We start from the raw sequence: 112,606 nt of genomic DNA on the forward strand, positions 1-112,606 counted from the left end.
TTAAAAATCACAATAGAGATTCTTTCATCGCCTGCCTATTCTTTTTTTAATTCTTCTGTGCACTTCAAACTTGAAAAGACTTATGTCAAACTATCCCCTCCATTAACTTTTCAATATATAAAATCTCCTGAGTTTAAAAAAGATGAAGTACACGCCAGGTATAGCATACAGACATGTATTAAATTCTTAGCTGACTATTGCAAAGAAAAAATTGCCAAAAAAGAAAATTACGAGGAAGAGCTTAAGTTACTTTGGTCCTTGCTTATAAAGAACCATCCAAATTTAGCACCAGATCCTTTGTCTATCGATCTCATAAGCTCTCCTGAGTTTAAAGCAGATGAAGTAAAAGCCAGATATAGTGAAGATACACGTCGTATATTTATAGAAGACTATATTAAAGAAAAAATTGCCAAAAAAAAAGAAAAGATTACTAAGTCAGACTTAAATTTATCGGGAGAAGAACATACTATTTTCATAAAAAAACTTCAACTTACAAATAAAGATTATAATAATTTTTTCTTAAAAGTTTTGAATCAATTTCCAAAAAAAATGATTAGTGAAAATCTAAAAGCCTATTTCGCATCTTTTCGATGCGGAAAAAAAAGGATACGACGCAGGAAAAAAATATCAGGAAATAAAAAGACATACAGGCGACTGACCATTAAAACAAAATCTTGAATTTAGAGTGCGGATGCTAGAAACTGTTCGAGACATATCTAGAGATATGTTATTACACAACCAGTCTGCTCGATATAGATAAATTTGCTAAGAGCCTGTTTAAAATCTTTTCAGTAAGGTATAATGATAGTTTTCATAAAACCTTTGGAGGTAATTATGATCCGCTCTTATCCAAGCGATATTTCTCGTAAACAATTTAGCAAAATCCATCTAATACTTGAGTCTACACGCAAAAAAACACGTCCACGAAGAGTTGATCTATAGTAGTGCCAATTCAAACGGAATGGGTTTCAAGTCAACGACTTGAAACTTGTCGTTAATCCTATATTTTTCTATAAGATTGAATCGGAACCACTATATATGATATTTTTTGTGGAATTTTGTACATTTTAAAAAGTGGTTGCCAGTGGCGTATGTCAGGGCCAACGCATGAAGATTTTGCTTGATAATTGAGAGATAAAAAATGATTCTGGCTCCTTTTTCATAAGGAGTATAAAATGGAAGAATTCATTCATTCTTCATCTATTATAGTTATTTAAAATATTATTGATAAAGTTGTATATTTTTCTCCAACAAAATATATGGAGGTAGAGAAATGCCTAAACCTTATTCAATGGATCTAAGAAAACGAGTGCTTCAATACCTAGAAGAAAATAACGACAAAATGAAGGCCAGCCAGCTATTTCAAGTTGGGATTGCAACTGTCTACCGATGGGTAAAGCGTAAGAAACAAAGAGGAAACGTAGAACCTCTAAAAAAGAAAAGCACTTATAAGAAAATTGATGATCAGAGATTAATCGCTTATGTAGAAAAAAACCCCGATCATTTTTTATCAGAGATTGCAAAGCATTTTGGTTTGACTTTGCAAGCAATCTTTTACGCTTTGAAAAGACTCAAGATCACAAGAAAAAAAAGATTGCGTTTTATAAGGAAAGGAATGCGGAAGCAAGAGCGGAATATCTAAAAAAGATAGAAGCAATTTCTCCTGAAAAAAGGGTCTATTTGGATCAGAGCGGAATCAGTCAATATGTGCATAGGCAATATGCGAGGAGCGCGAGGGGAAAACAAATATTTGGAGGAATTTCAGGAAAACGATTTGGTAGACAGAGTGTAATTTCGGCACTACAAGGGAAGAAATTGCTGGCACCGATGTGTTTTGAAGGAACTTGCAATACGGATCTATTTAATGTATGGCTAAAACAGGAATTGATTCCAAATTTGACTCATGGCCAAGTTTTGATTCTCGATAACGCGAGCTTTCATAAATCAAAGACAACTAGAACATTGATAGAGGAAAGTGGATACAAAATGCTCTTTCTCCCGCCTTATTCACCGGACTTAAATCCTATCGAAAAATATTGGGCCAATATGAAAACGAAAATCCGAGAACTTTTACCTACTGTAGCTAATTTATCCGAAGCCTTAGATCAAGCTGTTTTATCAATGTCGATTTAAATAACTATATGATGCATTTAAGGCGCGCAATCAACTAGATAGCCTTCATGATATTATCAGCACATCTATCCTAGCCATGCTATGTGGACAAGATGATTACATGGGCTTTAGCTTGTGGACACAGATGAACCTCGATTGGTTATAATCTGTTAATATCTGCAAATATGGAGCTCCTTCTCCATGATACCTATGAGAGGTTTTTTGCCTTTTTAAATCCTCATTCGTTCCGTTAGGTACAAAGGAAATTCTTCATGCGTAAGCCCTTGGGCGTATGTTACCCATAGAATATCCTAAATGGGAATTATGTTATTATTATTTCCCTCTTTGGAATAAAAAAGATGATAAAAATTCTAAGAGTATTCTTGAAATAGTTTTAAAAAAAATGGGTTGGAGAGGTCAGAAAAAGCAGTGGTCGGAAAGAGAAAACAAGCTTTGTAATTATTGATGCTCAAAGTGTTAAAAATACTGATACAGCGGAGAAGAAAGGATATGATGCAGGGAAAAAAATATCAGGAATAAAAAGACATATAGCAGTCGATACCCAAGGGCTTCCTCATGCGATTCACATTACCAATGCTAATATCACTGACAGAAATGGGTGTATAGCAGCATTTTCACTACATAAAAACCATTTGTTCGGTGGGAGGATATTCTGGAGAAAAATTTGCAAAGAGTGTGCAGGAGATATTAGGATGTATAGTAGAAATAGCCAAAAGAAATACACTTCATACTTTTACAGTTATTCCCAAAAGATGGGTTGTAGAGCGTTCTTTTGCGCGGATAGAAAAATGTCGCAGGCTATGGAAAAATTGCGAAAGAAAACTACATACAAGCCTGAATATGGTGGTTCTTGCTTTTATTGCTCTACTTTTGAAAAGATTTTAAACAGGCTCTTAGTTAATTAAACTCAAGATTGGGCTTTTCAAGACTTTTTTAAAGAAGAAAACATTTCTGAAAGTAGCTCTTCGATTTGCCTATGATCCAAAAGATTTTTTTCTCGATTGATTGCAAGCTCAATAACACAAGAATGAGGGTCTTGTTGCAAAAGTTTTTTTAAAGAGATAAGGTCGTAAGGTGCGTAATAGGCAAGAGAAAAAAGCTTTGCTGCTGAAGAAAAAGAGATTTCATGTGCTGTTGCAAAAAAGGTTTCTTTAATGGTTTTGGGTTGGTCAAGAGGAAGAAAAGAAAAAATACCTCCGCCTTGATTATTAATCACAATTAAAGTGCATGGGTAAGGGGACTTGGCAACTAAAACTAGCGAATTTAAGTCGTGTAGAAAACTTAAATCTCCAAGAAGCGCAATGGTGTGTTTTTGTGCACCTATTGCTATACCACAGGCAGTGGCAATATTGCCATCGATGCCAGAGAGTCCGCGGTTAGCAAAAACAGGTCCTGAAACTAGGGAAAGGTAGCAGTTGGCATCCCGGATGGGCATGCTATTTCCCAGGAAAAGAGCAGCGCTTTTTTGCTCAAGAAGATAGGCTATTGCAGGCTCTGAGAGCGTTGTTTGTTTAAGGAAATAATCAGATAGCTTTTTTGAGGTGTGTAATTGCCTTGTCTGCCAAAAACTAAGATGAGATGTAGTTTTAGACGTATTAAGCTTAAGACATAGCATTTGGCAAAAAGAAGAGGGATCTGATTGCATGCGATGATTAATTATATGGGCTGGATCAAAACGATGAGGCCCTTCTAAGACTTGTAAATAGAATTTAGGAGGGGATTTTTCCAATGTTTGTAAAAGAATCTTAGAAACAAAGCGCTCACCCATTTGAATAACTGTCTCAAAAGAGCAAGGGTGCGTTTTTAAGATCAAATCAAAATGAGAGATGATTAAAGGATGGTTAAAGGCTCTTAGAGGAGAGAGAATATCAGGAAAAATAGGCCAATTTAACTTCTCTGCTAGAGCGATGACAGGGGATACTGGACTTGTTGCAGTTGCGATGATCACTCCATTTGCATGTTCTTTTAAGTGAGATGCGTATTGTTCAATAATTGAAGAACTAGGGATTAGACAAGCGCGTGTATAGTGTATAGAAGGAAGAAGCTCTAGAGATTTATGGGCAGAAGAAAGTGGTTCTCGAAACATACAATTAAGATGAACTGGCCCTTGAGCGTAATAAACCGCTTGAGCAATGGTTGTGGGAAGGGATTTTATAGAAGAGAGTTCATCAGCACAGGGAAGATCTATTTGCCAATGCACATAAGATCCAAAAATATGAACTTGGTCGCAACTTTGGTTAGCGCCGCAATCGCGTAATTCAGGAGGGCGATCGGCTGTTAACAAAATAAGAGGAACAAAGTCGTGCTTTGCTTCCATTACCGCAGGCAGAAGATTGCCAACTGCTGTACCAGAAGTAACAATGAGTGCAACAGGCTTTTTTCTGGCTTTGGCAAACCCTAATGCATAAAAAGCTAATCCTCTTTCATCGAAATGAATATGGCTGTGTGCTTCGAAGTGATTAGCAACAGCTAAAACAAGAGGGGTTGATCTAGAACCTGGAGCCAGAAAAAAATCTTGTACTCCTTGTTTAACGAGCTGATCTATGAGTTGGTAACTAAAATAATAGTTGTTTTCTGCAATTGATTTCATGAAAGTATCCTACAAAAAGCGACTGCTTTGGCTTCTAACTCTTCCCATTCCTTTAAAGGATTGCTTCCTGGGACAATTCCAGCGCCAGCAAATACTTTTAAACAAGAGCTAGTCACAAGCGCAGAGCGTATTCCAACGGCTATATCAGCTCCTTTAGTTCCCAGATAGCCAATCGCTCCACTATACCAACCACGCTGAAAGGGTTCTAAGAATTTTAAGAGTTTAAGGGCTTCTTGGGTAGGTGTTCCACATACAGCTGGTGTGGGATGCAGAGCTATTAATAGCTTTTGATCTGTACAATCAGAGGTTAGAGTAGCCATTGCTCTATTATGTAAATGTTGCACAGAAGTTGTGCGCAGGATTTGATCCTTTTGCCAGCTTAACTGATTAGATAGAGGTAAAAGAGCTTGTTCGATAAATTTTTTCACAAAGTTAAATTCTCGGTTGTCTTTAGCAGAAGACTTAAGCTCATGAGCTAGCTTATTCTCATTTATTCCACGCGGCCTTGTTCCTGCAATAGCTTCACTAAAAACCACATTTTTTTTTCTATGGAATAAGGTTTCTGGAGTAGCCCCTAAAAAGGCAGTGTCTTTAGAAAACTGAAAGGCGAAGCAAGTAGCTGTTTCTGCTTTTTTTTCAAGGGCTTGGAACAAAGGCCAAGCAGGAGTAGTAGTAAATTGTGTTTGACGCGCAAGTACAATTTTTTCAAGGCCTTTGATAGAAAGTACATGTTCGACATTTTTTTCCCATTCGGTCCAATTGGGCGAATGAGAAATTTTAACACAGGGAGCAACCTGCTCTATAGGGTTTTCTGGTTTGAGCTCTTTAAAAACCAGGGGATTGGGATTTTGATTGATAAAGTGTGCAATCAATGTAATTTTATCATTGGTTTGGACAATTTCAAAACGAGGTAACCAGAATTGAGTAATGGGAAGTTCTTCTCCCCAAGCAGATTCAGGAAAATGGATGCCTCCAAAAAAACGAAGATCTACATCTTCTGTTTGCTCAATATGAGGGATGTCAGAGTAACACAGAAGTGAGCCTAGTGCCATGCGAGTTGTTTTGGTGTGCTTATCTTTCCAATAGACTTTAGGATAGATGTCCTGAGAAGCTAACCAGGAAACATTGGAAAGATACGAGAAATCAAGAAAGCAAGAGTCGTAGGCAAAAGATGTGTTATTTACAAAAAAACTTCTCATGTAATTCGGTCTCCTTGGTAAATAAAAACAGCACCACCCGTTAAAGGAGTAGCTTTTACCGATGTAAACCCTGCATCTTTTAAATAGGCACAAAATTCTTCCCCACAAGGAAAGCTAGAAATCGTGTCATTTAGATACTGATAGGCTTGAGGTTGTCCTGACATCAACCCTCCTAAAAAGGGTAGAAGATAGCGTAGATAAATACGATGTCCTACTTTTAATAATCGATTGCAAGGAACTGTTCCTTCTAGAATTAAAAGTCTACCTTGTGGCTTTAATACACGAAAACACTCTTGAAGTGCCGTGTGAACGTCCATTACGTTTCGAATGCCAAAAGAAATAGAGATACAGTCAAAACAACGATCTTCAAAAGGAAGCTCTAATAAGCTAGCTTCTTGTAGAGAAATGCAGGAATCGTAACCTCTTTTTTTGATTTTTTTATTCGCTATTTGCAGCATTTCTTGAGATAGATCGATGCCTATAGCAGAGGTGATTTTTTTAGAATAGCGCATGAAAGCTAATAGCTGATCTGCAGTTCCTGTTGCGCAATCCAGCAGAGTTAATGGTTTTTTTTCTGGTAAAAAAGCAGTCATTTTTTTTCGCCATAAGCCATCTAGCCCAAAAGTCATAACCCGATTTACTAAGTCATATGTAGGAGAGATTTTATCAAACATCTTCCAGATTTCAAATCTTGAAGGAGGATTTTTTTCTCTTAACATGATAAAACCCACTTAAATCTTGTTTTAAAGCATATAAACATTTTCGAGAAAAAAAGGAAAGCGCCTTAATTTTTTAAGGCGCTAAAAGGATTAAGCGCGTTTGCGTTCGTTTTCTAAGAGGTGTTTTTTGCGTAAACGAATAAAATGAGGAGTAGTTTCGATTAACTCATCATCTTCAATAAAATCAATAGCTTGTTCTAAAGTGAATTTACGTGGAGGAGAAAGAATAATATTTTCATCGGTTCCTGAAGCTCTAACATTTGTGAGCTGTTTTCCTCGTACAATATTTACTACTAGATCATTATCTCGATTGTTCTCTCCCACAATCATCCCTTCATAGACATCATCTCCAGGAGCTACAAATAGAGTCCCTCTGTTTTGTATGCTAAAGCTAGCATATCCTGTAACTTTGCCCGGTCCATTTGAAATGAGAACGCCTTTTGGCCTGCCTTCAATGTGTCCTTTCCATGGAGCATAGCTATCAAAAACCGAAGTTAAAATACCTAAGCCTTTGGTCATGGTTAGAAAATCATTGCGGTATCCCATTAAACCACGAGTGGGAACGAGAAACTCCAAGCTGGTAATATCATGCTCGTTTGTGCTTAAGGAGCGCATTTCCGCTTTACGACGAGAAAGCTCTTCGATCACACTTCCTGAGAATTCTTGAGGCACTTCAATATGAACGTTTTCAAACGGCTCATGCTGAACCCCCTCGAATTCTTTCAAGATAACCTGAGGTTTGCAAATAGTAAATTCATAACCTTCTCGACGCATAGCTTCGATTAAAACCGCTAAATGCAGTTCACCTCTACCGCAAACCCGAACGGCATCATCTCGAAAATGATCCTCAATTTTCAAAGAGATGTTAGCTAGTTTTTCTTGGGCTAAGCGCTCTCTTATTTTATTCATCGTTACATGTTTGCCATCTTTACCTACAAAAGGGGAATTATTAACCATTAATTCAACAGATAGCGTGGGTTCTGCGAGTATAATGGGAGGTAATCGTACAATGTGGGAAGGGTCGCATAGGGTATCACCAATGGTAATCTCAGCAATTCCTGAAATGCAAACGATATCTCCTACACCAGCTTCATCAACTTCTACTTTTTTTAATCCGTGATATCCCTCAATACGAGTTACTTTATGTAAAGAGGTATGTCCATTCATATCTATTTTGCTAATGGTTTGCCCTTTAGCAATTTTTCCTTCAAGAATACGACCACAAGCCTGACGACCTACAAAATCATCATAGCTCAATGTACTAGCTTGCATGAGGAAAGGCAGTTCTAGGCTACCTGGAGGAGGGGAGACATTTTGGATAATCATTTCAAATAAAGGTCTCATATTTACACGTGGGTCATTTGGTTCACGTGCAGCAAAGCCAGATAATCCAGATGCATAGCAGATAGGAAACTCAAGCTGCTGATCATTTGCGCCTAATTCGACAAATAAATCAAAAGTAAGATCTAAAGCTCGATCGGGGTTTGCATGGGGGCGATCAATTTTATTAAGCACAACAATGGGCTTTAAGCCAATTTTTAACGCTTGGGCAAGCACAAAACGGGTTTGAGGCATGGGACCTTCTTGAGCATCTATCAAAAGAAGAACGGAATTGACCATACCTAAAACGCGCTCTACTTCACCTGAAAAATCAGCATGACCAGGAGTGTCTATAATATTAATTTTAAATTCATCGAATTCAATACTGGTATGCTTTGCAAAGATGGTAATCCCTCTTTCTTTTTCCTGATCGTAGTTATCCATCATTCTCTCAGCAGTAGCTTCGTTTTCTCGAAAAATATTGGATTGTTTAAGTAGGCTATCTAATAGAGTTGTTTTACCATGATCAATGTGAGCGATAATCGCAATGTTACGAATCTTTTTGGGATCGCGGATTTTTTTGGAATAAGACATAAAAAGGAATCTCTTAGGGTTATCAAATTGATTGGTGATTTTAAAACAATCTTCATTAAAATGCTAGTTTAAGAACCTTTAAAAAAATCCTTAAATTGTTGTTAAATTTTTTTATTACAAAAAACTTATCTGTAAGGGGGCTTGAAGTTTTAATAGACGCTGGCTCGGAAATTAAGAGGGCTAACTCGAATGAAGTCTTCAACAAGGCGACCCTGGATGGTTTCTCTGCTCAATGAATCTTTTTGTATGAGATTGCATGTTCGCAAACGATTTAATAACTCATTGCGGGTTTTTTCATCATTGACTAAAAAACCTTCAAAATAAGAGGGGTCAATCCGCTCCTTTAACATGATTTCGTGACTATTCCAGTTGTCATTATCGGGGCGTTTTTGTTGGATCATTGTTGTAAATTCTGAAATGCTAGGGCGATTAGGATAAGTTCCATTGAAAAAATAGGACATAGGTGATTTATTTTCATCAGTTAATCTAACACCCAGATCGTCGTCAAAGTGCTGATATGTTCCGGTTTCTAAAGCATCAAGAGAGATTAAGACACGCACTATACTCTGATAGTATAAGTTGCTTATGTCAAATCCTCCTGGAATCTCATCTTTGCTTGTAAGCATTTGCGTAAAGACGCTATCAGCTCCACCTGCGTCGTATGATCCTCCTAATCCCCTTTCACCCACTTTATACTTATCCCGTATTTCTTGAGAGAGCATGCCCATTGAAAGCATGGAAGCGACTCGTTGATACAAATCTTGCATGCTATAGGCTCCTGTAAGAGCAGCGGTAAGTGTACGTCCTCCTAATTTTTGGATTTCATCAGTAAGTCCTTTTATCTTGTAGCGGATCCTTCCAGGTAGAATTTCAGCTTCTTCTATTTGATCGAAATACCGATTGTAAACTTCTTTCATTTGAGGGGATTTCTCAATCATTTTATCAAGCAGTTCTTGCGTTGAAAGACTAAAGAAATTTTCACTTCGCTCAAAAGAAGTAGCCTCTCTTGGAAAAAATATCCGGAATAAATGGCCCATTTTCAACCGATCTAAATCGTCTTTTGAAGAGGAAATGAGCGCGGTATCGAGATTCATTAAAGATAAAAGCTCATGTAGATCGAATAGAGTTTTTCCTACGTCCACTAAAATTACAACCTGATCGAATGTATTAGGAGAATTATCCCGCGATGCGCCTATAGAAATTTGACCTAGACCTGAAGCTGCAATCTGATAGATCTCTTTAAAAGAATCTTTGCCCTTAAAATCTTCTTTATACTTTTCAATAACAAGAGATTTTGCATGAGAACCGGTCAGTTGCAAAATATCGCGAATCTCTGAAGCTTTAAATTTTTGAAGCTGATTAATGGTTTCTTGCAGTTTTTCTCGAAAAACATGATTCACTTTAAATTCACATTCAGTTAACTCTTTGCCATCGATCACTACCTTTCTAAAAGCAAGATTTGCTCCTTTAACTAAACCTTTTCCGTATCCGTGAAAATGACTTCCAAAGTCGTACTCTTTTTCTTGGTTAGATAGACTTACCTTATTTTCATCAATTTTTCCATTTAGATCAATTAAGTTATGGTGAAGTAGATGTCTAGCAGATTTGCCCTTCATTGCTTGGCTAATAAGGCTTTGATACTTTTGCAATGCAAACAACGCATTTCTTTTTTGAATCAAACCTCTATAATTATTAGCTTGATTAAGGCGCATGGCTGCCATTCCTAGTTTAGCAGCTGCTTCTATATAATGTTCCTTGGAAATTTCTTCTTTCATTTGATACAGCTGAAGAGCTGTTTGAAATAGCACCGATAAAAGAATGATTTCTAAAGAGCCGGTAAGGGTAAAGGCTACATAAAGTCCACTTGCCAGCGTCTGTAAAGTTTCTTCAGTAGCTCTATCGTACTTTCCTTTTAGCGTGTAGTAGATAATGGAGTAAGTCCCTTGCGCAGTATCTATAGAGCATGTAAGCAATTGACCCATCTTTATGTTCAGAATGCTTGAAGTTAAAGAGACAATCGCAAGAGTTGTTTGCGCAACTTCTTTACTCAGGCTTTTCCATTCTTTCTTTCCTTCATGATCTAAAGCCAACTTTAAATGGCCAATAACACGACAAGAACCCATCCCCAAAGAAAGAGCAGTGCCAACAGGGCGATATAGAGCAACAAAAGGGATTATTGCCATTGCAATACGTCTGAGCTTGGAGTCCTCTCCTAAAGCTTCTGGCAAATCGAGATCATAGCAGTGGTAATCCGTTTCAGAAGAGAAAATAGAATGTTGGATACAATTAATATAATTCATGGTAAGAATTATAAACTAATAGCTTGTTTTAAGTAAATTTGTTTGTTTTATTTTAATTATAAATGTAATGTTTTTTATTATACTTTTTTTTAATTTTATTATTAAGTAAGTTAAGCTTAGAACTATCGGGATTTCAAACAGAAGAAGAGAGGTGGATCTCTCAGGGCTTACGCATGAAGAATTTCCTTTGCACCTACCAGATCTAATAAATAATCTTTACGACATGATGTAATAAAGCGCCGTTTACGTAAACTGACCTTGCTTGTCTTATCTTTTTGTAAAAGATTCAAAGTAGCCCGTCGAACTATAGATAGATTTTCAGCTCCATTTCCTTTTCTAACACGACTTAAATCCTCTCGGAAATTAACATCAAGTTGCCAATGCAATTTGTTTTCGATGCTCCAGTGATTACGCACTTCCTTTGCAAGACGTTCTCTATTAGCAGGTAGACTTGAAATAAAATACCGAATTTCACAGCTATTCCTCTCTTGCGATTTCTTCTGTACTTTTACGCATATCAAGCTATGCAGCTTCTTCCAAATCTGATGCTGAGGTAACCAATCTAATTTCTCAGTCGCCCATACTTCTCTTATCTCACTACGTCCTCGAGTACATTTTTCAGACCGCCAATAATCACAGCTAGCTTCTTCCGGTATAACGTCCTGTGCTTATTCAAAAAAGTTATGAGCTTCTGCATGTAAGTGGTCTTGATTGCCTTTAAGGGCAATAACATAATCTCCTCCCTGGGAACAAATCTGTTCTAATACTATTTTGTGACAACCGGCTGCATCGATTGTTACAACAACTCCTTTAATATTTAATATGGTAAGCAGGCTTTGAATGGTCTCTAGTTCCTTTCCTTATTCCAGAACATTTAAGATGTCCCAACACAAGACTTTGCTCAGAAGCAAAATGGATAGGATCTATTGTCTTATTACCAGAACCGCATAATGTCTTGGCCGTCAATAACAATGCTATACTGAAATGCATTAGAAAAAAGACTTTTCAAACACTAAATTCATTGAATTTTTCTCATTGATTGAGTTATAAATCTTAGAGCCTGTTTAAAATCTTCTCATTAAGGTATAATGATAGTTTTCATAAAACCTTTGGAGGTAATTATGACCCGCTCTTATCCAAGCGATATCTCTCGTAAACAATTTAGCAAAATCCATCTAATACTTGAGTCTACACGCAAAAAAACACGTCCACGAAGAGTTGATCTATATGATATTTTTTGTGGAATTTTGTACATTTTAAAAAGTGGTTGCCAGTGGCGTATGTTACCCATAGAATATCCTAAATGGGAATTGTGTTATTATTATTTCCATCTTTGGAATAAAAAAGAGGATAAAAATTCTAAGAGTATTCTTGAAATAGTTTTAAAAAAAATTGGTTGGCGAGGCCAGAAAAAGCAGTGGTCGGAAAGAGAAAACAAGCTTTGTAATTATTGATGCGCAAAGTGTTAAAAATACTGATACAGCGGAGAAGACAGGATATGATGCAGGGAAAAAAATATCAGGAATAAAAAGACATATAGCAGTCGATAGCCAAGGGCTTCCTCATGCGATTCACATTACCACCGCTAATATCACTGACAGAAATGGGTGTATAGAAGCATTTTCACTACATAAAAACCATTTATTCGGTGTAAAAAATGTTTTAGCAGATGGAGGATATTCTGGAGAAAAATTTGCAAAGAGTGTGCAGGAGATATTAGGATGTATAGTAGAAATAGCCAAAAGAAATACACTTCATACTTTTACAGTTATTTCCAAAAGATGGGTTGTAGAGCGTTCTTTTGCGTGGATAGAAAAATGTCGCAGGCTATGGAAAAATTGCGAAAGAAAACTATATACAAGCCTGAATATGGTGGTTCTTGCTTTTATTGCTCTACTTTTGAAAAGATTTTAAACAGGCTCTTACATCTATGCAACCTGAAGCGAACTTTTTAACAAGAAACCAAAAAGACATCCTCAAGGCTCGTCATCGCCATGAACGGGATAAAAGGCTATGCGATAGAATCAAATCTATTTTATTGTTAGATGAAGGGTGGACATACCCACAAGTAGCACATGCTTTACTCTTAGATGAGGATACGATAAGGCGTTACTATAAAACTTATTTAGAAGGTGGCAAAGAAGCATTGCTGAATTTGAACTATGCAGGAAAGGCATGCCGGCTCAATCAAGGCCAACTTAAACAACTAAAAATCTATGTAAAAGAAGAAGCTCCCAGTTCAGCTAAACAAGTTGTCAATTTTGCCAAAGACCACTTTGGAATATGTTATACACCATCAGCTATGGTTTCTTTATTGCATCGGTTAAACTTTACCTATAAAAAGCCTAAGCTGATTCCTGGAAAAGTGAATGAGAAAGCTAAAGAGCTTTTTTCACAAGAATTGCAAAATCTAGAAAAAGAACTCGCTCAAACAGATCAACTGCTTTATTTAGATGGGGTTCATCCTCAACACAATTCCAAACCCTCTTATGGATGGTATGAAAAAGGATCTAAGGCTATATTGCTAACAAATACAGGACGTAAACGTATCAATATCAATGGAGCCTTAGATGTAAAGCGCTTAGAAGTTACAACTCTTTCTTCCGACTCTATCAATGCGCAATCTACTCTTGATTTGTTTAAAAAATTGGAAGAAAAGTATCCTTTTGCACAAAGAATCGTGGTTATATGCGATAACGCTGCCTACTATAGGTCAAAAATCGTTGCAAATTACCTAAAAACATCCAGAGTAGAAATCAAATTCTTGCCTCCTTATTCTCCCGATCTCAATCTGATTGAACGCTTTTGGCGATTCATGAATAAAAAAGTCCGCAATAATCGATATTATGAAAAGTCTTTTCAAGTTTGAAGTGCACAGAAGAATTAAAAAAAGAATAGGCAGGCGATGAAAGAATCTCTATTGTGATTTTTAACAATCAAACACAAGGAGAGACCTTGCCTAAAGGCTACCATCACCTAACCTATGACCAAAGATGTCAGATTTATATTTTAAAAGCTAGAGGAGATACATCTAGCTCAATAGCAAACATTCTAAAAGTTCATCATAGCACTATTAGTAGGGAACTTAAGAGAAATAAAGGGCAACGAGGATACCGTCATCAGCAAGCTCAAGAAAAAGCATTTCTTAGAAAAAATTCTCAGCCCAATAAAAAAATGACTCCTCAAATAGTTACCCGTATTGAAGAAAAAATCAAGTTGCAATGGAGCCCTATACAAATATCCGGATGGCTTAAAAGACATGGTAAAGAACATGTTAGTCATGAGACCATCTATAATCATATCTGGAAAGATAAACGACAGGGAGGACAGCTTTATAGAGAGCTCCGTCATCGAGGGAAAAAATATAACAAGCAGAGAAAGGGAGCTTCTGGAAGAGGGAACATGCCTGGTCGTATAGATATTAAGCAACGGCCTTGTATTGTAGAAAAAAAGACTCGTTTAGGAGACTGGGAACTAGATACAGTCATAGGGGCAGGACATAAAGGCGTAATTGTATCAATGGTAGAAAGAACTTCCAAGCTAACTAAGCTCGCCAAAGTTTCTCATAAAACTGCAGAGGAAGTAAGTCAAGCGTTAATTGAACAACTTAAACCTATCAAAGATTTTGTACACACATTAACAGCAGACAACGGAAAAGAATTTGCCTATCACCAAATGGTTAGTTTCGAGCTAGAGACAGACTTCTACTTTGCAACGCCCTACCATTCTTGGGAAAGAGGCTTAAATGAGCATACAAACGGACTAGTTAGGCAATATTTTCCTAAAACACAAAGCTTTTTAGATACGACTTCCAAGGATATAGAAAGGGTGGAAACTTTACTAAATAACAGACCTAGAAAGGCTCTCAACTTCGAAACTCCACTAGAAGTGTTTACGAGATTATCTACAAACATGCTATGCTCGGGTGCACAATAGATGTTTTTTCAAGTATTTATATGTTCTTTTTTGTGCACTTCAAGGTTGAAAGGGCCAAAAATTCTTAGATTTTAAGAAGGCAATTTGTGCTTTTTTTGAAAATATTCCTAAATATCGGGAAGAACTGCAACCTCTTTTATCTAGGAAATTTTGCTTAGTTAAATCTTAATTTAAAAACAAACGAGTATATCTCCTCCAAATGCCTGAGCTATGGACTGAGTCCAATGCATAAAACATGTACGGAACGAATGAGGATTTAAAAAGGCAAAAAACCTCTCATAGGTATCATGAGAAGGAGCTCCATATTTGCAGATATTAACAGATTGTAACCAATCGAGGTTCACTTTAAAATCTATCTAAATTTTTAGCCAAGTATTCTCATTTTTTAAGTAGGTAAGAACGGCTAGTCAAAACGATTTCAAATGTATTAATTATATTTTTGAATTAATAATAATAAATTATATTTTAATTATAAAAATAAATAAACATCTTAAAATTAATATTAATTAATTATCTGTACTTGAATAAAAAAAGAATAAAATGCCAAAAGGCATTCTAAAGTTACTTTTGTTGCACTAAGGAGATTTTGTGAAAAAAATAAAAATGATACCTAATTCTATAATTAAATTATTGGGGATTTCCTGCTGTTCTTGGATGGCATGGACATCTATAAATGCTCATTCCGAGGAAAAGACAATAGACTCTAATATAGTACACACATTTGAAGCAATTAATAAGGAAACTAAAAAGCCTTCTTTAACAGTCGTGTTTAATAAAACATTTGCAAACTCTGAAGTAATGGCTGAAAATACAATTGTTATTAAAAGACCGCTGACATTTGTTGGAAGTAATAAAGCAATCGTGATAGCAGATGTTATACTCAATCCTACAGATTTATTGAGAATAGAAATGCCTGAAAGAATAGACCTATGTACTTTTAAAGATATAAAATCTATTCAAGGAAATGTCAATCTTGTACAAGGAATTTTTTCTGTACCTGTTGGAGTTGTTAAAGGAATAATTAGGAATAATGCACAGCTTGTTTTAACAGCAGAGCATAATCAAGTAATAAACGAGAAGATAGTAGGTTCTGGTCCTGTTACAATTAAAGGAGCAGGATCAGTTAAATTGGGCATGCGATGTTTAAGTGAAGGAGGGATAATATTTAGTGGAGAGGGAGAAAATCCTTCTTTGATTGTTAATACCAATAGTGTTTCTCAACAGTCTTTAACGGCTGTTAACCAAAACGATTGGATTGTTTTTCAGCAAGATTTTGATGGTACTTATGAAGGTTTTATCTCTGGAGCAGGAGGTTTGGCAAAAGACGGTTCAGGAGAACTTACCTTAAAGGGAAATAATACAAATCGTAATTCTCTTACTCGGATCTTTTCTGGAGCAATTTCTATTAACCATCCTCAAAACTTGGGAGAGCGTGGATTTATTTCTTTTCAAGGAGGAGCTCTGCACATTACAGATTCTTTAGAACTCAAGAACCCTCTTATTGGGCAGGTATTGCTTGTTATAGACGAAGGAAAAACGGCAGAGGTTTCAGGATCAGTTGGTGACGAGCAAATGCCAAGCTCTCTGAATATTGCAGGTAAGGGGACAATTTATCTAAAAAACCCTAATTCTTACCAAGGGAATACCTATGTAGATGGAGCTACACTCCAGCTTGAATCAGAAACTAATTTAGGAACAAACGGAAAACTTATCTTAAAACAGGCAACGCTAAAAGCTGCACCAGGCATTGCACATTTAGATTTAACGCGCAATATAAATTTACATGAGAGAGCCATAATACATGTAAGCGATAGAACTATAAATATTTCAGGAATTATTTTTAGCATAACTCCGCAATCTAGTCTGATTAAAAAGGGACCGGGAAAATTAGCTATTCATGGAAATTTGTCTGAGGTGAACTTAGGTATTGAAGAAGGGATAGTACATGTAAGCCCGCTTTCTGGAGAAGTAGAAAAATCGTTTTTTACAGGTATAACAAGCCATCCAGAGATCTTTACCAAGATAGATGACTGCAAAAATATGTTAAGAGGATCTCCTATGAAGATGCTAAATGATGTTTCTATTGAGGCTAATGCCCATTTAAAGATTAATAGAAACTTAGTGCACATAAAAAACCTCTCTGGTGATGGCCGTGTTTCGCTAGATGCTAACTCAGGTTATTTAGTGATTGAATCAGGAGATTTTGCTGGTCCTCTATCTGCTGCTTCTGATTACCGAATTGTTAAAACAGGTAAGGGAGAATTAAAATTAAGTGGGAAGAATGCTAATTTATTAGCAGAGCTGTTGATTAGAGAAGGAAAAGTGCAGACAAATCTAATGGGTGGTGATGTATTTGTAGAAGAGGCGGGCATTTTTAGCGGGAATAGCTCTGTTAAGAATCTAACAAACCAGGGTAGAGTAGCACCAGGTAATTCCATAGGAACTCTGCATGTGAAGGAAAATTTTCGCCAAGATCTAATGGGACGTTTAGAGATTGAAGTAAATGCACAAGGGGAATCAGATGTTATTAAAGTGGATAATCAAGCTATTTTAGCAGGGCATTTACGTATTCTACCTGAACCTGGAATTTATCAACAAGGAACGGAGTACACGATTTTAGAAGCAAAAACAGTAGAAGGAGTTTTTGATAAAGTAGAAAATACAGCTTTGGACATCGCTGTATTTGACGTTGAGTATAACCAAGATAATGTTATGCTATCTGTCACAAAAACCATGTATCAATTGCCCATAGATAATAACATGTCAGATATTTCTAAAAATCTGACTAATCTTATGCAAGATGCGCAATTTAAAGAAGGAACAGATGCTTTTAAGATTATTGAAAACATCTTTACCGTCGATAATAAAGGTTTAGAAAAAGTCTATTCACAGATGACACCTGTTCAATTAGGGGGCATGACTTATGAGAGCTATATCAATGCTTCTGGCGTAGCAAATAGTTTTACCAATGCTTTGCGTCGCAATGATAGATGTGTTGATGCTGTTTCTACCATTTGGATGGAACCAATAGGACATTATGCTCATCAAAAACATGGATGTGGATTAGAAAATTATAAGTCTTATATGGGAGGAGTTGTAGTAGGAGGACATCGTTTTGCTAATGAAAATATAGTCATTGGTGGTGGAGTTGGCTATACCGATTCTTGTTTGAAATGGGGTAAGAAGACAGCTAGGTCTCATATTTCTAGTTTTTATGCAGGTTTAAATGGAGGCTGGGTAGGGGATTTTTTCTATGCAAATGCTTCTATTATTGCCTCTGCAAATACTTTTGAAAATACACGTCATTTAAAATTTGCAAAGGTGGATCGTACAATAAAAAGCAAGCATCACGGGATTGGTTTAATATCTCGCGTGGAAGCTGGCTACAATCTTGCTGTAACACAAAATATTTGCTTGAGACCTTTTGTTGACTTAGATAGCTATCATGTTTTTGAAAGGCCCATTAGCGAAAAGAAATCTGCTCCCCTTCATTTTCATAGAGCTGCTTTGACATCTCATGAGTTTCAAGGCAAAGTTGCAATGGAAGCAACAGGAAATTTTACATGCAATTCCCTATGTTTTTCTCCTGGAGTGCTTTTGGGATGGATTGCACAAGCTCCGATTGGCAAAGCTGATTATAAAGTATCTTTAAACGATACCGGTAAGCATCTAGACGTTAAAGGATTTCAAAAACATAAAATCCATCAGCAAATAGCGATAGGAGCAAATGTGATAGCTAGTTATAAAACAACAGCTATTTCTTTGTATTATGAGCTTGATTTTGGAAAAAATCACTCTCTTGCCCATCAAGCAGCTGCTAGTATAGATTTGAAGTTCTAAAAAAAAGAGGTCCCGGTTTAAACGGGACCCACTTTTATGAGCAAACTAGCATCTAAAAAATTTATATCGAATAAAAAATAGAATTTTCCGCAAAACTAATAGTAAGATTTTTTTGAATTTTTTTTGAAAAAGAGTGTTTTTTCATTGAAAAATATTAGTTTGCAAAGTATATTTGTATGAATTTATTGCACTTTTGTTTAAAGCAAATTTTTCTTTGCGCGTTATTATAAATAAAGCCTCTATTTACTCTTTAAATTAAAAGGGAGGTTACTTTGTGCCAATTACCTCTGAAAAAGATGAGATGATTTTGCTAGCCGAAGAGCAAAAAGACTCTAATGGCTTAACGGAATCTAAAACTTCCCATTTACACCATGTCCTGCGAAAAAAGCTCGAACTTGCTTTTCATAAACAAACCTCTACAGTTGTTGTTCATGATATTGTAAAAATAGTGACAGAACATTCTGCAATTGACCTAGCTTATGCTGCTTCAGAGCTTCCTCCACGTGCCAGGCCAGTGATTTACGAGAATTTATCTAATAGCAACGAAAAAATTGCTTTTTTGCTTAACACAGATAGCAGTACAAGATCTGCCGTATTACATTATATTAGCGATGAAGAAATAAAAAATATTTTAGAAGAGATGGCCCCTGATGAAGGGGTAGAAATTTTGGAAGATATCCCTGAAAGGCGTTTTAGACGAGTGATGGAGATTTTAGAATCTACAAAAGCCGCAAAGATTCGAGAAATTAAAAAACATCAACGCAATACAGCTGGACGATTAATGACAAATGAATTTTTTTCTTTTACAAAGGATGTAAAAGTAAAAGAAGCTGCATCTCATATTAGGGACACTCCAGGAACTGATTTAACAAGACAAATTTTTATTGTTAATCGAGAAGGAATACTGCAGGGATATGTTCCTGCAAGAAATTTGATCGTCAATTCACCGCATCTACCGCTTGAGCAAGTCATGCGGCCTGTTTTATATAAAGTAACAGCTGATGCTTCCCGTGAAGAAGTGGTAGAAATTGTTGAAAAATATAAAAGCACTGTCTTGGCGGTTGTAGATAGCACTAATCGGTTAGTAGGCGTGATTACCAATGAAGATGTCCTTGATGCTATAGCTGATATTGCTGATGAAACAATTGCAAATATGGCAGGTACCGCGGAAAAATTTAGTGAACACGAACCTTTTATAAAAAGATTTTTATCTCGAGCTCCTTGGTTAATTGTAACCCTCTGCGCTGGTTTAATCAATGTAGGGGTAATGTCCTCTTTTCAGAGATATGATGGAGGGGTTTTGACCTTTGTGATGTTTTTTGTGCCTTTGATTACAGGTATGTCTGGTAACATAGGTATTCAATGTAGTACAATCCTTGTAAGAAGTATGGCGATTGGATTAATTTCAGTGACGAATCGCACGGAAGCCATTTTAAAAGAATTGCTAATGGGGATAACTGCTGGTACAACTTTTGGGTTGCTATGTGGGATTTCTGTATATGCGCTTGATTTTGTAGGAATTTCCGGCTCGGGGTTTACTCCTGTAGCTGTTGGGGTTATGGTTGGTATAGGATTAATGGGAGCTTGTATTGGAAGTACTGCTTTAGGTGTATTTTCTCCTTTATTTTTTGCGCGGATTGGAATAGATCCTGCTGTAGCATCAGGGCCTATTGTTACAGCTCTAAATGATTTTTTATCCATGTCTATTTATTTTTTAATAGCCATAGGTTTAAGTTCATTGTTTTTTTGATATTGCCATTTTGCCATGACTCTAATATAGTCTGCTAATATAGGATGATAATTGAATATCCAAATGCTATAAAATGAGAAAACATAGCCGTTTAACAAATAAGCTACTTGTAAACCTTTTGCCCAAAATGCTTGAGCGCATTGCTGCTCTGCAGAAAGACCGGCCAGATTTAATTGTGTCGGCATGGCAGGAAATTATCGGACAAAAGTTTGCTCCCATGGCTAAAGCAATAGGCTTTGAAAAAGGGATTTTAATGGTAAAGGTTAGTAATTCTACTTTATATAGTTTGCTTGCCCAACATGAAAAAAAGCGTTTGTTGCAAATGTTGCGTAAAAAGTTTCCCTATATTGAGATAAAAACAATTCACTTTCGTATTGGTTAACTATAATTGAGATTAAGGTATGACTACAATGACCAAAGAAGAACAATATGATGCTAGCTCTATTACCGTCCTAGAAGGATTGCAAGCGGTAAGAGAGCGTCCTAGCATGTACATCGGTGATACACAAACCAATGGGTTGCATCAGCTTGTTTACGAAGTAGTGGATAATAGCGTTGATGAGGCTTTAGCTAGTCATTGTAGTGAAATTTCTATTTTCATTCATGAGGATAACTCGGTAACGGTTCAAGATAATGGAAGAGGAATTCCTGTCGGGCGCCATGCTCAAGAATCGAAAAAACAAGGGCGCGACGTTTCTGCAATTGAAGTAGTTATGACTATTTTGCACGCAGGTGGTAAATTTGATAAAAATACCTATAAGGTTTCAGGCGGACTTCATGGAGTAGGGGTTTCTTGTGTCAATGCTTTATCTGAGAAGTGTGATGTTGAAGTGCGTCAAAATGGAAAGATTTATTCCATTCAATTTTCCAAAGGCAAAGTAATTCATCCTCTCAAACAGATAGGGGATAGCAAAGAACATGGGACCAAGGTCACCTTTAAACCCGATGCAACCATTTTTACCGTATTGGTTTTTGATCATGATTTATTATTGAAACGCTTTCGTGAACTAGCTTTTTTAAACAAAGGGCTAACCATTCGCTTTCGCGATGAAAGACAAGCAGACTCCCAAGAGCTGGTTTTTTGTTATGAAGGAGGGGTTAAATCCTTTGTAGAATACTTGAATGAAAATAAAACACCTATTTTTCCCAAACCGATTTACATTTATGGGTCAAAAGAAGGTGTAGATGGGGTGGTTGATTTTGAAGTTGCTATGCAGTGGAATACCACTTATTCAGAGAATTTGTATTCCTATGTAAATAATATATCAACTCGTATGGGAGGCACACATGTTAGTGGGTTTTCTACAGCTTTAACACGTGTTTTAAATCAATATATTAAGACCCATAATCTGTTAAAAAGCGATAAGATGACGGTTCAAGGCGATGACATGAGAGAGGGACTTACCGCTGTCTTATCTGTAAAAGTACCTAATCCTCAGTTTGAAGGGCAAACAAAACAGAAACTGGGTAATAATGAAGTAGGCTCGCTCGTACAACAGATTACAGGGGAGCATTTAGCGGTATTTTTAGAAGAAAATCCAGTCATTGCTCGCATGATTGTAGAAAAAGCCATTCTTGCAGCTCAGGCTCGAGATGCTGCTCGAAGAGCAAGGGAATTAACTCTGCGCAAGACAGCTTTAGATACGGCAAGGTTGCCTGGGAAACTAACCGATTGTCAGGAAAAAGACCCTGCGCTTTGTGAATTATTTATTGTAGAAGGAGATTCGGCAGGAGGATCAGCGAAAACAGGTAGAGATCGCAGATTTCAAGCCATTCTTCCCATTCGTGGAAAAATTCTTAACGTGGAAAAAGCGCGTTTGGAAAAAGTTTTGCAGAATCAAGAAGTAGGTGCGATGATTGCAGCATTTGGTTGTGGAATCGGGCAGGGTAATTTTAACTTGGAAAAATTGCGCTATCATAAGATTATCATTATGACGGATGCCGATGTTGATGGATCTCACATTCGTACTCTATTGCTAACTTTTTTCTATCGTCATATGCCTGCTTTAATCGAAAATGGGTTTGTTTATATCGCACAACCTCCTTTATTTAAAGTTACGCGCAAAAAAGCCAGTCGTTATATTCACAGTGAAAAAGATATGGATGAATATCTGTTAAAATTAGGTCTTAGCGATATTCAAATCCAGTTAGTGGGTCATAGCGATACGCTATCTAAAGAGTTGCTTGAGGAATTGGTAAAGCTCATCCGTGATGTAGAGGTATTTATCCTATCCATTGAGAAAAAAAGCATCCCTTTTCGTGAATTTTTACAAGCTAAAGACGAAACAGGTAGGCTCCCTCGTTTCCAAGTAAAATTAGGAGAGGAGGAGAAATTGATTTACTCAGAAGAGGAATTTGTAGAAGTAAAACTATCCCATGAAGCTCTGCAAAGATCTAAACATACTGAGACGTTAGCCTCCATCCCTATTGAAGAACAAACGCTAGAAATGCAAACGTTTCATGTTAAAGGAATGCCATTTGTAGAGCTATATGAGAAAAAGACTATTGATTTTTTGAAGACACGTCTTTCACAGTTTAATTTTACACTCGATCAATATGTTATTGCAGAGGGTAAGTTATTTGATATCTTCGATGAAGAGGGCAAATATCATCCTATGTATACTTTGAAAGAAGGAATTGAATCCTTACGACAGAATGGACGTAAAGGAATCGAAATTCAACGGTATAAAGGATTAGGAGAGATGAATGCAGATCAACTTTGTGATACAACAATGGATCCTCAAAAACGTACCCTTCTTCATGTAACACTTCCTGATGCTATTGCAGCTGATCATACATTTACTATGCTTATGGGAGAAGAAGTTCCTCCTAGACGAAAGTTTATTGAGCAACACGCCCTGTCGGTTAAGAATTTGGATATTTAAGGAGAGTTAACCATCCATGTCCTATACTAAAGATGAAATTGTTACTTCCCGTAATATTGAAGAAGAGGTAAAAGAGAGCTATATTCGCTATTCGATGTCGGTGATTATTGCTAGGGCTCTTCCCGATGTGCGCGATGGGCTAAAGCCCTCTCAAAGGCGTATTTTGTACGCAATGAGGCAGTTATCTTTAAGCCCTACTTCTAAACATCGTAAATGTGCTAAAATTGCAGGAGATACCTCTGGGGATTACCATCCTCATGGAGAAGGGGTAATCTATCCTACTCTTGTTCGCATGGCACAGAGCTGGTCTATGCGCTATCGTTTAATCGATGGGCAAGGAAACTTTGGTTCAGTAGATGGTGATCCTCCAGCCGCTATGCGTTATACAGAAGCGCGTCTTACCCATGCTTCCACAGCTTTAATGGAAGATTTGGATAAAGATACGGTCGACCTAATCCCTAACTACGATGAAACTAGAGTAGAGCCGACTGTATTTCCCGCTAAGTTTCCTAATTTATTAGCAAATGGATCTTCTGGGATCGCTGTAGGAATGGCTACCAATATTCCACCGCATAATTTAGCTGAATTAATTACAGCGACTTTATTGGTTATTGATGAACCGCAAACGACAATTGAAGAAATTATGACGGTAATGCCTGCGCCGGATTTTCCAACTGGTGGAATCATTTGTGGCTACCGAGGCATTAAAGAAGCTTACCATACAGGTCGCGGGAAAATTACTCTGCGAGGAGTTATTCACATTGAAGATGGTGAATCTGATAAGCAAAAACTTGTTATCGATGAGATTCCTTATAACATAAATAAGTCAGACCTAATTTTAAAAATAGCTGACCTTGTAAACGCTAAGACCATTACTGGGATTAGCGATTTACGCGATGAGTCGGATAAAGATGGGATGCGGATTGTTTTAGAACTCAAACGTGGCGAGATCCCTGACGTTACGATTAATCAGTTGTATAAGTTTACCGACCTGCAGGTAACTTTTGGCTGTAACATGTTAGCTCTTGATAAGGGCTTGCCAAGAACGATGAATATCAAGCAGTTTATTGCCGCTTGGGTTGAGCATAGAATTGATGTTGTTCGCCGCCGTACCAGATTTGAACTTGCAAAAGCACAAGCTCGTGCCCATGTCTTAGAAGGTTACTTGAAAGCTCTAGATAATTTGGATGCAATAGTTAAGCTTATTCGTTCCTCTGATAACAAAGAAGCTGCTAAGCGACAATTAATGGCTGATTATGAATTGAGCGAAAGACAAGCATCTGCTGTTTTAGAGCTGCGTTTATACCAATTAACTGGGTTAGAAAGAGAGAAGATTGAATCTGAATACAACCAATTACTGGATAAAATTTCTCATTTTCTAGCTGTATTAGCTAATGAAACACTGGTACGAGGAATTATTAAACAAGAGCTTTCGGAGCTTAAAAAGCATCATAATTCCGATCGAAAAACAAAAATCATTGCAGCAGAAGGGGAGTTTAATATTGAAGATCTCATCCCTGATTTGCCAGTGATTATTACGATTTCAGAAGATGACTATATCAAACGTATGCCCATAGATACTTTCCGTGAGCAACGCCGTGGAGGTCAAGGTGTGATTGGCATGGAGATGAAAAAAGAAAATGATGTTTTAAAAGATGTTTATGTTGCCTCTACACACGATTACCTATTGATTTTTACCAACTTTGGCAGATGCTATTGGCTAAAGGTATGGGAAATTCCAGAAGCAGGAAGAAGGTCTAAAGGAAAGCCCTTAGTCAATCTTTTAGAAGACATACGCCCTTCTGAAAAAATTGCTACCGTCTTAAAAGTAAAGAAATTTGAAGAAGATCATTATATCTTTTTAGCAACAAAGCAAGGGGTTGTAAAGAAAACAGAGCTTACAGCTTTTAGCTCTCCTCGCCGTAAAGGGATCTATGCAATCAATATTGATGAGGGAGATGAAGTAATTGCAGCTCGCCTAACGAAAGAAGGAGAGCAGATCATGCTATTTACAAAAAATGGAATGGCTGTTCGTTTTGATCAAACACAGGTACGCGCAATGGGTCGTGTAGCACGAGGGGTTAGAGGGGCTCTTTTACGTAATAAAGAAGACGTCGTTGTTTCTTGTGAGGCTGTTTCTGGTGATCAAAACCTGCTCGTTGTTTGCTCCAAAGGTTTTGGAAAGCGCTCAAAAGTCAATGATTTTAGGCAAACCAACCGCGGAGGTGTGGGAGTGCGCTCTATTATTACAAGTGATCGTAACGGTCCTGTAATTGGAGCTGTATCTGTTACCGATCAAGATAGTGTGGTTATGATGTCAAATACAGGTCAAACCTTGCGCATTAATATGCAAGATGTGCGAGTGATGGGACGCTCTACTCAAGGGGTTCGCTTGGTTAATTTGCACGCACAAGATCACTTAGTGGCTATCCAAAAAATTGAACGTATTGAAGAATGAGGTTTCAAAATAGATGCAACATCAAGGGCATCTAATTACTTTTGAAGGAGGAGAGGGTGTAGGTAAAACAACTCTTATCGATGCTCTCTACCAATACTTGCAAAACAGTAGGCAAGATGTAATTAAGACCCGTGCTCCAGGTGGTACTGAAATTGGGCGGTTGATTCGGGAAATTTTATTGAATCAACACCAAGATAAAATGTCTTATCTATGCGAGTTATTTCTCTTTTTGGCAGACCGTTCTCAACACGTAGATGAATTGATTCTTCCTGCTTTAAAACAGAGGAAAATTGTTCTATGCGATCGTTTTAATGATTCTACCATCGCCTATCAAGCAGCTGGTAGGCATCAAGAAGAAAGACAGATCGGAGATCTTTGTGCATTTGCTTCATTGCATGTACCTATTCAGTTAACCTTTTATTTGGATTTAGACCCAGGACTAGCTCTAAAGCGCGTGGATCGGATGAAAGATAGAGATCGCATTGAAGCAGAAAATATCGCATTTCACAAAAAAATTAGACAGGCATTTCATGCCCTAATAGAAAAAGATCCCAAACGATTCGTGATATTAGACGCTTCGTTAGATCCAAGTGAAGTATTTGAAATAGCAAAACGGCACCTTGATGAATTCCTCCAAACTTATCGGTAATCAAGCAGCAGCGCAGATCATTATGCGTATGCTATCCAATCATACCCTTCCGCACACACTTTTGTTTCACGGACAAAATGGAGTGGGTAAAAGCATTCTAGCAAAAGAAGTAGCGGAAGGATTAATGGGAAGTTCCCATATCGAAAAAATTCGAAAGCAAATCCATCCCGATCTTACTCTATTACATCCTGAAGGGAAAAGTGGTGTTTATTCGATGGAACAAATGCGCTCTTTGCTGCAAATGGTTTCACTTTCTCCTTTTGAAGCAAAAGTCAAGGTCTTTATTCTTCAAGAAGTCGATAAGCTCTCTACTATTTGTAGTAATGCTCTTTTAAAAACTTTAGAAGAGGCGAGTTCTGATACCTATTTTATTTTATTGACCGACCAGATAGAAAAACTGCTTGAAACGGTTACCTCTCGTTGTTATAAAGTGCGATTTTTTCCTATTCCCTCTGATTTAATCGCCTCCTTTCTACAAGAACATACGACTCTCGCAAAAGAAGAAGTTAGAAACATAGCAGATAGGTCTCAAGGCTCTTTAGCCAGAGCTCAATGGTTGTCAGAGGTAAAATCAGAAAAGTTGCAGAGGTTTTTAACCGAGCTCTTTAGCTTAAACCTGCCCCAAGACTATAGTCCATTTATCCAGCTCATGGCAGGTACAGATGCTTTGCTAGAAGACACAAATGCAGAAACAATTCTAGAAGAGATCTTAGAGTGGTATAGAGATCTGCATGCATTTAAGTACCAAGCGCCTGGATTTTACCATAGCAATCATATGCAGCTATTAGCCAAAAAAGCTAAAGAACCGCTACCTTCTCTGGAGAGAATATTAGAAGTATTTATCCAAGCTCAAACAGCACTGCAGCGCAATATTAAGCTACCCGTTGTCATAGAGGATATGTTATTGCAATTAGCTTAAACATTTTTAGTAGTCCTAAACATGTAATGCTCGCATTGGAAGCCTTGAGTTTTTTGAATCTTTTTTCGCAGAATGTGTCTTCTACCCATCTGCAGGCTCGATAACATGCGCTTTCTCTCAGAGCGTAACTATAACCTGTGTGAAAATACGAAAGATTTTGTACGCACATTAACAGCAGACAACGAAAAAGAATTTGCCTATCACCAAATGGTTAATTTCGAGCTAGAGACAGACTTCTACTTTGCAACGCCCTACCATTCTTGGGAAAGAGGCTTAAATGAGCATACAAACGGACTAGTTATACTAGTTTGATTTCAAATTAAGAATTGCATAACTAGGTTTTTTTGAAAAAACTGCTCTATCTTGCAAGGAGATGTTATCTTTTGTATAAAAATGTTTATATATTAAAACTCTTAATTTGAATGCAAACGAGTATAGGCAATATTTTCCTAAAACACAAAGCTTTTTAGATACGACTTCCAAGGATATGAAAAGGGTGGAAACTTATACTAAATAACAGACCTAGAAAGGCTCTCAACTTCGAAACTCCACTAGAAGTGTTTAGGAGGTTATCTACAAACATGCTATGCTCGGGTGCATAATAGATGTTTTTTCAAGTATTTATATGTTCTTTTTTGTGCACTTCGAGGTTGAAAGGGCCATTGTTTAAGAGATATAGCTGAAAATGCTTTTGTTAAGATAGGAATCTATAAATGAAAGCTTTAAAATAAGGGGTTATGCAAGAAATCTATTACACTTGCCCTAGTAGTTTCATCGTATATTTTGCTGGCAAGGCTCTTAGGAGACGAGTTGCGATTTTGTAAAAGAAAAATGGTTCACAGCTTGATTTATTACTTAAAGCAAAATTAACCATGCATTTGCCCATTTTTTCTGCTGTCCAAGTAAAGGGAAGCTTTCTTGGGGTTTTTAGTCCTGCTGTATCTACAGGTCCCGGGTATACTACAGAAAATCGCAAGTTGGTCCCGTAATAAGTTAGAGATAAGCTTTCAAAAGCTTTGGCAATAGCTGCCTTTGAAGCACTATATGCGCTTCCTGCTAAAGGTGCAAAAATAGCATTTATAGAACTTGTGGCGATGAATTTTGTACCACCATTTTCCCGAGAAGGCTTTTCCCAAAATTCTACCCAAGCTAAAACACCGAAATAGTTGACCTGCATAATATTTTCATGGATTTTGAGATTAAACCCATTAGGATTCTCGATAACAGCTTCTCCTGCTATGCCAGCATTCAAAAAAAACAAGGATGGGTAAAGTTTTCTTTCGAGAATTTGTTTTGAAGTTTCTCCAATATTTTCTTTCCTGGACACGTCGCAAATTATTGGAATAAAGGAGCTTGATAGCTCATTTTGAATTTCTATGAGCTTATCTTCCGAACGTGCTACACCAATGACTGTCCAACCTCGATTTACAAGTTCTCTAGAGATGGCTTTTCCTATGCCAGAAGAGGCACCGGTAACTAAAGCGATATTATCCATTATTTTTTTATTCTCTTTGTTTTCGGGTTTGGGATATCGAATAAGCTCTCGATTGACTGCTAATGCAGCTTTGAATTGAGAAGATCGTATCTTTTTTTATCTCTCAATTATCAAGCAAAATCTTCATGCGTTATATAAAAACAAACAAGCATAAATTATACAATAAGGTACTTTTTTATGCATCTATCATTTTGCTTGACGGGATAACTAGCGGAGCTTGCCTGACCATCCAAGCTTGGTACGCAATGTAGAAAAGTAATCTCGCCGTGGAAGACTTACCAGCTTGAAGTTTTTTTTGCTTCTTGTGATCTCAAAGATTTCTGATTTTTTTAATTCATAGTAATTGAGTCCATCTGCATGTATTTCAATAGGATCATAATTGCTTAAATATTCAATTTGGATCTTTTGATTGGCAGGAAGGACAATTGGGCAATTTGAAATGGTATGTGGGCAGATAGGAGTTAAAACCAAGGCTTCTAGATCAGGGCTGATGATAGGACCGCCTGCTGATAGAGAATAAGCTGTAGAGCCGTTTGGAGTAGCTATAATGATTCCATCGGCTTCAAAAGTATTTAAGTACACTCCATCTATATGGATAGCGATTTTTACTAAACAGCGGTTGCTTCCTCGGTGTACAACAATATCATTTACGGCAAAGCATCCCTTGTGACTTGTCGATTTTCCTTCAATGACCACTCTCTTATGTAATTGGAAACAGCCCTTAATCAAGTCTTGCAGGCTAGGATAGAGATCTGAAATCGGTACATCTGCCATAAATCCCAAATGCCCTAAATTAATCCCTAAGATCGGAATATCAAGGTGTGCATATTTATGAACTAGCTTTAAGATGCTGCCATCGCCACCCATGGAAATCATAAATGAGATAGTTGTTAGATCTATCTCTGACAAAGGAATAGCGCCGATAACCTGCGCTTTTTCATCTTCTGCAACCACAGTGATATTCTGACTGTTCAAGAACTCTCTAATATCGATTGCTAGATCTTTTGAGAGCTGCTTATTAATATTTGGAAAAAGAGCGATAATCATACGAAGGAGGGTTTAATTGTTCAGAAAAAGAGAAGAATTCTTTTTTAATTTGTTCTGCAATCGCTTTAGGGGATAGATTTAAGCTTTGCATCAAATCTTGATAGCTGCCTTGCTCGATAAATGCTTCAGGTATTCCTAGATTGAGCACCTGTAATTGATAGAATTTATTGCGTACAATAAATTGATTAAAGATAGAAGCAAATCCTCCATTTATACTGTGTTCTTCTAAGGTAACAATATAAGTGTGTTTAGTTAAAATAGAGTATAAGAGATCTTGGTCAAGTGGCTTTAAAAAAATAGGATCAACTATAGTTGCATCAATTCCATAAGGCAAAAGGATCTCTCTCACCTTTATAGCAGTATAACACATATGTCCCACTGCAATAATCGCTAATTTGCTACCAGTAACTACTATTTCGCCAATTCCAAGAGAACGGGTCTTTAAAGCAGCATCTGTTTCTTCTGTTGCCATATTTGGATAACGTATAGCTGTTGGTAGACCCCAAGAAAAAGCACTTTCGAGCAGCTCTTTTAATAGCTGAGCATTACGAGGTTGGCAAATCACCATGTTAGGCATAACATTGAGAAAAGAGATATCGTAGATACCGTGGTGCGTTGACCCATCTGGCCCTGAAATACCAGCTCTATCAATAGCAAATACAACAGGAAGCTCTTGGAGACAAACATCGTGAAACAAATTATCAAAAGCTCTTTGCAAAAAAGTAGCGTAGATTGAACAAACGACTTTCATTTTTTTGCCATAAGCGATCCCTCCGCAAAAAGTAACAGCATGTCCTTCCGCAATACCTACATCTAGACATCTTTCAGGGAAGGCTTTCATAAACTCTTGTAAACAAGAGCCAGCTAGCATAGCAGGGGTTACTGCAATTAAACTTGGGTCGTTTTTAGCCATTTCAAGGATATGTTTTCCAAATACTTGAGGAAAACTTACTTGAGAAGATGTCGTTAAAAATTTCTCAGTCTGTTTATCAAAGGGTTTACAGCCATGCCAAGAAACAGGATTTAAAGTAGCGGTTTGCATACCTTGACCTTTTACTGTTAATATATGCAATAAAACAGGGTGTGGATTATTTTTAAGCGCTTCAAAAACCAAGATGAGTTTACTAATATCATGTCCATTGATGGGGCCTACATAATCAAGATGAAACTGTTCAAAAAAAGGAGCTGTGCTAAAGAGGTTTTTTAAGGACTCTTTAAGTTTGTGCCCTTGTTTGGCAAGTTGGATGCCTAAGCCAGGAAATTTAGATAGCAAAGACTCTAACTCATTATAGATCTTATTAGAGCGAGGATGGTTGAAAAACCTACTTAGAATATACTTCATTGCTCCTACGTTCTCTGAGATCGACATTTCATTATCATTTAAGACCACGATGAAATCCCTTAAATCTCTAGGTATATTATTAAGGGCTTCTAATGTAAGACCGCAGGTAAGAGTAGCATCGCCTATTATAGGAAGAACGTGCTCTTTACGCTTATTTATATCGCGATTTTTTGCAACACCTAAACCAAGAGATAAAGCAGTGCCAGCGTGACCTGCGTAAAAGTGATCGTGTTTAGATTCTTTAGGATTGCAAAAACCGCACAACCCTTTAAATTTACGAATCTGATCAAACCTATGATAGCGGCCTGTTAAAAGCTTGTGGGGATAGGATTGATGGCTTACATCAAAAACAAATTTATCGCCAGGGGAATCAAATACATGATGTAGAGCAATTATAAGCTCAACAATTCCTAAATTAGACGCTAAATGTCCTCCGTTAACAGCCATTACATCAATGATCTTTTGCCTGATTTCGGTAGCTAATAACTTAAGAGAGTCTAAAGAAAAATATTTAATTTGCTCTGGGGAAGAAATCTGACTTAACAAGGGATAGCTCATGAGAGATGCTCGCTAGCGTGCAAAAAAGGGGCTGTTTCTGGTTTTCCCTCTTGATCTATTACTAAACCACCTTCTCGGTTTTTCATTAATGTTTCCACTTCTTGCTCTGCTTTTTTTAATTTTTCATTACAAGAGCTGATTAAGCCATCAGCTTCCTTATAAAGAGCTAAGGACTCTTCTAGGGAAACTTTTTTAGAATTCATCTGTTCTAAAATTTCTTCTAAACGCAAATAGGAACTTTCAAATGAAGCATCTTTCATAGAGATTTAATGTTATGTATAGTTAAGCCTAATTGTCCATCTTGTAGCATTAGGCGGACTTGTTGATTAGGGATTACTTCCTTGGTAGAGATAATAACCGAATCGTTTTTTTCATGAAAGAGAATGCCATATCCTTTTGTTAATAAGTATTTAGGGTCAGCAGCTTTTAATAGAGCAATTATTTTGGTAAGAGAGGATTTTTTTTCGTAAATTAATTGATTCTGTCTTAAATCTATTTTTTTATACCAAGCTAAAGAAGATAATTTATTTTTATATTCATAGAATTTATGTAAAATAGTTTGTTGAAGCAGAGTTTCAATAGCTTCTATTTTTTGTTTCATCTCCTGTAACTGGTGACTAGGTCTTAAGTGATGCAGCTTGGATGTCAATAAAGAAAGCTGCCAGCCTTTTTTTTGGATGATTTGAGTAAAGCAGCGATTCACATCTATTGCGTAGCTATCTACACGCTGAAAATGAGGCTCCAACAAAGCATGAGGGTTTTTGATAAAAGGATGATTTGAAACAAAATGCACTTTCTCTGCACAGCTCCTAAGATGGCTAGTTATTGCATTCTTTAGTTGGGCATAAGATCTATTAAGATAGGTAATCTGTTGAGCTCTCTCAACCGTTACGAGTTCTGCCGCAGCAGATGGGGTAGGCGCTCTTTGATCTGCTACAAAATCAGCAATACAGGTATCGGTTTCATGACCTACTGCAGAAATGATAGGAATCTTAGAATAGTAAATAGCGCAAGCTACGATTTCTTCATTGAATGCCCATAGATCCTCTAAACTACCACCACCTCTCCCTACAATCAGAACATCTGCTAGCTGATATTTATTAAAGTCTTCAATAGCTTGCGCAATCTCTTTTGCAGCCGTCTCTCCTTGCACCGTAACAGGATTTAATAGGATAGACAAACCAGGAGCTCTTCTTTTGAGTATTTGTAAAATATCTTGGATAACAGCCCCTGTTGCAGAAGTAATAACTCCGATTCTCTTAGGGTATTTGGGTAGAGGTTTTTTCTTTTCTTTCTCAAAAAAACCCATCTGCTCTAACTTGGTTTTCAGTTGGTGCCATTTTACCAAAAGCTCTCCCACTCCCATATAGCTTAAACTACGAGCGATAATCTGATAATTACCCCTAGGAGGGTAAACGTTCAGCTCTCCTTGAATGATTACCTGATCCCCATTTTGAGGAGAACGAGTTAAAGCTTTAGCGTTAGAGCGGAATAAAACACAAGAGATCTGTGCTTCTGAATCCTTCAAGGTAAAATACAAATGCCCAGATGATTGAGCTTTGAAATTGCTAATCTCTCCCTTAATGCACACAGAGAAAAACTTTAATTCCAAAGTGTGTTTAATAGCCAAGGTGAGTGTAGAAACGGTAAAGATCTCTTCCATAGCCTGAAGAATACAATAATGGATCAATTCTACAAAGAGTCTTAGAGCCTGTTTAAAATCTTTTCAGCTAAGGTATAATGATAGTTTTCATAAAACCTTTGGAGGTAATTATGACCCGCTCTTATCCAAGCGATATCTCTCGTAAGCAATTTAACAAAATCCATCTATAGCTAGCTTAATGGGATTTAAGTCAACGACTTGAAACTTGTCGTTTATACATGCCATAATTGCACACAAAGAAGGGGTTGCTCCTTAAACGGAGTAGGTTAAACTCTCCAATATAAACGAGATTTTTTCAAATCTCAAAACCGCTCATTAAAGAGCAAAAAAATGAGGAGCAACCCATGAAGCATTATATTGGATTAGATGTATCAATGAAAAGAACTTTTATCTGTGTATTAAATGAACAAGGTAAGATTGTCCATGAAGGTTCAGAAAAAACAGATCCTGATTTAATAGCAGATGATTTTTCCAAAAGAGATTTTCAAGAAATCGTTGTTGGCTTTGAAAGTGGATGTTTATCTCATTACCTAGTCACAGGATTTAGAAAAAGAGCTATAGATCCCCTATGTATGGATGCAAGGAAGCTGAGTACGATTCTTGCTTTGAAAATAAATAAGACAGACAAAAATGATGCACGAGGAATCGCAGAAGCCCTTCGATCAGGTATGTATACACGAGTACACTGTAAGCCCCAAGATTCAGTAGAAAAAAGCATTTTGTTAGTTTCCAGAAGAGCGCTAATTAAACAGCAAACGCAGAAATACTGTAAGGGGCTTGCTTAAAAGTTACGGAATACGATTGGGATCTGTGGGATCCAAAAGATTTTCGTCTGTGGTTGTAAAGCAGATAGAAAAACAGGAAAAAAGTATTGTTCTGAGCATAACCTATCTATTAAATACCTTTGATAAGGTAGTTGAGGAAGTAGAAAAACTGGATAAAGAAGTACAACGGCTTATGACAATCCCTGGCGTAGGACCTGTAACAGCATTAACCTATAAAACAGAAATTTTTGATCCCACTCGTTTTAACGATTCTAAATCAGTAGGAGCCTATCTTGGTATGACGCCTAAACAGTATGCCTCCGGAGAGGTGCAAAGACAGGGAAGAATTTCAAAATGTGGATCCAGTGAACTTAGATCTCTATTAGTTGAAGCCGGAATAGTAATGCTGACACGAAGTAAGAAATGGAGCAAGCTAAAAGCTTGGGGATTAAAAATCATGAGAAAAAAAGGAATGAAGAAAGCCGCCTTAGCAGTAGGTAGAAAGTTATCCGTAATTATGCACAAGATGCTGATTGAACAAAAAGAATTTATTTATGGTGAGCCAAAGGCAGCTTAAAAACGTATTTTTTTAGAAATAAAAACATTAGGAAAAGTGACTAAAATTTTTTGCAGGAGAAAACCGAAGAAATAGGTAAAGACGACAAATGAGTTGACTCTTAGAAGCCGTAATATACATTGTCTTGCCCATTTCATTTCGGATAGCATAATGGAGCGAAGAATCTAAAATAGTTTTCTTCAAAAAGACTCCGCAGAGAACCCTGGACTTATCTCCCGCATTAAACTTTGCTGTCCTAAGATCTTAAAAAACGCCTTTTATTTTGCAAGCAAAATATCGGCTCGGAGAGCTTATGAAGAATTAAGAGAATTTATATTCCCCTTGTGTGCAATTAGAGAACTTATTTGGATGCTGTAATTGGATATCGTCTAATATCTGTCTTACATTCAGTGCCTTTGGTTCTAAAACACAAGTATTCAATCCTTTCACATCAATCCCCTTTTCTCTAACGTAACTAATACACAATTTCTTTGTGACACGGAAGACTCGTTTTCGTCGTAAAAATATGTCGTAAAATGTCGCAAAAAATCATCTGAGTCGGTTCAGCCTATAGCGAGCTGCTTTTTTTATTCCATCTTGCGTGATGATGCCCTTTTCTATGAGATCGGCAAGATCTCTTTGCAAAGACCGTCTGTTTATTCCCGGGCAAAGCGCTTCGTATTCTTGAATATTAAAATCCTTCTCGCTTGCCATCAGGTTCTCCAAGGCCTGTTTCTGCCTTTCGGAAAGTTTATGCTCAAGCACAAGAACATCCAATTTCATAGCTTGGGATCCTTTGAATTGGATTTCATGCATTTGGGTTTCCAAAGCCTTGCAGAAATATTCAAGCCAGCTCGTCATATCCATGCCGTTATTTCTGACGGATTGGAGCGCTTGGTAAAAATCCTGTCTATTTCGGTCGTAGTATTCGCTGATGGTGAAAAGTTTCTTAAAGTCATACCCGGAGCGGTAGAGGCACAAAGTGGACAGGAGCCGAGAAGTTCTGCCGTTTCCATCTACAAACGGATGGATGTGGACAAGCTGAAACTGCGCTATCCCAGCAGCAAGAACGGGAGGGATTGTACGTTCGTTTTGCAGCCAATCCGTCAGTTCGGCCATTAAAACAGAGACATCATAAGGAGCTGGGGGAGTATAGATGATTTCCTTTGTTTTTGAGTTGGCAACATAATTCTGGATGGTCCTGTATTGACCCTGCTGGGCCGTATTGCCTCTCACACCTTCTACTAATCGGCTATGGATTTCTCGAATCAAGCCTTCGGTTATTGTTCCCTGGGAAAAGACATACTCGGCAACAAAATCAAAAGCTTTTTTATAGTTCAGCAATTCTTTTACATCTTCCGAATCGACCCCTTGCATTTTTTCTCCCGAAATAAGTCTTTCGGATTGGTCCAGGCTTAGATGCGTGCCTTCTATGTGGGTCGTGTGGTGGGCTTCTAAAATTAATGCCCGGGCTTGCATTTTGGATACCCAGTCTTTTGAAAGAGTAGCTGCTTCCAAAAAACCGCGCGTGCGCTCAATTGCGGTAAGCGCAGATGCTATAGGGATGGAAATTGTGAATTTAGGTTCAAAAGGCATGGTTTTACGACACTTTTTTCCTTAGTATGTCATAAAAAGCCTATATTGGCAACTTTTTTACGACATTTTACGACATTTTTTATGACAATTTTCTGAAAAATCAGTCGTAAAAAAGAAGCTAATGTTTTTGAATATCCAAATGATAGTCAATTCGATGGCTATTCTTTTTTTACTAAGGCGTTTATGAGCATTTGAGCTAGCCATTCCTCATATTCATCCGATGTCCAACTCTGTTCTATTACAAGCATGCGATACAGGTCACGCCCGGTAAAAGCCCATAAAATATCTCTGGCTTTCGTTGGGCTAAGACCGGTAGCTAGAGATTTTTCTCTGATCATTGCTTCAATCGTTATTTCTTGCCGATTATATCGACGCGTTTCTCTTTCCTTTTCAAGTTCCTTAAATTCTGGAGCTAATACAGAAGCACCTCGAAAAATATCCATTTGCAGCTTCTCTGCATCGTACATCTGACGCGCGATTTTGGCAGAGAATTGAAGGCGTACTTCTGGAGATTTTGCCTGAGTGCTGCTTTCTACGAGGGTCTCAAACTGGTCTCTGGGAAATACCTCATCCATCAACGCACGAAGTACACCACGCTTAGATTGAAAAAGTGAATAAACGGTTGGTGTTGAAACAGCCGCGGCTTGGGCTATTTTTTCAATCGTTACATATTCAAACCCTTCTGATTCAAAAAGATTTTTTGCAGCAATAAGGATCCGGCTTCTTGTTTGCATTGCCTTTGCATTTCTAGACGGGCAGCAGTAGGTTCTTTTTTTTGTATTGGACATATTGGATATAGTATACTATAATCAATATGATTGTCAAAAAAAATCACAAAGGAGAAGATTTATGGTAGACACGAAGGCTATAGCTGTAGCGTATAACTCCTCCTAAAGACCGCAATATCATGGCGTATGACAAAAGAGGGGAGAAGCATCAGAAGTCTTTGCAGCACAAGCTCGATGCAATGAAAGGGCGGCTTGAAGAAATCGAGTCAAATCTTCTCTCCCACCCAAAGCCGAAAAGCATCAAGGGCTTGAAATTTGCCGAATCGCCGTTGGCATCCTCAGTTGCAATTGAACTAGACCATGCAGGCAAGTCGTATGGGAATAAAATTTTGTTTTCCGGCTTTTGCAAGAGCATATGCAAAGGAGACAGGATTCTTGTCACAGGTCCGAATGGATGCGGAAAAACAACCCTTCTGAAGGCGATTGCCGGCCTTCTCCCGTTGGATGAAGGGAACATCCGCTCGGCTGCTGCTGCAAAAATAGCTTTCCTGGATCAGGAAGTCGGACTGCTTCCAATGGAGCAAACACCTCTTCAGTACTTTGAGAGTACGTATCAGCTCTCCGAAGAGGACTTAAGGCGCGAACTTCATAAAGCAGCTTTAGGAGGAGCCGATTTGCTGAGGCGCCCATTTTCCACGCTGAGCACAGGGCAGCGCAAGAGAATGATGCTGCTAGCGCTTGTTCTGGAAAAACCTAATGTCCTCTTACTGGACGAGCCGACGAACCATCTCGACTTCATGACCTTGGAGGCATTTGAAAAGGCTCTTCTCAATTTCGATGGAGCTGTTGTGGCTATATCGCATGACGCCACTTTTATTGAAAAAATCGCTACTCAGGAATGGAAGCTTGGAACTAGGTAAGAATATCAATTTTTTATTTTAAAAAATTCTTCGTTGACCCTCACGTTACGTTATTCCTTATTATAGGGCTATCCTTTAAAATCAAAGGGATATTGAAGGAGAACGCCGATGGTTTACACAGTTGCAAAATTAGCGAAAATTTCAGGGGTCAGCATCCGGACTCTCCACTGGTACGATGAAATAGGGCTGCTGAAGCCCGCCTACCATGGAGCCAATGGATATAGAGATACTATGAAGAAAGGGAGCTGCTGCAGCTGCAGCAAATTCTGTTCTTTAAGGAACTAGGGCTTACCCTGAAGCAGATCCTCAAAGTTATTGGCAAAAGCGATTTCGACCAAATTGCAGCTTTGCATTCCCATAGAAGGGCTTTAAGCTGCGAATGGGAGAAGGTCGGCCGGCTGCTGAAAACCATCGATAAGACAATCAAACATTTAAAAGGAAAAAAGAAAATGAAAGACAAAGAAATGTTCGATGGCTTCAACATCGGGTTAGTCAAGCTGAAGGAAGGACAGCCTTACTCTCAAGCTGAAAAAATAGTAGTCCAAAGTGTAAAAAACCCCACCAAAAACGCTGAAGACGTTGAGAAGCGGGGCAAAGCCTATTACGATAACATCGTCAAAACGGCTCATGCTCTCTTTAAAGAACTGGGTCATTGCATCGAAAAGGGATTGGATCCTGCAGATGGCGAAGTGCAAAAGATTATCAAAAAGCATCACGCCTTTGCAGAACAAACCCATTCTGCAACGCAGGAAGTGTACAAAGCGATGGCTCAATTGTATGCAGAACATCCTGAGTTCAGAAAACAGCTGGATCCCTTTCATCCAGAATTGGCTGTCTTTATGGCAGAGGCAATGAAAATATTTGCTGATCGAGAGCTATCCTAATTTTAAAGGTCCTCCTTCAAAAATGAGGGAGGATTTTATTTCTTAACGCATTCGAATAAAACGACAGAGTCAGCGCTGCAATAAGCTTTCCATTTCAGCAGGCTCATAATATCTTACCCGATAATCTTCGACTTCTGTTTTGGAAATTTCATTCGCTTCCCATAATTCATAGCGGAAAAGACCTTCGTCCACTCGTGAAATAGGATCGAAGCGCGACAGCACATGCATAACAATTTTCGAACCGTCGGGCCTGTTCACCCATCTTCCTTTCCAAATCCCTTGCGGTTCGCGAACAGACTTTAAAGTCTCGATTTCGAATACAAATTTCCCGCCGGAATTTAACCGCTCAACAACGAATGCCAAAGCCTTGTCCACCTCCTCTTGAGCGATCAGATGGCCGAATGAACCGCTCGTTATGAAAATCAAGTTATACTTCCCTGGCTGCGAGAAAGTTTCAAATGTATCTTCTGAAAGTTCGGCTGTTAATTTACAATCTGCGCATTTTTCACGGCAAACCTTAAGCATATGAGAGGAAGAATCAAAGCCTGCAACAGTATACCCTTGCTCTAAAAGCGGAATAAGAAATCTTCCTGTGCCGCACATAGGTTCAAGGATTCTTCCTTCAGCTTCTTTTGCATAATTTAAGTAGCATTTAAGAGCATCTGCCGGCGGGACTGGTTTGTCCAACTCATAGTATTCAGTGCAAAGGCTTTTATATGCGGCCGACTCTTTATTCATTTTTCTAGTCCTTTAAATCAAAAATCTAAATTATTTTGTTTTTAAGCCTTTTCCTTATATCAGATTTTTTAATTCCCTGATATTCATGAAGGAGATCGAAGGGTGCGGAAATATTCCGCTGCGTTCTTAGATTCCTCAACAGCCGTTCTTACCCTGGTAAACATTTCTCTTTCATAACGCTCTACCAATTTTGGCCAGTCGATAGGGTTTGGCGAAGATGCCAGCAGTGCCGATAGCAATCTAGCATCCTCAAGCACATTATTTCCGCCTAACCCTTTTTCTGGTGACTTTGCGATCTCAATTATTTAGGAAAAGGACTTGCAGTGCCCATGATTCGGGAATTTTTGATTAGCCATTTTCCAAATATGAAAAAGGTTCTGATCGATCCCGAAGCCTCCAATAAACGAGCCATCCACGTATATCAGAAAGCCGGCTTTAAGATCATCGGGGAGTTTATTGCGAGCTGGCATCCTGTTCCCCATTACCAAATGGAGCTTTACATGGAAAACTTAGTGAATCCCAAAAAGAAAATCGGAGCATAAAATGAGTCTAATCACTGCAGAAGAAGCCAAAATCCAAAGAGCCTCTACGGAAGAGCAAATCCGATCATGCCATAGAGTCATGAAGCAACTGCGACCTCATTTGACGGATGAACAGGCATTTGTCGAGCAAGTCCAGCGTCAACTAGCTGAAGGATACCACTTAGTGTATTGCCAAGACGGGGGAGAGGCGAGGGCTATTGCAGGATTTAGGTTCTTGGAGTTTTTAGCTTGGGGAAAGGTTCTATATATCGATGACCTAATCACTGACTCTGAAACACGGAGAAGCGGACACGGCGGAAAACTATTGAAGTGGGTAATCGAGCAGGGGAAAAAAGCCAAATGCGACCAAATCCATTTGGATAGCGGTCCACAGCGACACGATGCTCATAGACTATATCTCAACCATGGCTTTAAAATCATTGGCCATCATTTCGCTTTAGAGCCTGTTTAAAATCTTCTCATTAAGGTATAATGATAGTTTTCATAAAACCTTTGGAGGTAGTTATGACCCGCTCTTATCCAAGCGATATTTCTCGTAAACAATTTAGCAAAATCCATCTAATACTTGAGTCTACACGCAAAAAAACACGTCCACGAAGAGTTGATCTATAGGATATTTTTTGTGGAATTTTGTACATTTTAACAAGTGGTTGCCAGTGGCGTATGTTACCCATAGAATATCCTAAATGGGAATTATGTTATTATTATTTCCCTCTTTGAAATAAAAAAGATGATAAAAATTCTAAGAGTACTCTTGAAATAGTTTTAAAAAAAATGGGTTGGCGAGGTCAGAAAAAGCAGTGGTCGGAAAGAGAAAACAAGCTTTGTAATTATTGATGCTCAAAGTGTTAAAAATACTGATACAGCGGAGAAGAAAGGATATGATGCAGGGAAAAAAATATCAGGAATAAAAAGACATATAGCAGTCGATAGCCAAGGGCTTCCTCATGCGATTCACATTACCACCGCTAATATCACTGACAGAAATGGGTGTATAGAAGCATTTTCAATACATAAAAATCATTTGTTCGGTGTAAAAAATGTTTTAGCAGATGGAGGATATTCTGGAGAAAAATTTGCAAAGAGTGTGCAGGAGATATTAGGATGTATATTAGAAATAGCCAAAAGAAATACACTTCATACTTTTACAGTTATTCCCAAAAGATGGGTTGTAGAGCGTTCTTTTGCGTGGATAGAAAAATGTCGCAGGCTATGGAAAAATTGCGAAAGAAAACTACATACAAGCCTGAATATGGTGGTGCTAGCTTTTATTGCTCTACTTTTGAAAAGATTTTAAACAGGCTCTAAGAAAAGAAGCTGCTGAACAAACAGATCTAGATTACAGCAGTTCCTTCGATTTCTATACTGATATTACAAACATATATGAACCTATCTTGAATTAAATTTACTGTTTTAAAGATACTTGCCGACTTAAGAAATTCATCCAATATCCCAGTAGTCCAAACATTAATAGTCCGTTCCAATATATTGCCTTTCTTTCCCAGCGCACTGTAAGACGACGGAAGCATGTCTTTAACCAAGAAATCGTTCTCTCAACGACCCAACGTTGCTTTTCAAGGTAGCAAATGCCTTTTATCTTATATCCCTTAGTGTTTCTTTTCCGAGCTATCAGAGGAAAAACCTCATGGGAAAGAACATCGATACGTGTTTGCTCTGAGTCATAACCTTTATCTGCTTCAAGTATGGGTACTTTTCCCTGATTCCATGCTTTTTTAATGAAGGGAATGACTTTCCTAAGCAGAGGGATCACTTGTTTTTTCTCATCCCCGGATGCTGATGTAAAAGTGATTGCAAGAGGCTTTCCTGATTTTTCTACCAGTAAATGCGATGTCACGCCTTTACCTTTGTAGCCATAATCAACTTGCTCTCCTCCTCCGCGTCCGCTGGAAAAAAAAACCATCTACAGAGAGTCTCTGGGCATCAATACACCCCAGCTGTTCGGCAAGCTTAAGCAGCTCTTCTAAAAATTGATCTAAAAATCCAGCAGATTGCATTCTTCCAAGCCATGCGTGTGCTGTTGAGGGATGAGAAAACTCCTTGTTTCTAGGTGCATCTTTCCAAGGAGCTCCTGTCCGAAGCACCCAGAAAATAGTATTCACTACAGGTCTCCATGGCGCTAATTTTCTTCCATAATGGTTACGATTTACCCATTTTTCCATTTGAGGTTCGAGTATTTTAAACTGTTCTTCATTTAATCCTTGCTTGCTCATGTCATCTGTCTTTAGTTAAAAAATAAAAAGATCTGGTATCATAGCGAAAATTTATATTCAATTCAAGATAGGTTCATAAGCAAGAATTAACAGCATTAACAAGAAAAGCTTTACAAAATGAAAATCAGCCCTCTGTATAGGATAATTTTTTAATCCCTTTTAAAACTCACCTTACGCACTCTCTATAGAGGATCGTGCTGCTTATCAAGCCACTTTTTCCCTCTGTATGTTCGTAAGGTGAGATACTTAAATGATTTTTTTCCGAATCTCGTTGAGATTAGTGATAACTTCTCGAATAGTGTATGATAAGCGATTCATCGTAAAAATAGACCACACCTATTCCTTCCATGACTTGGAAAATCCATAAACCCTGATGAAGAGATCTATTTCATAGATGCTGTGCATCCTGAACATCAGTCCCAAGCCGTATGTGGATGGATCAAAAAAGGCGTTCAAAAGATTTTGCAGACATCCGGGAAACAATTGCGATTGCATTTTGCTGGAGCTCTTTGCCTGACAGGAATGAAGATTTTTACAGAGGAATATAAGACAGTTGATGCCGATGCAATGCTCGATTTTTTCAAGAAGCTAGAAAAACAGACAAAGGCTCGAATTATTCATGTAATTTTGGATAATGCGAGATCAAACAAAAATAAGAAACTAGAAGAGTTTCTGATGTCTTCTAGGATTAAAGTGCATTATCTCCCTCCTTATTCGCCGAATTTGAATCCTATCGAACGCTTGTGGAAGATCTTAAGGGAAAAGACGGTATACAATCGATATACTAGTTTAATTTCAAATTAAGAATTACATCTTGGTATTTTGAAAAAAATCTCTTTACCTTCATAGAAGATATTATTCTTTGCTTAAAGATTTTTATATGGTTTAAATTCTTAATTTGAAGCCAAACTAGTATATAGTGGTTCCGATTCAATCGTATACAAAAATATAGGATTAACGACAAGTTTCAAGTATTTGACTTGAACCCCATTAAGCTAGCCGTTTGAATCGGCACTACTATATATGACTCCCAAACAATATGCCTCTGGAGAAGTGCAAAGACAGGAAAGAATTTCGAAATGTGGATCCAATGAACTTAGGTCTTTGTTAGTTGAGGCTGGAATGGTAATGCTCACACGAAGTAAGAAATGGAGTAAAGTGAAAGCTTGGGGTTTAAAAATTATGCAAAAAAAAGGGATGAAGAAAGCCGCTTTAGCAGTAGGTAGAAAGTTATCCGTGATCATGCACAAGATGCTGATCGAACAAAAAGAATTTATTTATGGCGAGCCAAAAATAGCTTAAAACACATCTTTTTAGAAATAGAAAAGTACATTAGGAAAAGCAGCTAAAATTTTTGTAGGAGAAAAACCGAAGAAATAGGCAAAGACGACAAGAAGTTGGCTCTTAACCCATTTCATTTCGGATAGCATAATGGAGCGAAGAACCTCAAATAGTTTTCTTCAAAAAAAGACTCCGCAGAGAACCCTGGACTTACTCTCCCGCATTAAACTTTGCTGTCCAAGATCTTAAAAAACGCCTTTTATTTTGCAAGCAAAATATCGGCTCGGAGAGCTTATGAAGAATTAATAGAATTTATATTCCCCTTGTGTGCAATTAGAGAACTAGTTGTAAGGGGAAAATACAAAGTGATATATCTTTAAGCTAAGATTGAGATTAAACGGCTCTTTTCTTTAGACTTGCCTTCAGTTCTAAAATCGATTAAAATCACGGCTATTAAAATCTTAAGTTGGTTTAAGCTCTATGTCGCGCGTACCCCTTATTATTGCAAATTGGAAGATGTATAAGTCTGTTAAAGAAGCGAGAAGCTTTATTAACAGTTTGATCCCTTTGATTGCATCTTCAAAGAGACGCATTTTTATAGCACCTTCTTATCCTGCGATTCCAGTGTCTGTGGAGACTGCGGGTAATAGCTCTATTGTGATCGGTGCTCAGAATATCCATGATCAAATAGAAGGTGCATTTACAGGGGAGGTCTCTGCAAAAATGATCAAGGAGTGTGGAGCTCAATTTTCCCTCATTGGCCATTCGGAGCGAAGAGAGTATTTTCAAGAAAGCAATCTATTGATTAACCGCAAGCTGAAGCGCTCTCTTAAAGAAAAGCTCATACCGATTTTATGTTTAGGAGAGACGCTTCAAGAAAGGAAAGGGGGATTAGTAGAGGTTACTTTGAGAACCCAGCTTGAAGAGTGTCTAATGGCCTTAAGTGAAGAGGAAGTAAAACAGGTTGTGATTGCCTATGAACCCGTCTGGGCTATTGGTGCTGGTAAAACGGCAACCAAAGAGGAAGCACAAGATGTGCATGCATTCATACGTAATTATATTCAAAACTTAATGGGAAGAAGAGTAGCCGATGATTTACCCATACTGTATGGTGGATCGGTAAAACCAGAAAACATATCGAATTTAATGGCTGAGCCTGACATCGATGGAGCACTTGTTGGAGGAGCTTCTTTAGATGTTATCTCATTTGCCCAGATTGTTAATTTTTAGAGGAAATTTATGACTTTTGTTTTTTATCTTGTAATTTTTTTATTTATCTTGCTCTGCGCTGTTTTATGTCTTGTGGTATTAGTACAAGAGAGCAAAAGTTTAGGTTTAGGAGCCTCTTTTGGAGGAGATCCTGGAGATTCTTTATTTGGCACATCTACAGCAGATATTTTAAAGAAGTTTACAGCTTATTTGGGAATTATCTTTATTATTTCATGCGTAGTACTATCTCTATGGACCGGAGCTTTAAGCCGTAGGACTTCTTTAAATCCTACAATAATTGAAGAAGTGCAGCATTGATTTATGTTGGCTTCTCTTCGCTATTATGGCGATCCCATCTTAAGAAAGATCTGTAAACCAATTACTGTAATCACAAATGAAATCAGGCAGCTGATACAAAGTATGATTGCGATCATGGATAAACATGATGGAGTTGGTTTAGCAGCTCCTCAATTAGGCCATGATATTCGTTTATTTGTTCTACGCAATTATGTCGATTTGGAAAATGATAAGTGGAAGCTATCTGAACCTAGAGTGTATATCAACCCAAAGTTATCCTTTCCTAGAAAAAATCAAGTAAAAGAAGAAGAAGGGTGTCTTTCTATTCCTAAACTTTTCTATAAAGTCACAAGACCTGATTTTGTAGTTGTAAAAGCTTTAGATCTCAGTGGGAATCCTTTTACAGAAAAGATAGATGGTTATAATGCACGTGTGCGCATGCATGAAAATGATCATCTCAACGGTGTGCTTTTTATCGATCATCTGGATGCAAAAACGCGTAAGGAGATCAAGCCTCTTCTTAGAGAAATTAAGAAAAAATACCAGTCTATTTAAATAAGGATACAGCTGCTGTAAAGCGATTGTCATTAGGCAGACGTTCGTAAGATAATCTTAACTGCCAGCTACAGGTAAGCATGGTGAAAAGATCGATTTTTCCTGCATGATAACTTGGTTCGCTTTTGCGCCTCCATCCATGTTTTGTTTGCACAAGGCAACTCCACTTAGGTCCTAGGCGAAGATAACCTCGGGCTAGAATCGTATTGCGCCCATCGGAGAGAGAAGTATCTAAAAGCTCCGAGATAGGTCTTGTAATCTCTAGTAAAAAGTTTTTATGGTTAGCCTTGCGCCAGTCAAAAGCGCTTCGGTGACGAAATTCTGCAGCAAGCGCTAAATCTTCATTTAATGTCCATTCTGCAGATACATTGACAAAATCCCAAACTTGATTTTCAAAATTTCTTGCAATGGTGGTTTTTAAAGCAACGGAAGAAAAATTGCAGCCAAGAGATAAATACCCTTTGGGGAAATTTCTATCAAAGGCGCGTTTCCCAAAAAAACCATAGGTGTAAATTTCACTGGTAAAAGTAGGGACAAAGTAAGAAGTAATGGGCCGGATTAAATCATTGCGTATACCAAGTCGTAATTGATTGAGCTGAGTATAGGCATCATCTATGTCAAAATAGAAGTGTTTATTTAAGCCTAAAACCGGACGAGTATACCCTTGTGCGTGTGCATAAGGTTCAATCACATGTCTCATGCAAGAGTAGGAGGCAACAAGGCGGGTATGAACTTCTATTCCATAAAAAGCAGTAGCCTGTATTACCGCTTGGTCAGAGGAATTATTACTGTAGAAAATTCCCGTTGCTCCTATATTGGGCGTTAACATGAAAGGACCAATAGAAAGCGGGCGGTAGAGTTCATGATAGGCTTGTACTCTACCTGCACGTGTTTGCGCAGGAAGGTGTAGAGCATCTAACTGAGATCTTAATGGATTGGTGTATATGTAATCAAGAAACCCTCCATTAAAGTTATTAATAGAGATAATTCCAGAAGAGCCTAAAGTAAAGGGACGTATACCTAAAAAGAAAAAAGGGAGTTCTTGATCAATGCTCTGAAAAAAATTAATACGCGGTTGTAGATTGAAATATAAAAAAGCTTGGTTAAATTCCCTAGAAATGGTTAATAGAGTGCGTTGTTGTGTATTAATTTCAAAATCTTCGCTTTTAAAATCACCCACCATTTGCGAATCGCTTAATTTGTCATAAGTAAGATGGACTTGTGTTTTTTGATCCTTGCTTAAGTAATGATACAAACCCTGTAAGCGATACCTATGAGGGCTTTTTTCATCAGGAAAACTTTTATCATGGGCTCCGTAGCTACGTGTAACAAAAATGGTACGCTTATCTTGAGAAAGGTATTCGGTTTCTAAAGCTGCTCCAAAACCTCTTTTCATTCGATAATCCAAGCGAAAAAAGCAATCTATATCCTTCCATGAAAAGAACCGATAGCGCGCAGTAAGTCTTGGTCCTAGAATTTTATCCCATACCACCTTATAGCGAATAGGAGAATTTTGAAACGCTTTTAAGTTGCTTTTAAATAAAGGAAGCCAGAAGAGAGGGACTTTAAAAAGCCGGAAATGAATGTTTCTTGCAGATAACAGATGATTTTTTGTAATAGTAGCTGTATTTGCTTGTAGATCCCAATCCGTATCTTGATTTTCACATGTAGTTACAAAAGCATTTGTGATAGAAAAAGTGCCATCTTCTAGAAGCTCAATTTTATCTCCTCCTAGAAACCACATATCTACAAATGTTTTACCGCAGATAACAGTCCCTCTACGGTGAATAAAATCGTATTCTAATCGAGACCCTACAAATACACGATTACCCAGCTCTAGCATTAAATCGTCTTCTGCTAGAATTTTTTGTATGAAAATTCCATTTTCCGTTTTATTGATATAGGTCATTTTTCTAGCTTGGATTCGTATGCCTCTGGATTTAGCTACCCCCCCTTCTTCTGTAGAAAGAACCCCGTTGGAAAAACTGGGATTTTTTAAATCAATAGTCAGATCATCTAACTCAGAGCAGCTATTTTCAAAACAAGGTAAATCTGGTTCAGAAGCTAAGGCACTTAAGAAACATAGGGAAAAAATCAACAGAAAATACATGAATCATTGCTTTAAGGTTACATCGTGAAATTTAGCAGTTTAAAGCTATTGCAGAGTTTGGATCAATAGACCTGCGATCAAAGGTCGATTTTTTTGATGTCCTTGTTGTAAACTATCTAGTAGAACATCAAGACCTTCTTTTGTATGCTGATTGCTAATCACCTGATAGCAGCTGATTAGCAGCTGTGAATTTTCTTCGGGAGTTAATTCAAAGGCGGTTTTGTCTTTAAAATAATTCTCTCTTGTTAAGAGGGGACGAAATTGAATGATTTGCCTATTTTGCTGAGAATGAATCCATTCTAGAATGAGCTGCTTAGAAGGTGTATTTTTATTGAGTTGAAATAATGCAAGATTGCAATAGTTGCGAATTAAGGGTATTTTTGCTCTTTGAGCATGTTTTTCTAATAAAGCAATTGCCTTAGGGGTCTGTAGATTTTGTAATAAAGAACTTATACCAGGAATTAACTCCAGTTGTCTTGCATCAAGAAGAAAACTGGCTAAATCTACAAATGCATCAGGAGATAGCTCGATAGATTTTCTTAAGATTTCTTCTTTTACATACAAAGAAAGCCCGACTAAATCATAAAAAGAGTGTTTCATATGCTGTTGCATAGAAGGAACTACTTTCCATGCGGTAAAGGCATTACCGATTGTCATTTGAGGCTGAAATCCAAAATCACGACTATCTCTAACAAGAAACTCTTTTACATAAGGCAGGCAACGCTCATCTTTTAAATCAAGTAGGGAGAGCATAGCATTAAAACGAATCTGTAGATGGTTTTCTTGGAGAAGAGAAATCAGTACTTTTTCCGATCCCATAATTTTACCCAGTAAGGCAATGGCAAATAGATTTTTCTCTTTTGCTAAAGAAAAGATTTTTTCCTTGGCACTTTCTTCTCCTAGTAAATACAGCGAATAATTAGCGGCTAATTTCACATTATCATTATTAGAAAGGCTTAGATTTCGCAAAATGGATAGAGCATGTGTATCTTTTAAAGCTCCGAGAGCAAAACAGCAAGCTTCTTGTTCTGCAGGATTAATGTGAGAGGCTTTTCTACGAATATTAGGTAATAGCTCTTCGTATCCAGCTTTTGCAGAATGTAAAATAGCTTCAATGCGCGTTTTTTGAATAGGGTCATCGAGTAGTTGTTTGAGTAATAAAACGGCATCGGAAGAGCCGACTAAAGCAAAAAATTGAGGAAAAAAAAAGCGCATTTCAGGAGGTAGTTTATGCATGAGAGATTCTACTTGACCCACGGAATTTCGTGTTTTTCTAATGGCTAATTGATAAGCTGCTTCTAGCCTTGTATACAAAAAACCAGAGGACATGGCTTTATTTAAAAGGGATTCAAATCGATCATCTTGTAATTGTCCAATCAATTGCAAAGTAGCAAGTTGCACTTCTGGATGCCTACTTGTAATTCCTGATTCTAAGATTTCTTTTGTAGTTTGGATTCTAGCAATCTTCAATCCCAATAGAGAAATGAGTTGTTCTTCGCTCTCTAAACTTTTAGCACCTTGTTCTAAAATCATTTCAGCCATGCGCTGCAATGCTTCAAAATCATGCCGCCCCAACTCTTCTTTATACCGTTGATAGAGGGTGATTGCTTGCGAGATCTCTTTAGATTGTACCAGATAGAAAATATGTAATGGATTAACCTTTGTTTGCAGAGTTTCTGCTTGTAGGTGAGAATAGATAAAAGATATGCAAAAAAGAAACTTTAAGGTTTTTTTAAATAATGCCATAAATTTACCTGCATTTTAGAAAGGAGCTCTGTTACTAGATTAATCGGTAATCCCATTATATTGTAATAACATCCTATAATTCGATGGATCAAGATGCTTGGTTGAGTCTTGAATGCCATATCCACCTGCTTTATCTAAGCAAGGATCATTTTTATGATAGAGTCTAATTTGTTCTTCTGTAAGTGGATTAAAAAGAACATAGGATTTCTCTAATCCACTATAACAAATACATTTTTTATATAACAGATACAGCCGTTATTACTACATGCCATTGATTTGAGAGCTCCATTAGCATAGTAAAAGCTTCTTCTTCATTTTTAGGTTAGTCTTTTCAAGTTTGAAGTGCAAAGAATGATACTTTCATCAAAATGAGAAGAATGCTGGGTAAAAGGAAGAGAAAAATAGCGCAAAATTTCCGAACGTCTAGGCGAGCTTGATGCTAGAATTAACATGTAAAAGGTCTCTTATAAACCAGATTACCCTGTATCTTCTTTTTTCTTAAGCTTTTTGGAAGCTGTCTTGTGAATAAGAAGCTCTGTATGATCAACCCAGATAGGAGAACTCCATGCAATATGGCCATTTTCTTGCGTTACTCTAAGATAGTAATAGATAAAGGGAGGACGTTCATCGGGAGATTGTAAAGAGATCTTTGAGATAGATTCGGTATCATCAATAGCAAATTCATATTCTGTTTGATTAGGATTCATTATTTTAAATGGAACGCCATTGCGAACAATGACAATTTCTTTGATATTTTCTGTTGTTGCTATAAAACCTGTAAGATGACGATTAAAAATCAAACCGGGTTTGATTTTTGTGTTTAATTCGCTTCCCATGCATGCTCCTGCAATGAAAAATCCTAATACAATTTTATCCCCAGTGGTTGCATAGCAAGATCTTTGATAAAGTGCCTGAAAAAGAGATTCTCTTGTTTGTTCTACTGCTATAATGGCTGTTAATCCAGCAGAGTATTGCACTTGTGAGCCTTCATAAAGACCATTGTATACTCCACGATCATCTAAGCCACCCGCTACAAAACCAAAACGACAGTTGCGATTTAGAGCTTGTCTGATAGAGCCTTTTTCCGATTCTACAATCTCTTTACCATTTTTTGCCGTAATGGGTCTGAGGTTTCCTTCTTTTCCTAAACATTCGGAAGAGCCCCAGCAATTGTAAATTTCCACAACTCTTTCAAAATCGGGGTCAAATTCTTTAAAATTTGTCTCCATTCCTTTTGCCATACTAAAGGAAGCAATAGATAAGATCTCCTTAGGAGAATGGGCTCTATAGATCTTTTTCAAGGAGCTATTTTTAGCGTCTTTTTTGCGCAAGATAGGTTTATTGTCTTTAGAGTAAATCAGCTGATGAATTCCTTCTTCTAACGGTTTTCCTACCCATTGAAATCCTAAAAAAGTAGAAAATCTTAAATCCTCGTTAAATTCAGCAATTTGTGAAGAAATGACTTTCCATGTGTCGTTAGAGGTTTCTTCTGTATTTTCAAAAGAGGAGGTAGCAAAGAAATTAAAGTTTTTCTCATCACGTAAATAACGAAGACAGTTTTCAATATTATCGCCCGCATCAAATCGCTCTGATTCCCCATGTAGCTGTCCCCAGAAAATGCTTTTATCTGCATCTGAGTCTGTAGAGCATTTAATAGGGGATGAATAAAATACTTCTTTTGTTGTTAGATTGCGCAATTCAATCCTATAGATACCAGCTTCTCCAAAATATAGATTGGGAATGTTGATAAAACCGGTTTCTGGAACAAATAGCTTCCAATTTAAATTCTCGCGCAAATTTTTATAAGAAAGCTCAATTAAAGTGCCCTCAGGTGCCTGATGGGTTAAGTTCCCATAGCAGTCCTCAAAACGAATAATTACATCAAAACGCTTGTTTTTAGAAACCAATGAAGGAGCTATGATGCGAATATTTTCCAGAGAGCTCCCTTTAACATCTAAAGTAAAAATCTCAGGCTCTTTCCAGTCGCCTTTTCCTTTGGAATCAATATAAAGGTGAAAAGCCCGTTTTCTCTGTAGAAAGGTTTGAGCTCGATTTCCCTCTTTTGAGCCTTCACTAGCACCTATAATGATGATTGCTGTCTCTCCCGCTTTTAGATCAGAGCTCAGGGTGCACTCAAAGGTAGACTGACCTGTTTTTTTAGCGTTAATAGACTTACCTTCAGGGGTTTGTATCCAAATTCGATTTTTCTTTTCTTGAGAGCTAGCCTCAGGTATTTGCCAGTCGCTAATTCTGCCCTGAGAAAAAAGGTTAAATTTTAAAATAGTACCCTTAGGCAGTGTTACAGCAGTAGTGTAAAAAAATTTCCAATTTGAAACTTGACCAGCAAAAGCCAGATTAGGCTCGCAATAACAGATCGATCGACGCATGAAATCTCCTGATATTATCCAACGAACTGATATTGTGCCTGATAAGGTGATTCTTTAGCAAGAGGGTTAAAAATAAAGAGGTTTTTACCCAAAAAAACCCTTAAGAAAAGGCCCTTTCAACCTCGAAGTGCACAAAAAAGAACATATAAATACTTGAAAAAACATCTATTGTGCACCCGAGCATAGCATGTTTGTAGATAATCTCCTAAACACTTCTAGTGGAGTTTTGAAGTTGAGAGCCTTTCTAGGTCTGTTATTTAGCATAAGTTTCCACCCCTTCCATATCCTTGGAAGTCGTATCTAAAAAGCCTTGTGTTTTAGGAAAATATTGCCTAACTAGTCCGTTTGTATGCTCATTTAAGCCTCTTTCCCAAGAATGGTAGGGCGTTGCAAATTAGAAGTCTGTCTCTAGCTCGAAACTAACCATTTGGTGATAGGCAAATTCTTTTCCGTTGTCTGCTGTTAATGTGTGTACAAAATCTTTGATAGGTTTAAGTTGTTCAATTAACGCTTGACTTACTTCCTCTGCAGTTTTATACGACCAGGGCTGTTCCCTCTTCCAGAAGTTCCCTTTCTCTGCTTGTTATATTTTTTCCCTCGATGACGGAGCTCTCTATAAAGCTGTCCTCCCTGTCGTTTATCTTTCCAGATATGATTATAGATGGTCTCATGACTAACATGTTCTTTACCATGTCTTTTAAGCCATCCGGATATTTGTATATAGTGATTCCGATTCAATCGTATATAGTAGTGCCAATTCAAACGGATAGCTTAATAGGTTTCAAGTCAAAGACTTGAAACTTGTTGTTAATCCTATATTTTTCTATGTGATTAAATCGGAACCACTATATACTAGATTGATTTCAAATTAAGAATTGCATAACTAGGTTTTTTTGAAAAAACTGCTCTATCTTGCAAGAAGATGTTATCTTTTGTATAAAAATGTTTATGTATTAAAACTCTTAATTTGAATGCAAACGAGTATAGGGCTCCATTGCAACTTGATTTTTTCTTCAATACGGGTAACTATTTGAGGAGTCATTTTTTTATTGGGCTGAGAATTTTTTCTAAGAAATGCTTTTTCTTGAGCTTGCTGATGACGGTATCCTCGTTGCCCTTTATTTCTCTTAAGTTCCCTACTAATAGTGCTATGATGAACTTTTAGAATGGTTGCTATTGAGCTAGATGTATCTCCTCTAGCTTGTAAAATATAAATCTGACATCTTTGGTCATAGGTTAGGTGATGGTAGCCTTTAGGCAAGGTCTCTTTTTGTGTTTGATTGTTAAAAATCACAATAGAGATTCTTTCATCGCCTGCCTATTCTTTTTTTTAATTCTTCTGTGCACTTCAAACTTGAAAAGACTAACGAGTTTATTATATAATTAGATAAAAACTTAAAACTGGTACTTATAAATGAAAATAAATCAAATTAATAATAAACAATCATTTATCTTTAATCCTTTAAAGATCATTCAGTCCTTAGGCTGGGTTGCGGTGGCCATTTTAACCCTTCCTACTGTAATTGGCTCTTATTTTGCATGGAAAAAGCTAGTCGCTATTTGGAGTAAAAATGAAAGACCTGATACACAAAAAACAGCTGAGGTTGCTTCAGAGACTTTAGTCCAAAAAACACTAGATAAAAATAACTTAGATTTAGATGAAGAAGAAGATTTTGTTGATATGTTAAGTGAAAATCTTCCAAAACCCTTAGAAGTCAAAAAAGAAGAGTATGAACGAGTGATTGCACAATTTGAATCCTCGGGCTGTTTAGGTCCTTCTTCAGCAGAAGTTTACTTGGATTATTTAAAAAATATAAATCCTGCTTTTCATTTTAATATGCGTCTTTTAAATAAATTAAGACCTAGCTGTAATGAATTTCTAAAAACAATTGAGGTTGAAGTAAAAGAAGCAAAAGAAAAAAACGGTTCTTTGTTTTTTGTGCCTTTCTTATTAGCGGGAAATTTCCTTCGCGAGCAACATATCGTAGTAGCTGTTATTAACTTAAAAGATGAGAAAATAGAGTATTTTGATCCTAAAGGAAACCGAGTTTATTCCATCTTTGTTAGATCAGTAGATCGCAATCTAGCAGAATGGAATGAACCGACTCAAAAGTTTTTAGAGGAGCTCAGTAAAGCTCTTTTCCCTGATCAAAACCCTTCAATTATTCGTAATATAAATTATCCTCAATCTTTATGGAATAGAGTAGATTGCGGAGCACATGCTTTAGAATTTATTGAAAAAAGATTATCCGCTGATTCTTTGGAGCAGGCTTCTTCCAGTCTGACTCTTGATGGAAGGCAATTACGAAGAGAGTTAGCCCATACTTTAAAAGAAAGTCTGAAAAACCAATCATTAAAAACTTAAAAAGAACTAAATCTTCCTATAGATTTATTTAAGAGCCTGTTTAAAATCTTTTCAAAAGTAGAGCAATAAAAGCAAGAACCACCATATTCAGGCTTGTATGTAGTTTTCTTTCGCAATTTTTCCATAGCCTGCGACATTTTTCTATCCACGCAAAAGAACGCTCTACAACCCATCTTTTGGGAATAACTGTAAAAGTATGAAGTGTATTTCTTTTGGCTATTTCTACTATACATCCTAATATCTCCTGCACACTCTTTGCAAATTTTTCTCCAGAATATCCTCCATCTGCTAAAACATTTTTTACACCGAACAAATGGTTTTTATGTAGTGAACATGCTTCTATACTTATTTGCATTCAAATTAAGATTTTGAATATATAAACATTTTTATGCAAAAGATAACATCTTCTTGCAAAATAGAGCAGTTTTTTCAAAAAAAACTAGTTATGCAATTCTTAATTTGAAATCAAACTAGTATATAGTGGTTCCGATTCAATCGCATATAAAAATATAGGATAAAGACAAGTTTCAAATCGTTGACTTGAACCCCATTAAGCTAGCCGTTTGAATTGGCACTACTATATACACCCATTTCTGTCAGTGATATTAGCGGTGGTAATGTGAATCCCATTAGGAAGCCCTTGGCTATCGACTGCTATATGTCTTTTTATTCCTGATATTTTTTTCCCTGCATCATATCCTTTCTTCTCCGCTGTATCAGTATTTTTAACACTTTGAGCATCAATAATTACAAAGCTTGTTTTCTCTTTCCGACCACTGCCCAATTTTTTTTAAAACTATTTCAAGAATACTCTTAGAATTTTTATCATCTTTTTTATTCCAAAGAGGGAAATAATAATCACATCATTCCCATTTAGGACAATCTATGGGTAACATACGCCACTGGCAACCACTTGTTAAAATGTACAAAATTCCACAAAAAATATCATATAGATCAACTCTTCGTGGACGTGTTTTTTTGCGTGTAGACTCAAGTATTAGATGGATTTTGCTAAATTGTTTACGAGAAATATCGCTTGGATAAGAGCGGGTCATAACTACCTCCAAAGGTTTTATGAAAACTATCATTATACCTTAATGAGAAGATTTTAAACAGGCTCTAAGATAATGGTTTATTTTGCATGTAGTGCATTTTTAAGCAATCAAGGACAGTGAGTGATTTTGATTTTTTCAATAGAGCGTTCGGTAGAGCTTAAAATTTCTATATCAAAGTTATCTTGATGTAGGCGCCAGCCTTTAGAAGGGATGGCTCCTGCTCGGTGCACTACAAATCCTCCAATGGTATCGTACTCGGGACTTTGGGGGATGCGTATACCTAATTCTGCTTCAATATCGAGAATAGACATCTTAGCGCTGATAATCCACCCTTCTGCGTTGGGTAGTGTTGTGTATAGGCTTTCTGTGCCTACGTCGTATTCATCAGCGATTTCTCCTACTAACTCTTCTAAAATATCTTCGATCGTTACAATGCCTTCTGTTCCTCCCCATTCATCCACTACAATGGCAAGGTGGATTTGTTTATTACGAAATTCTTGCAATAAATAAGCAATTTTTTTGGTTTCTGGTGTATAGAGAACAGGTTTGATGATTTTTTCTATAGAAGAAGAAAGCAGCTTAGCATCATTTTGATGTTCGATATGCACTTTTAGAATGTCTTTATAGAGTAGAACTCCAACAATATTGTCAACAGTGTCTTTATAAACAGGGATACGGCTAAAGTTTTCTATAAGAAAAACTTTAGCCGCTTCTGTTAAAAAGGTTGTTGAAGGCAAGCTGACTAGGTTGACTCTAGGAACCATAACTTCTCTGACAATTCTTTCTTTAAAAGACACAATAGAGCCAATCAGTTTTTGCTCATTTGCATCTAAATAAACCCCTAACTCCGTTTCTTGTAATAGCTCGTGGATCTTGTCTTTCAGTCGAAAACCAAAAGGGCTTTTTTTATCTTGAGAGAGCTTAACAGAAAGTAATTGTATCAATCTAAAAAAGGGAGCTGTTAAAGGAATACACATAGATAAAATCAGAGAGCAGGGCGCTGCTAAAATGGATAGTGTCTTTTTTGGTTTAAATCGACCAAATAGACTAAAGAGACAATCTGTTGTCAATGAAGTAAGAATGATTGCGCAAATGATAAAAATCATCGCTTTTTGATCATAAAGTAGCTCTTCAGATAAATTGCTTTGGAACATTTTTTGCTTTATCAAAAGAAAAAAAGCCGTTAAAACAAAGCCAATACGTAGAATGTGCTTTGTAAAACTCAAAGAAAAAAGAATACCTTCCCACTTTTGTTTACCAAAAAAAATCTGAAGAAAATAACGGAAAAATAAAGGGAGATGCTTTTGTTTTAAATAATCTTCTACTTGTAGTTTTCCCATTTGTTGCAGAGCAACAGAAACAGCGGTTAAAGCACTGGACCCAATTAAGAATAAAAAAGTGATTATACCATAAAAAGTAGTCAAAATAGCATTCCTTTAATCTAGTGCAAGTAGTCCTTTTTGTTTTAGGCATTTTAGACAAGCATTTTCTTTTCTTTTCATTTGCGCTCTTAAATCAGGTTTTTCATCTTCAAAACCGATTAAATGCAAAATGCCGTGAACTACATAACGACATAACTCTTCAAAAGGATTTATTTGATATTTTTTAGCATACTGCTTAGCCATTTTGGGGCAAATAAATATTTCACCTAAAAGGTGGTACCCATTCCGCTTGTAGGGAATAGAATCTATGGGGAAAGTAATGCAATCTGTGGGAGCGGGATTTTGAAAAAAAAGGGCATGTAGTTGAGAAATTCTTTTTTCAGAGACAAACTGAATGCTTATTTCATCCGTTTTGATTTGTAGCAATTCAAATAAAAAAAAGACCACCTTTTTTATTTTAACCTTAGAAAAATGGAGGTCTTTTTGTGAATTTAAAATTTTTATTTGCAAAACTAGAAAGAATTGGGTGTTTTGGGTAAGTTGGTTACTTTTACATTTTCTCCATCTTTCCATTTGCCAAGACGACGCAAAACGTCAACCCTTTCAAATCTTTTAAGGACATTGCGCTTTTTAGCGGATTTACTCGATTTTCCATAGCTTGGGTGTCTAGACATAACTCCTTTTTACCTTTTTAAATTATTTAATTTTAGGAATAAAAGCTCTTTGGGCTAACTCTGTATCGATTGCATTTGCATGCACTTTAAACCCTTGAGGGAGATTATCCTTTTTAGGGCCTGTTTTAGTCGAAGGACAGCGAGGACGACGGGGGGATATATTGCGAATTCTTTCTTGTTTGCTTAAACGGACCATAACATAAGCTCCTAAGTATCTTTTCTATAATGAGAAATTGTATGAATTTTGGACTAAAATAGCAAGTCTTCAGTTTATAGAAAGAAAAAATCAAATTTTTATCATGTTTCATTTGCAGGGGCTTGTATAGGATGAATAACTCCACAGGAAATTAAAAATTTAAAAGCATCTTCTACTGAAATTTCGACTGGATAGCTTAATACTTTAGGCGTTAAAAGGATAAAACCAGACATGGGATGAGGAGCTGTAGGAACAAATACGGCAATTTCTATAGCAGAGACTTGTTTAGTAAAGATTTCTGGTAGTGTTTCACTAGTTACAAAGCCAAGAGCAAATGTATCTTTATGTGGAAAAGGCACGAGTACTGTTTGCTTGAATGTCTTTTCTTTTCCAGAAAACACGACTTTTGTTAAATCGTGACTGATTTTATAAATCTTTTTTATAAAAGGCAGGCGAGAGAAAAGACGATCGGTAAGATGTAAAAAAGAGCGCAGGAAAAATTCTCTACTGCAAAATCCGAGAATAAAAATCACAACAATCCAGAAAGCTAAGGCAAACATGTGGCTTAACACTTTAATGAGCACATCGTGATTAGCTAAAGAGAAAAAGGGCGTTTGTGGATGATGCATTAAAATATCTTGAATAACACCAATCAGAGGGGTGGTAACTAGTTCTACCAACCAAATCACAATGACACAGGTTAATATAAGAGGTAAAAGAGTAATGAATCCTGTAAAAAAATATTTTTTCATAGAGGAGTACTCGGTTTCACAGGAGGAACAATCACCCCGCAGGAAACAATATATTTAATAGCGTCTTCTGGACGCATATCAACACAGAGAAGTTGTTCTCGAGGATACATTAAAAGAAACCCTGTTGTTGGATTAGGCGTAGTTGGAATCAAGACAGAAACTAGATCATTATTTACAGAATGAGAGCACATTTCAGGAGCATCTCGAGAAACGAGTCCAATTACATAGACCCCTTCTCTTGGAAAGGGGACCATTACAACTTGCTTAAAAGAGTTTTTTTCCTTGGAAAAAAGTGTTTTAATGATATCCTGGGTGGTTTTATATACGGTGTTTACAATAGGAATTCGATGGATGATTTTATCACCTAGTCTAAATAGGGAATTAATGACAAACCAACGAGTAATGGCTCCTAGTAAAACAGTGATAATGAATAATAAGATAAGAATAACTACTTGACTGGTATAGCGGACGAGATGTTCTGGAGACAAAAAAAGAAAATTTCGATTTAACAAGTTCATTTTCGATAAAACAGCAGAAACCACTCCGATAAAGGGCTGTGTCAGGAAATTAATTAAAAATAGTAAAACAGCAATAGTTACAGCAAGAGGGAGTAAGATAACAAGACCTGTAAGAAAATATTTTTTCATCGCTTCTCTTCGTTTTTTATAATTCTAACAATATAGTTTTTCAAGTTTAAAACGCCAAGGTAAAAGCGCATCTTGACCAGCGTAATCAATTCCAATACGAGGACCTTGGTAAATTTGCGTTTGATCTATGGATACATTACTATTTGCAATCCAGATACAAGGAGAGTTAAGAGGTATTGCGTTGTGAGTAAGATCAATTCCCAAAGCCTGGCATACACTACCTGGACCATTGGTTAATTTAGGATGTAAAGAGGTTTTTTTGCGTCTTTTTAGCATGGTTTCAATTCCAACAGTTGGAAAAATTGCCCGGATTAATACAGCATGAGGAACACCTTCGGTATGGGTAACCACATTTAAAAGGTAATGGATTCCGTAACACAGATAAATATAGGTAATTCCTCCGTTTTGGTACATTGCAAGATTGCGCTTGGTTTTGCGATAATTATAGGCGTGACAGGCCCTGTCTTCTGCGCCCTTATACGCCTCTGTTTCTATAATTATACCGCCGGTAATCTGATCGTTCATTTGGGTTAATAAAAGCTTTCCTAATAGATCGCGTGCTATTTGTACTACATCTTCGCGTTGGTAAAAAGAAATAGGAAGTACAAAGCTCATCGATTTCTCTTACATTTTTTGGAGTTTTGCTTTTGTTTAAGCGTCCAGCGGCTTTCTAGAAAAATGAGATCAATGCGTGCTATTTGTACGGATATTTCTTCTCCTAGCCTATGTATATGTCCTGTAAAACGTCCTTTTAAGAGAGAGGATTTCTCATCAAAAATAAAATAGTCGTCTTCAAGCTCAGAGATGTGTAAAAATCCTTCTAGCATTAATTCTATAAGTTCAAAATATAGGCCAAAAGGTTTAATTTTGGTTACTATTGCTGCATGGTATCGAAGAGGATCTCGTAGAAATTCCTTTTCCAATAAACGAAGTTTTTTTAAGGTAACAACGCTATTTTCTGCTCGGAAGCTAATCCTTTCTTGTTCTGAGCAATGCGTGGCTATTTCTTTTAGATCAAGCTCTTTTGGTTCTTCATTAAAGAGCAGTCTTTGAATGATTAAATCGCTGTAGCGTCGAATAGGGCTTGTAAAATGACAATAGTGTTCTAAACAAAGGCCAAAATGGCCCATATTCTCTGTGGAATACTGCGCTAATTTCATGCTGCGAATAAATGCTATAGAAAGTTGAGATAAAAAGGGGCTTTCTTGAGCTTGCTGAAATAATTCTGGTATATCTTTGAAAGTGCTATTACTAGCTACATTTAATCCAAATGTACGCGCTAATTCAAAAAATTCCCTTATGTTTTCTGGGTTAGGTTCTTCATGCACACGGTAAATGAGTTGTTTACCTCTCTTGGTTAGTTCTAAGGCTACAAGCTCATTAGCTTTAAGCATAAATTCTTCAACTAATTGGTGAGTAATATCATATTCAATTTTCTTTACTCCCAAGGGTAAACCATTTTTATCAATAACCAAAGAAACTTCTGGCAGAGAAAAATCAATACTTCCGCGCTCTCGGCGTTGTTTTTTTAGCAATAGGCATAAGTCTACCATTAGCTGTAGAGTAGGAGCGTGGATATTTTTTTTCTTACCGTCTAAAACTTCTTTAGCCTCGAAATAACTAAAGCGTTTTGTGCTTTTGATATAAGAGCGTACGATTTCAAAGAGTAAAACTTTTCCCTCTTGATCCAACTTTATTAATACGGATACAGTCAAACGATTTACATTAGCTTTTAAACTACAGAGTTGATTGGATAACTCTTCTGGCAGCATAGGAACACAAGTCCCTGGGAAGTAGGTAGAATTAGCCCTTAAGAGGGCTTCTTGGTCTAAAAGAGAATTTGGCTTCACATAATGAGCTACATCTGCAATATGGACACCCAAATGAAAATGTCCTTTCTCGCCTTTGGTTAAAGAAAGGGCATCATCAAAGTCTTTTGCAGTATCGGGATCTATGGTAAAGCAAGTAATCCCTGTTAAGTCCATCCTATTTTTAAGATCAGAAGCTCGTACTCTGTTTCCAAAACCTTTTGCTTCTGTAATGACATTTTCAGGGAAATCAGAGCGTAGGTTAAATTCAAGAGTTGTTGCTTTAACATCGCAAGAAGGATCTATGATATTGCCAATAATTTGAGATAATGTACAAACAGTGGGTTTTTCTTTAGATCCCCATTCGTCAACCCGTAGGATAACCCTGTCTCCTATTTTACAAGAAATAGCAGGTGAAGAGCGGATGACAATAGGTTTATTCTTTCCTAATAGAGGTACATGAGCCGCGAGTTCTGTAGCAGAATGGACAGCGCAAATAGTTCCTGCCAATTGACTATGAGCTCTTTTTAAAATAGAAAGGATTTTACCTTCGGGCCCTTTTTCTGAAGAGGAATTTGTGTTGACTGCTACCTTCACAAGATCCCCATCGATAGCGGATTCTGTATAATTTTTAGGAATGAAAATATCTTGAGGCCATTTTACGCGCTCATCGGGAATCACAAATCCAAATCCTTTAGGATGTAGTCTAAGAGTCCCATTTAAGGTTTGTTCCTGACCTTGTTTTTTGGGATACAACTTCTTTCTTCTTAAACAGATCTGATTACCTTTTATTAAATCATCAATGGCTAACTGAAATGTAATGGATGAAGAAGGAGATAGGTGGATTTTTATAAATAATTCTTCTGCGGTTAGGGGTTGATAAGAATGTTTCTGAATACATTCTAGAATGAGATTTGCACATTTTTGAGAGGAAAGACCCTTTTTTCTTTTTACCATTACAGGATTCCTCTTTGTATTAAATGATGGTGGAGTATTTCTGGTTTTAAATAGATCTCTGAATCAATGTTTAAAGAACGTGCTGCTTGTACAAAATCCGGGACATCATCGATATAAAAACACTCTTTATAAGAACAGTTTCCTATTTCCAGAGCTTTTTGGTAGATTTCTTTCTCCGGTTTGCGAGCCCCAACTTCATAAGATAGAACAAATCCATCAAATAGTTGTAGGAAAGCAAAATGCTTTTGAGCAAAGCTAAAGTGAGCATCGCACGTGTTAGATAGAAGAAAAAGTTTTACTCCTCGAGCTTTCATTTTTTCTAAAAAAGCAATTACGGGAAGGTTAGGCTGGAAAATATTGCTTAATGCATGAGTAAAATCGGTAAAAGAGATAGGTTTTCCTCCTAATTCTAGTAAATCGGAATAAAGGGTTTGTGTGGTTATAAAACCTCTTTCATAATCATCAAGGTACTTTTGAAACAAAAAAGAGATTTCTTCTAAGCTCAAATTACAACAAGTAGCAACTTGTTGCTTCATTTTATGATGATCGAAGAATAAAAGCACATTACCTAAATCAAAAAAAACTGTATATTTCATGTGATAAAAGTGTATCCAAGACATATACCAATTAAAGAAATAATCATTTTATCTTTTTTTGGTAGCTTAAGAGAGTATTAGCAAGGAGCATAGAAATTGTCATAGGTCCTACACCTCCTGGAACAGGAGTAATATAAGAACAATTAGGAGCTACTTCATCAAAAGCAACATCTCCTACAATCCGCTTTTCTCCTTGATCATTTATAATGTGGTTAATCCCTACATCAATTACAGCCGCGTGAGGTTTAACCATATTTTTTTTAATGAAAGCTGGTTTGCCAATAGCTGCGATTAAAACATCCGCTTGTTTGCAAATCTCTTCTAATTTCTCAGAAAAACTATGTACTAAAGTAACTGTTGCATTGCAGTGAGGGGCTTTTTGCATTAAAAGCGCTGCTAAAGGCTTTCCAACGATATTGCTTCTTCCTACGATAACAACGTGCTTACCTAATAAAGGAATCTGAGATTGCGTTAATAATACATGAATGCCTTGAGGTGTGCAAGGAATAAACCCATCCCTTTCTCCAAGTAATAGCTTACCCATGTTAAAGGGATTAAACCCATCTACATCTTTTTCAGGATCAATCATTTGCATAATTAGAAAAGGATTTATGTGCTCTGGTAAAGGTAGTTGTACCAAAATGCCATTTACCGCAGAATCTAGGTTTAAACGTTTAATTTCTAAAACGACTTGGGCTTCAGAAACATGAGAGGGGAATTCAACATCAAAAGAGACAATTCCTACTTCTTGACAGCGCTTTTTTTTCATACGGATATAGCTATGAGAAGCAGGATTATCTCCTACGCGTATAAAAGCTAATCCAGGAGGGCGCTTTTGTAGTTTGGCGATAGAGGATTTGATTCTCTCTTGAATCGTTTTTGCAATGGATATGCCATCAATGAGTTTCATGTATACCTTTGTTTAAATGGTCAATCATAATTGGATGTAGATGTTTAAGGGGTTCCTGTTCTTAAGATTTTAGAAAAATGCTCTATACAATGCAGAGGATCCTTATGTACATCATAAGGAAATCCCATTGCTAGAAGGGCTTGATTTATTTGCGATACCGAAGAAATATTTAGAGATTGACCGTTAAGAAAAGCTCCTTGTTGTTTTTGAGCAAAAAATAATTCTTTTGTCATAGTTGATATACAATACCACAGACTATTTCTTTATCAACAGTTACAGCAATACTAATCGAAAAAAGTGGGAGTTCATTTGTAAAATTTACAGTGCTATCTAGAGGATCAATAATCCAAGTAGCTGGACACCATTGCTGTATATAGTGGTTCCGATTCAATCGTATAGAAAAATATTTTGTTTTGTGTTAAGCTATTGAGTATGAAAAAACTGATCCCTAGCCAGAGAGCTGACTTAGAACACAAGTTAAAGCATCCAAAAGACTATTCTGAACGGAATAGGCTTTGTGTAATTTTGGGCTATGATGAGGGTATCTCAACAAAAAATCTTGCTAAAACACTCCGGATAAGCCCTATCACTGTTCAGAAATACCTCAGAGAATATGATTCCGAAAATAAAACTGGAAGTAGCCCTCGAGGCGGTAGCAAATCAAAACTTTCACAAGACCAAAAAGAGTCTCTACTAAAACACCTACAGGAAAAGACCTATCTTAAAGTCAAAGGGATCATAGCTTATGTGCATGAGCAATATGGGATAAAATATTCCCGAAGTGGCATGACAGATTGGCTCATACAGCACGGATTTGTTTATAAACGTCCTAAAAAGATTCCTGGGAAATTAGATCCTGAAAAACAACGAATTTTCATAGAACAATATAGGGCTTTAAAGGAGACCTTAAACCCTGATGAAGAGATCTATTTCATAGATGCTGTGCATCCTGAACATCAGTCCCAAGCCGTATGTGGATGGATCAAAAAAGGCGTTCAAAAGACTTTGCAGACATCCGGGAAACAATTGCGATTGCATTTTGCTGGAGCTCTTTGCCTGACAGGAATGAAGATTTTTACAGAGGAATATAAGACAGTTGATGCCGATGCAATGCTCGATTTTTTCAAGAAGCTAGAAAAACAGACAGAGGCTCGAATTATTCATGTAATTTTGGATAATGCAAGATCAAACAAAAATAAGAAACTAGAAGAGTTTCTGATGTCTTCTAGGATTAAAGTGCACTATCTCCCTCCTTATTCGCCGAATTTGAATCCTATTGAACGCTTGTGGAAGATCTTAAAGGAAAAGAAGGTATACAATCGATATTACGAAACGTCGGTGACTTTTTTTCAGGCAATTAGAGGATTCTTCTTAGAAGAGATACCGAAAATAACAGATATTTTGAAATGTAGGATAAACGACAAGTTTCAAGTCGTTGACTTAAATCCCATTAAGCTAGCCGTTTGAATCGGCACTAGTATATAAGAGCCGCTTTCTTCTGCAATAATTGAAAGGGTGGGATAGCGGCTTTTAATGGCTGTAATAAGGAGATCCTCAGATGCTCTATCATACTCTGTTACTAGATTTTGTTTGCCAGGTTTTGAACCGATCATAAATTGAGAATCAAATCCTTTTTTTAAAATATCGCCAGCTAAAAGAGCTACTTCAGTAGCAAAAGAGACCCATTCTTTAATGATTTTAGTCATAAAACCTCTAGCGGTTTGCATTTAGTCTTTATAAAGAGAATTACGACCAATCATAGCTTTCCAATTCATTTTTCTTGAATAGATAAACAATATAACAGGGAGATATATCCATAAAAAGACAGCAAGCGCATCACAAATAGGCAGCAATATAAAATCGATGAAAATTAACTTCCAAGATAAATGACATTCTAGATGAGTTGCGCAGTAAAAAATCCATTGAAATATAGTCATAGACGCGCTAATTAATCCTGTTAACAAACAAATCGAGTGTAGTTTTTCTTCAAAAAAGTGTTTTTTTTGCCTGTGCAATAAAAAAGTTGTTAAGCAAGTATTTAGTGCATAGAAACCAAAACGCAAATCAGAGTTTATCAAATCTAATAACAAACCGCATCCTAAAGTAATCCAAAGAGAAGAGACCAAGGAAGTACGTAAATAAAGAAGAGCAAAAAAAGCAGTAAAGGGAATTAAATGTATCTGAGGATAAACCGCTGTGCTAAATAGCGTGCATAACAAAGTAACTAAAAATACATATAGAAGAGAAGCAGAGGCCATGAAGGGATTATTAAAATGCTCCTTTAGAGGCGATCATTTCAGGAATGGTTTTTGCGATTAATTGCATATCAAGTAGGAAAGAGTACGTTTGAACATAGCTTAAATCTAATGCAATTCTCTTCTCAAAACTCAAAGCGCTTCTCCCTGAGGTTTGCCATATACCTGTAAGTCCTGGTTTAACAGAGAATAGAACATCAATATTGCTTCCGATTAGCTCTTTAATTCTCTTTTCTTCCCGAGGTAAATAGGGTCTTGGTCCAACGATGCTTAAATCTCCCTTTAACACATTCCAAAACTGAGGAAGTTCATCAAGCGAGGTTTTGCGGATCAATCTACCTATATATGTTAGTCTTGGATCATTTTTTAGCTTAAAAAACTTTTGCCATTCCCTGTTCAATTTAGGCTGCTGTTTGAGCAAATGCTGTAAACGAGAATCTGCATCGCAATACATGGAACGAAACTTCCAAAATTTAAATAACCGACCTTTGTGCCCTAGCCTTAAGCTGCAGTAAAAAACAGGCCCTTTTGAAGAGAGTTTAATCAAAAATGCAATTACTATAAAAAGCAAAAGCCCCAAAAGTAAAGCTATTGAGCTAAACAGAATGTCAAAGATGCGTTTTCTCCTTTTAAAAGGGACAATCTCTAAAGAGGCTGCTAAAGTAGGATCTGACGAGATTCGATCTAAAGTCATTATTTACTCTTAATGAATCAACATTGATTTACATTATTAAATACATAAGAAATTATTGTCAAATTTAAGCCAACTTAACAATAGATCTCTTGCATAACTTGTAGATATTTTTCTTCCCATTTTTTAAACAAATCAAGAGTAGATTACGTATTGATAGAGTCGGAAGAAAGAGTTGTAACTTCTAAGAGCCTGTTTAAAATCTTCTCATTAAGGTATAATGATAGTTTTCATAAAACCTTTGGAGGTAGTTATGACCCGCTCTTATCCAAGCGATATTTCTCGTAAACAATTTAGCAAAATCCATCTAAGACTTGAGTCTACACGCAAAAAAACACGTTCACGAAGAGTTGATCTATAGGATATTTTTTGTGGAATTTTGTACATTTTAAAAAGTGGTTGCCAGTGGCATATGTTACCCATAGAATATCCTAAATGGGAATGATGTGATTATTATTTCCCTCTTTGGAATAAAAAAGATGATAAAAATTCTAAGAGCCTGTTTAAAATCTTTTCAAAAGTAGAGCAATAAAAGCAAGAACCACCATATTCAGGCTTGTATATAGTTTTCTTTCGCAATTTTTCCATAGCCTGCGACATTTTTCTATCCACGCAAAAGAACGCTCTACAACCCATCTTTTGGAAATAACTGTAAAAGTATGAAGTGTATTTCTTTTGGCTATTTCTACTATACATCCTAATATCTCCTGCACACTCTTTGCAAATTTTTCTCCAGAATATCCTCCATCTGCTAAAACATTTTTTACACCGAATAAATGGTTTTTATGTAGTGAAAATGCTTCTATACACCCATTTCTGTCAGTGATATTAGCGGTGGTAATGTGAATCGCATGAGGAAGCCCTTGGCTATCGACTGCTATATGTCTTTTTATTCCTGATATTTTTTTCCCTGCATCATATCCTTTCTTCTCCGCTGTATCAGTATTTTTAACACTTTGCGCATCAATAATTACAAAGCTTGTTTTCTCTTTCCGACCACTGCTTTTTCTGGCCTCGCCAACCAATTTTTTTTAAAACTATTTCAAGAATACTCTTAGAATTTTTATCCTCTTTTTTATTCCAAAGATGGAAATAATAATAACACAATTCCCATTTAGGATATTCTATGGGTAACATACGCCACTGGCAACCACTTTTTAAAATGTACAAAATTCCACAAAAAATATCATATAGATCAACTCTTCGTGGACGTGTTTTTTTGCGTGTAGACTCAAGTATTAGATGGATTTTGCTAAATTGTTTACGAGAGATATCGCTTGGATAAGAGCGGGTCATAATTACCTCCAAAGGTTTTATGAAAACTATCATTATACCTTAATGAGAAGATTTTAAACAGGCTCTAAGAGTATTCTTGAAATAGTTTTAAAAAAAATTAGTTGGCGAGGTCAGAAAAAGCAGTGGTCGGAAAGAGAAAACAAGCTTTGTAATTATTGATGCTCAAAGTGTTAAAAATACTGATGCAGCGGAGAAGATAAGGATATGATGTAGGGGGAAAAATATCAGGAATAAAAAGACATCTAGCGTCGATACCCAAGGGATTCCTCATGCGATTCACATTACCACCGCTAATATCACTGACAGAAATGGGTGTATAGAAGCATTTTCACTACATAAAAACCATTTGTTCGGTGTAAAAAATGTTTTAGCAGATGGAGGATATTCTGGAGAAAAATTTGCAAAGAGTGTGCAGGAGATATTAGGATGTATAGTAGAAATAGCCAAAAGAAATACACTTCATACTTTTACAGTTATTCCCAAAAGATGGGTTGTAGAGCGTTCTTTTGCGTGGATAGAAAAATGTCGCAGGCTATGGAAAAATTGCGAAAGAAAACTACATACAAGCCTGAATATGGTGGTTCTTGCTTTTATTGCTCTACTTTTGAAAAGATTTTAAACAGGCTCTTAGAAGGAGGAGATCCTTATAGAGATAAGATCTTCTTTGGTATTGTCGAATATGGTTCAACAGTTGGTGAACCTAATTGGGAATATTGTTCTTAATACTTCTCGACTTAATCAAGTAAATGTTATAGAGTTTACGCTCATCTTATATCAAAGATAGCCTTTTTAGACGGCCCTTTCAACCTTGAAGTGCACAAAAAAGAACATATAAATACTTGAAAAAACATCTATTGTGCACCCGAGCATAGCATGTTTGTAGATAATCTCGTAAACACTTCTAGTGGAGTTTCGAAGTTGAGAGCCTTTCTAGGTCTGTTATTTAGTAAAGTTTCCACCCTTTCTATATCCTTGGAAGTCGTATCTAAAAAGCTTTGTGTTTTAGGAAAATATTGCCTAACTAGTCCGTTTGTATGCTCATTTAAGCCTCTTTCCCAAGAATGGTAGGGCGTTGCAAAGTAGAAGTCTGTCTCTAGCTCGAAACTAACCATTTGGTGATAGGCAAATTCTTTTCCGTTGTCTGCTGTTAATGTGTGTACAAAATCTTTGATAGGTTTAAGTTGTTCAATTAACGCTTGACTTACTTCCTCTGCAGTTTTATGAGAAACTTTGGCGAGCTTAGTTAGCTTGGAAGTTCTTTCTACCATTGATACAATTACGCCTTTATGTCCTGCCCCTATGACTGTATCTAGTTCCCAGTCTCCTAAACGAGTCTTTTTTTCTACAATACAAGGCCGTTGCTTAATATCTATACGACCAGGCATGTTCCCTCTTCCAGAAGCTCCCTTTCTCTGCTTGTTATATTTTTTCCCTCGATGACGGAGCTCTCTATAAAGCTGTCCTCCCTGTCGTTTATCTTTCCAGATATGATTATAGATGGTCTCATGACTAACATGTTCTTTACCATGTCTTTTAAGCCATCCGGATATTTGTATAGGGCTCCATTGCAACTTGATTTTTTCTTCAATACGGGTAACTATTTGAGGAGTCATTTTTTTATTGGGCTGAGAATTTTTTCTAAGAAATGCTTTTTCTTGAGCTTGCTGATGACGGTATCCTCGTTGCCCTTTATTTCTCTTAAGTTCCCTACTAATAGTGCTATGATGAACTTTTAGAATGTTTGCTATTGAGCTAGATGTATCTCCTCTAGCTTTTAAAATATAAATCTGACATCTTTGGTCATAGGTTAGGTGATGGTAGCCTTTAGGCAAGGTCTCTCCTTGTGTTTGATTGTTAAAAATCACAATAGAGATTCTTTCATCGCCTGCCTATTCTTTTTTTAATTCTTCTGTGCACTTCAAACTTGAAAAGACTGTATCTAAAAAGCTTTGTGTTTTAGGAAAATATTGCCTAACTAGTCCGTTTGTATGCTCATTTAAGCCTCTTTCCCAAGAATGGTAGGGCGTTGCAAAGTAGAAGTCTGTCTCTAGCTCGAAACTAACCATTTGGTGATAGGCAAATTCTTTTCCGTTGTCTGCTGTTAATGTGTGTACAAAATCTTTGATAGGTTTAAGTTGTTCAATTAACGCTTGACTTACTTCCTCTGCAGTTTTATGAGAAACTTTGGCGAGCTTAGTTAGCTTGGAAGTTCTTTCTACCATTGATACAATTACGCCTTTATGTCCTGCCCCTATGACTGTATCTAGTTCCCAGTCTCCTAAACGAGTCTTTTTTTCTACAATACAAGGCCGTTGCTTAATATCTATACGACCAGGCATGTTCCCTCTTCCAGAAGCTCCCTTTCTCTGCTTGTTATATTTTTTCCCTCGATGACGGAGCTCTCTATAAAGCTGTCCTCCCTGTCGTTTATCTTTCCAGATATGATTATAGATGGTCTCATGACTAACATGTTCTTTACCATGTCTTTTAAGCCATCCGGATATTTGTATAGGGCTCCATTGCAACTTGATTTTTTCTTCAATACGGGTAACTATTTGAGGAGTCATTTTTTTATTGGGCTGAGAATTTTTTCTAAGAAATGCTTTTTCTTGAGCTTGCTGATGACGGTATCCTCGTTGCCCTTTATTTCTCTTAAGTTCCCTACTAATAGTGCTATGATGAACTTTTAGAATGTTTGCTATTGAGCTAGATGTATCTCCTCTAGCTTTTAAAATATAAATCTGACATCTTTGGTCATAGGTTAGGTGATGGTAGCCTTTAGGCAAGGTCTCTCCTTGTGTTTGATTGTTAAAAATCACAATAGAGATTCTTTCATCGCCTGCCTATTCTTTTTTTAATTCTTCTGTGCACTTCAAACTTGAAAAGACTATTTTTTTATTGGGCTGAGAATTTTTTCTAAGAAATGCTTTTTCTTGAGCTTGCTGATGACGGTATCCTCGTTGCCCTTTATTTCTCTTAAGTTCCCTACTAATAGTGCTATGATGAACTTTTAGAATGTTTGCTATTGAGCTAGATGTATCTCCTCTAGCTTTTAAAATATAAATCTGACATCTTTGGTCATAGGTTAGGTGATGGTAGCCTTTAGGCAAGGTCTCTCCTTGTGTTTGATTGTTAAAAATCACAATAGAGATTCTTTCATCGCCTGCCTATTCTTTTTTTAATTCTTCTGTGCACTTCAAACTTGAAAAGACTTTTATCTCATTACCTAGTCACAGGATTTAGAAAAAGAGCTATAGATCCCCTATGTATGGATGCAAGGAAGCTGAGTACGATTCTTGCTTTGAAAATAAATAAGACAGACAAAAATGATGCACGAGGAATCGCAGAAGCTCTTCGATCAGGTATGTATACACGAGTACACTGTAAGCCCCAAGATTCAGTAGAAAAAAGCATTTTGTTAGTTTCCAGAAGAGCGCTAATTAAACAGCAAACGCAGAAATACTGTAAGGGGCTTGCTTAAAAGTTACGGAATACGATTGGGATCTGTGGGATCCAAAAGATTTTCGTCTGTGGTTGTAAAGCAGATAGAAAAACAGGAAAAAAGTATTGTTCTGAGCATAACCTCTCTATTAAATACCTTTGATAAGGTAGTTGAGGAAGTAGAAAAACTGGATAAAGAAATGCTTAAGCTGGTCAGTCAAGATAAAGAAGTACAACGGCTTATGACAATCCCTGGCGTAGGACCTGTAACAGCATTAACCTATAAAACAGAAATTTTTGATCCCACTCGTTTTAACGATTCTAAATCAGTAGGAGCCTATCTTGGTATGACGCCTAAACAGTATGCCTCCGGAGAGGTGCAAAGACAGGGAAGAATTTCAAAATGTGGATCCAGTGAACTTAGATCTCTATTAGTTGAAGCCGGAATAGTAATGCTGACACGAAGTAAGAAATGGAGCAAGCTAAAAGCTTGGGGATTAAAAATCATGAGAAAAAAAGGAATGAAGAAAGCCGCCTTAGCAGTAGGTAGAAAGTTATCCGTAATTATGCATAAGATACTGATTGAACAAAAAGAATTTATTTACGGTGAGCCAAAGGCAGCTTAAAAACGCATTTTTTTAGAAATAAAAACATTAGGAAAAGTGACTAAAATTTTTTGCAGGAGAAAACCGAAGAAATAGGTAAAGACGACAAATGAGTTGGCTCTTAGAAGCCGTAATATACATTGTCTTGCCCATTTCATTTCGGATAGCATAATGGAGCGAAGAATCTAAAATAGTTTTCTTCAAAAAGACTCCGCAGAGAACCCTGGACTTATCTCCCGCATTAAACTTTGCTGTCCTAAGATCTTAAAAAACGCCTTTTATTTTGCAATCAAAATATCGGCTCGGAGAGCTTATGAAGAATTAAGAGAATTTATATTCCCCTTGTGTGCAATTAGAGAACGCCATCAGCTATGGTTTCTTTACTGCACCGCTTAAACTTCACCAGTCTTTTCAAGTTTGAAGTGCACAGAAGAATTAAAAAAAGAATAGGCAGGCGATGAAAGAATCTCTATTGTGATTTTTAACAATCAAACACAAGGAGAGACCTTGCCTAAAGGCTACCATCACCTAACCTATGACCAAAGATGTCAGATTTATATTTTAAAAGCTAGAGGAGATACATCTAGCTCAATAGCAAACATTCTAAAAGTTCATCATAGCACTATTAGTAGGGAACTTAAGAGAAATAAAGGGCAACGAGGATACCGTCATCAGCAAGCTCAAGAAAAAGCATTTCTTAGAAAAAATTCTCAGCCCAATAAAAAAATGACTCCTCAAATAGTTACCCGTATTGAAGAAAAAATCAAGTTGCAATGGAGCCCTATACAAATATCCGGATGGCTTAAAAGACATGGTAAAGAACATGTTAGTCATGAGACCATCTATAATCATATCTGGAAAGATAAACGACAGGGAGGACAGCTTTATAGAGAGCTCCGTCATCGAGGGAAAAAATATAACAAGCAGAGAAAGGGAGCTTCTGGAAGAGGGAACATGCCTGGTCGTATAGATATTAAGCAACGGCCTTGTATTGTAGAAAAAAAGACTCGTTTAGGAGACTGGGAACTAGATACAGTCATAGGGGCAGGACATAAAGGCGTAATTGTATCAATGGTAGAAAGAACTTCCAAGCTAACTAAGCTCGCCAAAGTTTCTCATAAAACTGCAGAGGAAGTAAGTCAAGCGTTAATTGAACAACTTAAACCTATCAAAGATTTTGTACACACATTAACAGCAGACAACGGAAAAGAATTTGCCTATCACCAAATGGTTAGTTTCGAGCTAGAGACAGACTTCTACTTTGCAACGCCCTACCATTCTTGGGAAAGAGGCTTAAATGAGCATACAAACGGACTAGTTAGGCAATATTTTCCTAAAACACAAAGCTTTTTAGATACGACTTCCAAGGATATAGAAAGGGTGGAAACTTTACTAAATAACAGACCTAGAAAGGCTCTCAACTTCGAAACTCCACTAGAAGTGTTTACGAGATTATCTACAAACATGCTATGCTCGGGTGCACAATAGATGTTTTTTCAAGTATTTATATGTTCTTTTTTGTGCACTTCAAGGTTGAAAGGGCCAAACATCCACTTTCAAAGCCAACAACGATTTCTTGAAAATCTCTTTTGGAAAAATCATCTGCTAGTAAATCAGGATCTGTTTTTTCTGAACCTTCATGGACAATCTTACCTTGTTCATTTAATACACAGATAAAAGTTCTTTTCATTGATACATCTCATCCAATATAATGCTTCATGGGTTGCTCCTCATTTTTTTGCTCTTTAATGAGCGGTTTTGAGATTTGAAAAAATCTCGTTTATATTGGAGAGTTTAACCTACTCCGTTTAAGGAGCAACCCCTTCTTTGTGTGCAATTATGGCATGTATAGAAAAAAAGACTCGTTTAGGAGACTGGGAACTAGATACAGTCATAGGGGCAGGACATAAAGGCGTAATTGTATCAATGGTAGAAAGAACTTCCAAGCTAACTAAGCTCGCCAAAGTTTCTCATAAAACTGCAGAGGAAGTAAGTCAAGCGTTAATTGAACAACTTAAACCTATCAAAGATTTTGTACACACATTAACAGCAGACAACGGAAAAGAATTTGCCTATCACCAAATGGTTAGTTTCGAGCTAGAGACAGACTTCTACTTTGCAACGCCCTACCATTCTTGGGAAAGAGGCTTAAATGAGCATACAAACGGACTAGTTAGGCAATATTTTCCTAAAACACAAAGCTTTTTAGATACGACTTCCAAGGATATGGAAAGGGTGGAAACTTTACTAAATAACAGACCTAGAAAGGCTCTCAACTTCGAAACTCCACTAGAAGTGTTTAGGAGATTATCTACAAACATGCTATGCTCGGGTGCACAATAGATGTTTTTTCAAGTATTTATATGTTCTTTTTTGTGCACTTCGAGGTTGAAAGGGCCTTCATAAATTACCTCTTTAGTTCTGCTTTTGCAACCAAGGCATGATGCCTTAGTTGCAAAAGCTGTTTTTCTTTGCTATTTACCACTAAGTGTCAATTTAAGTCTTGTCTATTACACTCAAGAGACCCCGTGATCTTTAATGCATAGTAATTGCATTGTTAAGTTTGAATATTATGTAATGCGGTTTTTAATTGATAGTTATCATATGGATACCACTGCGTATATTCAAACTTTTTTTCTTTTGGTAAATTAATAGGCCTTTCGTATACAGATCCGGGTAAGTCTTTTGATAATTCTTCTGGATAGGTTATTGAATCTTCTTTTTGCGCTACCTCATAAAGTCTCCCCCATTTAGACTGATGGCTCATCCAAAAAAGCACTTTCATAACCAATCTACATACTGTCGTGAATCTATTAGCTTGATCGCAATTGTTTTTGTCTTTTTCATATATAAGAAAAATCTTCCTGCAAAACAAAAGAACACTTTCTTTTTCATCTGTGTTAAAACCTATGCCATTTTGTTTCATTTTTTCTCGAATTTTTATGGCTTTTTCTGCCATAGAACCAATTGTAATCATTCCGGTATAGACCGCTTCTTGATTAGCTGATGGAGGAATTCTTTCATCATAAGCATGTTGAAATCCCCACCAAGTAAGACCTGCATCTAGATGCTCAGTAACAGCTAATAGTTCCTGATAGTTTTGGGCTTTATCTATTGCGGTTGTCACCTTTATCGATAAAGGTTGTTGCAATTGCTTTTCATAAGAAGGCCATTTAGACTGATGGTTCATCCAAAAAATCGTACTTATAACAAATCTATATGTAGTTGTTAATGTATCTGCTTGTTCACAATTAGCTTTATCTTCCCCATATAAACGAGAAACCTCCTTAGATAATAAAGTAACAGCATGCTTTTCTTCTGGCGTGAACTTAATGGCGTTTTGTTCCATTTTTTGTCTAATCTGCATGGTTTTTTCTACGACAGCACCAATGGAAATCGTGCCCTGCATCGATGCTTGATCGGTAATGGTAATGTATTGATAGCCCCAAGGTGAAAGTCTTGCATGAAGATTTTTAGCGATAGGCAATAGTTCTTGATAGGTTTGAATATTGTGTAATGCAGCTTGTAAACTTATGGTCATATTTTTTTTACTCTTGTATTTGTTGATTATCTTGTTCTCTATTATATGCGAAAGCAAGCTCGACTAGAGCAGGTAAGGCAACTTCTCTAATAAGATCAAGGTTTGACGCTAAAGGAAAAAGATGCCCTAGCAGCGCATACGTTCCTACAGGTCCTCCAACCCATAAAGTAGCTAAACTCACCTCTTGGATTACTGCTTTAAGCCTAGATCCCACATAAAGAACTGGTGTTGGTAAAACGATATTGCTGAGTAAGCCTCTTTGCGGTACAGGTATTTCTATTCCTGCTAAGGATAAGTTCCTACGGGAATATTCTATACAATTATAGAAGGCTCTTCCTTCCATGCCCATAACATAACGGACAACCTCTCTTTGGCGAAGAATTTCTTCTATTCCAAATGGTCGGTTTTCTTGCCGTGCTCTTACAAATGTAGCCCACAGCTCTTCTAATCTACCAGCATCCAGTCTAAAAAACACTAATGGATCTTTATTTCTTTGAGCAATAATTTCTCTATAGATTTGATCTATCATATCCTGAAGATGTTCCTTAGGCCTACTCCAAGTTTGACTTTTTGAAACTTCTCTTGCCCAATCTACTAGTTTTTTTCGAGGAACTTCAGAAAAAATAATATCGGCTTTTCCTGCTGTTTTTATAAGGTGCGCAATTCTAATAAAATATCCTTCCTCTTCAACTGTCTCAATAATAAGCGATGCATGTCCCATCCAGCTACAAGGACACTCATTGCTGTTATCGGCATTCATTAAGGTGATACACCAGTGATTCATATCTAAAAGAATCTTTTCATCCAGAGAGCTCTTTTGTTCTATTATTTTTTCTTTAAATTTGACATTACAGCTTTTCTCTCCATTTTCTTTGATAGGGTAAACATGAGGATATCTTTTTTTTATCCATTCTATTCCTTCGAATAAAGATAATTTATCCGGCATTGAAAAGGTTCTTGTAACTTCATTTTCTCCATATACTGTTCTATATCCTACTTCTTCACCCACACGAAAAAGAGTAACAGGATTACCATACTTTACTTCCCAAGTATGCAGCTCTTCTTGGTTCTCTATAAATTTAACAGAGTTATCTTCGTGAAGAATAGGATACATTTCTAATAAACGATTAATTGCTTCTTCTGGAGTAAGCCAATCAGGCGGATCAATTTGGCTTATGATGGTTTCTTTATCATTTATAATGTAACACTCCAGTTGGTCATTACGGCGGGTAAGGTGAGCTTTACGACCATCCTTTAAATGCCAAGTGTGGATTTCTTCTCCATATTCTATGAATTGAATACAATTGCTTTCTGAAAGGCTAGGGCATAATTCTAATAAAAAATGAATTGCTTGCTCCTGGGTAAAAGAAGCAGGAGGATCAATATCATTTATAGTAATAGCACCATTGCTAGTTATAAAATGGCATTCAAGTTTACCATTATTGCACATGAGATGTGCATTATCTCCGTTTACTAAGTTCCAGGTGTGAACTTTGCCTTCCTTTGGAACTTCTTCTTGTATTGGCACCTGGATCTTTGCTACTTCTACAGGTGCTTCTGCTTGTGAATATAAATTATAAAAACTGCTGAAAATCCTAGAGATTGTCATTTTTTATACTTCCTTGGTTGCTTTAAAAAAAGCCATGCTTATTGAGTACTCAATTAAAAAGATAATGCATGATAACAAAGAATTATTTTAATATAAAGTTTAAAAAATCTATAAATGTTCTTTAAACAACACGCAAGAGGGTTTTTGCTTAGAGCCTGTTTAAAATCTTTTCAATAAGGCATAAAGATAGTTTTCATAAAATCTTTGGAGGTAATTATGACCCACTCTTATCCAAGCGATATTTCTCGTAACCAATTTAGCAAAATCCATCTAATACTTGAGTCTACACGCAAAAAAACACGTCCACGAATAGTTGATCTATAGGATATTTTTTGTGGAATTTTGTACATTTTAAAAAGTGGTTGCCAGTGGCGTATGTTACCCATAGAATATCCTAAATGGGAATGATGTGATTATTATTTCCCTCTTTGGAATAAAAAAGATGATAAAAATTCTAAGAGTATTCTTGAAATAGTTTTAAAAAAAATTAGTTGGCGAGGTCAGAAAAAGCAGTGGTCGGAAAGAGAAAACAAGCTTTGTAATTATTAAAGAGCCTTAAATTATACACGCCGATGAATCATCTTATGTAAAAGCTCTTGGATTAGAGGAGCTGGACAGCTTAATTGATCAAGCTGCTCTAGCGCTTCCTTAAGCAGATTTTCTGCGAGTTGTTTAGCTTGAATTTTACCTAAGAGAGTAACCGCTGTGGTTTTATTTTCTTCTTCTATATCGAGTAAATCATCAACTATTTGAAATCCAAGTCCAATTTTTTGCCCACAATTGTATAAAAGTTGCATATCTCGATCAGAAGCTTTGCCAAGGATACCTCCAGCTTCGAGAGCAGCGGAAATTAAAGCTGCTGTTTTTCCTTGATGCATTTGTTGCAAGATCGACCATGAAATATTTTTTCTATCTATCAACAGATCGATTACTTGCCCTCCAATTAATCCATCCGCGCCTGATCTTTTTGCAAAGAGTTGGACTAAGTTCAGCTTTTGCTCAGTGCAATAAGAAGGAAGAGAGGAAAGGATCTCAAAGGCATAGGTAAGTAGATAATCTCCTGTAATCAAGGCTTGCCACTCTGGGTATGCTTTATGTAGTGTGGGTTTTCCTCTTCGCATATCATCATTATCAATACACGGCAAATCATCATGAATAAGAGAATAGGTATGTATGAACTCAATAGCACAAGCGGGCAGGATCGTTTGAGAAAGGGGAACCTTGAAAGTAGATGCTGCTGCTATTAATAATAGAGGACGTAAGCGCTTAGCAGGGGCTAAAAGAGAATAGCGTGCAGAAGAAAAAAGAGATGCATATGTTGTAGTTAGCTTAGGGCTAACTAGTTTTTCTAATGCTTCTTCAAGTTCGGTTTGTGCTTGAGATAGAAATGATATTTTTCTCATTTATTTTCTGAGTGTTTGGTTGCTTATGGGAGTAATCTGTTGGTATGCCAATTCCAAAATAAGCAAAACCTAATTTTTCCATTTCTTTTGGTTGATATTGATTGCGTCCATCAAAGAAAGCTAGATGACGCAAAAAAGGAATGATTTTAGTAAAATCAATGTAACGAAACTGTCGCCATTCTGTAGCAAGCACGATGGCATCAGCTCCTTGCACAGTTTCATATTCATCCTTGCAAAAAGTTACTTGATGGCAAGGGCCTAAACGCTCACGCATAGCTGGCATAGCTACAGGATCAAACAGGCGTAAATTAGCTCCTTGCGAGAGTAAAGTTTCAATGAGAGAAAGTGCAGGGGATTCTCGAATATCATCTGTGTGAGGTTTAAAGGAAAGCCCCCAGATTGCAATGGTTTTATTAAAAATCCCGTTAAACTGGCTAAAATAACGACAAATTTTATCTGCAAGTACTTTTTTTTGCTGTGTATTCACATTTTCGGTAGCTCGCATTAATGATAGATCTAAATCATATGTTTCTGCCGTAGCGCAAAGAGCCCTAATATCTTTTGGAAAACAAGACCCCCCATAACCTATTCCAGCGTATAAGAAATGGTAACCAATTCTTTGATCTGCACCAATGGCTATGCGTATATCATTAATATTAGCACCTGTTTTTTCACATAAGCTAGAGAGTTCATTCATAAAAGAGATTCGCAAAGCAAGCATGGCATTTGCTGCATATTTTGCCAGTTCTGCAGAAGAAGGTGCCATAACTAAGATTCGATCGTGGTTGATAGTAAAAGCAGAGTAAATCTCTCGCATGATTTTAGCGCTGTCGAGATTATCAACCCCAATAATAATACGATCGGGCTTCATGCAGTCATTGATTGCATTACCCTCTTTTAAGAACTCAGGATTAGAAACGACATCAAAACCGATGAGTGCATTTCTTTCTTTGAGAATTTGTGCAATATGTTGCTTGACCAAAGAGGCAGTGCCTACAGGTATTGTTGATTTATTGACAATGAGGAGTTGGTGCTTCATATGCTCAGCTATAGAAGTGGCCGCTGAAAAAACATAGGAGAGATCACAGCTACCATCTGCTTTAGAAGGGGTTGCTACGGCGATAAAACAAACTTGAGAGATTGCAGTAGCTAACTGATAATCTGTAGTAAAGCTTAAGCGTCCGTCTTCTACATTGCGTTCAATCAACTCTTTTAGGCCAGGCTCATAAATAGGGATTATGCCTTTTTGTAAATTTTGAATTTTTTGCTTATTAATATCTAAGCAAATGACATGATGTCCCATTTCAGCAAAGCAAGCTGCTGTTACCAGACCAACATACCCAGCGCCAATAATTGCAATGTCCATATTTTCTTAGTCTTTTTATAAATTTATTTTATTTGTAACTTCGGATAAAAAGCCATCTTTTAAAATGAGCACTCTATCACATAAATTTGCGGCTTTTAGATCATGAGTTACAATAATTATACTTTTGCCTTGTTTTTTAACCAGACGAAGAAGCATGTCATAAACTATTTCTGCATGAAAGGAATCCAGGCTTCCGGTTGGCTCATCTGCTAAAATAAGATCGGGATTGTTGCATAAAGCACGCGCAATAGCAAGTCTTTGCTTTTCTCCACCAGAGAGAAATTTAACAGGTAGATGAGCATGTTTTTGCAGCTCAACAGCAGATAATAAACGTAACCCAAGTTCTTGTTTATTAAAACGCATACGTGCAATTTTTGCTGGCATAATCACATTATCAATTACGCTATAATTTTCTAAAAGATATTGGGATTGAAAAACAAATCCTAGCTTTTTTTTACGTATTGCATAACAGCTTTCTTCTTTTGTAGCTACGCCACTGATGATTAGTTCACCTTCAGATGGGGTATCTAATGTACCTAAAATATGCAATAGAGTGCTTTTTCCAGCTCCAGACTTCCCTACAATTGCTAAAGACTCTTGATGATTAATAGTTAAATCAATTCCTTTTAGTAATTCTGTTTGACAAGGATAAGAAAAAGATTTTTTCAAATTCTTAGCTAGTAAAATAGTCATTATTCAGACCTCAAGATAGCACTTACATTTAGGTAGCATGTTTTTATAGCAGGGGCAAGAGCTGCAAATAAAGATAAAATAGGAGTTGCAATGAATACAAATTGGATAGCTTGAGAACTAAATGCAGAAGGGATTGTTTGTCCAAAAAAAACAGGATTTAGTAACGCTTGTCCTTGTAAAAGACTTAAAGTAGAAATAACAAGATCTAGATGTCTTAATGTAAATAGCCCGGCTGCAATTCCAATACAGCTACTCATTAATCCCATGATCATCCCGCAGAATCCAAAAATGAAAAGAATGCTTTTTTTACTAGCCCCCATAGCTAATAAAATGCCAATTTCCTTTTTTTTGTTATCAACTAAAATCACAAGTTGCGAAACGATATTACAGCAAGCTACCATTAAGATAATCACTCCCACTAAAGTAAATAAATAGCGATCGCTTGCAAACTGCTGCAGCATATCTTTTGCGAAATCATATTCTGTAAAAGGAGTTATTTTCCAATAAGCAGCTATCCCTTCTTCTTCTAGTTGCTTTTCTAATTCCTTTTTAATGAAATCGGTATCTGTAAGGTTATCAACCCAAATAAGCACTCCATTTGATTCTGTTTTATTTAAGTGAAAAGAGGCATTGGAAGCGTTAATTGTTTGAGTGATACGAGGGGGAACTAAAATGCTTTTATAGCCAGAAAATAGAGGTCCTGGATCATAAAATCCTGCTACAAAAATAGGTAATCTTTGTTCTTGAACAGAGCTCATGCTTAAACTAGAATAAGATAAATAGCCACGATCAGCTACTTGTACCCCTTGATCTTGAAAACTCTTAGCTAAAAATACTCCGGTCTCTTGGCCTAAAACAACAGAAGGTTTACACCATCTGCCTTCTGCAACTTCTAATCCATCACCAGATACCTTGCCTCGTAATAGGTAGTTTTTAAAGGGGATTTCAATAGTAAAAAATAGATCTTTTAAAGTCTTTGCTTGAGGAGTCGCTTCTATTTTTACTACATGGAACAAACAAGATTTTTCTAGAAAAATAGGCTTATCTATCAAATAGGAGGATTTGTTTTTTTTAATAAAGTAGACTTCTTGTTGTATTTTTTTTATCATCCCTTTTTGGAAATCAGGAAAAGCCCCTTCATTTTCTGTTAGCAGAACATAAGAGAGATCTGAAATAGATGCCTGCGCTGGCAAAGATACCTGCTCAGGAATCATGCTTATGGGAATTTCCCAACTATACTTTGGTTTAAGAGACTTAATAGCAATTACGTGTAGAGCATCATTGATTTGGGATTGAGAGAATAAGCGAGTGAGCTCATCGGTTTTTAAAGGAACAATCAACGTATCTAAGAAAGGGTTTTTTTCAGGAAAAGAACTTAAATAAGAAGCTTGAGTTAAATAGCTCTGAGTTGCCTGTTCTTTTGGCTTTTTTCTAATCATTTGCAGGCGTAGCATAGCTCCACTTAATTCAAAATCCTGATAGGTGATCTTGTGCGTATTCTCTATTCTTCCCAAAATAGCATAGAGCTCTTTGGCTAAATCTTTTGTTTGTTCCTTTTCTTTAAAGTGTAAAGGAAGCTCTTGATCATAGTTTTCGTCATAGGGATCTGTCTTTGAAGAAAGAACTTTTTCCCTAATTGTTTTATGGCAATATTGAGACTTATGAGCTAAGGCATCTACCTGATAATAATAAGAAGAAAAATAGGCATCGGTAGGATTGATTTTTATAGCGGAGTGAACAGTGGTTAATTTTGCTTTCCAATTATTTTCAATACCATCGGTTATCGATAAAAAAACCACAATTAACCAAACGACTAAAGAAAGAACAAAAATGGATAAAAGGGAAATGAGTGCGGAGGATAGGTGTTTTTTACGGGGTATTAAGTATTTGAAAGCAATTTTTAGCTCAAACATTAATACCCATAGATTAAAAAATTACTTTGCTTGTTTAAAAATCACGTGCTTTCTCCGTGTCTTATCGTATTTTTTTAGTTCTTTACGTCCTGTAGAAGTGCGCTTATTTATGGTAGTCCAATAGCATTCGTTGCTTTCTGTGCTTTTCATTTTAATGGTTTCTCGAGCTGTTTTAGCCATACTATACCTCTTTTTTTAACAACTCATTTTAAAGCAAGCACTTATTAATCAACAAGAAAAATAGGTAGAGATTTTCTGTAGACTAAAAATTAAAAAGTTATAGAACAAGGTTTATTCCAAGATGAGCCGTTTTTACATAAGAAAAAGAAAGTAACTCAGCGGTATTAGATTCTGGCACTAGGTCAGCTAAACCGGTTACAATAAGGCCTTGTAATAGAAGTTCTAGTGTTAAAGTCTGATCTACTTTTTTGTGATAAGAATAACTGTTCCATAACATCCTGATAGCAAGAGGGGCATCTTTAAAAGATATAAATAAACTAGCTTGGATATCCGCTCCAAAAGATTTTTTTAATAAATCTAGTGTGGAATTATTTAAAGGTAGGGGTATTCCTGTTTTTTTAAAAAAAACTTCTTTTAAGAATTGATTCTTTAGTTCTTCTATTTCTGGATCTAGTTCACTGAGCTTTTTCTGTATCCTTAGAATAAGCTCTTGCATGTCATCTTGTTGTAGAATGGTAAGGTATTCTTTAATAAGAGATTTGTCAAAGAAGAAATTTAAGGCTTGCAGTACCTGTTGCTCTACTGGTTGAGCTAGCAACTGATTAATCACAGGAAGAAATAGAGGGGTAAATATAGTATTTAATGATTGATTGCTTATATGAGAGTTCATCAATAGAACAGCATATGCTAACACTCCAAGTTCTGAGGGGCAAATTTGTTGGATAGTTCTCTTTAGCACTAATCCAGTAAACCCCGAAGAAATACGATGAATTACATGAGCTGTAATTAAAGAAGCAACCCGTTGTAGCAGCTGTCTTTTTGCTTCTCCGTTCACAAAATGAATAGTTAATATCTTAAACCGCTGACAGCTTTCTCGGATGGAGGCTTGATTATACACTAAAGAGGATACAATAAGGGGAAGAGCAAAGGATATAATTGTAGAGTTTTCTGTAGCATCTAAATAATATTCAGTAGCTTTGGATGCAGCTATTGCGGGAATAATTTTATGAAAATAATCTTTAAAAGATTCATCGGTTTTAAAAAGCAGCATCCCTGCATAAGCAAAAATGATTTCAAAAAAAAATTTTAAAACTTCTTTTGCAGTCTCTTCAATTTGCTCTTGGTAATATAGACCAATAACTGATATCCCTGATAGGGAACACAGTTGTAGTAGCGTCTTTTGCGCATTAGACGATACAAAGTAATTGCTAGATGTTACGGTTAAGGCAAAGGAATTGCCCACAATCATTAAGATTTTTTTCAATGAGGTTATTAAAGAGCTGCTTGCTAAAGCAAGGGGATTATACGATTCAGGAATAGCATTTAATAGCGAAGGGGTGTAACTACCAAGTACTTCTCCCATGTTCTCTTCAACCGCAGAGAAGATGGTATCGATAGCAGTATTTTCTTCTATAGCGCGTATTTCTTCCGAAATTAAATCTTCTGTGCTTATAGAGCGATGTAATGTTACTAATGTATGTATCTCATCGCAATAAGATATAGCCTCTGCAATTTTTTCTCTACTAGGATTGTCTAGTCTATTTACTAATTCTTCTTTAAGTGTTTCAAGAGCTTGTAATTTTGGAATTTCTTGCCAAGGTATGTGTCTTGTATTTAGTTGCTTGCAATACTTAGAAAGTTTTTTAAGTTTTACTAAAAGCTGATTTTCCACGAAGGCTATTTGCTCAGCTCTTCTAGAAAGAAGATAGCAACTTTTTTGATAAATATATTCCATACCTGTCAAATTTGCCATGTATTTTGTAGAGAACAAAACAGCAGAAACGGTTGAACTTCTGGGATGGCGCAAGATGGGATAAACCACATTAAAGGTATTTTGCAGTTGATTATTACAAGTGTTTAAAAAATGAGCTGTTTTTGTTTTTAAATAACCAATACCCTGAGTGTAGGAGGCTACTGCGTTAAGAGCTAAGCCTGGGGCTTGATTTAAATTACGATAAAGATATAAAGGTAGTTCTAAACTCATATTATTTTTATTGTTTATTAAAAATAAACCAGCGGTTTTATTATACCATTTTATCTTATAATTGTTTAGATTTAATTAACTTAAATTATTAATCTTATATTAAGAATTATTAGATAAGGTTTTTCCAAAGAGGGATGCGAATCATAGGTTCAAGCGATAAATCATCTGCTTGTTTGTTAAGGAAATGGTGGTAGCCTAAACCCGCAATCATGGCAGCATTATCCAATGTAAGTTCTTTAGAGGGAAAAAAGAGGGGAAAAGCACAGTTCTTTTCATGAAAAATATCTCTAAACCTTTGATTATTAGTAACTCCTCCTCCGCATACAATAGCTTTGCAATGAAAAGCATCCGCTGCTTGTATAGCTTTTTGCACGACATCATTAAGTGCTGTTTCTTGAAAAGAAGCGGCTACATCTTTTTTTTGAGCCTCAGAAATAATTAAGGGAGAGATTTTTGCAGGGTTTTGTCCTTTAATAGCATAAAGAACGCTTGTTTTAAGCCCAGAAAAAGAAAAATCCCAAGGGGATCCTTTAATACGGCAAGGTTTAAAAGCAAAGGCTTTGGGATTTCCTGTTTTAGCTAAAGCCTCAATAGAGGGTCCCCCAGGATAGGGAAGGGAAAGCATTTGAGCTACTTTATCAAAGGCCTCTCCGATAGCATCATCTTGGGTTGTCCCTATAAACCGATAAGAACCAATTGCTTCAATTTTTACCATAAAGGTATGTCCACCTGAAATGACAAGCCCTAGGCTAGGGAAAGGAGGAGAGATATTAGGGGGCATCATAGCAGCATAAAGGTGAGCTTCTACATGATTGACCCCTACAAAAGGTATTTTCCAAGCAAGAGAAAGCGCTTTAGCAGAGTTAAGACCAATAAGCAAGGCGCCAATCAACCCGGGGCCTCTAGTAACAGCAATTCCCTGAAGAGAGGAGGGATGTAATTTTGCTTGGGCTAACGCTTGCTCAATAACAGGAATGATTACATCTACATGCCGGCGACAGGCGAGTTCAGGGAATACGCCACCGTAGGGCCTATGTAACTCTATTTGGGAATAGATAACATTGGCTAAAATTTCACTCCCATTACGCACAATAGCGCAAGCTGTTTCATCACAACTGGTTTCTATTCCTAAGACTAGCATGTGATTAAATATAGCAAAATAAGAGGTATTTTTGCATGGCTTAAAACTTCTTTAAACAAACTTAAAATTTTATTTAGACAAAAAATGTATAATCATTATTATTTTTTTTTGACATAGCTAAAAATTTTTTAGCTTTAACCGAAAAATAGGATATAGTAGTGCCAATTCAAACGGCTAGCTTAATGGGGTTGAAGTCAACGACTTGAAACTTGTCGTTAATCCTATATTTCAAAACATCTGTTAGTTTCGGTATCTCTTCTAAGAGCCTGTTTAAAATCTTTTCAAAAGTAGAGCAATAAAAGCAAGAACCACCATATTCAGGCTTGTATGTAGTTTTCTTTCGCAATTTTTCCATAGCCTGCGACATTTTTCTATCCACGCAAAAGAACGCTCTACAACCCATCTTTTGGGAATAACTGTAAAAGTATGAAGTGTATTTCTTTTAGCTATTTCTAATATACATCCTAATATCTCCTGCACACTCTTTGCAAATTTTTCTCCAGAATATCCTCCATCTGCTAAAACATTTTTTACACCGAACAAATGGTTTTTATGTAGTGAAAATGCTTCTATACACCCATTTCTGTCAGTGATATTAGCGGCGGTAATGTGAATCGCATGAGGAAGCCCTTGGCTATCGACTGCTATATGTCTTTTTATTCCTGATATTTTTTTCTCTGCATCATATCCTTTTTTCTCCGCTGTATCAGTATTTTTAACACTTTGAGCATCAATAATTACAAAGCTTGTTTGCTCTTTCCGACCACTGCTTTTTCTAATCTCGCCAACCCATTTTTTTTAAAACTATTTCAAGAATACTCTTAGAATTTTTATCATCTTTTTTATTCCAAAGATGAACCTATCTTGAATTGAATATAAATTTTCGCTATGATGCCTGATCTTTTTATTTTTTAACTAAAGACAGATGACATGAGCAAGCAAGGATTAAATGAAGAACAGTTTAAAATACTCGAACCTCAAATGGAAAAATGGGTAAATCGTAACCATTATGGAAGAAAATTAGCGCCATGGAGACCTGTAGTGAATACTATTTTCTGGGTGCTTCGGACAGGAGCTCCTTGGAAAGATGCACCTAGAAACAAGGAGTTTTCTCATCCCTCAACAGCACACGCATGGCTTGGAAGAATGCAATCTGCTGGATTTTTAGATCAATTTTTAGAAGAGCTGCTTAAGCTTGCCGAACAGCTGGGGTATATTGATGCCCAGAGACTCTCTGTAGATGGTTTTTTTTTCCAGAGGACGCGGAGGAGGAGAGCAAGTTGATTATGGCTACAAAGGTAAAGGCGTGACATCGCATTTACTGGTAGAAAAATCAGGAAAGCCCCTTGCAATCACTTTTACATCAGCATCCGGGGATGAGAAAAAACAAGTGATCCCTCTGCTTAGGAAAGTCATTCCCTTCATTAAAAAAGCATGGAATCAGGGAAAAGTACCCATACTTGAAGCAGATAAAGGTTATGACTCAGAGCAAACACGTATCGATGTTCTTTCCCATGAGGTTTTTCCTCTGATAGCTCGGAAAAGAAACACCAAGGGATATAAGATCCTGTTTAAAATCTTTTCAAAATTGAGGATATTCTGGAGAAAGATTTGCAAAGAGTGTACAGGAACTATTAGAATATATAGTAGAAATAGCAAAAAGACATGCACTTCGTACTTTTACAGTCATTTCTAGAAGATGAATTGTAAAGTGTTCTTTTGCGTGGATAGAAAAATGTCGCAGGCTATGGAAAAATTGCGAAAGAAAACTACATACAAGCCTGAATATGGAGGTTCTCGCTTTTATTGCTCTACTTTTGAAAAGATTTTAAACAGGCTCTTAGGCCGTTTATAAGCAAATCCGTGCTGTATGAACCAATCTGTCATGCCACTTCGGGAATATTTTATCCCATATTGCTCATGCACATAAGCTATGATCCCTTTGACTTTAAGATAGGTCTTTTCCTGTAGGTGTTTTAGTAGAGACTCTGTTTGGTCTTGTGAAAGTTTTGATTTGCTACCGCCTCGAGGGCTACTTCCAGTTTTATTTTCGGAATCATATTCTCTGGAGGTATTCCTGAACAGTGATAGGGCTTATCCGAAGTGCTTTAGCAAGATTTTTTGTTGAGATACCCTCATCATAGCCCAAAATTACACAAAGCCTATTCCGTTCAGAATAGTCTTTTGGATGCTTTAACTTGTGTTCTAAGTCAGCTCTCTGGCTAGGGGTCAGTTTTTTCATGCTCAATAGCTTAACACAAAACAAAATATTTTTCTATACGATTGAATCGGAACCACTATAGATCAACTATTCGTGGTGTTTAGTCCTAAAGTGTGATGGAATGGATTAATTCTAAAACTTTTTGGTTTTTTTTGCCAACTTTTGATATACTAGTTTGATTTCAAATTAAGAATTGCATAACTAGTTTTTTTTGAAAAAACTGCTCTATTTTGCAAGAAGATGTTATCTTTTGTATAAAAATGTTTATACACTAAAACTCTTAATTTGAATGCAAATAAGTTCTCTAATTGCACACAAGGGGAATATAAATTCTCTTAATTCTTCATAAGCTCTCCGAGCCGATATTTTGCTTGCAAAATAAAAGGCGTTTTTTAAGATCTTAGGACAGCAAAGTTTAATGCGGGAGATAAGTCCAGGGTTCTCTGCGGAGTCTTTTTGAAGAAAACTATTTTAGATTCTTCGCTCCATTATGCTATCCGAAATGAAATGGGCAAGACAATGTATATAGTGGTTCCGATTCAATCGTATAGAAAAATATTTTGTTTTGTGTTAAGCTATTGAGTATGAAAAAACTGATCCCTAGCCAGAGAGCTGACTTAGAACACAAGTTAAAGCATCCAAAAGACTATTCTGAACGGAATAGGCTTTGTGTAATTTTGGGCTATGATGAGGGTATCTCAACAAAAAATCTTGCTAAAACACTCCGGATAAGCCCTATCACTGTTCAGAAATACCTCAGAGAATATGATTCCGAAAATAAAACTGGAAGTAGCCCTCGAGGCGGTAGCAAATCAAAACTTTCACAAGACCAAAAAGAGTCTCTACTAAAACACCTACAGGAAAAGACCTATCTTAAAGTCAAAGGGATCATAGCTTATGTGCATGAGCAATATGGGATAAAATATTCCCGAAGTGGCATGACAGATTGGCTCATACAGCACGGATTTGTTTATAAACGTCCTAAAAAGATTCCTGGGAAATTAGATCCTGAAAAACAACGAATTTTCATAGAACAATATAGGGCTTTAAAGGAGACCTTAAACCCTGATGAAGAGATCTATTTCATAGATGCTGTGCATCCTGAACATCAGTCCCAAGCCGTATGTGGATGGATCAAAAAAGGCGTTCAAAAGACTTTGCAGACATCCGGGAAACAATTGCGATTGCATTTTGCTGGAGCTCTTTGCCTGACAGGAATGAAGATTTTTACAGAGGAATATAAGACAGTTGATGCCGATGCAATGCTCGATTTTTTCAAGAAGCTAGAAAAACAGACAGAGGCTCGAATTATTCATGTAATTTTGGATAATGCAAGATCAAACAAAAATAAGAAACTAGAAGAGTTTCTGATGTCTTCTAGGATTAAAGTGCACTATCTCCCTCCTTATTCGCCGAATTTGAATCCTATTGAACGCTTGTGGAAGATCTTAAAGGAAAAGAAGGTATACAATCGATATTACGAAACGTCGGTGACTTTTTTTCAGGCAATTAGAGGATTCTTCTTAGAAGAGATACCGAAAATAACAGATATTTTGAAATGTAGGATAAACGACAAGTTTCAAGTCGTTGACTTAAATCCCATTAAGCTAGCCGTTTGAATCGGCACTAGTATATTACGGCTTCTAAGAGCCAACTCATTTGTCGTCTTTACCTATTTCTTCGGTTTTCTCCTGCAAAAAATTTTAGTCACTTTTCCTAATGTTTTTATTTCTAAAAAAATGCGTTTTTAAGCTGCCTTTGGCTCACCGTAAATAAATTCTTTGCTCTATCTGGTTTTCATCACATACTCGATCGAAAATGTGTGTAAAAGCATATAAATCTTGTTGCCTATGGGTAAATTGGATGCCGTTATCTGTCAAAATAGTATGGATTTTATAGGGAAGAATTTGGATGAGATTCCGCAAAAATTGGGCAGCAAGAGCCTTACTAGTTTGAGGATGAGCCTCTACGTAAGCAAATTTGGAGATCCTATCAATAGCTACAATGAGATAAAGCTTTCCTTCTTGGGTACGCACCTCAGCAATATCAATATGAATATGAATATGAATATAGTGGTTCCGATTCAATCGTATAGAAAAATATAGGATTAACGACAAGTTTCAATTCGTTGACTTGAACCCCATTAAGCTAGCCGTTTGAATCGGCACTACTATATACCCCATAGGATAAGAAGTAAACTTCGTCTTAAGGGGTTTTTCGTCTTTTGTTTCAGGCAGACGACTTATCCCGTGCCTTTGTAAGCATCGATGAAGGGTAGATCTTGTAAGGTGGGGAATAGTGGACTGTAGATTATACAAACAATCATCCAAGGAAAGAAGGGTATGCTTGCGAAAGGCAATAATTATAGCCTCTTCTTCATTGCTTAGGATAGTGGAATGAATCTTTTTAGGCGCCCCATTAGGAGCATCGTGTATACTTTGGGACTAAACATCTAAGATCTCCAAGCCGATATTTCTCTTGTGAAATAAAAGGCGTATATTTATAGCGTATTGTATAAAAAACTTAATTTTAATGTCTGATAAGTTAAGCAAAAATATCAAAATAAGGATTAACATGTCAATAAATTCAATTAATACATTTACACAGAAAGCTCTTACAATGCCTTTAAAAATTGTTCAGTCAACAGGTTGGACTGCATTAGCTACTGCAACTCTTCCTTTTCTTACAATAAGTCATAAACCCTTTGTTTTTTTTACAAAAAAAATAATAAAAGTTTGGAGTCAAAACACAACAGAAACCACAATTAAAGTGGATAAAGTTGATCCAAATGTAAGTTTATCTAAAAGTTCATGTGAAACCATTTTAAAGACATGGGTAGAAAAAGATCCAAGAGGCGAAGATCGAATCACCGCTCAGGAAAAAATTCGAGCCTTGCTTGGATTATCAGGATTTCAAAGAAAAGAGACTTTAGATTTAAAAAATCTAAATTTAACCTCATTGCCTGACATTTTTAATAACCCTTGTTTTCATCAGTTAAAGCATCTGGACCTTAGCTGTAACCAACTTACAACTTTACCTGAATCCTTTGGGAATCTACAAGCATTGACCTATCTGGACCTTACCAATAACCAACTTACAACCCTTCCTGCATCCTTTAGGAAGCTACAAGCATTGACCAATCTGTACCTTGAGCGTAACCAACTTACAGCCCTACCTAAATCCTTTAGGGAGCTACAAGCATTGACCAATCTGTACCTTGAGCGTAACCAACTTACAGCCCTACCTAAATCCTTTAGGGAGCTACAAGCATTGACCTGTCTGGACCTTAGCAATAACCAACTTACAACCCTACCTGCATTCTTTGGGGAGCTACAAGCATTGACCAAGCTGTGTCTTAGCAGAAACCTACTTACAGCCCTCCCTGCATCCTTTGGAAATCTACAAGCGTTGACCCAGCTGTACCTTAGCAGTAACCAACTTACAACCCTACCTGCATCCTTTGGGAATCTACAAGCGTTGACCTATCTGGACCTTTACAATAACCTACTTACAGCCCTCCCTGCATCCTTTGGAAATCTACAAGCGTTGACCTATCTGTGCCTTACCAATAACCAACTTACAACCCTACCTGCATCCTTTGGGAATCTACAAGCGTTGACCTATCTGTACCTTACCAATAACCAACTTACAACCCTACCTGCATCCTTTGGGAATCTACAAGTGTTGACCAATCTGTACCTTACCAATAACCAACTTACAACCCTACCTGCATCCTTTGGGAATCTACAAGCGTTGACCTATCTGGACCTTTACAATAACCTACTTACAGCCCTCCCTGCATCCTTTGGGAATCTACAAGCGTTGACCTATCTGTACCTTACCAATAACCAACTTACAACCCTACCTGCATCCTTTGGGAATCTACAAGCGTTGACCTATCTGTACCTTACCAATAACCAACTTACAACCCTACCTGCATCCTTTGGGAATCTACAAGTGTTGACCAATCTGTACCTTACCAATAACCAACTTACAACCCTACCTGCATCCTTTGGGAATCTACAAGCGTTGACCTATCTGTACCTTACCAATAACCAACTTACAACCCTACCTGCATCCTTTGGGAATCTACAAGTGTTGACCAATCTGTACCTTGAACGCAATGCAACTTTATCTGGAATTCCTATGAGCATACTAGCGCTTTCTTCTCAATGTATCATTGACTTAACACAATGTAATTTATCCATGGCTATTCTAGAAAGATTAAGAGCTAGAACCGAGACTTCTAATTACTCAGGACCTCGGATAAACTATTCCATCGCTGATATCGCTGATACGGATTTAAATGAGGAAAAATCTATCGAAGAGTCTTTAAAGAGTTTGTATGCTATCATAGATAAAACTCCTACAAAGTTTGCTAAACTCGAAGAAACACCAGAATTGAGCTCTTGGCTACATCGATTATCTTATACCGCTGATTATAAAGCAGGTAGAGAGATGAAAAAAGCACTTGCTAAAAAAATTATAAGTTATCTAAACCAAGCTGATACAGATACAGAATTTCGCACGATTTTCTATCAGGTTATTCAAGATGCATCTGAGACTTGTGGAGATAGAGTAGCACTCTCTGTTCTGCATTTGAGTATTGCTTATCAACTGGCAACCATTGACTGTAAAGATATGAAGCAACTAGCCAATTTTTTGATTAAGGGACCTTGGACTATTGAAATGTTAGAGAGCATCGCTTACAATAAAATCCGTACCTTACCTTTTTTTGATGAGATTGAAGTCTATCTTGGGTATCTCATTAAACTTAAAAAAGACTTAGATCTTCCTATAGATGTACAAGAGATGCTCTATTTTACATGCAGTGCATTACAAGAGAAAGATTTAAAAGAAGCTAAAGACTTTATCTTAGAAAAACAAAAAAACCAAAACGAGCGTTTTAAATTTCTTATTAGTCATTCTAAGTGGCAAGAAGCTCTTTCTGCTAATTACCGAGAAGAATATCAAGCTATCTTGGATGGAAGAGAAGAAGCTGCTGAACAAGAAGTTCCAGATTATATCAGTATTGAAAAAACATATAAGCAAGAATTAACAGCATTAACAAGAAAAGCTTTAGAAAGTGAAAAATTAGATCTCTGTATAGGATAATTTTTTAATCCCTTTTAAAACTCGCCTTACGCACTCTCTATAAAGGATCGTGCTGCTTATCAAGCCACTTGTTCCCTCTGTATGTGCGTAAGGTTAGATACTTACATAGATCTCTTGCATAAATTGTATACTTAAATATATAGTGGTTCCGATTCAATCGTATAGAAAAATATTTTGTTTTGTGTTAAGCTATTGAGCATGAAAAAACTGACCCCTAGCCAGAGAGCTGACTTAGAACACAAGTTAAAGCATCCAAAAGACTATTCTGAACGGAATAGGCTTTGTGTAATTTTGGGCTATGATGAGGGTATCTCAACAAAAAATCTTGCTAAAACACTCCGGATAAGCCCTATCACTGTTCAGGAATACCTCAGAGAATATGATTCCGAAAATAAAACTGGAAGTAGCCCTCGAGGCGGTAGCAAATCAAAACTTTCACAAGACCAAACAGAGTCTCTAACACCTACAGGAAAAGACCTATCTTAAAGTCAAAGGGATCATAGCTTATGTGCATGAGCAATAGGGGATAAAATATTCCCGAAGTGGCATGACAGATTGGCTCATACAGCACGGATTTGCTTATAAACGTCCTAAAAAGATTCCTGGGAAATTAGATCCTGAAAAACAACGAATTTTCATAGAACAATATAGGGCTTTAAAGGAGACCTTAAACCCTGATGAAGAGATCTATTTCATAGATGCTGTGCATCCGAACATCAGTCCCAAGCCGTATGTGGATGGATCAAAAAAGGCGTTCAAAAGACTTTGCAGACATCCGGGAAACAATTGCGATTGCATTTTGCTGGAGCTCTTTGCCTGACAGGAATGAAGATTTTTACAGAGGAATATAAGACAGTTGATGCCGATGCAATGCTCGATTTTTTCAAGAAGCTAGAAAAACAGACAGAGGCTCGAATTATTCATGTAATTTTGGATAATGCGAGATCAAACAAAAATAAGAAACTAGAAGAGTTTCTGATGTCTTCTAGGATTAAAGTGCACTATCTCCCTCCTTATTCACCGAATTTGAATCCTATTGAACAGCTTGTGGAAGATCTTAAGAGCCTGTTTAAAATCTTTTCAAAAGTAGAGCAATAAAAGCAAGAACCACCATATTCAGGCTTGTATGTAGTTTTCTTTCGCAATTTTTCCATAGCCTGCGACATTTTTCTATCCACGCAAAAGAACGCTCTACAACCCATCTTTTGGGAATAACTGTAAAAGTATGAAGTGTATTTCTTTTGGCTATTTCTAATATACATCCTAATATCTCCTGCACACTCTTTGCAAATTTTTCTCCAGAATATCCTCCATCTGCTAAAACATTTTTTACACCGAACAAATGGTTTTTATGTAGTGAACATGCTTCTATAGTGATTCCGATTCAATCGTATATAGTAGTGCCAGTTCAAAAGGCTAGCTTAATAAGTTTAAAATCAATGACTTGAAACTTATTATTAATCCTATATTTTTCTATGTGATTGAATCGAAACCACTATATACACCCATTTCTGTCAGTGATATTAGCGGTGGTAATGTGAATCGCATGAGGAAGCCCTTGGCTATCGACTGCTATATGTCTTTTGATTCCTGATATTTTTTTCCCTGCATCATATCCTTTCTTCTCCGCTGTATCAGTATTTTTAACACTTTGAGCATCAATAATTACAAAGCTTGTTTTCTCTTTCCGACCACTGCTTTTTCTGATCTCACCAACCAATTTTTTTTAAAACTATTTCAAGAATACTCTTAGAATTTTTATCATCTTTTTTATTCCAAAGAGGGAAATAATAATCACATCATTCCCATTTAGGATAATCTATGGGTAACATACGCCACTGGCAACCACTTGTTAAAATGTACAAAATTCCACAAAAAATATCATATAGATCAACTCTTCGTGGACGTGTTTTTTTGCGTGTAGACTCAAGTATTAGATGGATTTTGCTAAATTGTTTACGAGAAATATCGCTTGGATAAGAGCGGGTCATAACTACCTCCAAAGGTTTTATGAAAACTATCATTATACCTTAATGAGAAGATTTTAAACATTCTCTTAGAAATAGCAAAAAGACATGCACTTCGTACTTTTATAGTCATTTCTAGAAGATGAATTGTAAAGTGTTCTTTTGCGTGGATAGAAAAATGTCGCAGGCTATGGAAAAATTGCGAAAAAAAACTACATACAAGCCTGAATATGCTGGTTCTTGCTTTTATTGCTCTACTTTTGAAAAGATTTTAAACAGGCTCTAAGAATTTTTGGAAGATATGTAAGAGACGAATCCTAAATATAATCCTGAAAAGACTAAAGAGACCATTGGCGTAACTTTTGAAGATGATACGGAGATCCCAAGTGAAGTGATAGATCAGATTCAACAAATTATTGCAAAAATTAAAATGGCTGTTAAATGGCAAAGCAACGATATTTTAATTTTTGACAATACACGTATTTTACATGCACGGAAAGGATTTCCAGAAAATGGTCGTCGGGAATTGGTTTCTCGGTTGTCTATTCACTAGAGTTTTTTTAAGCATTTCAAGAAAGACCGTTAACGGTCTTTCTTGATTAGAATCTTTTTTTCAGCTTATTCTACGCAATATGGGATTATCAATTTGGTTTTGGGTTGCTTTTCATATTTTGATTATAGGATTCTTATTCCTAGACCTAAAGGTATTTCATCGAAATTTTCGTATTACGGATTTTAAAATAGCTTGGATAGTAACTGGTTTTTGGATCTTATTAGCTTTAATTTTCAATTTAGGAATCTATTTTTGGCAAGGCTCTGAGGTGGCATTGCAATTTTTTTCGGGATATTTAATTGAAAAATCATTAAGCCTTGATAATTTATTTGTTTTTTTATTGATTTTTCAATCTTTTCAAATTCCAAAAAAGCAGCAGCAAAGGGTTTTATTTTGGGGGATATTAGGGGCTTTATTTTTTCGGATTGGATTCATTTTATTAGGTGTAAAACTAGTGCATTCATTCGATTGGGTGCTTTACATCTTTGCAGTTCTCTTGGTATTTACGGCTTACAAGTTACTCAAACAAAAAACGGTTTTTGATATACAGCACTCTTCTGTTCTGAAAGCTCTTAAAAAAATTTTTCCTCTTTGTAAAGAAAAGAACGTAGATTTTTTTATCCTAAAAGAAGGGGATAAATGGAAAATTACCACTCTTTTTTTAGCTCTATTGGTTATTGAAAGCTCAGATATTCTTTTTGCTATAGATTCTATTCCTGCTATTTTTGCTATAACTACAGACCCTTTTATTATATACACCTCTAATGTCTTTGCTATTTTAGGTTTACGTTCTTTATACTTTGCTATTTATCAATCGATTGAAAGACTGCACTACTTGCGCTTTGGATTATCAGCAGTGTTACTTTTCATAGCATTAAAAATCATACTTTCTCCTATTTTCCCTATCCCTGTTAGCATTTCTTTAATTATTACCTTGCTTATTTTATCTTTTACAATTATGTTTCCTCTTTTTTTAAAGAGAAAACATTAAAATTAAAGCGTCTATAAAATTTTTGACAAGTGTTGTTTTAACTAATATACAAGAAAATATTTAAACAAATCGATCTATGTATTATTTACTATTTTTTTATGTCTATAGTTAACGCGATTTCTCCTGAAAAAGCATTAGAGCGTTTAGTTCAGGGTAATAAGAGGTTCACCTCTGATAAATTAAAGCATCCCAATAGAACCGGTATGCGTAGAAAAGCTATAAAGACTACGCAAAAGCCCTTTGCGATTATTTTAGGCTGTTCGGATTCAAGGGTTCCCCCAGAGATTATCTTCGATCAAGGCTTAGGAGATCTATTTATTATACGAGTAGCTGGTAATGTTATTGATGCGATTGGTATAGACAGCATTGAATATGCAGCAAATCATCTAGGCTCATCTGTTGTATTAGTGCTAGGTCATGAAAAGTGTGGAGCTGTATCTGCAGTTGTTACTAACCAAGCTTCTGATATACCAACTATTGCCAAATTAATCGAGCCTGCTGTAGAAAAGACACGTAATCTAAAAGGAAATCACCTGTTCAATGCAATTACAGCGAATATAAACCAAGTAGTTGAGCAAATACAAAACACTTCTGTGCTTATTAAGCTTATTGAGAAAAAGAAGTTAAAAATAGTGGGTGGCTATTACTATTTAGAAACCGGAAAGGTGGATTTTTTCGAAAATCATCTAATGGTAGCTGCTTCATCTACAATCCAAAGCGCCTTGGATTGAGGCGTACCCACTTGTTCTACAGGTAAGGTCTTTTGGCTAGGATGAAAAAGCACCTGGGCTAGCATGTATCTTTTGTTTGCTCCTAATACGTAAATACAAATATTGGAGGCTTGATTGATACAACTAAAAGTTAAGGTCATCCGCCAGCATTTTTTTTGGGGTACATAGTTAGCTATACATAATCTATCAGTGATATTTAACCCTTCTGTAAACGGGAATAGAGAAGCCGTATGTCCGTCTTCCCCCATTCCCAGCATAATTAAATCAAAAGGACGTTTTCCAAGTACTCTATAGATGGTTTCTTCGTATTTTAAAGCGTTTTTTTCGATGTCTACTTCTGCTTCCATGCGATGGATTTGTTCAGTAGGAATGGGCATTTTATTAAAACCTGCTTGCATAGCCATGTGAAAATTACTATTAGGATCATCAGGAGGGAGTGCGCGTTCATCGCTGAAAAAAATATAGATATTGTTCCAATTCATTTGTTCTCTATAAGGAGATGAGCAAAGTTTTTCAAAAATGACCTTTGGAGTACTACCACCAGACAGAGCAACCGCAAAAAATCCATGATCGGCTAAGGCTTGTTTAGAAAGGGCAATAAAATGCTCTACGCAAAAGGTCAGAGTTTTTTGATAGTTACCAGGAACGATGAGATTTTTAGATTCGTCTAAAGGGCGAGGTTTTATAGTTTCTATTAGCATGGATTCTTTAAATGGGTATTTTGTAGAAGGTTTAATACTTGTAAATAATGAGTAGAATTACCTCGACGGCAAATTTCTTGAACAAGAGAATGTCCAGCCCCTCCCTTGGGAGAAATATAACGAGCTGGAAGGGCGCATTGCTTAGGGGTGGTCTCTTGTACAGTAATATGATTTTGTTGCTCTGTATCTCTAGAAAATAAAAAAGAAGAAGCATCTTTAAGCAGAATTTCTATAGAAACGATTAGGCCTGTAGGTAAGTGCGTATGAACAACTGGAGAAATAAAAAGTTGGATAGGTCCTGATTTTCCTTGATAGGTACAAATCATTTTCTGCTGTTGCTCTTCTAAGCTTTTAAATTCCCATTTTAGCTGACAGGCAAGCCAAGCTTGTAAGTATAAAGATTGAATTTTTGCATGACAGAAAAACGTACTTTGCTGCGCATTATAAAAAATATGTAGAGTTTGCGCTTGTTGTATTCTTTCTAATTTTTCTTTAGAGGAAAAAACAGTGGATAGAATATCTCTCCAATTTTCTATTCGAGCCCAATTTAAATCTGCTATATCGTAATGAATGCTTTGCTGCTTTAAGCAATACTTTGCAAATAAGGAAAGATTACAAGTTGCTTCAGAATCAAAAATGATCCGGCTTGCTAAAGGTTCTAAAGATTGCAGTAGGGGTTCGTTTTGGCCTAAATCCTCTCCCCAGACTAGATAGACCGGCAGATCGGGTAAAATATGAGGAAGGACTAGAAAGGGAATACGCATTTGAGAAGAGTAAGATGCTTGAACTTCAATATAGTCACAAGCTACATCGTACTCTGCTTTCCCAGAAAAAAGCATAGAAACCTGTATAACCAACTCTTCTTTTTGAGAAGCTTGATCGATAGTGATAAAAAGCACACGAGAAGGAAATTTTTCCACTACTGAGTGAACAACTTTTTGAAAGTAGGCTTTACGGGGATTATCATAGGTAAAAAAGATTAAATTAAAGAGACAGGCTCTTGTAATATTTTTTGTTTCTAAAGATTCCCAAATTCTTTTTAATTCCCGCTCAATGTAAGCAGGAGATACAGGGTAAGGAGTAGAGGTCATTTTAAATGAGCCTCCATTTTCTTCTGTCTTGCAATAAAAGCTGGTCTGCAGATTTTGGACCCCAGCTGCCTGCGGCGTAATTGGGGAAATCTTTGTCTATATTAGCTGAGAAATACGCTAAAATCGGAGTAATAAACTTCCAAGAATTATACACCTCATCTTGTCTTGCAAAGAGGGTATTATCTCCGAACATGCAATCCAAAATCAGTCTTTCGTATGCTTCAGGAGGGTTTATACCAAAGTAAGAACCGTAGCGAAAATCCATTTTTACCGGTTGAATAGGGCCTGTTAATCCGGGAACTTTGCAATTGACCTTTAATGAAGTACCTTCATCGGGTTGAATGCGCAATGCAAGAACATTTGCTTCATTTTTTTTTGCTACATTTTGAAATAAAATCCCTGGAGGATGCTTAAAAACAAGCGCAATTTCAGTCGTTCTTTTAGGCAATCGTTTTCCAGCTCGTAAATAAAAAGGAACCCCTGACCAGCGCCAATTATCAATAAATAAGCGCAAAGCAGCAAACGTTTCCACATTTGATGTAGCAGAGACATTTTTTTCTTCTCGGTAACCAGCTACGGACTCTGCATTGATATAACCCGAACCGTATTGCCCACGTATCACATGTTGATTCATGTCTCCTTCATTAAAAGGACGGATCGCTTGTAGTACTTTTACCTTCTCATTGCGAATAGAGTCCGCTTCTAGGTTAATGGGAGGCTCCATAGCCATAAGCGAGAGTAACTGCATCATGTGGTTTTGTACAATATCGCGCATTAGTCCCGCCTCTTCCCAAAAAGCTCCTCTAGTGCCAATTCCCATACTTTCAGCAACGGTAATTTGCACATGGTCTATATAACTTCTATTCCACAAAGATTCAAATAAGGAATTAGCAAAACGAAAGACTAAGATGTTTTGTACTGTTTCTTTACCTAAATAATGATCGATTCGATAGATTTGATCTTCTTGTAAAAAACAGAGCAATTTTTGTTGTAGATCTTGAGCAGAAGATAAGTCATGCCCAAAAGGTTTTTCTATGATGAGTCGAGAAAACTTTTTTGTTTCTTGGAGCTTGTAAATAAGATCTGCTTTATGCAAATTTTTGCAGATCAAAGGGAAAAAACTAGGTTGCGTAGCCAGGTAGAAAACACGGTTACCTCTAGTATCCAGCTTTACATCTAAGGTTTGCAAAAAACCTTGCAGGCGTTTATATCCTTGTTCATTGTGGAATTCTGATTGGTAGTAAAAAATCTGTTCTTGAAAATGCTTCCAAAGAGTTTCATCAATGGGTTTAGCTCTGGAAAATTGATTAAGAGCCTCTTTTACCTCTTCACGGAATTGTTCATTTGTCTTTTCTTTTCTAGCAAACCCCACACAAGCAAATTGGGGAGCAAGTTGCCCTTCTCTTGCTAAGTTATAAAGAGCAGGAAGCAGTTTTCTAGCGGTTAGATCTCCTGTAGCACCAAAAATAACCAGAATACAGGGATTTACAAATCGAGTGGATATTCCAGGTTCTTGAAGAGGGGAATCAGGCATATACTTTTGCTATTTGTTTCATTTTTTTATCAATACAAAATTTCATCAGGTCTTTAGTAAAATATATACTTAATTTTTTTTTGAATGACAATTAAGATAATCTTGTAAGATGAGAGCAGCAGCTTGTTCATCGCTGATTTGTGCACGTTTTTTTCGGTTTACTCCGCACTCTGTTAAAAACCTTTCTACTTGAGCAGAACTTAATCTTTCATCCCAAAAAATAATAGGCACTTGAAAATGACTTTCTAAAATTGCAGCAAACATGCGTGCACGTAGAGCCATATCTCCTTCTTTCCCATTTAATAACAAAGGAAGTCCTACTACAATAGCCTCCATAGAAGAATATTTTGCTAAAAGATTTTCTAGGGCCTCTAAGGGTTTATCTTTTGTCTTGATATTTCCAAGAGCTGTAGCAATAATTTTTCGCTCATCAGAAATGGCAATCCCTATACGGGTTAAACCAAAATCGATGCCTAAAAGCCTACCCAAGGGTTATTCCTTATTTCTATATGAAAATGAAGATTTAATAAACTCTTTGAAAAGAGGGTGGGGAGCTGTAGGTTTTGATTTAAACTCAGGGTGAAACTGCACACCAATCATCCAAGGGTGGTTTTTAACTTCTGCGACTTCACAAAGATTTCCCTCTTCAAAAATTCCGGAGAAAATCAGTCCTTTTTTTTCACAGATTTCTTTATACGCATTATTAAATTCGAATCTGTGGCGATGTCTTTCTGAAATGTTACTCACGCCATAGGCTTTTGCCGCTTTAGTAGAGGCTAGAAGATGACAAGCAAAAGCTCCTAGGCGCATAGTGCCGCCTAAATTAGTGACCTCTGTTTGTTCGCTTAAAAGAGAAATAACAGGATCTTTAGTATCAGGGTTAATTTCTGTAGAATTTGCCTCACTTAAACCCACTACATTGCGAACAAACTCTGTACATAACACTTGCATGCCAAGGCAAATACCAAAATAAGGGATGTATTGCTCTCGACAGTGTTTAGCAATTTGAATCTTTCCTTCCCATCCTCTTTCTCCAAATCCACCAGGTACAAGATATCCATCACAGTTTTCTTCTGTAAAAAATGAACTATCTGGGATTTTTTCCGCATCAAATAAGCGAAATTCAAGATCAAGTTGATTAGCTAGCGCTCCATGCTTTAAAGCTTCAAAAACCGACTTATAGGCATCTTGGTGTTGGAGGTATTTGGCAACAATGCCAATCACTACTTTACCTTTGGGATTAGATAGGTTGTGTAGCATCTTTTTCCACTTTGTCAAATTAGATGATGGAGTTTTTAGTTTCAGCATTTGGCAAATTTTTTCATCTAAGCGTTGTTGATGCAAATGAATGGGTACTTCATAAATGCTCTCCACATCAATGATGTCTACAACTCCTGTCTTTGGCACACTACAAAACAAGCTGATTTTATCCTTAATTTCCTCTTTTAAAGCATTTTCAGTACGACAGAGAATAATATCGGGTATAATACCAATTTCTCTTAGGATTTGTACAGAGTGCTGCGTAGGTTTTGTTTTAACTTCTCCAGCTGCTTTTAAATAAGGAACGTAGGTTAGATGAATATTTATACATTGATCAGGGCGCTCATGGCGAAATTGACGAATTGCTTCTAAAAAAGGTAAAGATTCAATATCACCAACAGTTCCTCCTACCTCTATTAAAATTACATTTAAGGAATCTTTTCCACAATGCAAAATGCGCTGTTTAATTTCATCTGTGATATGAGGGACGACTTGAACTGTTTTTCCCGAATAATCACCCTTCCTCTCTCGTCTAATTACAGTCTCGTAAATCTGTCCTGAAGTTGTATTAGACAGTCTAGAAAGCTCGGCATGTGTATAACGAAAGTAATGCCCTAGATCTAAGTCAGTTTCGGCTCCATCATCTGTGACATATACTTCTCCATGTTGCAAAGGATTCATTGTCCCAGGATCAACATTTAAATATGGATCGAGTTTAAGCATTCCAATCTCTAGACCGCGACTCTCCAATAACATAGCAATTGAAGCGGAAGTTAGGCCTTTTCCTAAAGAAGAAACAACCCCACCAGTAATAAATACGTACTTTGTTTTATGCATATATTTCAAATCCTAAAAAAAGCTATTTTAATCTTAAATAGAGTTAAAATTCAATGTTATTCAATGGAGCTTTGAATTGCTTATAAAAAGAAATTTTAAATAGGAGAAGAAAAAGCCTTAGTGCACAATTCTCAAAGGTGTGCTATAAGTTAAGTGTTAAAAAAATAAACTCTAAGTAAATCCCATGCTCGATCTGAAATTTATTAAAGACAACCAAAAAATTGTACAAGAAGCAATACGACTGAAAAATGTTAATCTGAATTTACAGGAATTATTGCTATGCGAAGCCCAAGTTGCAGATTGTAAAAAAAAAATAGAGCTTTTGCAAACAGAGCGTAATGCTAATGCTAAAAGAGTATCTCAAAGTCCTAAAGAAGAAAGAGAGGACTTTATATTAAAAGGTAGAGAGATCGCATCTGAGATTGAACAATTAAAACCCATCTTAAATAACTTAGAACATCGTTTAAGAGACTATCTTCTTCTTGTTCCTAATATTCCTGCTAAAGAAGCTCCCATTGGGGAAAATGAGGATTTTAACGTAGGCGTTAAAAAATGGGGACAGGCACCTGTCTTTGATTTTCCTTTTCTTAATCATACAGAAATTTTACAAAAAAATCGGTGGTCAGAAGAGAGAATTTCACAGGTTTGCGGGTCTCGAACCTACGCCTTAAAAAATGAGATGGTTTTGCTAGACATGGCTCTTTTACAATTTGCTTTGCGTAAAGCACGCTCTAAGGGGTTTGAACTTATCACAGTTCCATCGCTTGTGCGAGATTTTGCTCTATATGGCACAGGGCATTTTCCCGAAGGAAAAGAACAGGTCTACTTTTTATCCAAAGACAATCTCTATCTTTCAGGTACAGCCGAGGTTCCTATCAATAGCCTGCATTCAGGAGAAATTTTACAAGAAGAACAATTGCCTATGCTCTATGCAGGGTTTTCTCCTTGCTTTAGAAGAGAATCTGGTAGTGCAGGACGTGATGTAAAAGGACTTATCCGTGTACATCAGTTTTATAAAGTCGAGCTATTTGTCATTTGTAAAAATGATAGAGAAGAATCTCTCTTGTGGCTGTATAAATTGTTGCAAATCGCTGAAGAGATTATGCAAGATTTAGAATTACCTTATAGAGTTGTTGAATGTTGCACAGGGGATATGGGGCTTGGTAAAGTAAGAATGTTTGATATTGAGGCTTGGGTAGCGAGTGAAGCTAAGTATCGAGAGACCCACAGCTGTTCTTCTCTTCACGATTGGCAATCTCGTAGATCTAATGTTCGTTATCGTACATCAGATGGTGCAGTGAAATTCTGTCATACGTTAAATAATACAGCTATTGCAACACCGCGCATTTTAGTTCCATTTCTTGAGAATCATCAACAAAAAGATGGAAACATTTATATTCCTTTAGCTCTTCAACCTTACCTAGAAGGACAAGAATATCTATTACCGCATAACTAGAATCATTGAGCCCAGCCTTCTAAATGACACCTAAGGCTTTTAACTTTTTAACTGCGCATTCAAGAAAAGTAACACCATATTCTTCATCTATTTTAAAGTGCATTTTGCTCAGGGCTTTTTGATAAAAAAGATTTGATAATTTCTTTAGTTTTTCTTGACCATAAATTGAATTTATAATTTTCCCTTTCTTGTAAAAATCCGAAGTTTTCTGAGCTAAAACAATTTGCACAGTTAGTTAGAGAAACTTTTTAGATACTGATAATCCAAGACAACTCTATAAAACGCAGTATCCGTAAGCCCTGGGATTTCATGACTCTGGAAGCCTTTACAATTAAGGATTCCATCAAAGAGTCCAATGAAAATGTCAAAAATATGAGCAAAGAAGATTTTGAAAAAACCAATCAGGACTGGGTTCATATTCTTGACGATCTTGCAAAGCAGTGGAAAAACCGCGCTTCAGCGGGCTCTGCGGAAGTCCAGAAGATCATCCGTCGCCACTATGAATGGTTGAAAAAATACTGGACTCCCAACTGCGAATCCTATGCCGGGATAGGGGAGGGATATACTAGTGCCGATTCAAACGGCTAGCTTAATGGGATTTAAGTCAACGACTTGAAACTTGTCGTTTATCCTACATTTCAAAATATCTGTTATTTTCGGTATCTCTTCTAAGAGCCTGTTTAAAATCTTTTCAAAAGTGAGGATATTCTGGAGAAAGATTTGCAAAGAGTGTGCAGGAAATATTAGAATATATTGGTTCCGATTCAATCGTATAGAAAAATATAGGATTAACGACAAGTTTCAAGTCGTTGACTTGAACCCCATTAAGCTAGCCGTTTGAATTGGCACTACTATATATAGTAGAAATAGCAAAAAGAAATGCACTTCATACTTTTAAAGTCATTTCTAGAAGATGGATTGTAGAGCGTTCTTTTGCGTGGATAGAAAAATGTCGCAGGCTATGGAAAAATTGCGAAAGAAAACTACATACAAGCCTGAATATGGAGGTTCTCGCTTTTATTGCTCTACTTTTGAAAAGACTTTAAACAGGCTCTTAGGAAAGAGGCTTAAATGAGCATACAAACGGACTAGTTAGGCAATATTTTCCTAAAACACAAAGCTTTTTAGATACGACTTCCAAGGATATGGAAAGAGTGGAAACTTATACTAAATAACAGACCTAGAAAGGCTCTCAACTTCGAAACTCCACTAGAAGTGTTTAGGAGATTATCTACAAACATGCTATGCTCGGGTGCACAATAGATGTTTTTTCAAGTATTTATATGTTCTTTTTTGTGCACTTCGAGGTTGAAAGGGCCACCTATATTGGCCAATATTATAAATCATTATCATCATCAGAGCTTCTATTCTTTTGGGTAATTTAAGAAAAATAAAATCGGCCATAAACCAAAGATCTTTTAAAAAACGAAATCCTCCCTCCACATTCTGCCGTTTTTTATATTCCTCTAGTATTTGTTTATCTTTATAGCCTTCTAAATCCAATTCATTAGTAGCCAAAATAAATCTTCCCTTCTTATTCAAAATATTGTTAATTGTTTCTTGATTTCTTCTAAACGATGTTTCCATTTTATAGCCAACTATGACCTTTTCAGCCCCATTTTTTGGTTTGCCTCGACCTAGATACTTACTAATAGACATTACTTGTGCCTCTTTCTAACCACTTCAAAAGCTTTAACAGCATCTTCCTCAAAATAAAATTCCGATTTTCAAAATGCCACAGAACTTGCTTTAGCTTCTTCTCTTCTTTTTCTATTCCCGTATAGTTCAAATTTAGTAAGGCTTCTTTTCCGTCTAACGTCTTATCGTATCGTCATCTAGGAGTAAAGCATGTGTTACTTGTAGGTATGTCCAATCTTCATCTAGCAATAAAATAGATTTGATTCTATCGCATAGCCTTTTATCCCGTTCATGGCGATGACGAGCCTTGAGGATGTCTTTTTGGTTTCTTGTGATAAAGTTCGCTTCAGGTTGCATAGAGCTAAGATTCACAACTCAATCAATGAGAAAAATTCCATAAATTTAGTATTTGAAAAGTCTTTTTTCTAATGCATTTCAGTATAATATCCTCGGCAGTAAGATCAAGATATCTTTTAATGCAATTTCTATCATTTTTTATCCTAGACAACGCTAAGTATTTTATGTAAAACATAGAAATTATTTTATAGTTTTAGGATCTTAAAAAAATGAAAAAGAAATATAGAGCCTTATTTTTCATTTTACTTTCTTTAGCTGTAATAATTCTATCGCTGGTGTATTTAAGCGGTATTGATATTGCTGTACTGAACCCTAAGGGAATGATTGCAGTAAAAGAACGCGACTTGTTTATCAAGATTACCTTGATCATGCTTATTGTGGTTATCCCTGTTTTTATCCTTACTTGGGTTATTTCTTGGAAATATAGAGAGGGGAATCAAGCTAAATATACACCGGATTGGGATAAACACTTATTATCTGAATCTATCTGGTGGGGTCTTCCTTGTGCCATTGTTCTAGCAATGGCGATACTGGTTTGGAAAAGTACTCATGAGTTAGATCCGTTCAAACCCCTTGAATCGGATAAGAAACCCCTTAGAATACAAGTAGTTGCTCTGCAGTGGAAATGGTTATTTATTTATCCAGAACAGGGGATTGCAACTATTAATTTCTTACAATTTCCAGAAAAAACCCCGATTAACTTTGAAATAACCTCAGATGCTCCCATGAATTCTTTTTGGATTCCAGAGCTAGGTGGTCAGATTTATGCAATGCCAGGGATGAAAACCAAACTACACCTTATAGCTAATGAAAAAGGTAATTTTAGAGGTTCATCAGCTAATTTAAGTGGAAGGGGTTTTGTGGGAATGACATTTATTGCTAAAGCCAGTTCTCTAGCTGATTTCTATCAATGGGTGGATTCATTAAGCGAATCCTCCAATTTTCTTAATTTAGCAGAGTATATCAGGTTAGCAGAGCCTAGTGAAAATGATCCTGCGACTTCTTATGTGCTAGAAAAGCAAGATTTATACGATTGGATTGTTAGGAAATATACGATGCCAATGACGAGGATGGATTGATATGTTTGGAAAATTAACTTGGGATGCTTTTCGTCAGGACCCTATTGAAATCGCAGCAGGAATCTCGATGATTCTTGGTTTGATGATTGTTCTAGGGCTTTTATGGTACTTTAAGCGATTTAGGTGGCTTTGGACGCAGTATTTAACCTCACTTGATCCCAAAAAAATTGGAGTGATGTACATTGTTGTCGTCTTTGTCATGTTACTAAAAGCGGTATTTGATGCTGGTATGATACGCTTACAACAGATTCTTTCTGTTAGTGATGCTCATGGTTATTTATCATCGCCTCATTTTCAGCAGGTTTTTACAGCTCATGGCACGACTATGATTTTCTTTGTGGGTATGGGTCTTGTATTTGGGATTTTAAATCTCATTGTGCCCTTGCAAATTGGCGCGCGTGATGTGGCTTTTCCTTTTTTAAACTCTCTAAGTTTTTATTTATTTTCTGTAGGAGCAGTTCTTCTTCTTTTATCTCTCATTATTGGTAAATTTTCCGGAACTGGTTGGGTAGCATATCCTCCGCTTTCAGGTCTTAAATACAATTCTGGAGTAGGGGTGGATTACTGGATATGGAGCGTGCAGATTGCAGGTATTGGTAGCTTGCTTTCAGGTATTAACTTTCTTGTTACTATTTTAAAAATGCGTTGTCCAGGAATGACTTTAATGAAAATGCCATTATTTGTTTGGAGTGCTTTATGTACGATGACTTTGGTTATTTTTGCTTTTCCAATCTTAACAGCAACTATTGGAATGCTCTCTTTAGATAGACTATTGCACATGCATTTTTTTACTGCTGATTTTGGAGGTAATCCCATGATGTACATCAACCTCATTTGGGCATGGGGTCATCCAGAGGTGTATATTTTGATTTTGCCTGCTTTTGGGATTTTTTCAGAAGTAGTTGCTACTTTTTCACAAAAGCGATTATTCGGTTACGATTCGATGGTATGGGCCCTTGTTGCCATTACTTTGTTATCTTTTCTTGTTTGGTTGCATCACTTCTTTACTATGGGATCCGGAGCTAATGTGAATGCTTTTTTTGGCATTATGACAATGCTTATCGCTATCCCTACAGGTGTAAAAATTTTTAACTGGTTATTTACCATGTTTAGAGGTCGAGTGTATTTTACAACCCCCATGCTCTGGTTTTTAGGTTTTGTATTTATCTTTACTACAGGTGGTATGACAGGTATTTTGCTATCAGCTGCACCGGTAGATTTTCAAGTACACAATAGCTTATTTTTAATTGCACATTTCCATTCTATGGTAATTGGTGGGGTTTTATTCGGTTTTTTAGCAGGTATTACCTACTGGTTTCCTAAGTTTATGGGTTTTAAGCTTCATGAAGGTTTAGGTAAATATGCCTTTTGGTGTTGGTTCATTGGTTTTTTATTAGCTTTCATGCCCTTATACGTTTTGGGGCTGATGGGAGCTAGCAGACGTCTGGATCACTATGAAGCATCTACAGGATGGCAGCCTTTATTTATAGTTGCAGCTATTGGGGTCACTATGATCATCTGCGGCATTGGAATTCAGATCTTGCAGATACTTGTAAGCGTTAAACAACGCAAAGCAAATAGAGACCTTACAGGGGATCCATGGAATGGTAGAACGCTAGAATGGTCCACTTCTTCACCACCACCGTTTTATAATTTTGCTATTCTTCCCGAAGTCCATAAAAGAGATTCTTTTTGGTCTATGAAACACGCCAAAGTAGCAGAAAAACCACACTATAAAGACATTCATATGCCCAAAAACACCCCGATGGGGCTATTTATTGGTGGATTTAGCTTCATTTTAGGGTTTGCTTTGATCTGGCATATTATCTGGCTGGGTATAATTGGGTTTATTGGAGTAATTGCCTGTATTGTTATTCGCATGTTTGATAATGATACCGATTATTATGTACTGGCTACTGAAATAGAGAAAATAGAGGCGAGATGCAAGAATCTATAAACCAAGAAAACACTGTCTTTGGATTTTGGGTCTATCTAATGACAGATTGTATTTTATTTGCAACGCTTTTTGCAACGTATGCAGTACTACGCAATAATATATATGGTGGGCCTTCTGGGTATGAGTTATTTTCCCTCCCGTTTACTTTAAGCGAAACCCTTATTCTGCTAACTAGTAGCTTTACTTGTGGACTTGCTATGTTAGCAGCACAGGTTAAGGATAGAAAAAAAGTACTTATTTGGTTAGGGATTTCTTTTTTATTAGGCATCGCTTTTTTAACAATGGAACTAAAGGAATTTACTCACTTGGTTCATGAAGGAAATAGCTGGCAGAGAAGTGGATTTTTATCTGCTTTTTTTACGCTTGTTGCAACGCATGGATTGCATATTACAGCTGGCTTATTATGGATGATTTTTGTTGTAGTGCAACTTTTACGTAAAGGGATTATTTGCGTTACTTTTAAAAGACTTACCTGTTTGAGCATGTTCTGGCACTTTTTAGATGTCGTATGGATTTTTATATTTACTATTGTGTACCTAATGGGAGCTGTATGAATCAAGAAACTGGAGCTTTTAAATCGTATCTGACGGGATTCTTTCTATCTATTTTATTAACTTTAGCGGCTTATTTTTTGGTAGTAGAGCACGTATTCAGCAGTAGAGTTTTAATTTCTATTATTATTGGTTTAGGTATTGTACAGATGTTCATTCAATTGCTCTTTTTTTTACACTTAGGACAAGAACCTAAGCCTTATTGGAACTCTCAGCTTTTTCTCTTTATGATAACGATCCTTGTAATTTTAGTAATTGGATCGCTCTGGATTATGGAAAATTTAAGGTATAATGTGATGCCAAATATGTAAGAGGGGATAAAAGAAATACATGATTAAAACTTATTTTATGCTTACTAAACCTGGAATTATATTTGGTAATGCAATAACTGCATTAGGTGGTTTTATTCTTGCATCGAAAGCACAGATTGATCCTTGGTTATTTTTAGCAACTCTTATGGGTTTATCGCTGCTTATTGCGTCGGCTTGCGTCTTTAATAATTATATTGATCGCAATATAGATAAAATGATGGAAAGAACTAAAAATCGAGCTCTAGCAAGGGGAATAATTTCTCTACAAAAGGCCATTATATTTGCCATTTTTCTCGGGTTGTTTGGCATCTTGCTTTTAATGCTATACACCAATCTTTTAACGACAATCATTGCGCTAACTGGTTTTTTTATTTATGTAATTTTGTATAGCTTATCAAAACACCGTTCTTCTTATGCAACCGCTATAGGAAGTATTTCAGGAGGTATACCGCCGGTTGTTGGTTATTGTGCTGTAGTTGATCGTTTTGATATGGGAGCTTTTCTACTATTTATGATCGTAGCTCTTTGGCAAATGCCGCATTTTTTTGCAATTGCTATGTATCGACTCGATGATTATGTTGCTGCATCAATCCCGGTCTTACCTGTTAAAAGGGGTATCTATATTACCAAGGTGCATATGCTGCTTTATATCATGGCCTTTCTTATCCCTGTATGTATGCTGATGCTATGGGGTTATACAGGATATGCATATTTGATAGTTATGGGGTTAATCGGTATTAGTTGGCTTTTATTGTGTATAAAAGGCTTTAAAAATACTAATGATAAGCTCTTTGGACGTCAAATGTTTCGTTTTTCAATTGTAGTCATTATGATGCTGTGCATCATGATCTCTATTAGCATAGCGTAAGGGTTCTATGCTTGGATTTCAAAAAGAAACCAAGTTCTTCTTTCTGTTTCATCTATGAATACCTCTAAGATACTAGCTGTTGCAACGTCGTTGTGTTCTGCGCAAATTTGATGTGTAGACCGCATATGAGCTGCATAGTTTTTGTTATCGTGCATGAGATGTTGAATCATTTTTTTTGGCTCTAGTATAATTTCATCATCTTTAATTTTTTGTAAGCGGCTAATATCATTTATCGAGCATATTGTTGTCCCACCTAGCTTGCGAACGCGTTCTGCTAAAACATCAATCATCGCAAAAATTTGTTCTGCTTGCTCATCGAATAAAAGATGATAATCGCGAAAATGGCTACCTGACATATGCCAATGGAAACTTTTTGTTTTTACATATAAAGCAAAAGCATCGGCAACTAAGGGATTAATGCTTTTACAGATTTCTTGGAGACCTTTTAAGTCATTTGGGGTGGCTAACTTTGTGGGTATTGTCTTTTTATTCATTTTTTAACTCCTTTTATTCTTTAACATAATACTTTGGATCATCAGCACGTCCATTCATATGATAAAAGAAACAGCCATCCTCTAGATCCCCATATAAGTACGTACCAAATTTTAAATGGATTGCATGTACTTCATCTAAACTTTTATTTAACAGAAATTTTTTAAAATTTTTATGAACATAGTCTTCCATATAGTTGTTTTTACACATGGGCATAATAAAATGATGATAATAGTCCACGCGTGCTATATGGGCATGATCAGACCATCCATAAATTCTTGTTAAAGGAATTAAACTGTTTCCTTCAATATAATTATCTGCAGGGCCAAAGCAAGAACTTTGCATATCTCCTGTAAGAGAAGAATGGAATTTACCGCTAAAATGAATCCATTTGATGTTCTTATTCATAAGCATAGAGCTTAAGCAAGCATTAAGATGGAATTTTTTTGTAAAACACATATCGTGTTGGTGAATGAAAACAAAAGGGGTTGTTACGTGTTTTAAAGCTAGGCGAATAGTGCCGGAGAGTTGGACCCATTCTTCACAAAATAGCAATTTTGTATTGGCAAAAATTGGGTCGGTCTTCTGAAGATCTTTAATTTTTTTCTTATATAAATCATATTTGGAACTGCGATCTTTAAATCCAGGTGCTACCCCATCAAAAACAATGATTTTTTTACTCTTTGCAAGGGTGAGATTTATGAATAAACTTGCCTGGGCAAGATAGAGATGTTCATCTGAGGGGACCGTACAAATGGGATGAGTAGTTGTAATGACTGTAATAAGTTCTGCAGCTTTATGATCATCTAAGAGCATATCTATACCAATACTTTTTATTATTCCATATCTAAATTGTATTAAAGAATCAACAGCTCTAGTCCAAGATGGACAAAATAATAATTAACTGTTACAAAATAAGAACTATGTATAAAGAAACAACTTCATTATGCCCTTCCATTAAAATGATCCTATTTGATCATGATGATACCTTGGTTGGTACTCTTAAAGCAAAATTGGCACACATAAGTACATTGCGCAAACGTTCTATGGTAAAAAACTTAAAAATGAGGAACTACGGATTCATTGGGGCAAGCCTTTGACTTTATTACTTAAGCTGCTATATGAGACAGATCACGTCAACATAGCTATGTCTTATAATATAGCTACGCGGAGTAAATTCCCTAAAACTCTATTTAAAGATACAATAAGTACTTTGAGCACTCTGCATAGTTTAGGAAAAAAGTTAGGTCTTATAACTGCCACTACTCGCTCTAGTCTAGAGTATGACTTGAAAACATACGGGGTTCAAGTCAACGAATTGAAACTTGTCGTTAATCCTATATTTTTCTATGCGATTGAATCGGAACCACTATATACGCAAAAAAACACGTCCACGAATAGTTGATCTATACTAGTTTGATTTCAAATTAAGAATTGCATAACTATTTTTTTTGAAAAAACTGCTCTATTTTGCAAGAAGATGTTATCTTTTGTA

General features: G+C 36.6%; 115 protein-coding genes and 18 pseudogenes (2 of these 133 running past the window's edge). 60 read left to right on the top strand and 73 right to left on the bottom strand.

All coding sequences use genetic code 11. The features are described 5' to 3' along the window. Positions 1 to 11 carry the start of an IS30 family transposase gene (locus tag RHABOEDO_RS05675; RefSeq protein ID WP_215216525.1) on the bottom strand. It extends 1,003 nt beyond the left edge of the window, so the window shows 11 of its 1,014 coding nt (coding positions 1–11); it begins with the start codon at positions 9 to 11; the stop codon falls past the left edge of the window. Between RHABOEDO_RS05675 and RHABOEDO_RS05680 the strand changes: the two genes are divergently transcribed. From RHABOEDO_RS05680 to RHABOEDO_RS05705, 5 genes and pseudogenes are all read left to right on the top strand, one after another. After that, positions 1 to 678, top strand: partial view of a hypothetical protein gene (locus RHABOEDO_RS05680; RefSeq protein ID WP_215216524.1) — the 3' portion only. 3 nt of this gene lie to the left of the window's left edge; 678 of the gene's 681 nt are visible here — the last part of the coding sequence; the start codon falls outside the window, past its left edge; its stop codon occupies positions 676 to 678. The two genes, RHABOEDO_RS05675 and RHABOEDO_RS05680, sit on opposite strands and share 14 nt — an antisense overlap. Positions 679 to 834: 156 nt before the next feature. After that, a pseudogene (locus RHABOEDO_RS11755) lies at positions 835 to 939 on the top strand (IS5/IS1182 family transposase); the annotation flags it as partial. A 334-nt stretch (positions 940 to 1,273) separates the two neighbouring features. Beyond that, complete coding sequence (locus RHABOEDO_RS05690; RefSeq protein WP_215216866.1) at positions 1,274 to 1,642, top strand: IS630 transposase-related protein; 369 nt, start codon at positions 1,274 to 1,276, stop codon at positions 1,640 to 1,642. A gap of 5 nt (positions 1,643 to 1,647) precedes the next feature. Then, positions 1,648 to 2,133 carry an IS630 family transposase gene (locus RHABOEDO_RS05695; RefSeq protein WP_245397589.1) on the top strand — a complete coding sequence of 162 codons (486 nt, stop codon included), beginning with the start codon at positions 1,648 to 1,650 and terminating at the stop codon, positions 2,131 to 2,133. A 268-nt stretch (positions 2,134 to 2,401) separates the two neighbouring features. Continuing rightward, a pseudogene (locus RHABOEDO_RS05705) lies at positions 2,402 to 3,018 on the top strand (IS5 family transposase); the annotation flags it as partial. A 37-nt stretch (positions 3,019 to 3,055) separates the two neighbouring features. Here RHABOEDO_RS05705 and menD read toward each other — a convergent pair. The 6 genes and pseudogenes from menD to RHABOEDO_RS05735 all read right to left on the bottom strand — a co-directional run. Beyond that, the gene (gene menD, locus RHABOEDO_RS05710) at positions 3,056 to 4,723 is read right to left on the bottom strand and encodes a 2-succinyl-5-enolpyruvyl-6-hydroxy-3-cyclohexene-1-carboxylic-acid synthase (RefSeq protein WP_215217258.1); all 1,668 of its coding nucleotides are present in this window, start codon (positions 4,721 to 4,723) and stop codon (positions 3,056 to 3,058) included. After that, entirely contained in the window at positions 4,720 to 5,922 is a 1,203-nt protein-coding gene (locus tag RHABOEDO_RS05715) for an isochorismate synthase (protein ID WP_215217257.1), read from the bottom strand. The genes menD and RHABOEDO_RS05715 overlap by 4 nt, the downstream gene beginning before the upstream one ends. After that, positions 5,919 to 6,653: a bifunctional demethylmenaquinone methyltransferase/2-methoxy-6-polyprenyl-1,4-benzoquinol methylase UbiE gene (ubiE, locus tag RHABOEDO_RS05720; RefSeq protein WP_220017426.1), complete on the bottom strand. Its 735-nt coding sequence runs from the start codon at positions 6,651 to 6,653 to the stop codon at positions 5,919 to 5,921. The genes RHABOEDO_RS05715 and ubiE overlap by 4 nt, the downstream gene beginning before the upstream one ends. Before the next feature lie 78 nt (positions 6,654 to 6,731). Continuing rightward, entirely contained in the window at positions 6,732 to 8,555 is a 1,824-nt protein-coding gene (typA, locus tag RHABOEDO_RS05725; protein ID WP_215217255.1) for a translational GTPase TypA, read from the bottom strand. A 149-nt stretch (positions 8,556 to 8,704) separates the two neighbouring features. Next, positions 8,705 to 10,855: a hypothetical protein gene (locus RHABOEDO_RS05730; RefSeq protein ID WP_215217254.1), complete on the bottom strand. Its 2,151-nt coding sequence runs from the start codon at positions 10,853 to 10,855 to the stop codon at positions 8,705 to 8,707. A 167-nt stretch (positions 10,856 to 11,022) separates the two neighbouring features. Next, positions 11,023 to 11,700 (bottom strand): annotated as a pseudogene (locus RHABOEDO_RS05735) (ISAs1 family transposase); the annotation flags it as partial. Between the two features lie 276 nt (positions 11,701 to 11,976). Between RHABOEDO_RS05735 and RHABOEDO_RS05745 the strand changes: the two are divergent. The 3 genes from RHABOEDO_RS05745 (at position 11,977) to RHABOEDO_RS05755 (ending at position 14,791) form a co-directional block, all read left to right on the top strand. Continuing rightward, a protein-coding gene (locus RHABOEDO_RS05745) for an IS5 family transposase (RefSeq protein ID WP_220017848.1) occupies positions 11,977 to 12,769 on the top strand; the annotation gives its coding sequence in 2 pieces (ribosomal slippage) (positions 11,977 to 12,240 and positions 12,242 to 12,769; 792 coding nt in all). A 16-nt stretch (positions 12,770 to 12,785) separates the two neighbouring features. Then, on the top strand, positions 12,786 to 13,724 hold the full coding sequence (locus tag RHABOEDO_RS05750) for an IS630 family transposase (RefSeq protein ID WP_220017427.1): 939 nt from the start codon (positions 12,786 to 12,788) through the stop codon (positions 13,722 to 13,724). A 53-nt stretch (positions 13,725 to 13,777) separates the two neighbouring features. Continuing rightward, positions 13,778 to 14,791, top strand: coding sequence for an IS30 family transposase (locus RHABOEDO_RS05755; protein WP_215216525.1), 1,014 nt, complete (start codon positions 13,778 to 13,780; stop codon positions 14,789 to 14,791). Between the two features lie 170 nt (positions 14,792 to 14,961). Here RHABOEDO_RS05755 and RHABOEDO_RS05760 read toward each other — a convergent pair whose 3' ends face one another. Next, positions 14,962 to 15,135 carry a transposase family protein gene (locus RHABOEDO_RS05760; RefSeq protein ID WP_220017428.1) on the bottom strand — a complete coding sequence of 58 codons (174 nt, stop codon included), beginning with the start codon at positions 15,133 to 15,135 and terminating at the stop codon, positions 14,962 to 14,964. 244 nt (positions 15,136 to 15,379) lie between these two features. On the opposite strand from RHABOEDO_RS05760, the gene RHABOEDO_RS05765 reads away from it, so the two are divergent. The 8 genes and pseudogenes from RHABOEDO_RS05765 to RHABOEDO_RS05800 form a co-directional block, all read left to right on the top strand. Continuing rightward, positions 15,380 to 18,631, top strand: a complete 3,252-nt coding sequence (locus tag RHABOEDO_RS05765; RefSeq protein ID WP_215216737.1) for an autotransporter outer membrane beta-barrel domain-containing protein — start codon at positions 15,380 to 15,382, stop codon at positions 18,629 to 18,631. Between the two features lie 301 nt (positions 18,632 to 18,932). Next, the gene (gene mgtE / locus RHABOEDO_RS05770; protein WP_215216748.1) at positions 18,933 to 20,381 is read left to right on the top strand and encodes a magnesium transporter; all 1,449 of its coding nucleotides are present in this window, start codon (positions 18,933 to 18,935) and stop codon (positions 20,379 to 20,381) included. A 118-nt stretch (positions 20,382 to 20,499) separates the two neighbouring features. After that, positions 20,500 to 20,763 (top strand): DciA family protein, encoded by a 264-nt coding sequence (locus tag RHABOEDO_RS05775; protein ID WP_281069541.1) that lies wholly within the window; start codon positions 20,500 to 20,502, stop codon positions 20,761 to 20,763. A gap of 19 nt (positions 20,764 to 20,782) precedes the next feature. Next, positions 20,783 to 23,266 (top strand): DNA topoisomerase (ATP-hydrolyzing) subunit B, encoded by a 2,484-nt coding sequence (gene gyrB, locus RHABOEDO_RS05780; RefSeq protein WP_245397484.1) that lies wholly within the window; start codon positions 20,783 to 20,785, stop codon positions 23,264 to 23,266. 16 nt (positions 23,267 to 23,282) lie between these two features. Next, positions 23,283 to 25,724, top strand: a complete 2,442-nt coding sequence (gyrA, locus tag RHABOEDO_RS05785; RefSeq protein ID WP_215216739.1) for a DNA topoisomerase (ATP-hydrolyzing) subunit A — start codon at positions 23,283 to 23,285, stop codon at positions 25,722 to 25,724. 13 nt (positions 25,725 to 25,737) lie between these two features. Next, on the top strand, positions 25,738 to 26,373 hold the full coding sequence (tmk, locus tag RHABOEDO_RS05790; protein WP_215216740.1) for a dTMP kinase: 636 nt from the start codon (positions 25,738 to 25,740) through the stop codon (positions 26,371 to 26,373). After that, positions 26,348 to 27,292: a DNA polymerase III subunit gene (locus tag RHABOEDO_RS05795; protein ID WP_215216741.1), complete on the top strand. Its 945-nt coding sequence runs from the start codon at positions 26,348 to 26,350 to the stop codon at positions 27,290 to 27,292. The genes tmk and RHABOEDO_RS05795 overlap by 26 nt, the downstream gene beginning before the upstream one ends. A gap of 165 nt (positions 27,293 to 27,457) precedes the next feature. Then, positions 27,458 to 27,592, top strand: a pseudogene (locus tag RHABOEDO_RS05800) (IS30 family transposase); the annotation flags it as partial. Positions 27,593 to 28,043: 451 nt separating this feature from the next. Here RHABOEDO_RS05800 and RHABOEDO_RS05805 read toward each other — a convergent pair. The 5 genes from RHABOEDO_RS05805 to xseA all read right to left on the bottom strand — a co-directional run bounded on the left by RHABOEDO_RS05805 (position 28,044) and on the right by xseA (position 33,424). Beyond that, entirely contained in the window at positions 28,044 to 28,787 is a 744-nt protein-coding gene (locus tag RHABOEDO_RS05805) for an SDR family NAD(P)-dependent oxidoreductase (RefSeq protein ID WP_215216743.1), read from the bottom strand. Positions 28,788 to 28,994: 207 nt separating this feature from the next. Next, positions 28,995 to 29,834: an NAD(+)/NADH kinase gene (locus RHABOEDO_RS05810; protein ID WP_215216744.1), complete on the bottom strand. Its 840-nt coding sequence runs from the start codon at positions 29,832 to 29,834 to the stop codon at positions 28,995 to 28,997. Then, positions 29,806 to 31,734 carry a 1-deoxy-D-xylulose-5-phosphate synthase gene (locus RHABOEDO_RS05815; protein ID WP_215216745.1) on the bottom strand — a complete coding sequence of 643 codons (1,929 nt, stop codon included), beginning with the start codon at positions 31,732 to 31,734 and terminating at the stop codon, positions 29,806 to 29,808. The genes RHABOEDO_RS05810 and RHABOEDO_RS05815 overlap by 29 nt, the downstream gene beginning before the upstream one ends. Further along, positions 31,731 to 31,994: an exodeoxyribonuclease VII small subunit gene (gene xseB, locus RHABOEDO_RS05820; protein ID WP_215216746.1), complete on the bottom strand. Its 264-nt coding sequence runs from the start codon at positions 31,992 to 31,994 to the stop codon at positions 31,731 to 31,733. Before xseB ends, RHABOEDO_RS05815 begins: the two co-directional genes overlap by 4 nt. Continuing rightward, positions 31,991 to 33,424 carry an exodeoxyribonuclease VII large subunit gene (gene xseA, locus RHABOEDO_RS05825; RefSeq protein ID WP_245397485.1) on the bottom strand — a complete coding sequence of 478 codons (1,434 nt, stop codon included), beginning with the start codon at positions 33,422 to 33,424 and terminating at the stop codon, positions 31,991 to 31,993. Before xseA ends, xseB begins: the two co-directional genes overlap by 4 nt. 317 nt (positions 33,425 to 33,741) lie before the next feature. Here xseA and RHABOEDO_RS05830 point away from each other — a divergent pair, with 317 nt between their 5' ends. After that, a complete protein-coding gene (locus tag RHABOEDO_RS05830) occupies positions 33,742 to 34,182 on the top strand; it encodes an IS110 family transposase (protein ID WP_220017429.1) in 441 nt (146 codons plus the stop codon). Then, complete coding sequence (locus RHABOEDO_RS05835) at positions 34,175 to 34,738, top strand: transposase (RefSeq protein ID WP_220017430.1); 564 nt, start codon at positions 34,175 to 34,177, stop codon at positions 34,736 to 34,738. Before RHABOEDO_RS05830 ends, RHABOEDO_RS05835 begins: the two co-directional genes overlap by 8 nt. Positions 34,739 to 35,266: 528 nt before the next feature. On the opposite strand, the gene RHABOEDO_RS05840 is transcribed toward RHABOEDO_RS05835, so the two are convergent. Together RHABOEDO_RS05840 and RHABOEDO_RS05845 are read right to left on the bottom strand one after the other, a co-directional pair. Then, complete coding sequence (locus tag RHABOEDO_RS05840) at positions 35,267 to 36,313, bottom strand: Fic family protein (RefSeq protein ID WP_215217525.1); 1,047 nt, start codon at positions 36,311 to 36,313, stop codon at positions 35,267 to 35,269. 158 nt (positions 36,314 to 36,471) lie between these two features. Continuing rightward, a complete protein-coding gene (locus RHABOEDO_RS05845) occupies positions 36,472 to 37,047 on the bottom strand; it encodes a TetR/AcrR family transcriptional regulator (protein ID WP_215217524.1) in 576 nt (191 codons plus the stop codon). 173 nt (positions 37,048 to 37,220) lie between these two features. Between RHABOEDO_RS05845 and RHABOEDO_RS05850 the strand changes: the two genes are divergently transcribed. The 3 genes from RHABOEDO_RS05850 to RHABOEDO_RS05860 all read left to right on the top strand — a co-directional run bounded on the left by RHABOEDO_RS05850 (position 37,221) and on the right by RHABOEDO_RS05860 (position 38,845). Further along, positions 37,221 to 37,961 (top strand): ATP-binding cassette domain-containing protein, encoded by a 741-nt coding sequence (locus tag RHABOEDO_RS05850; RefSeq protein ID WP_245397486.1) that lies wholly within the window; start codon positions 37,221 to 37,223, stop codon positions 37,959 to 37,961. A gap of 108 nt (positions 37,962 to 38,069) precedes the next feature. Continuing rightward, positions 38,070 to 38,246 (top strand): MerR family DNA-binding transcriptional regulator, encoded by a 177-nt coding sequence (locus RHABOEDO_RS11470; protein ID WP_215217523.1) that lies wholly within the window; start codon positions 38,070 to 38,072, stop codon positions 38,244 to 38,246. Positions 38,247 to 38,410: 164 nt separating this feature from the next. Beyond that, positions 38,411 to 38,845 carry a TipAS antibiotic-recognition domain-containing protein gene (locus RHABOEDO_RS05860; protein ID WP_215217522.1) on the top strand — a complete coding sequence of 145 codons (435 nt, stop codon included), beginning with the start codon at positions 38,411 to 38,413 and terminating at the stop codon, positions 38,843 to 38,845. 69 nt (positions 38,846 to 38,914) lie between these two features. Here RHABOEDO_RS05860 and RHABOEDO_RS05865 read toward each other — a convergent pair whose 3' ends face one another. Beyond that, on the bottom strand, positions 38,915 to 39,583 hold the full coding sequence (locus tag RHABOEDO_RS05865; protein ID WP_215217521.1) for a class I SAM-dependent DNA methyltransferase: 669 nt from the start codon (positions 39,581 to 39,583) through the stop codon (positions 38,915 to 38,917). Positions 39,584 to 39,897: 314 nt separating this feature from the next. On the opposite strand from RHABOEDO_RS05865, the pseudogene RHABOEDO_RS05870 reads away from it, so the two are divergent. From RHABOEDO_RS05870 to RHABOEDO_RS05880, 3 genes and pseudogenes are all read left to right on the top strand, one after another. Then, positions 39,898 to 40,125 (top strand): annotated as a pseudogene (locus RHABOEDO_RS05870) (GNAT family N-acetyltransferase); the annotation flags it as partial. A 79-nt stretch (positions 40,126 to 40,204) separates the two neighbouring features. Beyond that, entirely contained in the window at positions 40,205 to 40,576 is a 372-nt protein-coding gene (locus RHABOEDO_RS05875; protein ID WP_245397487.1) for a GNAT family N-acetyltransferase, read from the top strand. A 53-nt stretch (positions 40,577 to 40,629) separates the two neighbouring features. Beyond that, positions 40,630 to 41,422: pseudogene (locus tag RHABOEDO_RS05880) on the top strand (IS5 family transposase). Between the two features lie 108 nt (positions 41,423 to 41,530). Here the strand turns inward: RHABOEDO_RS05880 and RHABOEDO_RS05885 are convergent. Together RHABOEDO_RS05885 and RHABOEDO_RS05890 are read right to left on the bottom strand one after the other, a co-directional pair. Continuing rightward, positions 41,531 to 42,046 (bottom strand): transposase, encoded by a 516-nt coding sequence (locus tag RHABOEDO_RS05885; RefSeq protein WP_215216393.1) that lies wholly within the window; start codon positions 42,044 to 42,046, stop codon positions 41,531 to 41,533. Continuing rightward, positions 42,003 to 42,356, bottom strand: coding sequence for a transposase (locus RHABOEDO_RS05890; RefSeq protein WP_215217041.1), 354 nt, complete (start codon positions 42,354 to 42,356; stop codon positions 42,003 to 42,005). Before RHABOEDO_RS05890 ends, RHABOEDO_RS05885 begins: the two co-directional genes overlap by 44 nt. A 381-nt stretch (positions 42,357 to 42,737) precedes the next feature. On the opposite strand from RHABOEDO_RS05890, the gene RHABOEDO_RS05895 reads away from it, so the two are divergent. From RHABOEDO_RS05895 to def, 5 genes are all read left to right on the top strand, one after another. Next, positions 42,738 to 43,160 carry an IS630 family transposase gene (locus RHABOEDO_RS05895; RefSeq protein WP_256439915.1) on the top strand — a complete coding sequence of 141 codons (423 nt, stop codon included), beginning with the start codon at positions 42,738 to 42,740 and terminating at the stop codon, positions 43,158 to 43,160. Between the two features lie 219 nt (positions 43,161 to 43,379). Next, positions 43,380 to 43,658, top strand: a complete 279-nt coding sequence (locus tag RHABOEDO_RS05900; protein ID WP_215217188.1) for a transposase — start codon at positions 43,380 to 43,382, stop codon at positions 43,656 to 43,658. Between the two features lie 459 nt (positions 43,659 to 44,117). Next, entirely contained in the window at positions 44,118 to 44,867 is a 750-nt protein-coding gene (gene tpiA, locus RHABOEDO_RS05905; RefSeq protein ID WP_215217189.1) for a triose-phosphate isomerase, read from the top strand. Between the two features lie 9 nt (positions 44,868 to 44,876). After that, positions 44,877 to 45,164 carry a preprotein translocase subunit SecG gene (secG, locus tag RHABOEDO_RS05910; RefSeq protein ID WP_215217190.1) on the top strand — a complete coding sequence of 96 codons (288 nt, stop codon included), beginning with the start codon at positions 44,877 to 44,879 and terminating at the stop codon, positions 45,162 to 45,164. A 3-nt stretch (positions 45,165 to 45,167) separates the two neighbouring features. Then, positions 45,168 to 45,698 carry a peptide deformylase gene (gene def, locus RHABOEDO_RS05915; RefSeq protein ID WP_215217191.1) on the top strand — a complete coding sequence of 177 codons (531 nt, stop codon included), beginning with the start codon at positions 45,168 to 45,170 and terminating at the stop codon, positions 45,696 to 45,698. On the opposite strand, the gene RHABOEDO_RS05920 is transcribed toward def, so the two are convergent. From RHABOEDO_RS05920 to RHABOEDO_RS05945, 7 genes are all read right to left on the bottom strand, one after another. After that, entirely contained in the window at positions 45,691 to 47,808 is a 2,118-nt protein-coding gene (locus RHABOEDO_RS05920; protein ID WP_215217192.1) for an LPS-assembly protein LptD, read from the bottom strand. The two genes, def and RHABOEDO_RS05920, sit on opposite strands and share 8 nt — an antisense overlap. A 45-nt stretch (positions 47,809 to 47,853) precedes the next feature. Next, positions 47,854 to 49,554, bottom strand: a complete 1,701-nt coding sequence (locus tag RHABOEDO_RS05925) for a HEAT repeat domain-containing protein (RefSeq protein ID WP_215217193.1) — start codon at positions 49,552 to 49,554, stop codon at positions 47,854 to 47,856. Between the two features lie 39 nt (positions 49,555 to 49,593). Then, positions 49,594 to 49,806 (bottom strand): Maf family protein, encoded by a 213-nt coding sequence (locus RHABOEDO_RS11475; RefSeq protein WP_320412341.1) that lies wholly within the window; start codon positions 49,804 to 49,806, stop codon positions 49,594 to 49,596. A gap of 65 nt (positions 49,807 to 49,871) precedes the next feature. Then, positions 49,872 to 50,006, bottom strand: a complete 135-nt coding sequence (locus RHABOEDO_RS11115) for a Maf family protein (RefSeq protein ID WP_256439914.1) — start codon at positions 50,004 to 50,006, stop codon at positions 49,872 to 49,874. 24 nt (positions 50,007 to 50,030) lie between these two features. Next, positions 50,031 to 51,941, bottom strand: a complete 1,911-nt coding sequence (locus RHABOEDO_RS05935) for a DUF3604 domain-containing protein (protein ID WP_215217194.1) — start codon at positions 51,939 to 51,941, stop codon at positions 50,031 to 50,033. A gap of 516 nt (positions 51,942 to 52,457) precedes the next feature. Next, the gene (locus RHABOEDO_RS05940) at positions 52,458 to 52,703 is read right to left on the bottom strand and encodes a hypothetical protein (protein WP_215217709.1); all 246 of its coding nucleotides are present in this window, start codon (positions 52,701 to 52,703) and stop codon (positions 52,458 to 52,460) included. 184 nt (positions 52,704 to 52,887) lie between these two features. Then, a complete protein-coding gene (locus RHABOEDO_RS05945; RefSeq protein WP_215217708.1) occupies positions 52,888 to 53,235 on the bottom strand; it encodes a helix-turn-helix domain-containing protein in 348 nt (115 codons plus the stop codon). A 120-nt stretch (positions 53,236 to 53,355) separates the two neighbouring features. Here RHABOEDO_RS05945 and RHABOEDO_RS05950 point away from each other — a divergent pair, with 120 nt between their 5' ends. Further along, complete coding sequence (locus RHABOEDO_RS05950) at positions 53,356 to 54,306, top strand: Ulp1 family isopeptidase (protein ID WP_215217707.1); 951 nt, start codon at positions 53,356 to 53,358, stop codon at positions 54,304 to 54,306. Between the two features lie 40 nt (positions 54,307 to 54,346). Here RHABOEDO_RS05950 and RHABOEDO_RS05955 read toward each other — a convergent pair. The 14 genes and pseudogenes from RHABOEDO_RS05955 to RHABOEDO_RS11480 all read right to left on the bottom strand — a co-directional run. Then, positions 54,347 to 54,631: pseudogene (locus RHABOEDO_RS05955) on the bottom strand (transposase); the annotation flags it as partial. A gap of 255 nt (positions 54,632 to 54,886) precedes the next feature. After that, positions 54,887 to 55,361 (bottom strand): annotated as a pseudogene (locus RHABOEDO_RS10820) (IS5 family transposase); the annotation flags it as partial. 107 nt (positions 55,362 to 55,468) lie between these two features. Beyond that, the gene (locus RHABOEDO_RS05970; RefSeq protein WP_215216433.1) at positions 55,469 to 56,785 is read right to left on the bottom strand and encodes a hemolysin family protein; all 1,317 of its coding nucleotides are present in this window, start codon (positions 56,783 to 56,785) and stop codon (positions 55,469 to 55,471) included. Positions 56,786 to 56,797: 12 nt separating this feature from the next. Continuing rightward, positions 56,798 to 57,316, bottom strand: coding sequence for an rRNA maturation RNase YbeY (gene ybeY, locus RHABOEDO_RS05975; RefSeq protein WP_256439888.1), 519 nt, complete (start codon positions 57,314 to 57,316; stop codon positions 56,798 to 56,800). After that, the gene (locus tag RHABOEDO_RS05980) at positions 57,256 to 57,417 is read right to left on the bottom strand and encodes a small basic protein (protein ID WP_215216431.1); all 162 of its coding nucleotides are present in this window, start codon (positions 57,415 to 57,417) and stop codon (positions 57,256 to 57,258) included. The genes ybeY and RHABOEDO_RS05980 overlap by 61 nt, the downstream gene beginning before the upstream one ends. A 22-nt stretch (positions 57,418 to 57,439) precedes the next feature. Further along, complete coding sequence (locus RHABOEDO_RS05985; protein WP_215216430.1) at positions 57,440 to 57,613, bottom strand: hypothetical protein; 174 nt, start codon at positions 57,611 to 57,613, stop codon at positions 57,440 to 57,442. Between the two features lie 101 nt (positions 57,614 to 57,714). Further along, positions 57,715 to 58,365 (bottom strand): DUF502 domain-containing protein, encoded by a 651-nt coding sequence (locus RHABOEDO_RS05990; protein ID WP_215216429.1) that lies wholly within the window; start codon positions 58,363 to 58,365, stop codon positions 57,715 to 57,717. Further along, positions 58,362 to 59,012 carry a DUF502 domain-containing protein gene (locus tag RHABOEDO_RS05995; protein WP_215216428.1) on the bottom strand — a complete coding sequence of 217 codons (651 nt, stop codon included), beginning with the start codon at positions 59,010 to 59,012 and terminating at the stop codon, positions 58,362 to 58,364. The genes RHABOEDO_RS05990 and RHABOEDO_RS05995 overlap by 4 nt, the downstream gene beginning before the upstream one ends. 24 nt (positions 59,013 to 59,036) lie before the next feature. Next, positions 59,037 to 59,627, bottom strand: a complete 591-nt coding sequence (locus RHABOEDO_RS06000; protein ID WP_215216427.1) for a DNA-3-methyladenine glycosylase — start codon at positions 59,625 to 59,627, stop codon at positions 59,037 to 59,039. Further along, a complete protein-coding gene (locus tag RHABOEDO_RS06005; protein WP_215216426.1) occupies positions 59,624 to 61,777 on the bottom strand; it encodes a ribonuclease R family protein in 2,154 nt (717 codons plus the stop codon). Before RHABOEDO_RS06005 ends, RHABOEDO_RS06000 begins: the two co-directional genes overlap by 4 nt. Continuing rightward, positions 61,777 to 62,373, bottom strand: coding sequence for an HAD family hydrolase (locus RHABOEDO_RS06010; protein WP_220017432.1), 597 nt, complete (start codon positions 62,371 to 62,373; stop codon positions 61,777 to 61,779). The genes RHABOEDO_RS06005 and RHABOEDO_RS06010 overlap by 1 nt, the downstream gene beginning before the upstream one ends. A gap of 43 nt (positions 62,374 to 62,416) precedes the next feature. Then, positions 62,417 to 63,283 (bottom strand): bifunctional methylenetetrahydrofolate dehydrogenase/methenyltetrahydrofolate cyclohydrolase FolD, encoded by an 867-nt coding sequence (gene folD / locus RHABOEDO_RS06015; RefSeq protein ID WP_215216424.1) that lies wholly within the window; start codon positions 63,281 to 63,283, stop codon positions 62,417 to 62,419. 44 nt (positions 63,284 to 63,327) lie between these two features. Then, positions 63,328 to 63,516: an FIG domain-containing protein gene (locus RHABOEDO_RS11120; RefSeq protein ID WP_215216423.1), complete on the bottom strand. Its 189-nt coding sequence runs from the start codon at positions 63,514 to 63,516 to the stop codon at positions 63,328 to 63,330. Further along, the gene (locus tag RHABOEDO_RS11480; protein ID WP_215216422.1) at positions 63,513 to 63,674 is read right to left on the bottom strand and encodes an inositol monophosphatase family protein; all 162 of its coding nucleotides are present in this window, start codon (positions 63,672 to 63,674) and stop codon (positions 63,513 to 63,515) included. Before RHABOEDO_RS11480 ends, RHABOEDO_RS11120 begins: the two co-directional genes overlap by 4 nt. Before the next feature lie 41 nt (positions 63,675 to 63,715). Here RHABOEDO_RS11480 and RHABOEDO_RS06030 point away from each other — a divergent pair, with 41 nt between their 5' ends. Next, positions 63,716 to 64,750: an IS630 family transposase gene (locus RHABOEDO_RS06030; protein WP_215216421.1), complete on the top strand. Its 1,035-nt coding sequence runs from the start codon at positions 63,716 to 63,718 to the stop codon at positions 64,748 to 64,750. Here RHABOEDO_RS06030 and RHABOEDO_RS06035 read toward each other — a convergent pair. Genes RHABOEDO_RS06035 through RHABOEDO_RS06045 form a run of 3 tightly spaced genes read right to left on the bottom strand, consistent with a single transcriptional unit; the run spans position 64,711 to position 66,232 of the window. Further along, positions 64,711 to 64,989, bottom strand: coding sequence for an inositol monophosphatase family protein (locus RHABOEDO_RS06035; RefSeq protein ID WP_215217761.1), 279 nt, complete (start codon positions 64,987 to 64,989; stop codon positions 64,711 to 64,713). The two genes, RHABOEDO_RS06030 and RHABOEDO_RS06035, sit on opposite strands and share 40 nt — an antisense overlap. 21 nt (positions 64,990 to 65,010) lie before the next feature. Then, a complete protein-coding gene (locus tag RHABOEDO_RS06040) occupies positions 65,011 to 65,541 on the bottom strand; it encodes a hypothetical protein (RefSeq protein WP_215217762.1) in 531 nt (176 codons plus the stop codon). A 10-nt stretch (positions 65,542 to 65,551) separates the two neighbouring features. Continuing rightward, complete coding sequence (locus tag RHABOEDO_RS06045) at positions 65,552 to 66,232, bottom strand: sugar transferase (RefSeq protein WP_215217763.1); 681 nt, start codon at positions 66,230 to 66,232, stop codon at positions 65,552 to 65,554. 250 nt (positions 66,233 to 66,482) lie between these two features. On the opposite strand from RHABOEDO_RS06045, the pseudogene RHABOEDO_RS11485 reads away from it, so the two are divergent. Beyond that, a pseudogene (locus RHABOEDO_RS11485) lies at positions 66,483 to 66,668 on the top strand (transposase); the annotation flags it as partial. Between the two features lie 64 nt (positions 66,669 to 66,732). On the opposite strand, the gene RHABOEDO_RS06055 reads toward RHABOEDO_RS11485, so the two are convergent. Then, positions 66,733 to 67,525 (bottom strand): IS5 family transposase gene (locus RHABOEDO_RS06055; RefSeq protein WP_220017853.1). Its coding sequence is split into 2 segments (ribosomal slippage): positions 66,733 to 67,260 and positions 67,262 to 67,525, totalling 792 coding nucleotides; the frame shifts between segments, so codons are not numbered across the junction. Between the two features lie 91 nt (positions 67,526 to 67,616). On the opposite strand from RHABOEDO_RS06055, the pseudogene RHABOEDO_RS06060 reads away from it, so the two are divergent. Continuing rightward, positions 67,617 to 68,144 (top strand): annotated as a pseudogene (locus RHABOEDO_RS06060) (IS5 family transposase); the annotation flags it as partial. 232 nt (positions 68,145 to 68,376) lie between these two features. On the opposite strand, the gene RHABOEDO_RS06065 reads toward RHABOEDO_RS06060, so the two are convergent. From RHABOEDO_RS06065 to RHABOEDO_RS06075, 3 genes are read right to left on the bottom strand one after another with little or no spacing between them, the layout of a single operon-like run. After that, complete coding sequence (locus RHABOEDO_RS06065) at positions 68,377 to 69,390, bottom strand: IS30 family transposase (protein WP_215216525.1); 1,014 nt, start codon at positions 69,388 to 69,390, stop codon at positions 68,377 to 68,379. A gap of 24 nt (positions 69,391 to 69,414) precedes the next feature. Then, complete coding sequence (locus RHABOEDO_RS06070) at positions 69,415 to 70,344, bottom strand: IS30 family transposase (protein WP_220017434.1); 930 nt, start codon at positions 70,342 to 70,344, stop codon at positions 69,415 to 69,417. A gap of 24 nt (positions 70,345 to 70,368) precedes the next feature. Next, on the bottom strand, positions 70,369 to 70,668 hold the full coding sequence (locus RHABOEDO_RS06075; protein WP_220017435.1) for a helix-turn-helix domain-containing protein: 300 nt from the start codon (positions 70,666 to 70,668) through the stop codon (positions 70,369 to 70,371). 59 nt (positions 70,669 to 70,727) lie between these two features. Between RHABOEDO_RS06075 and RHABOEDO_RS06080 the strand changes: the two genes are divergently transcribed. From RHABOEDO_RS06080 to RHABOEDO_RS06090, 3 genes are all read left to right on the top strand, one after another. After that, a complete protein-coding gene (locus RHABOEDO_RS06080; RefSeq protein ID WP_220017436.1) occupies positions 70,728 to 71,006 on the top strand; it encodes a hypothetical protein in 279 nt (92 codons plus the stop codon). Further along, positions 70,999 to 71,592, top strand: coding sequence for an IS110 family RNA-guided transposase (locus RHABOEDO_RS06085; RefSeq protein WP_220017437.1), 594 nt, complete (start codon positions 70,999 to 71,001; stop codon positions 71,590 to 71,592). Before RHABOEDO_RS06080 ends, RHABOEDO_RS06085 begins: the two co-directional genes overlap by 8 nt. A gap of 453 nt (positions 71,593 to 72,045) precedes the next feature. Next, positions 72,046 to 73,059 carry an IS30 family transposase gene (locus RHABOEDO_RS06090; protein ID WP_215216525.1) on the top strand — a complete coding sequence of 338 codons (1,014 nt, stop codon included), beginning with the start codon at positions 72,046 to 72,048 and terminating at the stop codon, positions 73,057 to 73,059. Between the two features lie 16 nt (positions 73,060 to 73,075). On the opposite strand, the gene RHABOEDO_RS06095 is transcribed toward RHABOEDO_RS06090, so the two are convergent. Then, positions 73,076 to 73,261: a hypothetical protein gene (locus tag RHABOEDO_RS06095; protein ID WP_215217595.1), complete on the bottom strand. Its 186-nt coding sequence runs from the start codon at positions 73,259 to 73,261 to the stop codon at positions 73,076 to 73,078. A 149-nt stretch (positions 73,262 to 73,410) separates the two neighbouring features. On the opposite strand from RHABOEDO_RS06095, the gene RHABOEDO_RS06100 reads away from it, so the two are divergent. Beyond that, positions 73,411 to 73,914, top strand: coding sequence for an IS30 family transposase (locus tag RHABOEDO_RS06100; protein ID WP_220017438.1), 504 nt, complete (start codon positions 73,411 to 73,413; stop codon positions 73,912 to 73,914). A 214-nt stretch (positions 73,915 to 74,128) separates the two neighbouring features. Here RHABOEDO_RS06100 and RHABOEDO_RS06105 read toward each other — a convergent pair whose 3' ends face one another. Together RHABOEDO_RS06105 and RHABOEDO_RS06110 are read right to left on the bottom strand one after the other, a co-directional pair. Then, positions 74,129 to 75,112 carry a hypothetical protein gene (locus tag RHABOEDO_RS06105; RefSeq protein WP_215216982.1) on the bottom strand — a complete coding sequence of 328 codons (984 nt, stop codon included), beginning with the start codon at positions 75,110 to 75,112 and terminating at the stop codon, positions 74,129 to 74,131. 7 nt (positions 75,113 to 75,119) lie between these two features. Further along, on the bottom strand, positions 75,120 to 76,721 hold the full coding sequence (locus RHABOEDO_RS06110; protein WP_215216981.1) for a hypothetical protein: 1,602 nt from the start codon (positions 76,719 to 76,721) through the stop codon (positions 75,120 to 75,122). Between the two features lie 339 nt (positions 76,722 to 77,060). Here RHABOEDO_RS06110 and RHABOEDO_RS11490 point away from each other — a divergent pair, with 339 nt between their 5' ends. Next, entirely contained in the window at positions 77,061 to 77,129 is a 69-nt protein-coding gene (locus RHABOEDO_RS11490) for a hypothetical protein (RefSeq protein WP_350339712.1), read from the top strand. Between the two features lie 152 nt (positions 77,130 to 77,281). Here the strand turns inward: RHABOEDO_RS11490 and RHABOEDO_RS06120 are convergent, their stop codons facing one another. The 8 genes and pseudogenes from RHABOEDO_RS06120 to RHABOEDO_RS06155 all read right to left on the bottom strand — a co-directional run. Further along, positions 77,282 to 78,124, bottom strand: a complete 843-nt coding sequence (locus RHABOEDO_RS06120) for a polyprenyl synthetase family protein (RefSeq protein WP_215216980.1) — start codon at positions 78,122 to 78,124, stop codon at positions 77,282 to 77,284. Next, entirely contained in the window at positions 78,081 to 79,490 is a 1,410-nt protein-coding gene (locus tag RHABOEDO_RS06125) for a UDP-glucose dehydrogenase family protein (RefSeq protein ID WP_215216979.1), read from the bottom strand. The genes RHABOEDO_RS06120 and RHABOEDO_RS06125 overlap by 44 nt, the downstream gene beginning before the upstream one ends. Before the next feature lie 15 nt (positions 79,491 to 79,505). Further along, on the bottom strand, positions 79,506 to 80,183 hold the full coding sequence (locus tag RHABOEDO_RS06130; protein ID WP_215216978.1) for an ABC transporter ATP-binding protein: 678 nt from the start codon (positions 80,181 to 80,183) through the stop codon (positions 79,506 to 79,508). Beyond that, entirely contained in the window at positions 80,183 to 82,096 is a 1,914-nt protein-coding gene (locus tag RHABOEDO_RS06135; protein WP_215216977.1) for an ABC transporter permease, read from the bottom strand. Before RHABOEDO_RS06135 ends, RHABOEDO_RS06130 begins: the two co-directional genes overlap by 1 nt. 21 nt (positions 82,097 to 82,117) lie before the next feature. Then, the gene (gene rpmG, locus RHABOEDO_RS06140; protein WP_215216976.1) at positions 82,118 to 82,276 is read right to left on the bottom strand and encodes a 50S ribosomal protein L33; all 159 of its coding nucleotides are present in this window, start codon (positions 82,274 to 82,276) and stop codon (positions 82,118 to 82,120) included. A gap of 97 nt (positions 82,277 to 82,373) precedes the next feature. Further along, positions 82,374 to 84,260, bottom strand: coding sequence for a hypothetical protein (locus RHABOEDO_RS06145; protein ID WP_215216975.1), 1,887 nt, complete (start codon positions 84,258 to 84,260; stop codon positions 82,374 to 82,376). Positions 84,261 to 84,369: 109 nt separating this feature from the next. Next, entirely contained in the window at positions 84,370 to 85,401 is a 1,032-nt protein-coding gene (gene tsaD / locus RHABOEDO_RS06150) for a tRNA (adenosine(37)-N6)-threonylcarbamoyltransferase complex transferase subunit TsaD (RefSeq protein WP_215216974.1), read from the bottom strand. Between the two features lie 270 nt (positions 85,402 to 85,671). Then, positions 85,672 to 86,254 (bottom strand): annotated as a pseudogene (locus tag RHABOEDO_RS06155) (IS5 family transposase); the annotation flags it as partial. A 77-nt stretch (positions 86,255 to 86,331) separates the two neighbouring features. Between RHABOEDO_RS06155 and RHABOEDO_RS06160 the strand changes: the two are divergent. From RHABOEDO_RS06160 to RHABOEDO_RS10830, 3 genes and pseudogenes are all read left to right on the top strand, one after another. Further along, positions 86,332 to 86,685 (top strand): transposase, encoded by a 354-nt coding sequence (locus RHABOEDO_RS06160; protein ID WP_220017439.1) that lies wholly within the window; start codon positions 86,332 to 86,334, stop codon positions 86,683 to 86,685. Beyond that, complete coding sequence (locus RHABOEDO_RS06165) at positions 86,642 to 87,097, top strand: transposase (protein WP_220017440.1); 456 nt, start codon at positions 86,642 to 86,644, stop codon at positions 87,095 to 87,097. Before RHABOEDO_RS06160 ends, RHABOEDO_RS06165 begins: the two co-directional genes overlap by 44 nt. Further along, positions 86,994 to 87,233: pseudogene (locus tag RHABOEDO_RS10830) on the top strand (IS5/IS1182 family transposase); the annotation flags it as partial. The gene RHABOEDO_RS06165 and the pseudogene RHABOEDO_RS10830, both read left to right, overlap by 104 nt. Here RHABOEDO_RS10830 and RHABOEDO_RS11125 read toward each other — a convergent pair. After that, entirely contained in the window at positions 87,205 to 87,486 is a 282-nt protein-coding gene (locus RHABOEDO_RS11125; RefSeq protein WP_281069574.1) for a helix-turn-helix domain-containing protein, read from the bottom strand. The pseudogene RHABOEDO_RS10830 and the gene RHABOEDO_RS11125 sit on opposite strands and share 29 nt — an antisense overlap. Then, entirely contained in the window at positions 87,458 to 87,643 is a 186-nt protein-coding gene (locus RHABOEDO_RS06175; protein ID WP_220017442.1) for a helix-turn-helix domain-containing protein, read from the bottom strand. The genes RHABOEDO_RS11125 and RHABOEDO_RS06175 overlap by 29 nt, the downstream gene beginning before the upstream one ends. Positions 87,644 to 88,206: 563 nt before the next feature. Here RHABOEDO_RS06175 and RHABOEDO_RS06180 point away from each other — a divergent pair. Beyond that, complete coding sequence (locus tag RHABOEDO_RS06180) at positions 88,207 to 89,241, top strand: IS630 family transposase (RefSeq protein ID WP_215216421.1); 1,035 nt, start codon at positions 88,207 to 88,209, stop codon at positions 89,239 to 89,241. A 156-nt stretch (positions 89,242 to 89,397) separates the two neighbouring features. On the opposite strand, the pseudogene RHABOEDO_RS06185 reads toward RHABOEDO_RS06180, so the two are convergent. Beyond that, positions 89,398 to 89,679 (bottom strand): annotated as a pseudogene (locus tag RHABOEDO_RS06185) (DDE-type integrase/transposase/recombinase); the annotation flags it as partial. 117 nt (positions 89,680 to 89,796) lie between these two features. After that, a pseudogene (locus tag RHABOEDO_RS06190) lies at positions 89,797 to 90,054 on the bottom strand (IS481 family transposase); the annotation flags it as partial. 187 nt (positions 90,055 to 90,241) lie between these two features. Between RHABOEDO_RS06190 and RHABOEDO_RS06195 the strand changes: the two are divergent. The 4 genes from RHABOEDO_RS06195 to RHABOEDO_RS06210 all read left to right on the top strand — a co-directional run bounded on the left by RHABOEDO_RS06195 (position 90,242) and on the right by RHABOEDO_RS06210 (position 93,835). Further along, entirely contained in the window at positions 90,242 to 92,737 is a 2,496-nt protein-coding gene (locus RHABOEDO_RS06195; RefSeq protein WP_220017443.1) for a leucine-rich repeat domain-containing protein, read from the top strand. A 198-nt stretch (positions 92,738 to 92,935) separates the two neighbouring features. Then, positions 92,936 to 93,223 (top strand): helix-turn-helix domain-containing protein, encoded by a 288-nt coding sequence (locus RHABOEDO_RS06200; RefSeq protein WP_220017444.1) that lies wholly within the window; start codon positions 92,936 to 92,938, stop codon positions 93,221 to 93,223. Between the two features lie 40 nt (positions 93,224 to 93,263). Next, complete coding sequence (locus tag RHABOEDO_RS06205) at positions 93,264 to 93,557, top strand: helix-turn-helix domain-containing protein (protein ID WP_434062183.1); 294 nt, start codon at positions 93,264 to 93,266, stop codon at positions 93,555 to 93,557. Beyond that, positions 93,503 to 93,835, top strand: coding sequence for a transposase (locus RHABOEDO_RS06210; RefSeq protein WP_220017446.1), 333 nt, complete (start codon positions 93,503 to 93,505; stop codon positions 93,833 to 93,835). Before RHABOEDO_RS06205 ends, RHABOEDO_RS06210 begins: the two co-directional genes overlap by 55 nt. On the opposite strand, the pseudogene RHABOEDO_RS11760 reads toward RHABOEDO_RS06210, so the two are convergent. After that, a pseudogene (locus RHABOEDO_RS11760) lies at positions 93,807 to 94,728 on the bottom strand (IS5 family transposase). The gene RHABOEDO_RS06210 and the pseudogene RHABOEDO_RS11760 sit on opposite strands and share 29 nt — an antisense overlap. A 68-nt stretch (positions 94,729 to 94,796) precedes the next feature. On the opposite strand from RHABOEDO_RS11760, the pseudogene RHABOEDO_RS10835 reads away from it, so the two are divergent. The 4 genes and pseudogenes from RHABOEDO_RS10835 to RHABOEDO_RS06235 all read left to right on the top strand — a co-directional run. Next, a pseudogene (locus tag RHABOEDO_RS10835) lies at positions 94,797 to 94,979 on the top strand (IS5/IS1182 family transposase); the annotation flags it as partial. A 74-nt stretch (positions 94,980 to 95,053) separates the two neighbouring features. Then, on the top strand, positions 95,054 to 95,257 hold the full coding sequence (locus RHABOEDO_RS06225) for a TauD/TfdA family dioxygenase (protein WP_256439912.1): 204 nt from the start codon (positions 95,054 to 95,056) through the stop codon (positions 95,255 to 95,257). A 79-nt stretch (positions 95,258 to 95,336) separates the two neighbouring features. After that, positions 95,337 to 96,248 carry a TerC/Alx family metal homeostasis membrane protein gene (locus RHABOEDO_RS06230; RefSeq protein ID WP_215217185.1) on the top strand — a complete coding sequence of 304 codons (912 nt, stop codon included), beginning with the start codon at positions 95,337 to 95,339 and terminating at the stop codon, positions 96,246 to 96,248. A gap of 98 nt (positions 96,249 to 96,346) precedes the next feature. Next, on the top strand, positions 96,347 to 96,979 hold the full coding sequence (locus RHABOEDO_RS06235) for a carbonic anhydrase (RefSeq protein WP_245397489.1): 633 nt from the start codon (positions 96,347 to 96,349) through the stop codon (positions 96,977 to 96,979). On the opposite strand, the gene pgl is transcribed toward RHABOEDO_RS06235, so the two are convergent. The 5 genes from pgl to pyrG form a co-directional block, all read right to left on the bottom strand. Further along, positions 96,931 to 97,680, bottom strand: a complete 750-nt coding sequence (pgl, locus tag RHABOEDO_RS06240; protein ID WP_215217184.1) for a 6-phosphogluconolactonase — start codon at positions 97,678 to 97,680, stop codon at positions 96,931 to 96,933. The two genes, RHABOEDO_RS06235 and pgl, sit on opposite strands and share 49 nt — an antisense overlap. Then, a complete protein-coding gene (locus tag RHABOEDO_RS06245) occupies positions 97,674 to 98,771 on the bottom strand; it encodes a glucose-6-phosphate dehydrogenase assembly protein OpcA (RefSeq protein WP_215217183.1) in 1,098 nt (365 codons plus the stop codon). Before RHABOEDO_RS06245 ends, pgl begins: the two co-directional genes overlap by 7 nt. A gap of 1 nt (position 98,772) precedes the next feature. Beyond that, positions 98,773 to 100,305 (bottom strand): glucose-6-phosphate dehydrogenase, encoded by a 1,533-nt coding sequence (gene zwf / locus RHABOEDO_RS06250; RefSeq protein ID WP_215217182.1) that lies wholly within the window; start codon positions 100,303 to 100,305, stop codon positions 98,773 to 98,775. Positions 100,306 to 100,374: 69 nt separating this feature from the next. Next, positions 100,375 to 100,794, bottom strand: coding sequence for a Holliday junction resolvase RuvX (ruvX, locus tag RHABOEDO_RS06255; RefSeq protein ID WP_215217181.1), 420 nt, complete (start codon positions 100,792 to 100,794; stop codon positions 100,375 to 100,377). A 3-nt stretch (positions 100,795 to 100,797) separates the two neighbouring features. After that, on the bottom strand, positions 100,798 to 102,402 hold the full coding sequence (pyrG, locus tag RHABOEDO_RS06260) for a CTP synthase (RefSeq protein WP_215217180.1): 1,605 nt from the start codon (positions 102,400 to 102,402) through the stop codon (positions 100,798 to 100,800). A 184-nt stretch (positions 102,403 to 102,586) separates the two neighbouring features. On the opposite strand from pyrG, the gene serS reads away from it, so the two are divergent. Then, complete coding sequence (gene serS, locus RHABOEDO_RS06265) at positions 102,587 to 103,858, top strand: serine--tRNA ligase (protein WP_215217179.1); 1,272 nt, start codon at positions 102,587 to 102,589, stop codon at positions 103,856 to 103,858. Between the two features lie 19 nt (positions 103,859 to 103,877). Here the strand turns inward: serS and RHABOEDO_RS06270 are convergent, their stop codons facing one another. Then, a complete protein-coding gene (locus tag RHABOEDO_RS06270; protein WP_215217178.1) occupies positions 103,878 to 104,087 on the bottom strand; it encodes a hypothetical protein in 210 nt (69 codons plus the stop codon). Positions 104,088 to 104,167: 80 nt separating this feature from the next. On the opposite strand from RHABOEDO_RS06270, the gene RHABOEDO_RS06275 reads away from it, so the two are divergent. After that, positions 104,168 to 104,446: a TipAS antibiotic-recognition domain-containing protein gene (locus RHABOEDO_RS06275; protein ID WP_215217177.1), complete on the top strand. Its 279-nt coding sequence runs from the start codon at positions 104,168 to 104,170 to the stop codon at positions 104,444 to 104,446. Here RHABOEDO_RS06275 and RHABOEDO_RS06280 read toward each other — a convergent pair. Continuing rightward, entirely contained in the window at positions 104,435 to 104,584 is a 150-nt protein-coding gene (locus tag RHABOEDO_RS06280) for a hypothetical protein (protein ID WP_215217176.1), read from the bottom strand. The two genes, RHABOEDO_RS06275 and RHABOEDO_RS06280, sit on opposite strands and share 12 nt — an antisense overlap. Before the next feature lie 134 nt (positions 104,585 to 104,718). Between RHABOEDO_RS06280 and RHABOEDO_RS06285 the strand changes: the two are divergent. Further along, positions 104,719 to 104,904: pseudogene (locus RHABOEDO_RS06285) on the top strand (transposase); the annotation flags it as partial. Positions 104,905 to 104,916: 12 nt separating this feature from the next. Further along, positions 104,917 to 105,121 (top strand): annotated as a pseudogene (locus tag RHABOEDO_RS11765) (transposase); the annotation flags it as partial. Here RHABOEDO_RS11765 and RHABOEDO_RS06290 read toward each other — a convergent pair. Both RHABOEDO_RS06290 and RHABOEDO_RS06295 read right to left on the bottom strand, forming a co-directional pair. Then, positions 105,101 to 105,517, bottom strand: a complete 417-nt coding sequence (locus tag RHABOEDO_RS06290) for a hypothetical protein (RefSeq protein WP_215217383.1) — start codon at positions 105,515 to 105,517, stop codon at positions 105,101 to 105,103. The pseudogene RHABOEDO_RS11765 and the gene RHABOEDO_RS06290 overlap by 21 nt on opposite strands. 153 nt (positions 105,518 to 105,670) lie before the next feature. Then, positions 105,671 to 105,853, bottom strand: coding sequence for a hypothetical protein (locus RHABOEDO_RS06295; RefSeq protein WP_215217384.1), 183 nt, complete (start codon positions 105,851 to 105,853; stop codon positions 105,671 to 105,673). 209 nt (positions 105,854 to 106,062) lie between these two features. On the opposite strand from RHABOEDO_RS06295, the gene cyoA reads away from it, so the two are divergent. The 5 genes from cyoA to cyoE are packed head-to-tail and all read left to right on the top strand — an operon-like array spanning position 106,063 to position 110,619. Then, complete coding sequence (gene cyoA, locus RHABOEDO_RS06300) at positions 106,063 to 106,932, top strand: ubiquinol oxidase subunit II (RefSeq protein WP_215217385.1); 870 nt, start codon at positions 106,063 to 106,065, stop codon at positions 106,930 to 106,932. 1 nt (position 106,933) lies between these two features. Further along, positions 106,934 to 108,889 carry a cytochrome o ubiquinol oxidase subunit I gene (gene cyoB, locus RHABOEDO_RS06305; RefSeq protein WP_320412344.1) on the top strand — a complete coding sequence of 652 codons (1,956 nt, stop codon included), beginning with the start codon at positions 106,934 to 106,936 and terminating at the stop codon, positions 108,887 to 108,889. Further along, positions 108,874 to 109,443: a cytochrome o ubiquinol oxidase subunit III gene (gene cyoC, locus RHABOEDO_RS06310; RefSeq protein ID WP_215217386.1), complete on the top strand. Its 570-nt coding sequence runs from the start codon at positions 108,874 to 108,876 to the stop codon at positions 109,441 to 109,443. Before cyoB ends, cyoC begins: the two co-directional genes overlap by 16 nt. Continuing rightward, the gene (gene cyoD / locus RHABOEDO_RS06315; RefSeq protein WP_215217387.1) at positions 109,440 to 109,751 is read left to right on the top strand and encodes a cytochrome o ubiquinol oxidase subunit IV; all 312 of its coding nucleotides are present in this window, start codon (positions 109,440 to 109,442) and stop codon (positions 109,749 to 109,751) included. Before cyoC ends, cyoD begins: the two co-directional genes overlap by 4 nt. A gap of 19 nt (positions 109,752 to 109,770) precedes the next feature. Further along, positions 109,771 to 110,619, top strand: coding sequence for a heme o synthase (gene cyoE, locus RHABOEDO_RS06320; protein WP_245397490.1), 849 nt, complete (start codon positions 109,771 to 109,773; stop codon positions 110,617 to 110,619). 5 nt (positions 110,620 to 110,624) lie between these two features. On the opposite strand, the gene RHABOEDO_RS06325 is transcribed toward cyoE, so the two are convergent. Further along, positions 110,625 to 111,113 carry a Dps family protein gene (locus tag RHABOEDO_RS06325; protein ID WP_215217388.1) on the bottom strand — a complete coding sequence of 163 codons (489 nt, stop codon included), beginning with the start codon at positions 111,111 to 111,113 and terminating at the stop codon, positions 110,625 to 110,627. A 13-nt stretch (positions 111,114 to 111,126) separates the two neighbouring features. Further along, positions 111,127 to 111,927, bottom strand: coding sequence for a hypothetical protein (locus RHABOEDO_RS06330; protein WP_215217389.1), 801 nt, complete (start codon positions 111,925 to 111,927; stop codon positions 111,127 to 111,129). Positions 111,928 to 112,141: 214 nt separating this feature from the next. Between RHABOEDO_RS06330 and RHABOEDO_RS11495 the strand changes: the two genes are divergently transcribed. Beyond that, a complete protein-coding gene (locus RHABOEDO_RS11495) occupies positions 112,142 to 112,516 on the top strand; it encodes an HAD hydrolase-like protein (RefSeq protein WP_256439918.1) in 375 nt (124 codons plus the stop codon). Positions 112,517 to 112,606: the final 90 nt, after the last annotated feature.

It is taken from the genome of Candidatus Rhabdochlamydia oedothoracis (assembly GCF_019453995.1).
GTDB lineage: Bacteria > Chlamydiota > Chlamydiia > Chlamydiales > Rhabdochlamydiaceae > Rhabdochlamydia > Rhabdochlamydia oedothoracis.

What these genes read in the sequence shown, in the direction of transcription:
- RHABOEDO_RS05690 (WP_215216866.1), top strand. Translation starts at nt 1,274, where the DNA reads ATGCCTAAACCTTATTCAATGGATCTAAGAAAACGAGTGCTTCAATAC.
- menD (WP_215217258.1), bottom strand. Translation starts at nt 4,723, where the DNA reads ATGAAATCAATTGCAGAAAACAACTATTATTTTAGTTACCAACTCATA.
- RHABOEDO_RS05715 (WP_215217257.1), bottom strand. Translation starts at nt 5,922, where the DNA reads ATGAGAAGTTTTTTTGTAAATAACACATCTTTTGCCTACGACTCTTGC.
- typA (WP_215217255.1), bottom strand. Translation starts at nt 8,555, where the DNA reads ATGTCTTATTCCAAAAAAATCCGCGATCCCAAAAAGATTCGTAACATT.
- RHABOEDO_RS05730 (WP_215217254.1), bottom strand. Translation starts at nt 10,855, where the DNA reads ATGAATTATATTAATTGTATCCAACATTCTATTTTCTCTTCTGAAACG.
- RHABOEDO_RS05750 (WP_220017427.1), top strand. Translation starts at nt 12,786, where the DNA reads ATGCAACCTGAAGCGAACTTTTTAACAAGAAACCAAAAAGACATCCTC.
- mgtE (WP_215216748.1), top strand. Translation starts at nt 18,933, where the DNA reads ATGATTTTGCTAGCCGAAGAGCAAAAAGACTCTAATGGCTTAACGGAA.
- gyrB (WP_245397484.1), top strand. Translation starts at nt 20,783, where the DNA reads ATGACTACAATGACCAAAGAAGAACAATATGATGCTAGCTCTATTACC.
- gyrA (WP_215216739.1), top strand. Translation starts at nt 23,283, where the DNA reads ATGTCCTATACTAAAGATGAAATTGTTACTTCCCGTAATATTGAAGAA.
- tmk (WP_215216740.1), top strand. Translation starts at nt 25,738, where the DNA reads ATGCAACATCAAGGGCATCTAATTACTTTTGAAGGAGGAGAGGGTGTA.
- RHABOEDO_RS05795 (WP_215216741.1), top strand. Translation starts at nt 26,348, where the DNA reads ATGAATTCCTCCAAACTTATCGGTAATCAAGCAGCAGCGCAGATCATT.
- RHABOEDO_RS05805 (WP_215216743.1), bottom strand. Translation starts at nt 28,787, where the DNA reads ATGGATAATATCGCTTTAGTTACCGGTGCCTCTTCTGGCATAGGAAAA.
- RHABOEDO_RS05810 (WP_215216744.1), bottom strand. Translation starts at nt 29,834, where the DNA reads ATGATTATCGCTCTTTTTCCAAATATTAATAAGCAGCTCTCAAAAGAT.
- RHABOEDO_RS05815 (WP_215216745.1), bottom strand. Translation starts at nt 31,734, where the DNA reads ATGAGCTATCCCTTGTTAAGTCAGATTTCTTCCCCAGAGCAAATTAAA.
- xseB (WP_215216746.1), bottom strand. Translation starts at nt 31,994, where the DNA reads ATGAAAGATGCTTCATTTGAAAGTTCCTATTTGCGTTTAGAAGAAATT.
- RHABOEDO_RS05830 (WP_220017429.1), top strand. Translation starts at nt 33,742, where the DNA reads ATGAAGCATTATATTGGATTAGATGTATCAATGAAAAGAACTTTTATC.
- RHABOEDO_RS05840 (WP_215217525.1), bottom strand. Translation starts at nt 36,313, where the DNA reads ATGCCTTTTGAACCTAAATTCACAATTTCCATCCCTATAGCATCTGCG.
- RHABOEDO_RS05845 (WP_215217524.1), bottom strand. Translation starts at nt 37,047, where the DNA reads ATGCAAACAAGAAGCCGGATCCTTATTGCTGCAAAAAATCTTTTTGAA.
- RHABOEDO_RS05850 (WP_245397486.1), top strand. Translation starts at nt 37,221, where the DNA reads ATGGCGTATGACAAAAGAGGGGAGAAGCATCAGAAGTCTTTGCAGCAC.
- RHABOEDO_RS11470 (WP_215217523.1), top strand. Translation starts at nt 38,070, where the DNA reads ATGGTTTACACAGTTGCAAAATTAGCGAAAATTTCAGGGGTCAGCATC.
- RHABOEDO_RS05860 (WP_215217522.1), top strand. Translation starts at nt 38,411, where the DNA reads ATGAAAGACAAAGAAATGTTCGATGGCTTCAACATCGGGTTAGTCAAG.
- RHABOEDO_RS05865 (WP_215217521.1), bottom strand. Translation starts at nt 39,583, where the DNA reads ATGAATAAAGAGTCGGCCGCATATAAAAGCCTTTGCACTGAATACTAT.
- RHABOEDO_RS05875 (WP_245397487.1), top strand. Translation starts at nt 40,205, where the DNA reads ATGAAGCAACTGCGACCTCATTTGACGGATGAACAGGCATTTGTCGAG.
- RHABOEDO_RS05885 (WP_215216393.1), bottom strand. Translation starts at nt 42,046, where the DNA reads ATGGTTTTTTTTTCCAGCGGACGCGGAGGAGGAGAGCAAGTTGATTAT.
- RHABOEDO_RS05890 (WP_215217041.1), bottom strand. Translation starts at nt 42,356, where the DNA reads ATGAGCAAGCAAGGATTAAATGAAGAACAGTTTAAAATACTCGAACCT.
- RHABOEDO_RS05900 (WP_215217188.1), top strand. Translation starts at nt 43,380, where the DNA reads ATGACTCCCAAACAATATGCCTCTGGAGAAGTGCAAAGACAGGAAAGA.
- tpiA (WP_215217189.1), top strand. Translation starts at nt 44,118, where the DNA reads ATGTCGCGCGTACCCCTTATTATTGCAAATTGGAAGATGTATAAGTCT.
- secG (WP_215217190.1), top strand. Translation starts at nt 44,877, where the DNA reads ATGACTTTTGTTTTTTATCTTGTAATTTTTTTATTTATCTTGCTCTGC.
- def (WP_215217191.1), top strand. Translation starts at nt 45,168, where the DNA reads ATGTTGGCTTCTCTTCGCTATTATGGCGATCCCATCTTAAGAAAGATC.
- RHABOEDO_RS05920 (WP_215217192.1), bottom strand. Translation starts at nt 47,808, where the DNA reads ATGTATTTTCTGTTGATTTTTTCCCTATGTTTCTTAAGTGCCTTAGCT.
- RHABOEDO_RS05925 (WP_215217193.1), bottom strand. Translation starts at nt 49,554, where the DNA reads ATGGCATTATTTAAAAAAACCTTAAAGTTTCTTTTTTGCATATCTTTT.
- RHABOEDO_RS11115 (WP_256439914.1), bottom strand. Translation starts at nt 50,006, where the DNA reads ATGTTAATTCTAGCATCAAGCTCGCCTAGACGTTCGGAAATTTTGCGC.
- RHABOEDO_RS05935 (WP_215217194.1), bottom strand. Translation starts at nt 51,941, where the DNA reads ATGCGTCGATCGATCTGTTATTGCGAGCCTAATCTGGCTTTTGCTGGT.
- RHABOEDO_RS05950 (WP_215217707.1), top strand. Translation starts at nt 53,356, where the DNA reads ATGAAAATAAATCAAATTAATAATAAACAATCATTTATCTTTAATCCT.
- ybeY (WP_256439888.1), bottom strand. Translation starts at nt 57,316, where the DNA reads ATGGAAAGATGGAGAAAATGTAAAAGTAACCAACTTACCCAAAACACC.
- RHABOEDO_RS05980 (WP_215216431.1), bottom strand. Translation starts at nt 57,417, where the DNA reads ATGTCTAGACACCCAAGCTATGGAAAATCGAGTAAATCCGCTAAAAAG.
- RHABOEDO_RS05985 (WP_215216430.1), bottom strand. Translation starts at nt 57,613, where the DNA reads ATGGTCCGTTTAAGCAAACAAGAAAGAATTCGCAATATATCCCCCCGT.
- RHABOEDO_RS05990 (WP_215216429.1), bottom strand. Translation starts at nt 58,365, where the DNA reads ATGAAAAAATATTTTTTTACAGGATTCATTACTCTTTTACCTCTTATA.
- RHABOEDO_RS05995 (WP_215216428.1), bottom strand. Translation starts at nt 59,012, where the DNA reads ATGAAAAAATATTTTCTTACAGGTCTTGTTATCTTACTCCCTCTTGCT.
- RHABOEDO_RS06000 (WP_215216427.1), bottom strand. Translation starts at nt 59,627, where the DNA reads ATGAGCTTTGTACTTCCTATTTCTTTTTACCAACGCGAAGATGTAGTA.
- RHABOEDO_RS06005 (WP_215216426.1), bottom strand. Translation starts at nt 61,777, where the DNA reads ATGGTAAAAAGAAAAAAGGGTCTTTCCTCTCAAAAATGTGCAAATCTC.
- RHABOEDO_RS06010 (WP_220017432.1), bottom strand. Translation starts at nt 62,373, where the DNA reads ATGAAATATACAGTTTTTTTTGATTTAGGTAATGTGCTTTTATTCTTC.
- folD (WP_215216424.1), bottom strand. Translation starts at nt 63,283, where the DNA reads ATGAAACTCATTGATGGCATATCCATTGCAAAAACGATTCAAGAGAGA.
- RHABOEDO_RS11120 (WP_215216423.1), bottom strand. Translation starts at nt 63,516, where the DNA reads ATGACAAAAGAATTATTTTTTGCTCAAAAACAACAAGGAGCTTTTCTT.
- RHABOEDO_RS06030 (WP_215216421.1), top strand. Translation starts at nt 63,716, where the DNA reads ATGAAAAAACTGATCCCTAGCCAGAGAGCTGACTTAGAACACAAGTTA.
- RHABOEDO_RS06035 (WP_215217761.1), bottom strand. Translation starts at nt 64,989, where the DNA reads ATGACTAAAATCATTAAAGAATGGGTCTCTTTTGCTACTGAAGTAGCT.
- RHABOEDO_RS06040 (WP_215217762.1), bottom strand. Translation starts at nt 65,541, where the DNA reads ATGGCCTCTGCTTCTCTTCTATATGTATTTTTAGTTACTTTGTTATGC.
- RHABOEDO_RS06045 (WP_215217763.1), bottom strand. Translation starts at nt 66,232, where the DNA reads ATGACTTTAGATCGAATCTCGTCAGATCCTACTTTAGCAGCCTCTTTA.
- RHABOEDO_RS06095 (WP_215217595.1), bottom strand. Translation starts at nt 73,261, where the DNA reads ATGAAAAGAACTTTTATCTGTGTATTAAATGAACAAGGTAAGATTGTC.
- RHABOEDO_RS06100 (WP_220017438.1), top strand. Translation starts at nt 73,411, where the DNA reads ATGGCATGTATAGAAAAAAAGACTCGTTTAGGAGACTGGGAACTAGAT.
- RHABOEDO_RS06105 (WP_215216982.1), bottom strand. Translation starts at nt 75,112, where the DNA reads ATGACCATAAGTTTACAAGCTGCATTACACAATATTCAAACCTATCAA.
- RHABOEDO_RS06110 (WP_215216981.1), bottom strand. Translation starts at nt 76,721, where the DNA reads ATGACAATCTCTAGGATTTTCAGCAGTTTTTATAATTTATATTCACAA.
- RHABOEDO_RS06120 (WP_215216980.1), bottom strand. Translation starts at nt 78,124, where the DNA reads ATGAGAAAAATATCATTTCTATCTCAAGCACAAACCGAACTTGAAGAA.
- RHABOEDO_RS06125 (WP_215216979.1), bottom strand. Translation starts at nt 79,490, where the DNA reads ATGGACATTGCAATTATTGGCGCTGGGTATGTTGGTCTGGTAACAGCA.
- RHABOEDO_RS06130 (WP_215216978.1), bottom strand. Translation starts at nt 80,183, where the DNA reads ATGACTATTTTACTAGCTAAGAATTTGAAAAAATCTTTTTCTTATCCT.
- RHABOEDO_RS06135 (WP_215216977.1), bottom strand. Translation starts at nt 82,096, where the DNA reads ATGTTTGAGCTAAAAATTGCTTTCAAATACTTAATACCCCGTAAAAAA.
- rpmG (WP_215216976.1), bottom strand. Translation starts at nt 82,276, where the DNA reads ATGGCTAAAACAGCTCGAGAAACCATTAAAATGAAAAGCACAGAAAGC.
- RHABOEDO_RS06145 (WP_215216975.1), bottom strand. Translation starts at nt 84,260, where the DNA reads ATGAGTTTAGAACTACCTTTATATCTTTATCGTAATTTAAATCAAGCC.
- tsaD (WP_215216974.1), bottom strand. Translation starts at nt 85,401, where the DNA reads ATGCTAGTCTTAGGAATAGAAACCAGTTGTGATGAAACAGCTTGCGCT.
- RHABOEDO_RS06160 (WP_220017439.1), top strand. Translation starts at nt 86,332, where the DNA reads ATGAGCAAGCAAGGATTAAATGAAGAACAGTTTAAAATACTCGAACCT.
- RHABOEDO_RS06165 (WP_220017440.1), top strand. Translation starts at nt 86,642, where the DNA reads ATGGTTTTTTTTTCCAGAGGACGCGGAGGAGGAGAGCAAGTTGATTAT.
- RHABOEDO_RS06175 (WP_220017442.1), bottom strand. Translation starts at nt 87,643, where the DNA reads ATGAAAAAACTGACCCCTAGCCAGAGAGCTGACTTAGAACACAAGTTA.
- RHABOEDO_RS06180 (WP_215216421.1), top strand. Translation starts at nt 88,207, where the DNA reads ATGAAAAAACTGATCCCTAGCCAGAGAGCTGACTTAGAACACAAGTTA.
- RHABOEDO_RS06195 (WP_220017443.1), top strand. Translation starts at nt 90,242, where the DNA reads ATGCCTTTAAAAATTGTTCAGTCAACAGGTTGGACTGCATTAGCTACT.
- RHABOEDO_RS06200 (WP_220017444.1), top strand. Translation starts at nt 92,936, where the DNA reads ATGAAAAAACTGACCCCTAGCCAGAGAGCTGACTTAGAACACAAGTTA.
- RHABOEDO_RS06230 (WP_215217185.1), top strand. Translation starts at nt 95,337, where the DNA reads ATGGGATTATCAATTTGGTTTTGGGTTGCTTTTCATATTTTGATTATA.
- RHABOEDO_RS06235 (WP_245397489.1), top strand. Translation starts at nt 96,347, where the DNA reads ATGTCTATAGTTAACGCGATTTCTCCTGAAAAAGCATTAGAGCGTTTA.
- pgl (WP_215217184.1), bottom strand. Translation starts at nt 97,680, where the DNA reads ATGCTAATAGAAACTATAAAACCTCGCCCTTTAGACGAATCTAAAAAT.
- RHABOEDO_RS06245 (WP_215217183.1), bottom strand. Translation starts at nt 98,771, where the DNA reads ATGACCTCTACTCCTTACCCTGTATCTCCTGCTTACATTGAGCGGGAA.
- zwf (WP_215217182.1), bottom strand. Translation starts at nt 100,305, where the DNA reads ATGCCTGATTCCCCTCTTCAAGAACCTGGAATATCCACTCGATTTGTA.
- pyrG (WP_215217180.1), bottom strand. Translation starts at nt 102,402, where the DNA reads ATGCATAAAACAAAGTACGTATTTATTACTGGTGGGGTTGTTTCTTCT.
- serS (WP_215217179.1), top strand. Translation starts at nt 102,587, where the DNA reads ATGCTCGATCTGAAATTTATTAAAGACAACCAAAAAATTGTACAAGAA.
- RHABOEDO_RS06275 (WP_215217177.1), top strand. Translation starts at nt 104,168, where the DNA reads ATGACTCTGGAAGCCTTTACAATTAAGGATTCCATCAAAGAGTCCAAT.
- RHABOEDO_RS06290 (WP_215217383.1), bottom strand. Translation starts at nt 105,517, where the DNA reads ATGTCTATTAGTAAGTATCTAGGTCGAGGCAAACCAAAAAATGGGGCT.
- RHABOEDO_RS06295 (WP_215217384.1), bottom strand. Translation starts at nt 105,853, where the DNA reads ATGCAACCTGAAGCGAACTTTATCACAAGAAACCAAAAAGACATCCTC.
- cyoA (WP_215217385.1), top strand. Translation starts at nt 106,063, where the DNA reads ATGAAAAAGAAATATAGAGCCTTATTTTTCATTTTACTTTCTTTAGCT.
- cyoB (WP_320412344.1), top strand. Translation starts at nt 106,934, where the DNA reads ATGTTTGGAAAATTAACTTGGGATGCTTTTCGTCAGGACCCTATTGAA.
- cyoC (WP_215217386.1), top strand. Translation starts at nt 108,874, where the DNA reads ATGCAAGAATCTATAAACCAAGAAAACACTGTCTTTGGATTTTGGGTC.
- cyoD (WP_215217387.1), top strand. Translation starts at nt 109,440, where the DNA reads ATGAATCAAGAAACTGGAGCTTTTAAATCGTATCTGACGGGATTCTTT.
- cyoE (WP_245397490.1), top strand. Translation starts at nt 109,771, where the DNA reads ATGATTAAAACTTATTTTATGCTTACTAAACCTGGAATTATATTTGGT.
- RHABOEDO_RS06325 (WP_215217388.1), bottom strand. Translation starts at nt 111,113, where the DNA reads ATGAATAAAAAGACAATACCCACAAAGTTAGCCACCCCAAATGACTTA.
- RHABOEDO_RS06330 (WP_215217389.1), bottom strand. Translation starts at nt 111,927, where the DNA reads ATGCTCTTAGATGATCATAAAGCTGCAGAACTTATTACAGTCATTACA.